General features: G+C 70.7%; 104 protein-coding genes (1 of these 104 only partly in view). 58 read left to right on the top strand and 46 right to left on the bottom strand.

Annotated features, from left to right (window positions below):
• A protein-coding gene (locus Q9R33_RS17820) for an ABC transporter permease (protein ID WP_311294582.1) crosses the window boundary here: on the bottom strand, positions 1-551 show its 5' portion. The gene continues 559 nt to the left of window position 1, outside the view; only the first 551 of its 1,110 coding nucleotides appear in the window; its start codon is at positions 549-551; its stop codon lies beyond the left edge, outside the window.
• Complete coding sequence (locus tag Q9R33_RS17815; RefSeq protein ID WP_056366039.1) at positions 548-1,432, bottom strand: ABC transporter ATP-binding protein; 885 nt, start codon at positions 1,430-1,432, stop codon at positions 548-550. The genes Q9R33_RS17820 and Q9R33_RS17815 overlap by 4 nt, the downstream gene beginning before the upstream one ends.
• Before the next feature lie 223 nt (positions 1,433-1,655).
• On the opposite strand from Q9R33_RS17815, the gene Q9R33_RS17810 reads away from it, so the two are divergent.
• The gene (locus Q9R33_RS17810; protein ID WP_311294581.1) at positions 1,656-2,225 is read left to right on the top strand and encodes an NADPH-dependent FMN reductase; all 570 of its coding nucleotides are present in this window, start codon (positions 1,656-1,658) and stop codon (positions 2,223-2,225) included.
• A 286-nt stretch (positions 2,226-2,511) separates the two neighbouring features.
• Here the strand turns inward: Q9R33_RS17810 and Q9R33_RS17805 are convergent, their stop codons facing one another.
• Entirely contained in the window at positions 2,512-3,216 is a 705-nt protein-coding gene (locus tag Q9R33_RS17805; protein WP_396654129.1) for a response regulator, read from the bottom strand.
• Positions 3,217-3,248: 32 nt separating this feature from the next.
• Positions 3,249-4,529, bottom strand: coding sequence for a histidine kinase (locus tag Q9R33_RS17800; RefSeq protein WP_311294579.1), 1,281 nt, complete (start codon positions 4,527-4,529; stop codon positions 3,249-3,251).
• Positions 4,530-4,712: 183 nt separating this feature from the next.
• Here Q9R33_RS17800 and Q9R33_RS17795 point away from each other — a divergent pair, with 183 nt between their 5' ends.
• The 4 genes from Q9R33_RS17795 (at position 4,713) to Q9R33_RS17780 (ending at position 7,480) form a co-directional block, all read left to right on the top strand.
• A complete protein-coding gene (locus Q9R33_RS17795; RefSeq protein ID WP_311294578.1) occupies positions 4,713-5,570 on the top strand; it encodes an oxygenase MpaB family protein in 858 nt (285 codons plus the stop codon).
• A 105-nt stretch (positions 5,571-5,675) separates the two neighbouring features.
• Positions 5,676-6,113 carry a VOC family protein gene (locus Q9R33_RS17790; RefSeq protein ID WP_311294577.1) on the top strand — a complete coding sequence of 146 codons (438 nt, stop codon included), beginning with the start codon at positions 5,676-5,678 and terminating at the stop codon, positions 6,111-6,113.
• Positions 6,114-6,833, top strand: a complete 720-nt coding sequence (locus Q9R33_RS17785) for a helix-turn-helix domain-containing protein (protein ID WP_311294576.1) — start codon at positions 6,114-6,116, stop codon at positions 6,831-6,833.
• A gap of 29 nt (positions 6,834-6,862) precedes the next feature.
• Positions 6,863-7,480, top strand: coding sequence for a dihydrofolate reductase family protein (locus Q9R33_RS17780; protein WP_056366059.1), 618 nt, complete (start codon positions 6,863-6,865; stop codon positions 7,478-7,480).
• A 213-nt stretch (positions 7,481-7,693) separates the two neighbouring features.
• On the opposite strand, the gene Q9R33_RS17775 is transcribed toward Q9R33_RS17780, so the two are convergent.
• Complete coding sequence (locus Q9R33_RS17775; RefSeq protein ID WP_311294574.1) at positions 7,694-8,533, bottom strand: exodeoxyribonuclease III; 840 nt, start codon at positions 8,531-8,533, stop codon at positions 7,694-7,696.
• Positions 8,534-8,667: 134 nt separating this feature from the next.
• On the opposite strand from Q9R33_RS17775, the gene Q9R33_RS17770 reads away from it, so the two are divergent.
• The 6 genes from Q9R33_RS17770 (at position 8,668) to Q9R33_RS17745 (ending at position 14,216) form a co-directional block, all read left to right on the top strand.
• On the top strand, positions 8,668-10,923 hold the full coding sequence (locus tag Q9R33_RS17770) for a hypothetical protein (protein ID WP_311294573.1): 2,256 nt from the start codon (positions 8,668-8,670) through the stop codon (positions 10,921-10,923).
• Between the two features lie 39 nt (positions 10,924-10,962).
• Positions 10,963-11,712 (top strand): hypothetical protein, encoded by a 750-nt coding sequence (locus Q9R33_RS17765; protein WP_311294572.1) that lies wholly within the window; start codon positions 10,963-10,965, stop codon positions 11,710-11,712.
• A gap of 28 nt (positions 11,713-11,740) precedes the next feature.
• Positions 11,741-12,037 (top strand): hypothetical protein, encoded by a 297-nt coding sequence (locus Q9R33_RS17760; RefSeq protein ID WP_311294571.1) that lies wholly within the window; start codon positions 11,741-11,743, stop codon positions 12,035-12,037.
• 36 nt (positions 12,038-12,073) lie between these two features.
• The gene (gene pyrE / locus Q9R33_RS17755) at positions 12,074-12,652 is read left to right on the top strand and encodes an orotate phosphoribosyltransferase (protein WP_045299293.1); all 579 of its coding nucleotides are present in this window, start codon (positions 12,074-12,076) and stop codon (positions 12,650-12,652) included.
• A 75-nt stretch (positions 12,653-12,727) separates the two neighbouring features.
• Positions 12,728-13,318, top strand: coding sequence for a carboxymuconolactone decarboxylase family protein (locus tag Q9R33_RS17750; protein ID WP_311294570.1), 591 nt, complete (start codon positions 12,728-12,730; stop codon positions 13,316-13,318).
• A gap of 10 nt (positions 13,319-13,328) precedes the next feature.
• The gene (locus Q9R33_RS17745; RefSeq protein WP_311294569.1) at positions 13,329-14,216 is read left to right on the top strand and encodes an RNA polymerase sigma-70 factor; all 888 of its coding nucleotides are present in this window, start codon (positions 13,329-13,331) and stop codon (positions 14,214-14,216) included.
• A gap of 18 nt (positions 14,217-14,234) precedes the next feature.
• On the opposite strand, the gene Q9R33_RS17740 is transcribed toward Q9R33_RS17745, so the two are convergent.
• The gene (locus tag Q9R33_RS17740; RefSeq protein WP_311294568.1) at positions 14,235-15,539 is read right to left on the bottom strand and encodes a cellulase-like family protein; all 1,305 of its coding nucleotides are present in this window, start codon (positions 15,537-15,539) and stop codon (positions 14,235-14,237) included.
• On the bottom strand, positions 15,536-18,811 hold the full coding sequence (locus Q9R33_RS17735) for a DUF5107 domain-containing protein (protein WP_311294567.1): 3,276 nt from the start codon (positions 18,809-18,811) through the stop codon (positions 15,536-15,538). The genes Q9R33_RS17740 and Q9R33_RS17735 overlap by 4 nt, the downstream gene beginning before the upstream one ends.
• 94 nt (positions 18,812-18,905) lie before the next feature.
• Between Q9R33_RS17735 and Q9R33_RS17730 the strand changes: the two genes are divergently transcribed.
• On the top strand, positions 18,906-19,769 hold the full coding sequence (locus Q9R33_RS17730; RefSeq protein ID WP_310243792.1) for an AraC family transcriptional regulator: 864 nt from the start codon (positions 18,906-18,908) through the stop codon (positions 19,767-19,769).
• A 151-nt stretch (positions 19,770-19,920) separates the two neighbouring features.
• Here the strand turns inward: Q9R33_RS17730 and Q9R33_RS17725 are convergent, their stop codons facing one another.
• Both Q9R33_RS17725 and Q9R33_RS17720 read right to left on the bottom strand, forming a co-directional pair.
• On the bottom strand, positions 19,921-20,493 hold the full coding sequence (locus Q9R33_RS17725) for a YdeI/OmpD-associated family protein (protein ID WP_310243790.1): 573 nt from the start codon (positions 20,491-20,493) through the stop codon (positions 19,921-19,923).
• A gap of 9 nt (positions 20,494-20,502) precedes the next feature.
• The gene (locus Q9R33_RS17720; RefSeq protein WP_311294566.1) at positions 20,503-22,002 is read right to left on the bottom strand and encodes a PLP-dependent aminotransferase family protein; all 1,500 of its coding nucleotides are present in this window, start codon (positions 22,000-22,002) and stop codon (positions 20,503-20,505) included.
• Between the two features lie 69 nt (positions 22,003-22,071).
• On the opposite strand from Q9R33_RS17720, the gene Q9R33_RS17715 reads away from it, so the two are divergent.
• A complete protein-coding gene (locus Q9R33_RS17715; protein ID WP_311294565.1) occupies positions 22,072-23,085 on the top strand; it encodes an aldo/keto reductase in 1,014 nt (337 codons plus the stop codon).
• Between the two features lie 703 nt (positions 23,086-23,788).
• Here Q9R33_RS17715 and Q9R33_RS17710 read toward each other — a convergent pair.
• On the bottom strand, positions 23,789-24,598 hold the full coding sequence (locus Q9R33_RS17710) for an HAD-IIA family hydrolase (protein ID WP_056366099.1): 810 nt from the start codon (positions 24,596-24,598) through the stop codon (positions 23,789-23,791).
• Between the two features lie 40 nt (positions 24,599-24,638).
• On the opposite strand from Q9R33_RS17710, the gene Q9R33_RS17705 reads away from it, so the two are divergent.
• Positions 24,639-25,583: an SDR family NAD(P)-dependent oxidoreductase gene (locus Q9R33_RS17705; RefSeq protein ID WP_311294564.1), complete on the top strand. Its 945-nt coding sequence runs from the start codon at positions 24,639-24,641 to the stop codon at positions 25,581-25,583.
• A gap of 127 nt (positions 25,584-25,710) precedes the next feature.
• On the opposite strand, the gene Q9R33_RS17700 is transcribed toward Q9R33_RS17705, so the two are convergent.
• The 6 genes from Q9R33_RS17700 to Q9R33_RS17675 all read right to left on the bottom strand — a co-directional run bounded on the left by Q9R33_RS17700 (position 25,711) and on the right by Q9R33_RS17675 (position 31,724).
• Positions 25,711-26,364 (bottom strand): metal-dependent transcriptional regulator, encoded by a 654-nt coding sequence (locus Q9R33_RS17700; RefSeq protein ID WP_311294563.1) that lies wholly within the window; start codon positions 26,362-26,364, stop codon positions 25,711-25,713.
• A gap of 24 nt (positions 26,365-26,388) precedes the next feature.
• Positions 26,389-27,696: an Nramp family divalent metal transporter gene (locus Q9R33_RS17695; protein ID WP_056366767.1), complete on the bottom strand. Its 1,308-nt coding sequence runs from the start codon at positions 27,694-27,696 to the stop codon at positions 26,389-26,391.
• Between the two features lie 195 nt (positions 27,697-27,891).
• Entirely contained in the window at positions 27,892-28,302 is a 411-nt protein-coding gene (locus tag Q9R33_RS17690) for an ATP-binding protein (protein WP_310243775.1), read from the bottom strand.
• Positions 28,292-28,624 (bottom strand): STAS domain-containing protein, encoded by a 333-nt coding sequence (locus Q9R33_RS17685; RefSeq protein ID WP_056366114.1) that lies wholly within the window; start codon positions 28,622-28,624, stop codon positions 28,292-28,294. The genes Q9R33_RS17690 and Q9R33_RS17685 overlap by 11 nt, the downstream gene beginning before the upstream one ends.
• Positions 28,621-30,579, bottom strand: a complete 1,959-nt coding sequence (locus Q9R33_RS17680; RefSeq protein WP_311294562.1) for a glycosyltransferase family 2 protein — start codon at positions 30,577-30,579, stop codon at positions 28,621-28,623. Before Q9R33_RS17680 ends, Q9R33_RS17685 begins: the two co-directional genes overlap by 4 nt.
• Entirely contained in the window at positions 30,576-31,724 is a 1,149-nt protein-coding gene (locus Q9R33_RS17675; RefSeq protein WP_157549360.1) for a PP2C family protein-serine/threonine phosphatase, read from the bottom strand. The genes Q9R33_RS17680 and Q9R33_RS17675 overlap by 4 nt, the downstream gene beginning before the upstream one ends.
• Positions 31,725-31,981: 257 nt before the next feature.
• On the opposite strand from Q9R33_RS17675, the gene Q9R33_RS17670 reads away from it, so the two are divergent.
• Positions 31,982-32,626, top strand: coding sequence for an RNA methyltransferase (locus Q9R33_RS17670; RefSeq protein WP_056366120.1), 645 nt, complete (start codon positions 31,982-31,984; stop codon positions 32,624-32,626).
• A gap of 9 nt (positions 32,627-32,635) precedes the next feature.
• On the opposite strand, the gene Q9R33_RS17665 is transcribed toward Q9R33_RS17670, so the two are convergent.
• From Q9R33_RS17665 to Q9R33_RS17655, 3 genes are all read right to left on the bottom strand, one after another.
• Positions 32,636-33,847, bottom strand: a complete 1,212-nt coding sequence (locus tag Q9R33_RS17665; RefSeq protein ID WP_311294561.1) for an FAD-dependent oxidoreductase — start codon at positions 33,845-33,847, stop codon at positions 32,636-32,638.
• A complete protein-coding gene (locus tag Q9R33_RS17660) occupies positions 33,844-34,905 on the bottom strand; it encodes a semialdehyde dehydrogenase (RefSeq protein WP_311294560.1) in 1,062 nt (353 codons plus the stop codon). The genes Q9R33_RS17665 and Q9R33_RS17660 overlap by 4 nt, the downstream gene beginning before the upstream one ends.
• A gap of 91 nt (positions 34,906-34,996) precedes the next feature.
• Positions 34,997-36,316, bottom strand: a complete 1,320-nt coding sequence (locus tag Q9R33_RS17655) for an MATE family efflux transporter (RefSeq protein ID WP_311294559.1) — start codon at positions 36,314-36,316, stop codon at positions 34,997-34,999.
• Between the two features lie 220 nt (positions 36,317-36,536).
• Here Q9R33_RS17655 and Q9R33_RS17650 point away from each other — a divergent pair, with 220 nt between their 5' ends.
• The 3 genes from Q9R33_RS17650 to Q9R33_RS17640 all read left to right on the top strand — a co-directional run bounded on the left by Q9R33_RS17650 (position 36,537) and on the right by Q9R33_RS17640 (position 40,819).
• Positions 36,537-38,501 carry a M13-type metalloendopeptidase gene (locus Q9R33_RS17650; RefSeq protein ID WP_311294558.1) on the top strand — a complete coding sequence of 655 codons (1,965 nt, stop codon included), beginning with the start codon at positions 36,537-36,539 and terminating at the stop codon, positions 38,499-38,501.
• A gap of 64 nt (positions 38,502-38,565) precedes the next feature.
• Entirely contained in the window at positions 38,566-39,477 is a 912-nt protein-coding gene (locus Q9R33_RS17645; RefSeq protein ID WP_056366135.1) for a serine hydrolase, read from the top strand.
• Between the two features lie 229 nt (positions 39,478-39,706).
• Entirely contained in the window at positions 39,707-40,819 is a 1,113-nt protein-coding gene (locus Q9R33_RS17640) for a 5-methyltetrahydropteroyltriglutamate--homocysteine S-methyltransferase (protein ID WP_311294557.1), read from the top strand.
• 135 nt (positions 40,820-40,954) lie between these two features.
• On the opposite strand, the gene Q9R33_RS17635 is transcribed toward Q9R33_RS17640, so the two are convergent.
• Genes Q9R33_RS17635 through Q9R33_RS17620 form a run of 4 tightly spaced genes read right to left on the bottom strand, consistent with a single transcriptional unit; the run spans position 40,955 to position 44,497 of the window.
• Complete coding sequence (locus Q9R33_RS17635) at positions 40,955-41,920, bottom strand: VOC family protein (RefSeq protein WP_310243755.1); 966 nt, start codon at positions 41,918-41,920, stop codon at positions 40,955-40,957.
• 22 nt (positions 41,921-41,942) lie between these two features.
• Positions 41,943-43,022, bottom strand: a complete 1,080-nt coding sequence (locus Q9R33_RS17630; protein WP_311294556.1) for a 4-oxalomesaconate tautomerase — start codon at positions 43,020-43,022, stop codon at positions 41,943-41,945.
• Positions 43,009-43,722 (bottom strand): 4-carboxy-4-hydroxy-2-oxoadipate aldolase/oxaloacetate decarboxylase, encoded by a 714-nt coding sequence (locus Q9R33_RS17625; RefSeq protein ID WP_311294555.1) that lies wholly within the window; start codon positions 43,720-43,722, stop codon positions 43,009-43,011. Before Q9R33_RS17625 ends, Q9R33_RS17630 begins: the two co-directional genes overlap by 14 nt.
• A 16-nt stretch (positions 43,723-43,738) precedes the next feature.
• Positions 43,739-44,497: a PIG-L deacetylase family protein gene (locus Q9R33_RS17620; protein WP_056366152.1), complete on the bottom strand. Its 759-nt coding sequence runs from the start codon at positions 44,495-44,497 to the stop codon at positions 43,739-43,741.
• 150 nt (positions 44,498-44,647) lie between these two features.
• Between Q9R33_RS17620 and Q9R33_RS17615 the strand changes: the two genes are divergently transcribed.
• A complete protein-coding gene (locus Q9R33_RS17615; RefSeq protein WP_311294554.1) occupies positions 44,648-46,057 on the top strand; it encodes an aminomethyl transferase family protein in 1,410 nt (469 codons plus the stop codon).
• A 98-nt stretch (positions 46,058-46,155) separates the two neighbouring features.
• Here the strand turns inward: Q9R33_RS17615 and Q9R33_RS17610 are convergent, their stop codons facing one another.
• The 3 genes from Q9R33_RS17610 to Q9R33_RS17600 all read right to left on the bottom strand — a co-directional run bounded on the left by Q9R33_RS17610 (position 46,156) and on the right by Q9R33_RS17600 (position 49,335).
• Positions 46,156-46,935, bottom strand: coding sequence for a DUF1932 domain-containing protein (locus Q9R33_RS17610; RefSeq protein WP_056366159.1), 780 nt, complete (start codon positions 46,933-46,935; stop codon positions 46,156-46,158).
• A 10-nt stretch (positions 46,936-46,945) separates the two neighbouring features.
• Positions 46,946-47,842, bottom strand: a complete 897-nt coding sequence (locus Q9R33_RS17605; protein ID WP_082496812.1) for an IclR family transcriptional regulator — start codon at positions 47,840-47,842, stop codon at positions 46,946-46,948.
• Positions 47,843-47,943: 101 nt separating this feature from the next.
• Entirely contained in the window at positions 47,944-49,335 is a 1,392-nt protein-coding gene (locus Q9R33_RS17600) for an aminomethyl transferase family protein (protein ID WP_311294553.1), read from the bottom strand.
• A 260-nt stretch (positions 49,336-49,595) separates the two neighbouring features.
• Here Q9R33_RS17600 and Q9R33_RS17595 point away from each other — a divergent pair, with 260 nt between their 5' ends.
• Genes Q9R33_RS17595 through Q9R33_RS17575 form a run of 5 tightly spaced genes read left to right on the top strand, consistent with a single transcriptional unit; the run spans position 49,596 to position 54,352 of the window.
• Positions 49,596-50,375 carry an ABC transporter ATP-binding protein gene (locus tag Q9R33_RS17595; RefSeq protein WP_056366168.1) on the top strand — a complete coding sequence of 260 codons (780 nt, stop codon included), beginning with the start codon at positions 49,596-49,598 and terminating at the stop codon, positions 50,373-50,375.
• Positions 50,362-51,072 (top strand): ABC transporter ATP-binding protein, encoded by a 711-nt coding sequence (locus Q9R33_RS17590; RefSeq protein ID WP_310243741.1) that lies wholly within the window; start codon positions 50,362-50,364, stop codon positions 51,070-51,072. Before Q9R33_RS17595 ends, Q9R33_RS17590 begins: the two co-directional genes overlap by 14 nt.
• Positions 51,073-51,075: 3 nt before the next feature.
• Positions 51,076-51,957 (top strand): branched-chain amino acid ABC transporter permease, encoded by an 882-nt coding sequence (locus Q9R33_RS17585; protein WP_310243739.1) that lies wholly within the window; start codon positions 51,076-51,078, stop codon positions 51,955-51,957.
• On the top strand, positions 51,957-53,060 hold the full coding sequence (locus Q9R33_RS17580) for a branched-chain amino acid ABC transporter permease (RefSeq protein ID WP_311294552.1): 1,104 nt from the start codon (positions 51,957-51,959) through the stop codon (positions 53,058-53,060). Before Q9R33_RS17585 ends, Q9R33_RS17580 begins: the two co-directional genes overlap by 1 nt.
• A 20-nt stretch (positions 53,061-53,080) precedes the next feature.
• The gene (locus tag Q9R33_RS17575) at positions 53,081-54,352 is read left to right on the top strand and encodes an ABC transporter substrate-binding protein (RefSeq protein ID WP_056366177.1); all 1,272 of its coding nucleotides are present in this window, start codon (positions 53,081-53,083) and stop codon (positions 54,350-54,352) included.
• Between the two features lie 147 nt (positions 54,353-54,499).
• Here the strand turns inward: Q9R33_RS17575 and Q9R33_RS17570 are convergent, their stop codons facing one another.
• Complete coding sequence (locus Q9R33_RS17570) at positions 54,500-55,159, bottom strand: GntR family transcriptional regulator (protein ID WP_310243734.1); 660 nt, start codon at positions 55,157-55,159, stop codon at positions 54,500-54,502.
• 221 nt (positions 55,160-55,380) lie between these two features.
• Here Q9R33_RS17570 and Q9R33_RS17565 point away from each other — a divergent pair, with 221 nt between their 5' ends.
• The gene (locus tag Q9R33_RS17565) at positions 55,381-56,862 is read left to right on the top strand and encodes an aldehyde dehydrogenase family protein (RefSeq protein WP_311294551.1); all 1,482 of its coding nucleotides are present in this window, start codon (positions 55,381-55,383) and stop codon (positions 56,860-56,862) included.
• 125 nt (positions 56,863-56,987) lie between these two features.
• On the opposite strand, the gene Q9R33_RS17560 is transcribed toward Q9R33_RS17565, so the two are convergent.
• The 4 genes from Q9R33_RS17560 to Q9R33_RS17545 form a co-directional block, all read right to left on the bottom strand.
• Complete coding sequence (locus tag Q9R33_RS17560) at positions 56,988-57,587, bottom strand: PadR family transcriptional regulator (protein WP_311294550.1); 600 nt, start codon at positions 57,585-57,587, stop codon at positions 56,988-56,990.
• Between the two features lie 119 nt (positions 57,588-57,706).
• Positions 57,707-59,113, bottom strand: coding sequence for an aminomethyl transferase family protein (locus Q9R33_RS17555; RefSeq protein ID WP_311294549.1), 1,407 nt, complete (start codon positions 59,111-59,113; stop codon positions 57,707-57,709).
• A 69-nt stretch (positions 59,114-59,182) separates the two neighbouring features.
• Entirely contained in the window at positions 59,183-60,058 is an 876-nt protein-coding gene (gene purU, locus Q9R33_RS17550) for a formyltetrahydrofolate deformylase (RefSeq protein WP_311294548.1), read from the bottom strand.
• Complete coding sequence (locus Q9R33_RS17545; protein WP_396654128.1) at positions 60,055-60,876, bottom strand: methylenetetrahydrofolate reductase; 822 nt, start codon at positions 60,874-60,876, stop codon at positions 60,055-60,057. Before Q9R33_RS17545 ends, purU (Q9R33_RS17550) begins: the two co-directional genes overlap by 4 nt.
• A gap of 513 nt (positions 60,877-61,389) precedes the next feature.
• Between Q9R33_RS17545 and Q9R33_RS17540 the strand changes: the two genes are divergently transcribed.
• The 5 genes from Q9R33_RS17540 (at position 61,390) to Q9R33_RS17520 (ending at position 65,787) form a co-directional block, all read left to right on the top strand.
• Positions 61,390-62,373, top strand: coding sequence for an ABC transporter substrate-binding protein (locus Q9R33_RS17540; protein ID WP_056366202.1), 984 nt, complete (start codon positions 61,390-61,392; stop codon positions 62,371-62,373).
• A 94-nt stretch (positions 62,374-62,467) separates the two neighbouring features.
• Complete coding sequence (locus tag Q9R33_RS17535) at positions 62,468-63,295, top strand: ABC transporter permease (RefSeq protein WP_311294546.1); 828 nt, start codon at positions 62,468-62,470, stop codon at positions 63,293-63,295.
• On the top strand, positions 63,292-64,116 hold the full coding sequence (locus tag Q9R33_RS17530; RefSeq protein ID WP_056366205.1) for an ABC transporter permease: 825 nt from the start codon (positions 63,292-63,294) through the stop codon (positions 64,114-64,116). The genes Q9R33_RS17535 and Q9R33_RS17530 overlap by 4 nt, the downstream gene beginning before the upstream one ends.
• Positions 64,109-64,930 (top strand): ABC transporter ATP-binding protein, encoded by an 822-nt coding sequence (locus Q9R33_RS17525; RefSeq protein WP_056366208.1) that lies wholly within the window; start codon positions 64,109-64,111, stop codon positions 64,928-64,930. Before Q9R33_RS17530 ends, Q9R33_RS17525 begins: the two co-directional genes overlap by 8 nt.
• Positions 64,927-65,787 (top strand): PaaX family transcriptional regulator C-terminal domain-containing protein, encoded by an 861-nt coding sequence (locus Q9R33_RS17520; RefSeq protein WP_311294545.1) that lies wholly within the window; start codon positions 64,927-64,929, stop codon positions 65,785-65,787. Before Q9R33_RS17525 ends, Q9R33_RS17520 begins: the two co-directional genes overlap by 4 nt.
• A gap of 13 nt (positions 65,788-65,800) precedes the next feature.
• Here the strand turns inward: Q9R33_RS17520 and Q9R33_RS17515 are convergent, their stop codons facing one another.
• Genes Q9R33_RS17515 through Q9R33_RS17490 form a run of 6 tightly spaced genes read right to left on the bottom strand, consistent with a single transcriptional unit; the run spans position 65,801 to position 71,354 of the window.
• Complete coding sequence (locus Q9R33_RS17515; RefSeq protein ID WP_056366211.1) at positions 65,801-66,262, bottom strand: DUF3237 domain-containing protein; 462 nt, start codon at positions 66,260-66,262, stop codon at positions 65,801-65,803.
• Positions 66,259-67,782, bottom strand: a complete 1,524-nt coding sequence (gene menE, locus Q9R33_RS17510; protein WP_311294544.1) for an o-succinylbenzoate--CoA ligase — start codon at positions 67,780-67,782, stop codon at positions 66,259-66,261. The genes Q9R33_RS17515 and menE overlap by 4 nt, the downstream gene beginning before the upstream one ends.
• A 38-nt stretch (positions 67,783-67,820) precedes the next feature.
• On the bottom strand, positions 67,821-68,273 hold the full coding sequence (locus tag Q9R33_RS17505; RefSeq protein WP_311294543.1) for a MaoC family dehydratase: 453 nt from the start codon (positions 68,271-68,273) through the stop codon (positions 67,821-67,823).
• A 20-nt stretch (positions 68,274-68,293) separates the two neighbouring features.
• A complete protein-coding gene (locus Q9R33_RS17500) occupies positions 68,294-69,484 on the bottom strand; it encodes an acyl-CoA dehydrogenase family protein (protein WP_311294542.1) in 1,191 nt (396 codons plus the stop codon).
• A gap of 1 nt (position 69,485) precedes the next feature.
• Positions 69,486-70,373 (bottom strand): amidohydrolase family protein, encoded by an 888-nt coding sequence (locus tag Q9R33_RS17495; RefSeq protein ID WP_311294541.1) that lies wholly within the window; start codon positions 70,371-70,373, stop codon positions 69,486-69,488.
• A gap of 51 nt (positions 70,374-70,424) precedes the next feature.
• The gene (locus Q9R33_RS17490) at positions 70,425-71,354 is read right to left on the bottom strand and encodes an SDR family oxidoreductase (protein ID WP_311294540.1); all 930 of its coding nucleotides are present in this window, start codon (positions 71,352-71,354) and stop codon (positions 70,425-70,427) included.
• A gap of 93 nt (positions 71,355-71,447) precedes the next feature.
• Between Q9R33_RS17490 and Q9R33_RS17485 the strand changes: the two genes are divergently transcribed.
• Positions 71,448-71,912, top strand: a complete 465-nt coding sequence (locus Q9R33_RS17485; protein WP_310243701.1) for a MarR family winged helix-turn-helix transcriptional regulator — start codon at positions 71,448-71,450, stop codon at positions 71,910-71,912.
• Positions 71,913-72,011: 99 nt separating this feature from the next.
• Here Q9R33_RS17485 and Q9R33_RS17480 read toward each other — a convergent pair whose 3' ends face one another.
• From Q9R33_RS17480 to Q9R33_RS17470, 3 genes are all read right to left on the bottom strand, one after another.
• The gene (locus Q9R33_RS17480; protein WP_311294539.1) at positions 72,012-73,238 is read right to left on the bottom strand and encodes an MFS transporter; all 1,227 of its coding nucleotides are present in this window, start codon (positions 73,236-73,238) and stop codon (positions 72,012-72,014) included.
• 170 nt (positions 73,239-73,408) lie between these two features.
• Positions 73,409-74,593 carry a 4-hydroxybenzoate 3-monooxygenase gene (locus Q9R33_RS17475; protein WP_311294538.1) on the bottom strand — a complete coding sequence of 395 codons (1,185 nt, stop codon included), beginning with the start codon at positions 74,591-74,593 and terminating at the stop codon, positions 73,409-73,411.
• Positions 74,594-74,796: 203 nt separating this feature from the next.
• Positions 74,797-75,549 (bottom strand): IclR family transcriptional regulator, encoded by a 753-nt coding sequence (locus Q9R33_RS17470; RefSeq protein ID WP_311294537.1) that lies wholly within the window; start codon positions 75,547-75,549, stop codon positions 74,797-74,799.
• 262 nt (positions 75,550-75,811) lie between these two features.
• Between Q9R33_RS17470 and Q9R33_RS17465 the strand changes: the two genes are divergently transcribed.
• From Q9R33_RS17465 to Q9R33_RS17420, 10 genes are all read left to right on the top strand, one after another.
• Positions 75,812-76,570: an IclR family transcriptional regulator gene (locus tag Q9R33_RS17465; protein WP_311294536.1), complete on the top strand. Its 759-nt coding sequence runs from the start codon at positions 75,812-75,814 to the stop codon at positions 76,568-76,570.
• Positions 76,571-76,829: 259 nt separating this feature from the next.
• Positions 76,830-77,699, top strand: a complete 870-nt coding sequence (gene pcaH / locus Q9R33_RS17460; protein ID WP_056366238.1) for a protocatechuate 3,4-dioxygenase subunit beta — start codon at positions 76,830-76,832, stop codon at positions 77,697-77,699.
• On the top strand, positions 77,699-78,274 hold the full coding sequence (gene pcaG, locus Q9R33_RS17455; RefSeq protein WP_311294535.1) for a protocatechuate 3,4-dioxygenase subunit alpha: 576 nt from the start codon (positions 77,699-77,701) through the stop codon (positions 78,272-78,274). Before pcaH ends, pcaG begins: the two co-directional genes overlap by 1 nt.
• Positions 78,264-79,664, top strand: coding sequence for a lyase family protein (locus tag Q9R33_RS17450; protein ID WP_311294534.1), 1,401 nt, complete (start codon positions 78,264-78,266; stop codon positions 79,662-79,664). The genes pcaG and Q9R33_RS17450 overlap by 11 nt, the downstream gene beginning before the upstream one ends.
• Positions 79,661-80,440 carry an alpha/beta fold hydrolase gene (locus Q9R33_RS17445; protein ID WP_311294533.1) on the top strand — a complete coding sequence of 260 codons (780 nt, stop codon included), beginning with the start codon at positions 79,661-79,663 and terminating at the stop codon, positions 80,438-80,440. Before Q9R33_RS17450 ends, Q9R33_RS17445 begins: the two co-directional genes overlap by 4 nt.
• Positions 80,437-80,838, top strand: a complete 402-nt coding sequence (pcaC, locus tag Q9R33_RS17440; protein ID WP_311294532.1) for a 4-carboxymuconolactone decarboxylase — start codon at positions 80,437-80,439, stop codon at positions 80,836-80,838. The genes Q9R33_RS17445 and pcaC overlap by 4 nt, the downstream gene beginning before the upstream one ends.
• Before the next feature lie 263 nt (positions 80,839-81,101).
• Positions 81,102-81,863, top strand: coding sequence for a 3-oxoacid CoA-transferase subunit A (locus Q9R33_RS17435; RefSeq protein WP_311294531.1), 762 nt, complete (start codon positions 81,102-81,104; stop codon positions 81,861-81,863).
• Entirely contained in the window at positions 81,860-82,546 is a 687-nt protein-coding gene (locus tag Q9R33_RS17430) for a 3-oxoacid CoA-transferase subunit B (RefSeq protein ID WP_311294530.1), read from the top strand. The genes Q9R33_RS17435 and Q9R33_RS17430 overlap by 4 nt, the downstream gene beginning before the upstream one ends.
• Before the next feature lies 1 nt (position 82,547).
• Positions 82,548-83,720 carry a thiolase family protein gene (locus Q9R33_RS17425; protein WP_056366256.1) on the top strand — a complete coding sequence of 391 codons (1,173 nt, stop codon included), beginning with the start codon at positions 82,548-82,550 and terminating at the stop codon, positions 83,718-83,720.
• Positions 83,721-83,756: 36 nt separating this feature from the next.
• Positions 83,757-84,548, top strand: coding sequence for an IclR family transcriptional regulator C-terminal domain-containing protein (locus Q9R33_RS17420; RefSeq protein ID WP_311294529.1), 792 nt, complete (start codon positions 83,757-83,759; stop codon positions 84,546-84,548).
• A gap of 33 nt (positions 84,549-84,581) precedes the next feature.
• Here Q9R33_RS17420 and purU (Q9R33_RS17415) read toward each other — a convergent pair whose 3' ends face one another.
• Positions 84,582-85,457 carry a formyltetrahydrofolate deformylase gene (purU, locus tag Q9R33_RS17415; RefSeq protein ID WP_056366276.1) on the bottom strand — a complete coding sequence of 292 codons (876 nt, stop codon included), beginning with the start codon at positions 85,455-85,457 and terminating at the stop codon, positions 84,582-84,584.
• A gap of 98 nt (positions 85,458-85,555) precedes the next feature.
• Here purU (Q9R33_RS17415) and Q9R33_RS17410 point away from each other — a divergent pair, with 98 nt between their 5' ends.
• The gene (locus tag Q9R33_RS17410) at positions 85,556-86,560 is read left to right on the top strand and encodes a hotdog domain-containing protein (RefSeq protein ID WP_311294528.1); all 1,005 of its coding nucleotides are present in this window, start codon (positions 85,556-85,558) and stop codon (positions 86,558-86,560) included.
• 9 nt (positions 86,561-86,569) lie between these two features.
• Here Q9R33_RS17410 and Q9R33_RS17405 read toward each other — a convergent pair whose 3' ends face one another.
• Positions 86,570-86,944 (bottom strand): MerR family transcriptional regulator, encoded by a 375-nt coding sequence (locus Q9R33_RS17405; protein WP_310243677.1) that lies wholly within the window; start codon positions 86,942-86,944, stop codon positions 86,570-86,572.
• Positions 86,945-87,188: 244 nt separating this feature from the next.
• On the opposite strand from Q9R33_RS17405, the gene Q9R33_RS17400 reads away from it, so the two are divergent.
• Entirely contained in the window at positions 87,189-88,235 is a 1,047-nt protein-coding gene (locus tag Q9R33_RS17400; RefSeq protein ID WP_311294632.1) for an MFS transporter, read from the top strand.
• A gap of 19 nt (positions 88,236-88,254) precedes the next feature.
• Here Q9R33_RS17400 and Q9R33_RS17395 read toward each other — a convergent pair whose 3' ends face one another.
• Positions 88,255-89,208 (bottom strand): LysR family transcriptional regulator, encoded by a 954-nt coding sequence (locus Q9R33_RS17395; protein ID WP_045298634.1) that lies wholly within the window; start codon positions 89,206-89,208, stop codon positions 88,255-88,257.
• Between the two features lie 215 nt (positions 89,209-89,423).
• Between Q9R33_RS17395 and Q9R33_RS17390 the strand changes: the two genes are divergently transcribed.
• The 5 genes from Q9R33_RS17390 to Q9R33_RS17370 all read left to right on the top strand — a co-directional run bounded on the left by Q9R33_RS17390 (position 89,424) and on the right by Q9R33_RS17370 (position 96,315).
• Positions 89,424-90,725 carry a DUF6379 domain-containing protein gene (locus Q9R33_RS17390; RefSeq protein WP_311294527.1) on the top strand — a complete coding sequence of 434 codons (1,302 nt, stop codon included), beginning with the start codon at positions 89,424-89,426 and terminating at the stop codon, positions 90,723-90,725.
• A 26-nt stretch (positions 90,726-90,751) separates the two neighbouring features.
• Positions 90,752-92,233 (top strand): DUF6379 domain-containing protein, encoded by a 1,482-nt coding sequence (locus Q9R33_RS17385; RefSeq protein WP_311294526.1) that lies wholly within the window; start codon positions 90,752-90,754, stop codon positions 92,231-92,233.
• A complete protein-coding gene (locus Q9R33_RS17380) occupies positions 92,226-93,134 on the top strand; it encodes an alpha/beta hydrolase (RefSeq protein ID WP_311294525.1) in 909 nt (302 codons plus the stop codon). The genes Q9R33_RS17385 and Q9R33_RS17380 overlap by 8 nt, the downstream gene beginning before the upstream one ends.
• Positions 93,131-94,759 (top strand): DUF5597 domain-containing protein, encoded by a 1,629-nt coding sequence (locus tag Q9R33_RS17375; protein ID WP_311294524.1) that lies wholly within the window; start codon positions 93,131-93,133, stop codon positions 94,757-94,759. Before Q9R33_RS17380 ends, Q9R33_RS17375 begins: the two co-directional genes overlap by 4 nt.
• Before the next feature lie 89 nt (positions 94,760-94,848).
• Positions 94,849-96,315 (top strand): family 43 glycosylhydrolase, encoded by a 1,467-nt coding sequence (locus Q9R33_RS17370; RefSeq protein WP_311294523.1) that lies wholly within the window; start codon positions 94,849-94,851, stop codon positions 96,313-96,315.
• A 1-nt stretch (position 96,316) separates the two neighbouring features.
• Here Q9R33_RS17370 and Q9R33_RS17365 read toward each other — a convergent pair whose 3' ends face one another.
• The 3 genes from Q9R33_RS17365 to Q9R33_RS17355 form a co-directional block, all read right to left on the bottom strand.
• The gene (locus Q9R33_RS17365) at positions 96,317-98,485 is read right to left on the bottom strand and encodes a glycoside hydrolase family 3 N-terminal domain-containing protein (protein ID WP_311294522.1); all 2,169 of its coding nucleotides are present in this window, start codon (positions 98,483-98,485) and stop codon (positions 96,317-96,319) included.
• 125 nt (positions 98,486-98,610) lie between these two features.
• Positions 98,611-99,903, bottom strand: a complete 1,293-nt coding sequence (locus Q9R33_RS17360) for an ABC transporter substrate-binding protein (RefSeq protein WP_311294521.1) — start codon at positions 99,901-99,903, stop codon at positions 98,611-98,613.
• A 179-nt stretch (positions 99,904-100,082) separates the two neighbouring features.
• Positions 100,083-103,295 carry a glycosyl hydrolase gene (locus Q9R33_RS17355; protein ID WP_311294520.1) on the bottom strand — a complete coding sequence of 1,071 codons (3,213 nt, stop codon included), beginning with the start codon at positions 103,293-103,295 and terminating at the stop codon, positions 100,083-100,085.
• 147 nt (positions 103,296-103,442) lie between these two features.
• Here Q9R33_RS17355 and Q9R33_RS17350 point away from each other — a divergent pair, with 147 nt between their 5' ends.
• The 10 genes from Q9R33_RS17350 to Q9R33_RS17305 all read left to right on the top strand — a co-directional run bounded on the left by Q9R33_RS17350 (position 103,443) and on the right by Q9R33_RS17305 (position 112,713).
• Complete coding sequence (locus Q9R33_RS17350; protein WP_056366316.1) at positions 103,443-104,402, top strand: carbohydrate ABC transporter permease; 960 nt, start codon at positions 103,443-103,445, stop codon at positions 104,400-104,402.
• Positions 104,403-104,405: 3 nt separating this feature from the next.
• The gene (locus tag Q9R33_RS17345; RefSeq protein WP_056366318.1) at positions 104,406-105,242 is read left to right on the top strand and encodes a carbohydrate ABC transporter permease; all 837 of its coding nucleotides are present in this window, start codon (positions 104,406-104,408) and stop codon (positions 105,240-105,242) included.
• A 119-nt stretch (positions 105,243-105,361) separates the two neighbouring features.
• Positions 105,362-106,156: a TIM barrel protein gene (locus tag Q9R33_RS17340; RefSeq protein ID WP_056366322.1), complete on the top strand. Its 795-nt coding sequence runs from the start codon at positions 105,362-105,364 to the stop codon at positions 106,154-106,156.
• On the top strand, positions 106,153-107,700 hold the full coding sequence (locus tag Q9R33_RS17335; protein ID WP_056366327.1) for a GMC oxidoreductase: 1,548 nt from the start codon (positions 106,153-106,155) through the stop codon (positions 107,698-107,700). The genes Q9R33_RS17340 and Q9R33_RS17335 overlap by 4 nt, the downstream gene beginning before the upstream one ends.
• A 49-nt stretch (positions 107,701-107,749) precedes the next feature.
• Positions 107,750-108,145 (top strand): DUF6379 domain-containing protein, encoded by a 396-nt coding sequence (locus tag Q9R33_RS17330; protein ID WP_056366336.1) that lies wholly within the window; start codon positions 107,750-107,752, stop codon positions 108,143-108,145.
• A complete protein-coding gene (locus Q9R33_RS17325) occupies positions 108,142-109,248 on the top strand; it encodes a TIM barrel protein (protein WP_311294519.1) in 1,107 nt (368 codons plus the stop codon). The genes Q9R33_RS17330 and Q9R33_RS17325 overlap by 4 nt, the downstream gene beginning before the upstream one ends.
• A complete protein-coding gene (locus tag Q9R33_RS17320; protein ID WP_056366341.1) occupies positions 109,245-110,279 on the top strand; it encodes a sugar phosphate isomerase/epimerase in 1,035 nt (344 codons plus the stop codon). Before Q9R33_RS17325 ends, Q9R33_RS17320 begins: the two co-directional genes overlap by 4 nt.
• A 39-nt stretch (positions 110,280-110,318) precedes the next feature.
• On the top strand, positions 110,319-111,101 hold the full coding sequence (locus Q9R33_RS17315) for a nuclear transport factor 2 family protein (protein WP_056366344.1): 783 nt from the start codon (positions 110,319-110,321) through the stop codon (positions 111,099-111,101).
• Between the two features lie 8 nt (positions 111,102-111,109).
• Positions 111,110-111,526 (top strand): DUF6379 domain-containing protein, encoded by a 417-nt coding sequence (locus Q9R33_RS17310; RefSeq protein WP_056366346.1) that lies wholly within the window; start codon positions 111,110-111,112, stop codon positions 111,524-111,526.
• A complete protein-coding gene (locus Q9R33_RS17305) occupies positions 111,523-112,713 on the top strand; it encodes a Gfo/Idh/MocA family protein (protein WP_200919416.1) in 1,191 nt (396 codons plus the stop codon). Before Q9R33_RS17310 ends, Q9R33_RS17305 begins: the two co-directional genes overlap by 4 nt.
• Positions 112,714-112,758 lie beyond the last annotated feature (45 nt).

Raw genomic sequence — 112,758 nt, 5'->3', positions numbered from 1 at the left:
CGGGTCTGCTTCTCCTCGACGACGCTCTGCGCGATCGTGCCGCCGAACAGCGACGCGGCGAGCAGGAACACGATGCCGAAGCCGACCGCGGCGATGTAGCCGAGCGCCGCGTTGCCCTCCTCCGGAGCGAGCAGCTCGACCGGCGGCACCTGCGCGAGCCGCAGCATCAGCGACGTCGGGGCGGAGGATTCGGCGATGATCGCGAAGCCGAGCGGCGACGACGAGTCGCCCACGACCGCGGCGTCGACCTCGCCGTCCTTGACGAGCGCCTCGGCGGCCGCGCGGTCCGCCACGTCGGTGACGTCGAGGCCTTCGGCCTGGGCGACGTACTGCTGCGCGTCGGCGGTCACCGCGACAGGCGTGCCGCTGTTGTTCGCCGCCTGGAAGCCGCCCCAGATGACGAGGGCCAGCGCGCCGATGAACAGGATCGCCGTCGAGATGACGAACGCCTTGCTGCGCAGCTTCGAGCCGATCTCACGCTCGGCGACGAGCCAGATCGCCTGGCCTGCGCCCAGCGTGCTTCCGCCGCGGCGGGTGTCGGTGGTGCTCACTGGATGACCTCCTTGAAGATCTGGGCGAGGGACGGATGCTGCGGCGCGAAGCTCGCGACGTCCCCGTTGGCGACGGCCCGACGCAGCACGCGCTGCGCGGTCTCGTCGCTGTCGGCGTCGAACACGGCGTACCCGCCGTCGAAGTCGAGCACCTCCACGCCGGGCTCGGTGCGCAGCCACCCGGCGTCCCCGGCCGAGACGAGCTCGAAGCGGCGCGTGGAGTGCTGCGCGCGGAGGGTGTCCCGCGCGCCGGCCGCGCGGATGGTGCCGCCGGCGATGATCACGAGGTCGTCGCACAGGCGCTCGACGACGTCGAGCTGGTGCGACGAGAACAGCACGGCGGCGCCTTCGGCCGCGCGCTGCTGCAGCACCCCGGCCACGACGTCGACCGCGAGCGGGTCCAGGCCCGAGAACGGCTCGTCGAGGATCAGCACCTGCGGGTCGTGCACGAGCGCGGCAGCGATCTGGGCGCGCTGCTGGTTGCCCAGAGAGAGCGTCTCGACGTTGTCGTTCAGGCGCTCGCCGAGCCCGAGCTGCTCGAGCAGCGCACGAGCGCGGGTCGAGGCATCCGTCTTCGAGAAACCGTGCAGCCGCGCGAGATAGGTGATGTGCTCGTGCACCTTCATCTTCGGATACAGCCCGCGTTCCTCGGGCATGTAGCCGAAGCGGCGGCGGTCGGAGGCGGTCACCTCGGCGCCGTCGAGGGTGACGGTGCCGGCGTCCCCGGCGAGCACCCCCAGCACGATCCGCATGGTGGTGGTCTTGCCCGCGCCGTTCCCGCCGACGAAGCCGGTCAGCCGGCCGGGCCGCACGTCGAACGACACGTCGTCGAGCACGCGGCGCCCTCCGTAGCTCTTGCCGATACCGCGAAGCTGCAGCATCCCTGTCTCCTCTCGATCCCCCTGCCACAGACGCTACGGACCGGAGTGCTCGGCGTCCTCCCCCGTGGGGTGGATTCGGGCTTCCTCCGCCGTGCGGGGGAGGAGGTGGATGAGAGATCTTTCATGCACCGGAATAGAAGGAGCGTGCATGTGCTTGCATGGATGTGGGACGTCCACGGTGGTCCCCACCGGGGACGCCTTTGCTTTTCAAGGAGAACCCCACATGTCCGAGCGGACCATCGGCTACATCGTCGGCAGCATCTCGTCGACCTCCATCAACCGTCGTCTCGCGAAGGCGCTCGAGCGTCTCGCCCCGGAGGGCACCACCCTCGTCGAGATCCCGATCAAGGACCTCCCCTTCTACTCGCCCGACCACGACGCCGACTTCCCCCAGGTCGCCCGCGACTTCAAGCAGGCCATCGCCGACGTCGACGGCGTCATCATCATCACGCCCGAGTACAGCCGCTCGATCCCCGGCGTGCTGAAGAACGCCCTCGACTGGTCGGCCCGTCCGTGGGGCCAGGGCTCGTTCGACGGCAAGCCCACCGCCGTCATCGGCACCTCGGGCGGCGGCATCGCCACCGCGGCGGCGCAGCAGCACCTCAAGGCGATCCTCAGCCACTACAACGCCCCGACGCTCGGCCAGCCCGAGGGCTACGTGCAGACCACCCCGGGCCTGTTCACCGAGACCGGCGAGGTCACCAGCGAGCAGACCGCCGACTTCCTCGTCGGCTACCTCCAGGCCTTCGGCGCGCTGATCGACCGCTACGCCGCGGTCCCCGTCGCCGCCTGATCCTCCCCCCGGTCGGCCTCACCCCGGGCCGATGACCCGTTCCAGCACCCCGGATGCCCCGGCCCGGCGCCCTTTCGCGGCGCCGGTCCGGGGCATCCGTCAATCGGGGGGTTCGTCCGTGCCATCCGTCCTTCGCGGCGTCCGTCCGGGGCATCCGTCCTTCGCGGCGCCCCTGCCGGCCCCCGCGTGCGCCCCGACGCGACGTCCCGCCGTTCCGCAGTCAGTTTTGGCGACGTCCCGACGCCAAAGGGCGCCATTTCCGACTGCGGAACAGAGGTGGCAGGGGTCAGGCGAGGCCGTGGCGGTGGGCATAGACGACGGCGGCGACGCGGTCGCGGGCGCCGAGCTTCTGCAGCACGTTCGAGACGTGGGTCTTCACGGTGGCCTCGCCGATGTAGAGGCGCTGCGCGATCTCGGCGTTGCTCATCGCCTGCGCGACGAGCTGCAGCACCTCCCCTTCGCGTTCGGTGAGCTCGACCGCCGGCGGCGCCACCGCCAGAACCGGTGAGACGACAGTCTGTGGACCAGACCTTGGGTGAACCCCACCGTCTCGTCCCGCTACTGGGGTCTCACCGGCGGGAGCGGAGGGGGCGGGGGCGGGGGCGGCGGAGGCGAAGCGGGCGATCACGCGGCGCGTCACCTCGGGCGCCAGCAGCGCGTCGCCGGCCGCGGCCACCCGCACGGCCGAGATGAGCTCCTCGGGGCCGGCGTTCTTCAGCAGGAACCCGCTCGCGCCGGCCGCGAGCGCGTCGAACAGGTAGTCGTCGCGGTCGAAGGTCGTCACCACCACCACCGCCGCCTCCGCCGATGGGTCGCCGACGATGCGCCGGGTCGCCTCGAGGCCGTCCATGTCGGGCATCTGCACGTCCATGCAGATCACGTCAGGACCGAGATCGGATGCTGCCGCCACCGCCTCGACGCCGGTCGAGGCCTCGCCCACCACGGTGATGTCGCCCGCGGATTCGAGGATCATGCGGAAGCCGGCCCGCATCACGGCGTGGTCGTCCACGAGCAGGACCCGGATCACGCGCCGACCGCCTCGGCCGACACGGTCAGGGGCACGCGCAGTCGCACGAGGAACCCGCCGCGGGCGCGCGGCGCGGCCTCGAGCTCGCCGCCCGAGGCGGCGGCCCGCTCGCGCATACCGACCAGGCCGAGGCCCGGCCGCACGGGCGCGGCGACGGCGCGGCCGGTGTTCACGACCTCGAGCTCGACGGCATCGGGCGCGTAGCGCAGGCGGACGTCGGCGGCGGCATCCGGTCCGCCATGCCGCCGTGCGTTCGTGAGCGCCTCCTGGGCGACGCGGAACACGTTGACCTGCACGAGCTCGGGCAGATCGACCTGGTCGCCGACGATCGTGAGGGTCGTGGGCAGGCCGTTGTCGTTCGCGTGGGCGACGAGCTCGGCGAGCGCTGACAGGTGCACGGTGGATCCTCCTTCGGCGTCGCCGCCGGAGGTGCGGAGGGTCTCGAGCAGCTGGCGCAGCTCGACGAGCGCGGAGCGGGCGGACGACTCGACTCCGAGCAGCGCGGTGCGCGCAGCATCCGGATCCCGATCCAGCACGGCGCGCGCGGCACCGGCTTGGACGCCCATCGCCGAGACGTGGTGCGCGACGACGTCGTGCAGCTCGCGGGCGATGCGCACGCGATCGAGCGCCACGGCCTGCGCAGCGGTGACCTCGCGCTCGCGCTCGAGCTCGCGGGTGCGCTCCTCGAGCACCGCGCGCGCCATCGCGGCGGCGTACGCGCGATCGCCCATGTAGTACGCGCCGCCGAAGAATCCGGCGTTGATGAGCAGCTGGATGAGCATCATCGCGGCGAACGGCGAGAACAGTCCCGCCCTCGACAGGCTCTCGTCGGACGGATCGATCGCCGCCTGGAACATCGTGATGAGCAGCCACACGAACATCGCGATGATCACGCCGACGCGCACCCACATCGCGCGACGGCGGTCGTCGACCCAGGCGCCCACGGTGTACATCGCGATGAACATGGCGATGTTCGAGACGTAGAGGTCGGGGATGCGGAAGGTCACGCCCATGAAGAACACCACGGCGATCGCGACCACGACGAGCTCGGGGAAGCGCCGCCGCACGGCCAGCGGGGCGGTGAGCCCGAGGCTGTAGAGCAGCGCCCACTGCATGCCGGCGTTGGCGTCGGCGCCGTAGATCCCCGCGACCGAGCCGAGCGCGGTGCTGATCACCGCGGCGACGAAGAGGGCACCCGCGAGCCAGACGTCGTTGCGCAGCTCGCCCGCGGTCGGCGCCGGGCGCCGCGCGGGGTGCGCGGAAGACAGGTCGGACATCCTTCCACGCTACGGGGGCGCCGGTCCCGCGGCATCCCCCGCGAGACGGAGAATGCTCCCCACGCCCCCTCCAGACGCCGCCGGCGCGTCGCCCGGAGCCTCGGGCGCGTGCGCCCAGCTGCGCCCCGAGGCCCGCGCCGGGTAAGTTAGCGAGCGTTCACCTCGCGCCGACAGGGGGATCCCGTGCACGACCGCAACGCGGGGCTCGACCCCGAGACCCAGTTCGTCGAGATCTACCGCAACCTCGGCACCTACGACTTCGCGTGGGACCTGAACCAGTCGCTGAGCTTCGCGCTGTTCCGCACCTACGCGGTGCCGTCGATCGGGCGCCTGCTCGACGCGACGGGCGAGTTCGAACGCGCGACGCAGAAGCGCTACGACGACACGTCCCTGCTGCTCGAGGTGCCGCTCCTCGAGGGGTTCGAGAGTCCTCGCGGTCGCGCGGCGATCCGGCGCATCAATCAGATGCACCGCATGTACGACATCTCGAACGACGACATGCGGTACGTGCTGTCGACGTTCGTCGTCGTGCCGGTGCGCTGGCTCCACGCGTTCGGCTGGCGCCGGCTCACCGCCGACGAGCTCCTCGCGTCGGTGCGGTACTACCAGAGCCTCGGCCGGCACATGGGCATCACGGACATCCCTGAGACCTACGCGGAGTTCGCCACCCTGATGGACGAGTACGAGCGCGTGCACTTCGCGTACGACGCCGCATCGGCGCGGGTCGCCGACCGCACCTTGGCGCTGCTGGTCTCGTTCTACCCGCGGCTCTTCGCCCCGGTCGTGGAGGTCTTCAGCCGGGCGCTCATGGATCCGCCTCTGCTGCGGGCGTTCGGCTACCGCGAACCGGGGCGGATCGTACGCCGCCTGTCCGCGGGTGCGCTCCGCCTGCGCGCCCGGGCGGTCGCGGTGCTGCCGAAGCGCCGCGCCCCGCTCCACGTGATCGATCTGCCCCGCATCCGCAGCTATCCGAACGGCTTCGACATCGAGCAGATGGGGACGTTCGCGCCCGGATGCCCCGTACCGCACGCGAAGCGGTGAGGTGCAGCATCCGTCGGCTACTTGCTATTGACAAGCTTGCTTGTTTTTTGCAACCATCGTGATGTCGGCGGTCCGGTCGACGCCACGGTGACAAGGAGCAAGGCAATGACGCACATCTTCGTCAACATCCCGACGAACGACCTCGAGCGCTCGAAGGCGTACTACACCGCCCTCGGCTGCGCGCTGAACCCGCTCTTCACCGACGAGAACGCCGCGTGCGTCGTGTGGAGCGACCAGATCTTCTTCATGGTCCTCACGAAGGAGTACTTCGCGACGTTCACCGACAAGGAGTTCGCCGACCCGAAGACGCACGCCCAGGTGCTGCTGTCGATCAGCCGCGAGACCCGCGAGGACGTCGACCGGATCGTCGAGGCGGGCGTTGCAGCAGGCGGCACCGCACCGGGCGAGCCGCAGGACTTCGGCTTCATGTACGCGCGCGACCTCATCGACCCGGACGGCAACGGCGTCCAGTTCATGTGGATGGACCCCGAGGCTGCCGCCAAGGGTCCCGAGGCCTACATGGCGGAGCAGGCGCAGGCGTAAGTGGCGTCCCGCAGCTACGGGCAGTACTGCGGGGTCACGACCGCCGTCGAGCTGATCGGGGAGCGGTGGGCGCTGCTCATCGTCCGCGATCTGCTCGTCGGCCCCCGGCGCTACACCGACCTCAAGCAGGGGCTGCCCAAGATCCCGACCAACATCCTCTCCACGCGGCTCAAGGAGCTGCAGGAGGGCGGTGTCGTGCGCCGCGTGCCGCTCCTGCACTGCGGGCTCGTGTACGAGCTGACGCCCTACGGGCGCGAGCTCGAGCCGATCGTGCTCGCCCTCGGCCGGTGGGGGTTCCGGCAGATGGGCGACCCCCAGCCCGAGGACGTCGTGACGGCGGACTCGCTCACGATGGCGCTGCGAACGGCATTCCGGACGGATGCTGCGGCCACCCTGCCGCCCGCCGACTACGAGCTGCACGTGGCCGACGTCGTGCTGCGCGTGCAGGTCGACGCATCCGGGCTGCGGATCGCACAGCTCCAGCCGGCCGGGCGCCCCATCGACCCGCGGCTCGGCACGCAGGCTTCGACCTCGGGTGAGCCCGACCTCGTCTTCGCGGCGGGTCCCGGCATCCGTCGCCTCATCTCGGGCGAGCTGACCCCGGCCGCCGCGATCGACCAGGACGTGCTGGCCGTCGTCGCCGGCGACGCCACCCTGCTCGAGCGCTTCGCCCGGACATTCCACATCCCGATCGACCCCGAGGTCGTGCTCGTCGCCTGAGCCCGACCCCGCCCTGGAAGGAGGCGGCCATGACCGGTCGCATCTACATCGACCTGTTCACCACCCTCGACGGCGTCGCGCAGGCGCCAGGCGGCCCGGAGGAGGACCCCTCGAACGGCTTCCCGTACGGCGGGTGGCAGGCGCCGTTCCCCGACGAGGTCATCGGCGCCTCGATCGGCAAGGGCATCTCCGAGCTCGACGCCCTGCTGCTCGGGCGACGGACCTACGACATCTTCGCGGGCTACTGGCCGCACCAGTCCGGCAAGATCGCCGACGCCCTGAACAGCGCACCGAAGTACGTCGCCTCGCGCGGCCTTCCCACGCTCGAGTGGGAGGGATCGTCGCAGCTCGGCATCGACCTCAACCGCGAGGTGGAGGCGCTGCGCGAGAAGCACGAGAGCATCCACGTCATCGGCAGCGTCGACTTCGTGCAGACCCTGCTGAAGGAGCAGCTGTTCGATGTGCTGACGCTCTGGGTGTACCCGGTCGTGCTCGGGCAGGGCAAGAAGGTGTTCCCCGAAGGCGCGCATCCCGCGAACGTCACGCTGCTCGAGCCGGCGGTGACCGGCCCGCTCGGCGTGCTGCAGCTGCGGTACGGGCCGGCGCCGGGTGAGCCGCAGACCGGTGAGATGGGCCCCGAGGACTGAGGTCGTCCTGACAGCCGAGGCGTTCCGGACCCCCGGTGAGGGGGAGGGCGGCAGTGCCGGCGCCCCCCGCGCCGGCACCCCGCCAGAGGCGCCCTCAACGCCTGCTTCCCCAGAGCCGGACGCCCCGCCACCCCCGGAGGGCGTTCCGGCGATCACCGCTGCCACGGCCGGAGTGGCATCGGCGGTGGAGACGAGGCCCCAGCCCCGGGGATCTCAGAAGATCATCGGGCGATCTTCGTCGTCCGGGCCTTCGAGGTCGAGGTCGACGACGACCGGCACGTGGTCGCTCGGGGCCTCGCCCTTGCGCTCGTTGCGGTGGATCGTCGCCCCCGTGACGGCGTCGGCGATCGTGTGCGAGCCGAGGATGAAGTCGATGCGCATGCCCTCGTTGCGGGGGAAGCGCAGCTGCTTGTAGTCCCAGTAGGTGAACCCGGTCGGGATGAGCGGGCGCACGACGTCCTGAAGTCCCGCCGCCTCCAGGGCGGCGAACGCCTCGCGCTCGGGCGGCGAGACGTGGGTCGCGAAGCCCTGCACGACGGTGGGGTCGCCGTTGTCGGCATCCGTCGGCGCGATGTTGAAGTCGCCGACCAGGGCGAGCGCGAGGTCGGGGTTCGCGGTCAGCGACTGCGCCGTGTACTGCTCGAGCGCCGACAGCCAGTCGAGCTTGTAGTAATAGTGGGGGTCGCCGAGCGACCGCCCGTTGGGCACGTACAGGCTCCAGACCTCGACGCCGCCGATGGTCGCGCCCATCGCCCGCGCCTCCTGCGGGGCGTCGGGGCCGTTGTGCCCCTTCTCGAATCCGGGCATGCCCGGGAAGGCGGTGCGCACGTTCGTGAGCGGTTCGCGGCTGGCGATGGCGACGCCGTTCCACTGCGAGAAGCCGTATGCCTCGACGTGATAGCCGGCATCTTCGAACCGGTCGAACGGGAACTGCTCGGTCTTGCACTTGATCTCCTGCATCGCGAGCACGTCGATGTGCTCGCGCACCGCGAAGTCGACGATGCGGTCGACCCGCGCGCGGATCGAGTTGACGTTCCAGGTGGCCAGGCGCATGGGATCAAGCCTAGGCGGGGTGGCGGACGCCGAACGGCGCTGCGGATGCTGTGACCCCTGGCGTATCAGTGCTCCGAGGAGGATTCTCCTTTGTGTCAGCGGCCGCGTCCGCGGTCGGGAAAGCGAGACCCACCATGGACCACGACTGCGGCTGCGGCCACGCGGCCTCCGCCGCGCACGACGACACGCCCCTCGAGTTCGACGCCGACGGCGAGCTCGTCACCGGGCCGATCATCCGGCCCGAGCTGCCGACCCGGCCGTGCCCGCTCGGCACGCTCGACGGCTCGTGGCTGCTCGAGCTCGAACGGCGCACCGTGTTCGCCCCCGAGGTGCGCGGCGCGCTGCGCATCGAAGTCGGCGCCTCCTCGCTGCGCATCTCGGGTGACATGTACTCGCGGCGGGTCTTCCCACCGGTGCTCGGTGAGGTGCAGCGCCCCGTGCCGATCCCGGATCCGGGGCCGGCCGCAGGCGCCGATGCCGCGGCCCGCGATCTCGGCCCGGACGACGATCCGGCGGTCGCCGACGTCCTGCCGGTGCGCCTGCGCACCTACCCCGCATTCCCCAAGGCGGAGTACTCCTGGTACTTCCGCTCCCACGGCGCCACCTACGTCGACGGCACCCTCACTGTTCAGATCGTGCGGCACCTCTGGAACCGCTCGACGCAGGAGTTCGTCACCACCGACACCGGTACGCTCACGCTCCGCTGCCGGCGGCCGCTCGTGCTGGCGCCCGCGTCCGCGCTCGTGGCGCCCTCGCAGCGCATGACGGGGACGCTCTCCATCGGCGGCACCGTCACCACCGTCACGGCGAGCAAGACGTCGCCGATGTACCGCGGGTGCCGCATCGAGGTGGATGCCATGGTGAACCGCGTGTTCCCGGCATCCGCCACCATCGGTTCGGGGGCCGCGGCCAATGTGCGCTCGGTCTATGCCTCGGCCGGCTGGGACGTCACCGTCGTCACGGACGAGATCGACGTGCCGAACGACGCCGATCTCACGAACGCCGAGCTCGCGACCCTCATGTCGGGGCACCGCCAGACGGTGGCCGGTGAGCAGTGGCGGCTGTGGCTGTTCGTCGGCTCATCGCAGGGCGGGCTTTTCGGGATCATGTTCGACGACGACACGGTGCCGCGCGAAGGCGCGGCGGGATTCGCCGATGTGACGCTCGGCAACGACTCGTTCATCGCCGCGGCGGCACGGAACCGTCCGCTGGACGAGGTGCCGGCGGCGTTCCTGCGCACGCTGGTGCACGAGGCGGGCCACGCGTTCAACCTGTGGCACCCCAAGCACGACGTCCACAACCCGGGCATCGGCATCGAGATCATGAACCAGACGGGCGACGTCATGGGCTTCGCCACGGTCGCCAACCCCTACCCGGGCAACGCGGCGTTCGTGTTCTCGGAGCACGACCGCACGTCGCTCATCCACTCGCCCGACCCGCAGGTGCGGCCCGGCTGGAAGAACTTCGGCTGGGGCCACGGCAATCTCTCGGCAGGGCTGCCGGCGCCGGTCGACGTCGCGGGTCTTGCGGGCGACACGGGCGACGATGCGCTGCAGCTGACCGTCACCATGCCCGCGCAGGCGTTCGTCGGCGAGTATGTCACCGCCGAGGTCGCGCTCACGAACGTGTCGGACCAGCCCCGCACGGTCACGACGCTGATCAACCTGTCGGAGGGCGACCTCGTCTTCCTCCACACCTCGCCCGACCGGTCGCTCGAGCACCTCGTCGACGTCGCGATCGGCTGCGGCCCTCGGCCGACGACGGTGCTCCAGCCGGGGGAGTCGATCCGCAACCACGTGCAGGTCTTCTTCACGAACCAGGGGGTGACCTTCACCGAGCCGGGACGCCACACCGTCGCCGCGCAGCTGGAAGTCGATCCGGTGACGACCGTGCGCTCGGCGCCGGTGACGGTCGACGTGCGCGGCCCGGCGTCCGAAGCCGAGGTCGACATCAGCGCGAAGACGCTCACGCCGGGCGTCGGTCGCGCGATCGCCCTGGGCGATTTCGCGACGGATGCTGCCGCCCGAACTGTGCTGACCGCCCTGGCCGAGCAGCACAGCGACACCGACACGGGCGCCGCCGGGGCGCTGGTGCTCGCGAACTCGCTGGCGCGCTCGTTCACCGACCTCCGCGCCCGTGGCGTGCGGGACGCGGCGCCGGACGAAGCGGCGCACTTCCTCGAGCTGGCCCTGGCGGGCCGGTCTGCCGAACGCGTCGCCGCTCTCGCCGTGACTGTCGCGAGCCCGACCGAGAGGAACGCGCCGGTCGTCGCCGACACGGTGGCGGCGCTCAAGGCGCGCACGAAGGGCGGCGCGAGGTCGGCAGCCGGGAAGGACGTCGCGGCGGCCGAGCAGATCGCCGAGGACTTCGTCTCGCCGCACGGGCGCTGACCCGGTGACAACGGCGCTGCGCGGAGCAAGGATCGACGTGTGACATCCGATGCGCAGGGCGGCGGGCTGGAGCTTCGGCTCCGGCTCCCCGCCGCGTCCGTTCCCCTCGATCGCGTCGCCTTCGCCGAGGTGGAGGTCGCGGCGGTCGGCGGTGCGGCGACCGTGAGCGCCCGGCTCAATCTCATCGAGGGCGACCTCGAGGTGGAGGTGACGGGGCCCGACGGGCGCGTCGCCCGTGCCACCTGGCCGTGGCCTGCCGACTCGGCGCTGCGTTCGGTCGCACTCGCGGCGGGGGAGCGCCTGGTCGCTGCGGTGCCACTCGTGTCGGAGGGCAGTGAGCCGCTCTTCCCCGCGCCCGGTCGCTACGACGTGGTCGCACGCTTCGCCGCGCGCCCGGGCGAGACGCTCACGTCGAACACGGCGGTGCTCGTGCGGACCGCGGGCGAGGATGCCGCGCTCGCCGCGGACCTCCGCGATCGCGATGTCGTGCAGAGCCTGCTCGGGGCGGGCGTCATCGGTGCCGCCGAGCCGGCGCTCGAGCGTCTCGCCGCGTCGGAGGACGCAGGCACCGCCGCTGCCGCCCGCCTGGCGCTCTCGCGCACGGACGCCCTCGAGGCGGCCGATGCCGATCCCGCGGTGTCGCGAGCCGTGGCGGCGCTGCTGCCGCCGGGCGCCACCGGGAACGACGAGCGGCGCGAGGCGATCGCCTCTCGCGCGGCTCCGCGCGACGTCGCGATGCTCAGCGGGCGACCGATCGAGGACGGAACCGACGCGGCTGTGGAAGACTGAGGCGCCATCAGCCATGAGAAGGGCCGTCATGACCGTCAAGAACCGCTTGCTCGCCGGCGTCCTCGCCGTCTGCGTCGCCTCGGGTGCAGGCATCGCCGCCGCAGCACCCGCCCAGGCCGCGACGATGGGGTACAAGTCCTTCACCATCACGAAGTCGGGTTACACGACCAGCACGGCATGCCTGGCGGCGCAGCGCTCGACCGCGTGGTCGATCACGAACTCCGGGGGGATCATCTATGCCGGCGATGCCTGCGGTTACTGGGGCTCGGTGCAGAAGTGGGGCTTCTCGACCACGTACAAGAAGCTGGTCCCCATCGGCTCCTGAGCGGCGCCGGGGCGCAGCATCCGTAAAATCGAGGGCATGACCGCCGCCTCCACGCCGCAGCTCGAAGCCGACCGCCAGTATCTGATCGCGCTGATCCAGGACGAGGCGGTGTTCCACGGAGACTTCACCCTCTCGAGCGGCAAGAAGGCGACGTACTACGTCGACATGCGCAAGCTGACGCTCGACCACCGTGCGGCACCGTCGATCGGGCGCATCATGCTCGATCTCATCCGCGACGTGGACGGCATCGTCGCCGTCGGCGGCCTGACCCTCGGCGCCGACCCGATCGCCAACGCCGTGATGCACGAGTCCGCGCGCACCCACAAGCCGCTCGACGCCTTCGTCGTGCGCAAGGAGCCGAAGGACCACGGCCGCGGCCGCCAGGTGGAGGGGGCGGATGTCGCGGGCAAGCGCGTCGTCGTGCTCGAAGACACCTCGACCACCGGCCAGTCGGCGCTGAAGGCGGTCGAGGCCCTCCGCCGCGAGGGCGCGGAGCCGGTCGCCGTCGCCGTCATCGTGGACCGCAAGACCGGCGCGCAGGCGGCCGTGGAGGCCGAGGGCCTGCAGTGGCTCGCCGCGATCGACCTCGACGACCTGGGCCTCGATCCGCAGTAATACTCCGCGGGGTGTCACACGCCGGCGCCCGCCGGTGTCTCCATGTCGAAGGACCGAATCGACACGGAGGTAGACATGAGCAGCGACACCCGCATCCCCACCGCAGAGGTCACCGGCGTCTCCGGCGCGCTGACCAAGGCGGTCGCCAAGAAGATGGTCGGCCGCGTGCCCGACTCCCTCGGCGTGCTGTGGCATCACCGCGGCGTGATGAAGGACTCGATGGGCATCGGCCAGAAGGTCGAGGGCTGGCACGAGCTCGACCCGAGCCTCGCGACCTTCGCCGCGATGGCGTCGGCGGCGACCATCGGCTGCAGCTTCTGCCTGGACTTCAACTACTTCATGTCACGGGACCGCGACGTGGACGCGGCGAAGGTGCGCGAGGTGCCGCGGTGGCGGGAATCCAGCCTGTTCACGCCGCTCGAGCGCCGCGTGATGGAGTACGCCGAGGCGGCGAGCCAGACGCCGCCCGCCGTCACGGATGACCTGTCGGATGCGCTCCTCGCCGACCTCGGCGCTGCCGGGCTCGTCGAACTGGCCGCCAGGGTGGCGTTCATGAACATGTCGGCGCGGATGAACATCGCGCTCGGCATCCGTTCCGAGCACTTCGCCGACGCCTGCGGCCTGCCTCCGCTCGCCGCACGGCCGGCCGTCGGCGCTTCCGCGTAGGCTCCCGGCCATGAGCACCGCCGCCGTCGACGACCCGTTCGTCAGGCACCGGAGCCTGCTGTTCACCGTCGCGTACGAGATGCTCGGCTCGGCCGCCGACGCCGAGGACGTGCTGCAGGAGTCGTGGCTGCGGTGGGCGGCCGTCGAGCACGACACCGTGCAGGAGCCGCGCGCCTACCTCGTGCGCATCGTGACGCGGCAGGCGCTCAACCACTTGCGCACGGTGTCGCGGCGGCGGGAGGAGTACGTCGGGGAGTGGCTCCCCGAGCCGCTGCTCACGAGCCCCGACGTGGCCGACGACGTCGAGCTCGCCGAGAACCTCTCGATCGCCATGCTCACGGTGCTCGAGACGCTCGGCCCGGCCGAGCGGGCGGTGTTCGTGCTGCGCGAGGTGTTCGATGTCCCGTACGACGAGATCGCGGATGCGGTGGGCAAGACCCCTGCGGCCGTGCGGCAGATCGCCCACCGTGCGAAGGACCACGTCGCCGCGCGCCGCCCTCGCATGACGGTCGGCCCCACCGAGCACGAGGAGGTCGTGGAACGCCTCGTCGTGGCGCTCAACAGCGGGGACCTGCAGGGCCTCATGGACGTGCTGGCGCCTGACGTCGTGTCCGTCGCCGACGGCGGCGGCAAGGTGCGCGGTGCGGCCCGCCGGCCGATCGTCGGCGCGGAGCGGCTCGCACGCTACCTCGTCGGCGGCATGGCGAAGGTCGAAGGCACCTTGGCGGCGTCGTCGACCTGGGTCAACGGGCAGCCCGGGGTGCGCATGGAGCTCGACGGTGTGCTCGTCGGCGTCGTCAGCCTGACCGTCGTCGACGGGCGGATCACGCAGGTGTACTCGATCGCCAACCCCGAGAAGCTCGGACGGGTCGACGAGGAGGCGGTGGTGGGCCGCTGAGCCGCACACCCCGCACACTCAGCGGGCGAGGATCTGCGCGTTGAGCTCGCGCTGCCAGTCGCGCAGCTGCCACATCGGATGGTGCGGGGCGGCGTTCGACGACAGCACGACGCCCCACACGCCGTGGTCCAGCGCCGTGCGCACGCCGTGCTCGGCGAGGGACCGGCCGATCGGGCCCTCTTCGAAGGTGCCGTGCAGCGGCGTGTAGCCGACCCACCCCTCCCCGACGATCGCCGGGACGCCCTGCCAGCGCGCCCACGCGGCGATGGCGATGGTCCGCGAGGCGATCTCCCGGCGCATCACCTGCTCGTACGGCGGGTAGTGGTCGACGAGCCAGGTGTCCCACACGACAGGGTCGATCCAGTCGTAGCCGTAGATCATCTGGTCCGTGACGACCGTCGCGCGGTACTTCCACTCGGCGGCGCGACCGTACTCCGCGAGGGACGGGGCATCACTGCGCAGCAGTTCCTGGAGGGCGGCATGGGGAAAGCCCTCGCTGCCCTCGGAGCGGATGTCGATGCGCTGCTGCAGCGCGTCGAGCACGCCGTAGCTGTACACGTGGAACTGCGCGGCGCCCAGCCCGTCGGGGAGCCGGTGCATGGCGAGGTGGGGCGGCTTGCCGTAGCCGGCGGTGATGAGGAGATCCGGATGCTGCGCCCGCAGGCGCGTCACCTCCTCCGCTCCGCCGTCCTCGAGCGCGGGCAGGATCGAGAAGTCGACCTCGTTGTGCAGCTCGACGAGCGCGATGCGATCACGGTGGCCGTGGTCGGTGAGCCACTCGATCATCGCGTCCCAGGCGTCGGAGAGGACGCCGTAGCGATCGGCGAGCGGCACCGCGTCGATCGCTTCGAACCATGCCGGGGAGGCGGCGAACGCGGTCGACTGCTGGTACTCCCAGCTGGCGAGGATGATCACCATGCCGTGCGCGGCGGCAGATTCGAAGAGCGCGAGAAGGCGCGCCCGCAGATCGATGCGGTAGCCGCCGGGAGTGTCGTACCACCGGGTGCGCTGTCCGAAGTATCCGCCGAGCGGGGACGGGCCGAGCCCGCCGATCTCGAGGTCGCGGGCGACCTCATAGAGTCCCAGTCCGCCGAAGAGCAGCACCGGCGCGGCGCAGATGCGGATGGCGTTGTAACCCAGGGAGGCGGCCTCCGCCACCGCCGCGTCGAGATCGGCGTACGGCTCGCCGGGACCCGCCTGCGTGTACCAGGAGAAGTCCCACAAGGTGATGGTGAGCCGCTGCGGAAGATGCGCCGGCACGGGTCCGGTGAGGGCCGACTCGTCGCGCTCGATCGTGCCGGATCCCAGGTAGCGCTCGGTCATGTGCGGGTCCTCTCCGAAACGTCAACGGGCCGCGCTGCGAGCTGCTGCGCGCGTCCGCGCTCCGCCAGCCGTTCGAGCCGGTCGGCCATGGCTGCCCGCGCCGTCGCGGTGGACGCATCGAACGAGGTCAGTTCGGGCACGGAGGTGGCGAAGTAGTCGACCTCGTCGCTCGCGGCGCGCAGCGCCGTCGCACGCGCGTCCAGGGCATCCCACGCGGACGCCGCGCTCGTCGCGTCGGCGAGGTGGAGATGCGCCACCCCGGTCCAGTACGTCGACTCGTCGGCCGCCCGCGGTGCCACTGCCAGCGGCGACGGTGCGACGGCCGTGCGCCAGGCCTCGGCCGCACCTGCCGCGTCTCCGGCAGCCGCGCGCGCGGCGCCGAGCAGCACCCATCGCTGCACCGGACGCTCGGCCGGGTGGCGTCCCTCGCCGAGGGTGCGCGGCGGAACGAAGCCGGACTCCAGCAGCGAGACCGCGTCGGCCGGCGCCGTCTCCAGCATCCGTTCCGCGAGTCGGCACGCGGCGCGGTCGTACGCTGCGATCACGAGCCCCTCGCCGCCCTCGAACGGCCGGAAGCGGCGGGTCGTGAGCAGGATCCACGCCTCGTCGGTGCGCCCGACATCGAGAAGCAGGTTCGCATGGCGCACCGCCAGGTCGTCGCGGGCGTCGAGCAGGACGGCGTGGGCCTCGAGCAGCGAGAGCCGGGTTGCGGCATCCGTCCCCCTCCGCACCGCGAGCACGTCGCGCTCGAGAAGCAGCCGCGCGTCCGGGCGCAGCGACAGGGCGTGGGCGAGCGCCGCGTCGGCCGCGGCCGCGTCGTCGTCGACCGCGACGAGCGCGATCGCGAGGTTGCGCCACACCACTGGGTCGGTCGAGCCGCCCTCGGTCGCGCAGCGCAGGTGCGCGAGCGCGTCGGCGTGACGGCCGGCGTCGAGCAGCCACATGCCGAGGAGCCCCGCGGCGACGACGTCGTGCGGGTCGGCGGCGACCGCGGCGACGAGCGCGTCGAAGTGGTCGAGGCCGGCGGGGAAAGCCAGCGTGGTCGAAGTCCCCCGTCCGAGGGAGCGCTCGTCGTCGGCCTCGGCGGCGCGTCCGGACCGTTCGAGCCAGTGCGCGCGCAGGTAGTGGCGGAGGGGACCTGCGAGACCCGCCGAGGGCGTGCGCTCGACGGCGGCCGCGGTGGCCGCGAGGGCCTCGTCGACGGCGCCCGCCCGCGCGAACTCGGCACCGACCTCGAGCGCCGTGCGGGCGTCGCGGTCGATCGACGCGCCCGCGAGCGCACGGGTCGCCGGGTCGAGCGGGTCGGCCGCGAGCAGCTCGGCGACGCGGGCGACGGATGCTGCGCCCTCACCGCGGCGGGCGAGTGCCAGGGCTTCGAGGCGTCCTGCCTCGGGGATAGGCGCAGCCGAGCGAGCGAGGTCGAGCGCCGCGGCAGTCGATCCCGCGCGCAGGGCGATGCGTGCCCGAGCGAGTATCGCCGCCGGCGCGAACGCCGCGTTCCAGGCGGCCTTCGCCAGGCAGCGATCGGCCGCGTGGTCGTCGCCGAGCCGTTCGTGCACGAGGCCGAGCAGGTACGCGGCTTCACCGTCGCGCGGGTTGAGGTTGCGCCGGGTGAGCTGCGCGGTGGCCGCCTCGAGCAGATCGCGCGCCGCCGCGTACTCGCCGCGGGCGAGGTGCCACGATCCGAGCGCGGTCGCCGCGCGCGAATCGCCGGCGTCACGTCGCAGCGCCTCGTGCAGGTACGGCACCGCCGAGCGGGTGGGGTGGCGGTACTGCAGCAGGTGCACGGCCGTCGCATAGAGCTCGTCGTTGGACGCGATGTCGTCGGGCAGGGGCGGCGCGGTCGCTACCCAGGGCTCGCCCGCGTTCCCTGCTCGCGCTCGCCAGGCAACGATGGTCTCGCCCGCGTGGAGGACACGCACCTCGAGGCCCGCAGCATCGACGGCGATGTCCGTGACGGCGGCGAAGGGCGCATCGGGGCCGAGGTCGGCGGTCCAACGCGCGACCGTCGCGCCACCTCGACGCACCTCGATCACCGCCGCCGGGAGCACCCGCGTCGCGATCGCCGTGATGAGAGTGCCGTCGCCGTCGGCGCGCACGCCGATCGCGGCATCCGTCGTCGCCTGCCGTACGGCTCCGGTGGCGTGGATCGGGTACCAGTACTGACGGAACCGCTTGGTCTCGCCGGGGAGCATCCAGCTGAAGTCGGGCTGATTGTCGGTGTAGACGCCGGCCATGAGCTCGACGTACGGGCCGTCGTCGTCGGTCAGCTGGTCGTCCCATGCGCGCCCGATCGGGCCGTCGCCCCACGTCCACTGCTTCTTGCCGGGGGAGATCGCGAGGTCCGCCCAGTGGACGAAGCCGGCATCGGCCGCGTGGTCGTAGCCGCCGAAGAACGAGTCGTCGGTGTCGGTGATCATGTACGAGGTCGGCACCGGGATGCTGCTGTACACGTCGATGCGGTCGGCGTCCGGCCGCTCCGCCGCGAGCGCCGGGTAGTCGACGCCGTAGTAGGGGCGGTCGGCGCGTGGGAACGCGGAGATCGCCCGGCGCGCGTGGTCGGCGACGAAAGCGACGTCGTCGGGGAAGAACGACTGATACCGCTCGTGCGCACGCGCCGCGACGTTGGCCCACCACAGGAACGTCTGCGGGACGTCGGTGCGGTTGTGCAATGCGGCCTCGAGCTCGATCAGCGACGATCCCGGCCGGAGCCGCACCCCGTGCACGCCGCGCATGCGCTGCAGCGGGTCGAGGTCGCTGTGCCACACCACGACAGCGCCGTCGGCCTCCCGCTCGATGCGGGTGTCGACCGGGAGGAAGGTCGCGGGCCGGTGGTGCTGCGGCCAGTTGAACTCGACGCCGCCCGAGATCCACGGACCGGCGAGTCCCACGAGCGCGGGCTTGATGACGTTGTTGCGGTAGAAGAAGTCGTAGCCCGCGACCTTGTCGTAGCCGACGTGGATGCGACCGCCGATCGCGGGGAGCAGCGCGAGGCGCACGTAGGCGTTCTCGAGATGGATGGCGTGCCACTGCCGCGGCGCCTTCTCGTGCGCGACGCTGTCGATCATCGGGAGCGGGTAGACCTTTCCGCTGGACCCCTGATAGACGCGCCGATCGAGGAACAGCGGGTAGGGATCCGGCTCGCCCGGCTCGTACGTGTCGATCCAGAGGGGCTCGCTCCAGCAGGCGACTCCGCCCGCCGCGAGGATCGCGGCCTGATCGGCGGGAGCCTCGGGGAGCTCGATGCGGCTCTGGGTGTCGGCGTCGGTCACCTGGCAAAGCTACGCGCGCGGGGGGCATTGCGACCATGGCGGATCGTGGCGATGACCTGGACGATCCGACGGCCATCCGTGACAGGATGCCGGAGTGGAGCGTGCGGAAGGCTTCGAGCGGGAGCGGCTGAGCGTCGTCCCTCGTCCTCTCGTCGACGCTGCGCTCGCGCGGCCGGTCACACGGCGCATGCTGGTGACGGATGCCGGGTACTTCCCGCGTGCGAGACACCATGGACGACACCGCCCCGGTGGGGCGGCGGAGACGATCGTGATCGTGTGCGTCGCCGGGTCGGGATGGGTGGAGGCGGAGGGCGTCCGCACGCGGGTGGGGAGTTCGACGGCGATCGTCATCCCCGGCGGTGTGGCCCACTCGTACGGCGCGGATGCGACCGATCCCTGGACGATCTGGTGGTGCCATGTGCGCGGGAGTGACGTGCTCGAGCTCACCGAGGCGGCCGGTATCCGTCCCGACCGGTTGACGCTGTCACTGCGCCAGGTCGAGCGCGTCACCGCCCTGCTCGACGAGATCTCGATGTCGCTCGCTCTCCAACCGACGCCGGCGCGTCTCATCGCGACGTCGGGAATGGCGTGGCGCCTGTTCACCCAGCTCGTCGTCGATCGTGCCCTTCCGAGCGAGGGTGCGCCCGTCGAGCGTGCGATGCGCTATCTCGAGGAGCGTGTCGACGGGCGCGTGCAGGTCGCGGAGCTCGCCGCCATGGTCGGGGTGTCGCCGTCGCACCTCGCCGCGCTGTTCCGCCAGGCCACCGGCGGCGGTGTGCACGCGCACCACCAGGCCCTGAAGATGGCGCAGGCCCGGGCGCTGCTCGACACGACGGATCTGCCGGTCGCCGAGGTCGGGCGCCGGGTCGGGCTGGACGACCCGTTCTACTTCTCGCGGCAGTTCCGCCGCACGCACGGCATGAGTCCGCGCGCCTACCGCGAGCAGCACAAGGGCTGACGGGCGTCCGGGGCCGGGTCGGCCGTCGGGGCGGTTCGGGATCAGTCGCGCTTGCCGCGGCCCCGCCACCACTGCCAGATGATGACCGTGAGCGTGCCGAGCGTGATGATCGCGGCGGTCACCAGGAGCAGCGTCTGCTCCGTCTCGGAGATCACGGGCGCTTCCCTTCCGCGGCGTCGGCCACGAGCTTCGCAACGCGCGCGGCGCGGGTCTCGGGGCGCCGCGCCATGTCGACGTGGGAGATTCCCAGCTTGCGGCTCGAGGGCGGGAACGCGTCCCAGGCGGTGCGCGCAGCGGGCGCGGCGTCGAGCGCTGCGGCGAGGTCGTCGGGCTCGCGGAGCGCCTCGGCGTTGTCGAGCACCGTCCACGCGCCGTTCGCCTTGGCGACCTCGACCGCTCGGTAGCCGGCCTCGGTGATCAGGCCGGCCTCTTCGAGCTCGATGAGCCGCGCCTTGTTCGTCGCCGCCCAGCCGCTCGTCGCGCGCCGCGGCGCGAACCACAGGCCGCCGCGCTCGTCGTCGAACGAGCGCACCGGGCCGTCGATCCACCCGAAGCAGAGTGCTTGCAGGATCGCGTCCTCGTACCCGATGACCTCGAGGTCGGAGCCCGGTCGCGCCCGCACGAGCCACGCGCCCTTGGAGGTGCGATGGTTGGCGTCGAGCCACGCGCGCCAGGCCGCAGCATCCGTCACTTCCACCATCTCGCCGTCGTCGAGCGCACCCATGCCGCGACCCTACCGGGAGCCGGTGACGTCGCGCGCGGCGACCTCGCGCACCGTGTCGGCGAGAAGGCGCACGGCCTCCTCGACGAGGGGATCGGCGAGGTCGCCGTACCCGAGAACGAGGCGCTCAGGCGCCGGTGCGTCGGGTGAGACGCGGTAGCGGCGGATGTCGGTGAGAGCGAGCTCGCGGGGCTCGGCCGTGCGCACCACCTCGGCCGCGCGTACCCCGGGTGGCAGCTCGAGCACCACATGAAGCCCCGCCGCGATGCCCGACACGCGGCACTCGGGCATCGCGCGTTGCAATGCCGCGAGGAGCGCCTCGCGCCGGCGCCGGTAGCGGGTGCGCGCGCCGCGCAGGTGCCGGTCGAGGCCGCCGGAGATGAGGAAGCGGGTGAGCGCGAGCTGGTCGAGCGTCGACGGCGCCGCCGATCCCGCGTCGCGCACGGCGTCGCGCAGCCACGGCGGCAGCACGAGCCACCCGACCCCGAGCGCTGGCGTCGCGGTCTTGCTGAGGCTTCCGGCGAGCACGACGCGATCGGGTGCCATCGCCTGCAGCGCGCCGATCGGGCGCCGGTCGTAGCGGAACTCGGCGTCGTAGTCGTCCTCGACGACGACCCCGTCGCGGGCGCGCGCCCAGGCGACGAGTCCCTCGCGGCGCTCGGCCGACAGGGGCACCCCCGTGGGGAACTGGTGCGCGGGTGTCACGAGAGCGGCGCGCGCGCCGGTGCGGACGGATGCCTCGACCAGCGCCGCGACGTCGATCCCGCCGTCGTCGACGGGAACGGGCACCGACGTGAGCCCCTCCGCCGCGGCGACCTGCCGCATGCGCTGCCACGATGGATCCTCGACGAGCAGCGCGGTGTGGCCGAGGGTGCGCAGTGCCCGGGCGACACGGCGCATGCCGTCGGCGGCGCCGTGCGTCACGAGGACGGCGTCCGCGTCGGCCCGCGCGAAGCGCGACCGCGACAGGTAGGCGGCGAGCGCCGCGCGCGCAGCCGGCACGTCGCCGTCGAGCCGGAACAGCTCGGTGTCGGGGGTTTCGGTCAGCGCCTCGGTCATCGCGCGCAGCCACAGCGCGCGGGGTGCGTTCCGCAGGTCGGGGACGCCGGGGGCGAGGTCGTAACGGGGCCGGCGCAGCGGCTCGACATGCTCCGGCTCGGGTCGCGAAGCGGTGGCGCGCACAGTCCCCACGCCCTCTCCACGCGCCGCCGGCGCGTCGCGCGGAGCCTCGGGGCGCGTGGGCCCAGCGGCGACCCGCGTCGCCGACCCGGTCCGGGCCTCGAGGATGCCCTCGGCCGTGAGCCGCCCGTACACCTCCGTGACCACCCACCGCGAGACGCCGAGCGACGTCGCGAGCAGGCGGCTCGGGGGAAGTGCGGCGCCGGACGCCAGGCGGCCGGTGGCCACAGCATCCCTCACCGCCTGCTCCAGCCGCACGTGGCGCGGGCCCTCGTACGCGGCGAGGTCGAGCAGCGTCTCCCACGCGACCGGATTGGTCTGGGTTTCTGCCATGGAATCGGATCGTACTCCCAGACCGCTCGCGATCCACGATGGGAACACGAACCACGGAAAGGGCACATCATGCAGTTCCGCACCATCTCCAACGGCACGACCTCGTTCGAGGTCTCGACCCTCTGCCTCGGCACCATGTTCTTCGGCACGCGCACCGACAGCAGGACGTCGCTCGAGATCCTCGACCGCTTCGCCGACGCCGGCGGCACCTTCGTCGACACCGCGAACAACTACAACGCGTGGGTCGGCGGGCACGGCCGCGACAGCGAGGACGTGCTCGGCGCGTGGATCCGCCGCCGCGGGGGACTCGGCGACGTGCGCCTGGCGACCAAGCTCGGCGCCGCGAAGAAGGACCCCGCGCTGCCGCTGCAGAACGTCGAGCCGACGAACTTCCAGGGATTGTCGGCCGAGGTCGTCGCCCGCGAGGCGCGCCTCAGCCTGCAGCACCTCGGCGTCGAGCGCATCGATGTGCTGTACGGGCACGTCGACGACCGCGAGACGCCGATCGCCGAGACGGTCGCCGCCTTCGGACAGCTGCAGCGCGACGGACTCGTCGGCATCTCGGGCATCTCGAACGTCGCGCTGTGGCGCCTCATCGAGGCGCGCGACGAGGCGCTGCGGCAGGGCGTCGACCCGTACGGCGTCGTGCAGCAGGGCTACAGCTACGTCTACCCGAGCCCGGGCTTCGGGCGCACCAACGACGTGTCGGTCGAGCTCCTCGACTACGCCGCCGCCGCGGGAACCGACGGACGTCCGCCGCTCACGATCACGGCGTACTCGCCGCTGCACCAGGGCGCGTTCGCCCGCGACGACAAGCCGATGTGGGCACCCATGCGGCACGCGTCCAACCGCGAGCGCGTGCGCGCGCTGCACGACGTCGCGGCCGAGATCGGTGCGACGCCGAACCAGGTCGCGCTGTCGTGGCTGCTCGGCGCCGAGGTGCCGGTGATCCCCGTGGTCGGCATCTCGAGCGTCGCGCAACTGGAGGAGGCGCTCGCCGCGTCGGAGCTCGTCCTCGACGCCGACGTGCGCGCCCGCCTCGACGCCGCCGACCTCGACGTCCGCGCCGCGGTCGCGGCCTGACCGGTGCGGCGGGCGCTGTGCCCGGCGCAGGGCCGCAGCATCCGTCTCCTCATTTGAGGTCGTGGGCCGAGGTGAGGGTCGGGCGCGGCGTATCGGTCCGCATCTCGGCGCTGATCCTCAAATGAGGACCAGGGCTTGCGCCCGCAAGACCGGGATCGCACGACGGAGTCGCGACCGAACTCGCGGGAGTGCAGCATCCGCCTCCTCATTTGAGGTCGTGGGCCGAGGTGAGGGTCGGGCGCGGCGTATCGGTCCGCATCTCGGCCCTGCTCCTCAATTGAGGACCGGAGCTTGCGCCCGCAAGACCGGGATCGCACGACGTAGTCGCGACCGAACGCGCGGGAGTGCAGCATCCGCCTCCTCATTTGAGGTCGTGGGCCGAAGTGAGGGCCGGGCGCGGCGTATCGGTCCGCATCTCGGCTCTGCTCCTCAAATGAGGACCAGGGCTTGCGTCCGCAAGACCGGGATCGCACGACGTAGTCGCGACCGAACGCGCGGGAGTGCAGCATCCGTCTCCTCATTTGAGGTCGTGGGCCGAGGTGAGGGCCGGGCGCGGCGTATCGGTCCGCATCCCGGCTCTGATCCTCAAATGAGGACCAGCGGCTGGCACAGGGATGCTGCGGGCGGGGGCGGGCGCTGCGGAAGCCCGCCTCAACTTCTGGGGGAACGGATGCCTCGGGCCGAGGCATCCGTGTTCCCCGTGCTACAGCAGCTCGGGGTCTTCGGACTCGACGGGCTCGTGGTCGAGGAGGTCGGCGACCGAGTCCAGCACCTCGTCGGGGCGGAAGGGATAGCGGGCGATCTCGGCGGCGTCGCTGATGCCCGTCAGGACGAGCACGGTGTGCAGGCCTGCCTCGATGCCGGCGACGACGTCGGTGTCCATGCGGTCGCCGATCATGCCGGTGTTCTCGGAGTGCGCGCCGATGCGGTTCAGAGCCGAGCGGAACATCATCGGGTTCGGCTTGCCGACGACGTAGGGCTCCATGCCCGTCGCCTTGGTGATGAGCGCCGAGATCGCACCCGTCGCCGGCAGCACGCCCTCGGTCGAAGGGCCGGTGGCGTCGGGGTTGGTCGCGATGAAACGGGCGCCGGCGTTGATGAAGCGGATCGCCTTCGTGATCGCCTCGAACGAGTAGTTGCGGGTCTCGCCGACGACGACGTAATCGGGATCGGTCTCGGTCATGATGAAGCCGGCCTCGTGAAGCGCCGTCGTCAGGCCCGCCTCGCCGATGACGAACGCCGAGCCGCCGGGCATCTGCGACTTGAGGAAATCGGCGGTGGCCAGGGCCGAGGTCCAGATCGACTCCTCCGGCACGATGAGGCCGGAGGCCCGCAGCCGGGCCGACAGATCGCGCGGCGTGAAGATCGAGTTGTTGGTGAGAACGAGGAACGGCACACCCTGATCGGTCCACTGCTGCAGCAGATCCGATGCCCCGGGGATGGGGGTGTTCTCGTGGACCAGCACGCCGTCCATGTCGGTGAGCCAGCATTCGATGTCCGCGCGGGTCCGCATGCGTCAAGACTAGGCGGCGGGCAGGCGTAGGGTCGTTCCCGTGACGTGGGACCCCCGGACCCTCCCAGACCTTTCCGGACGCGTGTACCTCGTGACCGGATCCAATGCCGGCCTCGGTTACTTCGCGTCCGAGCAGCTCGTGCGCGCCGGTGCGCACGTGCTCATGTCAGCGCGCCATCCGAACCGCCTGTCGGCCGCGCGTGCGGCGATCCGCCGCCGGGTTCCGGATGCTGCACCCGACGCGACCGAGCCGCTCATCCTCGACACCTCGAACCTCGCCTCGGTGCGCTCCGCCGCCGCGAGCGTGCGGGGCAAGGGCGCCCTCGACGGCGTGCTGCTCAACGCCGGGATCGTCCACGCCCCGAAGTCCCGCGAGACCACGATCGACGGGCACGAGGTCGTGTTCGCGACCAACGCCCTCGGCCACTACGCGCTCGCCGGAGAGCTCCTGCCGGCTCTCGCCGACGCCCACGGGCGCATGGTGTGGGTGGGGAGCATGTCGACCTCGCTCACGCCGTACGACCCGGTCGACCCGCAGCTCGTCGACGACTACACGGCCTGGCGCGCGTACGTGCAGTCGAAGGTCGCGACGACGGCGCTCGGGTTCGAGGCCGACCGGCGCCTGCGCGCGGCCGGCATCCCGGTCGCGAGCGTCGTCGCCCACCCGGGCTACTCGACCGGCGGCCGCACGCCCGGCATCGTCGGCGTCAACGAGCCGTCGCGCGCCAAGCGCTTCCGCGACAACCTGCAGGCGGCGATGGCGCAGTCGAAGGAGCACGGCGCCTGGCCGCTCGTGCGGGCCCTCACGGATCCCGAGGTCGAGGGCGGCGAGTTCTGGGGCCCGCGCACCGGCTCGCGCGGCGAGCCCCGCAAGCAGACCCCCTCGAAGATCACCCGCGACCCGGTCGTGGCCGCGCGCCTCTGGGACGTCGCCGAGACCGCCACGGGCGTGCGCTGGCCGTTCGAGGTGACGGCGCGCCGCTGACCCGCGCGCACAGCATCGGAGGTTCTGGGCGGCACGCCGGCGCGCAGCATCCCGTCCCCGGCGTGTCGTCGTGAATCTCCGATTCTGTGTCGGGACACGCATGCCGCGACCCCGGCCGACACTCGCGTCAGGCGCTGAGCCAGACGGCGTCGGCAGCGGCGTCGGGAAGCGACACCGACGCGGTCCCGATGCCCTCACCCATCGTTAAACGCAGGGTCGCAGCATCCGTCACCGTCACGGTCGCGCCGACAGCCACGCCGGCCGACTCGACGGCCCGCAGCAGCTCCGGGTCGCGGTCGCTCACGCGCAGCACGCGGCCCACGTGTCCGACCGGCGCGGTGGCGAGCAGCACGAAGGGTTCGCGGTGGACCTGGCCCGCAGCATCCGGGATCGCGTCACCGTGCGGGTCGAAGCGCGGCCTGCCGAGCCGCTCGTCGATGCCCTCGAGCAGCCGGTCGCTGATCGCGTGCTCGAGCACCTCCGCCTCGTCGTGCACCTCGTCCCACGCGTAGCCGAACTCGCTCACGAGCCACGTCTCGATCAGGCGGTGACGGCGGATGATCGCCGCCGCGCGGAGCTCACCCTTTTCGGAGAGCGCGATGGGCCCGTACGGGCGATGCGTGACGAGACCCTGGGCGGCGAGCTTCTGGACCATCTCGGTGACGCTCGACGGTGCGAGGCCGAGCTCAGCGGCCAGCTGCGACGGCGTGATGCGGTCGTCCTGCCACTCGGTGTGGTGGTAGATCGTCTTCAGGTAGTCGTCGATCGCAGGGGAGGCCACGGTTTCAGGGTACCGGGCGGCCTTTCACGCGCCCGTCAGCACCAGGTACAGCAGCACGCCGTTGAGGGCGATGAGGAACACGGATGCTGCGATCCCCGCGATCGTCGTCCACACGCGGTTGCGGTACCCGCCGAGCACCTCGCGGTTGGCGGTGAGCGCGACCAGGGGGATGAGCGCGAACGGGATGCCGAACGACAGCACCACCTGGCTCAGCACGAGGGCGACCGTCGGGTCGAAGCCGATCGCGAGGATCGCGAGTGCGGGGATCAGCGTGACCAGCCGGCGGGCGAGCAGCGGCACGCGGATGTGCAGCAGGCCGTGCATGATCTCGGCGCCGGCGTATGCGCCGACCGACGTGCTGGCCAGGCCGCTGGCCAGAAGGCCGACGGCGAACAGCGTGGCGACGAGCGGCCCGAGGCCCGCGTACAGCGCGGCGTACGCACCCTCGAGCGAGTCGGTGCCGGGGACGCCGGCCAGATTCGCCGCCGCGAGCAGCAGGATGCAGAGGTTCACGGTGCCCGCGATCAGCATCGCGATGGTGACGTCCCATTTGGTCGCGCGCAGGAGGCGACGGGTGGGGATGCCGCGCAGCTCGGCCAGCGTCGGGTCTGCCGGGGCCCCGATCGGGGCGTCGGCAGCGCGGGAGCCGCGCGGCATCAGTCGGTCGCCGCCGAGCGCCCCGCCGGCCGGCGCCGGGGCGAAGCGGTCGCGCGCCAGGGCGCTGTGCGCGTAGATGGCGTGCGGCATGATCGTTGCGCCGAGGATCGACGCCGCCAGCAGCACCGAGTCGGTGCCTTCGAAGCGCGGCACCAGGCCCGCCACCACGCTCGCGCCGTCGGGCGGGGCGACGAAAACGCCGAACGAGAACCCGATCGCGATGATGGCGAGCAGGCCGATCACGACGAACTCGAACGTGCGCGGACCCCGCCGCGACTGGATGAGCAGGAGCGCGATCGACACCGCGCCGGTGATCGCGCCGCCCCACAGCAACGGGACGCCGAAGAGGAGGTTGAGAGCCACGGCGCCGCCGATCACCTCGGCGATGTCGGTCGCCATCGCGACGAGCTCGGCCTGCAGCCAGTACGCGCGGCGGCCCCAGCGGTTGCCGATGCGGTGGCCCAGGGTCTCGGGGAGGCTGCGGCCGGTGACGATGCCGAGCTTGGCCGACAGGTACTGGATGAGCCAGGCCATCACGTTGCCGAGCACCACGACCCACACCAGCAGGTACCCGTACCGGGCGCCCGCCGTCATGTTGCTCGCGACGTTGCCGGGGTCGAGGTACGCCACCCCGGCCACGAGCGCCGGGCCGATCAGCCATGCGAGGCGCGGCATCGACAGGCGTCGGCTCAGGAGCGGCGTCGGCGTGCTGACATCCTCGGCAGTTTTCGGCATGCCGAAAACATACCCTGTTTTCGGCGCACCGAAAAGACTGCGACGGCACAGTCAGCCGGCGAGACGAGGGAACTCGGCTGAGACCGGGGACGCGGTCCTGCGTCTCGGTGAGAGTCCCCTGTTTCGGGGTGCGGGTCAGTCGCGGCGCAGGCGGCGCAGCCGCCAGACGTTGCCGCGCTCGGTCTCGTGGACGAGTTCGTCGAGGGTGGCGAGGGCGATCGCGAGCCCTCGTCCGGACTCGGCGTCGGAGCCCGGCATCGAGACCGAGCCGAGGTCGATGAGGGCGGGCTCGGCGGTGTCGGTGAAGACCGCCGAGAGTGCGTCGGCGTCGGCCTCCAGTTCGACGGTCACGTGGACGGGCTCCCGCGCGAGGGCGTGCTCGGCGACATTCGTGGCGACTTCGCTGACCGCGAGGCGGAACAGCATCGCGTCCTCGTCGCCGACGTCCGGGAAGCGGCGGAGCAGCTCGTCGAGGGCATCGTGCACGCGGTCGACGAGCGCGTCGTCGGCCACGCCTTCGAGGCGGATCGTCGGCTCAGTCGCCATCGAACGCCGACTCCGGCGTCGGGTGATCGCGCAGCACGCGGTCGAGGTTGGTGAGCTTGAGCACGCGGCGCACCGGCTCGGTGGCGGCGGCGATGCGCAGGTCGCCGCCGGCGAGCCGGGCCGACTTGAGGCCGCCGATGAGCGCGCCGAGCCCGGACGAGTCGACGAACTCGGTGCCCGACAGGTCGACCACGATGCGCGTGCTGCCGCCGCCGACGAGGTCGTCCACCGCCTTCTTGAGCCGGGGCACGGAGGTCGCGGTCAGCCGGCCCTCGGGCCGGACGACGGCGAACGCCTCGCCGGGTGTCACGATCAGATTCACGCTGCCTCCTCGGGCTCGGGGACGGGCCGCGCGGGCCCGCGGTACAGGGCGGCCTGGACGATGACGCTCAGCACGGCCAGGTCATAGATCACCCACACCGTGTTGACGAGCGTGCCCGTGCCGTCGGCGGTTCCGACCGCCAGGCGTGACAGGCCGAGCACGAGGGCGAGCGCGAGCACCACGATCGCCGTCAGCTGCGGCCAGATCTCGCGCCACGGCGGGCCGGACTCGTCGCGGCCGTCCTTTCTGGTGACGGCGAAGCCGAGGGGGCGCTTCAGCACGACGTTCGAGAACGCCGACGTGCATGCCTTGATCCACACCGGGAAGAGCGCCAGCGCGTACTGCTGGCCGCGCCACGTCTTGATGCCCTTCGCCACGACGAGGAACAGGATCTGGTTGATGATGAAGTACGGAAGGAAGCGCGCGAAGAAGTCGACGCTCCACGCGGTGACCGGCATCACTCCGAAGACGAGGTAGATGACCGGCGCCGCGAGATAGACGATCGCGGTGAATCCCGACAGGTAGCTCCACATCGTCGCGAAGTACATCAGCCGCTGGCCCGCCGACAGGCCCTTCTTCGCGAGCGGGTTGTCGCGCAGCATCACCTGGAGGGTGCCCTGCGCCCAGCGCAGTCGCTGCGTGAGCATCGTGCGCAGGTCCTCCGGGGCGAGCCCGTGCGCCAGGATCTCGTGGTGGTAGACGCTCTTCCAGCCGAGCGAGTGCAGCTGCATCGCCGTCGCCATGTCCTCGGTGACCGAGATCGTGGCCATCGGCTGCACGGGCTGCGCCTCGTCGGGGCGGTCCACGCGGAGCGCGTCGAGCAGTGCCGACACCGAGTCGATGGCGCCGAGCGGCGACAGCTCGCGCGCGGCGAGGGCGTCCAGGCCCGCGTCGTCGATGACGATCGCGTCGAGCTCGGCATCGCGCTGGACCGGCAGCTCGCCGATCGACGCGAGATCGGCGCGCATGCGCGACAGGTCGCCTCGCACCAGCTCCCGCGAGGCCGTGTCGACAGCGGATTGCACGCGGTAGGTGACATCCGCGATCGGCTCGCCCTCGTCGAGCCGGGCGCGGGCCTGCGTGACCTCGCTGCGCAGCACCCGCAGCTGCTGACGCACGGCGGGATCGGCGTCGCGGTCGCGCGCCGCGTGGGCGAGCAGCGACTCGGAGGCCTTCAGCGTGCGCGCCGTGGACTGCTCGAGGCTGCGGACGTACCCGACGATGCCCAGCTGCATGAGTGCGTCGCGGCGCAGCACGGCGTTCGAGCCGCAGAAGAACGCCGCGTTCCAGCCGTCCTTGCCTTGCTGGATGGGGCCGTAGAACAGCGGCGCCTGACTGCCGAGCGGATCCGCGTCATCGACGTTGACGAACCACTGCGGGGTCTGGACGAGGGCGACCTCAGGGTCGTCGGCGAAGTAGCCGAGGGTGCGGTGGAGGATGAGCGGATCGGGCACCTGGTCGGCGTCGAGGATCAGGAGGAACTCGCCCTCCGTCTGGAAGAGCGCATTGTTGAGGTTGCCGGCCTTCGCGTGCCGCGGCTTGCCGGCCCAGTCGGCGGAGCGCGTGATGTAGCCGACGCCGAGCCGGCGGGCCGCGGCGGCCATGTCGGGTCGCGCACCGTCGTCGAGGATCCACGTCTCGTGCGGGTAGGCGATGGACTTCGCAGCCCGGGCGGTCGCGATCACCATGTCGACGGGCTCGTTGTATGTCGTGATGAGCACGTCGACCGTGCCCTCGGGAGGCGAGGTCGGGGCCGGGCGCTCGCGGGCGCGCCACATCGTCGCCGAGAACAGGAAGGTGTCGATGAGGCTGTAAGTCTCGGCGATCACCAGCGGCACCGCGATCCACCACGCCGCCCAGTTCACCGAGTCGAGCCAGCGCCAGACGATGTAGTTGACGCCGAGCAGCACCGACAGCAGCGCCAGGATGCGGATCCAGACGAAGCGTGCGCTCACGCATCCCTCCTCACGACGAGCACCGTGACGTCGTCGGGCGCGCCGCGCCGCGCGGCGAGGGCCGTCGCCTCCTGCACGGCCCCGGCGGGGCCGAGATCGCGCAGCGTGTCGTGCACGTGACCGAACGGGTCGTCGGCGTCGAGCACGTCGAGCAGGCCGTCGCTGCAGACCATGAACACGTCACCCGGATCGAGCTGCGCCGCCGATGCCGTGCGGGTCTCGTCGAATCCCATGCCCAGCGGCAGGCCCGTCGACCTCAGCGGCTCCCACGTCCCTCCGGCGCGCAGCACGAACGCGAGGCTGTGTCCCGCGTCGACGAAGGCCATCCTGCCGGACGCGATGTCGATGTCGGCGGCGACGGCGGTCACGAAGATGTTCGACCCGCCGATGTCGTCCTCGAGCATGCGGTCGATCTCGCTCACCGCCTGGGTGAGCGGGCGCTCCGGGGCGGTGCGCAGCGAAGCGCGCACAGCGGAGGCGATGATCGCGGGCCCCGCACCCTTGCCCATGACATCGGCCAGGGTGACCCGCAGCCGCCCGTCCACGACCTGCCAGTCGTAGACGTCGCCGAGCAGATGCCCCGCCGGAGCAGCCGCGGCGGCGAGCGTGTAGCCCGGCACCTCGGGCGTGCGCGCGGGGAGCATCGCGCGCTGGACGACGGACGCGTAGTCCAGCTCGCCCCTGTCCATGATCTCGGCCTGCACCCACAGGGCGAGTTCGCGCAGCAGCTCCCTGCCGCGATCGTCGAGGGTGCGCGGCTCGGTGTCGACGATGCACAGCGTGCCGACCTGCTCTCCGCCCGGCGCTCGCAGCGGATGCCCGGCGTAGAACCGCAGGTGCGGATCGCCGACCACGAAAGGGTTCTCGGCGAACGTGTCGTCGGTGGTGGCATCCTCGACCACCAGCGTCCCCTCCTGCCGGATCGTGAGGTCGCAGAAGGAGTCGGCGCGCGGCGCCTCGTGGCCGCCGAGACCGATCTGCGCCTTGCGGAACTGCCGGTCGCCGTCCATGAGCGTGACGCTCACCATGGGGACGCCGAACATCTCCTGAGCCAGCCGGGCGACGCGGTCGACGCGTTCATCCGGTGGGGTGTCCAGCACCCCGAGTGCTTCGATGGCGCGCTGACGCTTCTGATCGTCGAACAACTGGCCCCCCGGTCGTACGGTCTTTCCCAGTATGACCGGCGTGCGCTTTCCGAGTCGAGCCGAACCACGCAGTGAGACGAGATCGGTCGGCCACACGCCGTGCGAGCCGTCCGTCGGCACGTCCGCGACGGCCGCCGCACCCCTGATCGCCGAGAAGGGTTCGCGATTCAGGATGGATGCCGCGTGACGGCGCCATGGCGCTCGCTGCGGGCGTCCGGTCCTGCGTTGCGAACCGCAGCGCGGGATAGCCTGGGCCGGTGAACCCGCCCGAGCAGAGCGCCGAGCCCGCCGAGCCGACGCTGCCGGTCGGCGTGGGGCCGTGGCCGGGTGGTCCGGACGCGTGGCCCGACGATCCGCGGTACGACCGCGAGCTGCTCGCGAACGGCGACGCCCGCAACGTCGTCGACCCTTATCGGTACTGGACGATGGACGCCATCGTCGCCGACCTCGACACGCGCCGCCATGCGTTCCACGTCGCGATCGAGAACTGGCAGCACGACATGAACATCGGCTCGATCGTGCGCAGCGCCAACGCGTTCCTCGCCGCCGAGGTGCACATCATCGGCAAGCGCCGCTGGAACCGCCGCGGGGCCATGGTGACCGACCGCTACCAGCACGTGCGCCATCACGAGACCGTCGAGGCGTTCACCGCGTGGGCGGATGCCGCGTCCCTGCCCGTGATCGCGATCGACAACGTCGAGGGGTCGCTGCCGCTGCCGGCCGCCGACCTGCCCGAGGCGTGCGTGCTGCTGTTCGGCCAGGAAGGACCCGGGCTGTCGCCCGAGGCGCTGGCGGCAGCATCCGGAACCGTCCAGATCGAGCAGTACGGTTCGACCCGCTCGATCAACGCGAGCGCCGCCGCGGCCGTCGTCATGTACGAGTGGTGCCGCCGCTGGGCGTGAGCCCGGGCCTCAGGCGGGAGACGTCGTCAGTCCGGAGACGGGCTGAGGCGGGGTCGTCACGGCGTGCCGACGCGGCGTGAACGCGAAGCGTGAGAGGTCCGCCACGACGCCCGCTGCCCGCGAACGCGACGGCATGAAGCGGAGGAAGAACACGAGGCGCAGGATCCACGCGAGTGTTCCGGTGAACGGCACCCCGTACAACTCCGAGATGCCGCGACCGAAGCCGAACGAGGCCGCGCGCCCGAGCCCGCGGTAGGTGAAGCGCCCCGCCGTCCGTCCGCTCAGTCGCCCTGCGATCGCGCGGCCGATGTGGTCGCCGCCCTTCATCGCCCACAGCGCGTTGGCGGGCACGGGCTCGCCTGTGACGGGATGCTCGACCCGCGCGCCGTCGCCCGCCGCCCACACGCCGTACCGGACCGCGAGCGTCGGCTGCGTGCGCAGGCGACCGCGTTCGTCGCGCCAGGGGTCGAGCCCGGGGATGCGCACGGGACGCTGGCCGGTCGTGGCGACGACCGTCGCCGTCGGGAGGGCCGAGCCGTCGGAGAACCGCGCCGCGGTCGGCGTGACCTCGGTGAGCCGAACGCCGGTCACCACCCGCACCCCGAGTCGTTCGAGTTCCCGCGCGGCGCGAGCCGCCAGCCGTGGCTGATCGGACCACTCGCCGACGAGGCGACCGCGGGAGTGCACGAGGGTGACGGGATGTCCGCGGTCGGCGATGGCCGCCGCCAGCTCGACGCCCGCGATCCCGCCGCCGGCGACGACGACCGGCGATCCGGGAACACCCGCGAGGTGGTCCGCGAGTTCGGCGATCTCGTCCGGGCCGCGCAGGGCGTAGCCGTACTCTGCGAGCCCGGGGACCTCGGCGACCGGCTCTCTCGCTCCGGTGCCGACCACGAGATGGTCGTAGGCCAGCGTCTCGACGTCGCCGTCGTCGTGGTGCCGGTACGACACCGACCGGCCCGCGGCGTCGATGCGCACCGCACGGCCCTCGATGATGCGGGCGAGCGGCAGCGCCTCGGCCAGCGGCGTGGCCACGCGGTCGCGGTCGATCATCCCCGCCAACAGTTCGCCGGTGAAGCCGTGGAAGCGGTGCGCGGTGTCGGCCGAGATGACCACGATCTCGAGGTCGCCGCGCCGCAGTCGTCGCCCGGCACGACGCGCGAGGGTCGCGTAAGCGTGGAGGGTGACGTAGCCCCCGCCCAGCAGCACCACGCGGGTCATGCGATCACCGTCGCGCGTCGCTCGAGCGCCACCGGTGCGCCGAAGCTCGTCGGGGCGGCCGCGCGGAAGCCGAGATGTGCGAGTCGGGCGGCCCGAGCACGGATGCCGTCGATCTGCTCGAGCGTGGGGTTGCCGATCGAGAAGTGGCCGCGGTGACCGGTGAGGGCGAGGATCGCCGTCTCGGCGAAGCAGGCGTAGGAGCGGCCGTCAGGCAGGCCGATCTCGCCACCCGTGAGCCGCAGGCTCGGGATCGAGACGATGCCGCCGTCGACGACGAGCACATCGGGCCGCGCGGTGGCGAGGGCGGGCGACGTGTTGCGCGGCTGGGTCGCGTCGAGCACGGTCGCGCCGGGCGCGAGGTTGTCGGGGCCGAGGATCGTGTCGGCCGAGGCGGTGAGGAGCACGACCAGGTCGGCGCCCTGGACCGCATCGATCGAGAGCGCGACCGTGACATCGACGTCGCCGGCGACCGACGCCGCGAGCGCTTCCAGGCGCGGTGCGGTGCGGGCGATCAGCGTCAGACGTGCCTCCGCGGGGTCGCGGGCGAGCAGCTTCGTGACCGCGCTGCCCACGCTGCCGCTGGCGCCCACGATCGCGATGTGCGGACGCGTCGTGCGTGCCGAGACGTGGGGGAGCAGCATCCGGATCTGGTCCTCGACGATCGCCGCCGTGAACGCGTTGCCGTTCGTCACCCCGATGTCGGAGCGTCCGCGCAGGGTGGCTCCGCCGGCCGTCACCGTCGCGGTGAGCGCGCCGAGCCCCACGACGTCTGCGCCGAGTGCGGCGCCACGGTCGACCGCGCGGGTCACGCGCCGCCGGCCGCCCTCGACGTCGGAGAGCAGATGGCGTGCGCCGAAGGGGACCAGCACGACGTGGCCGACGCGCTCGCCGCCGATCTGCACGCCGGCCATCGTGATCGGCGGCAGCGGCAGGCGCCGCAGCGCGGCGTCGTAGACGGACTCCGGCACCAGTCCCAGCGGCCGCCATGCGCGAGCGAGGTCCTCGCGCAGACGCGCACGAGGGTGGACGGTGAACGCGAATGTTCCGGTGCCGGACACGGGAGGCTCCTTCCGGCGGCCGCGGATGGACGCCATGTGACTCAGGAGCGGTCGGCAGCGGGGGTGATACGTCGGTGCGCGGAACCGGGCGTCAGGCCTCGACGGACAGCCAGGCCGAGCCGCGCACGCGCCAGCCGAGGGTGACGAGCCGGGCGAGCATGTACACGCCGAAGAACGCCACCGCGAGCCACGCGAGCCCGGCCGCCCCGACGGGATGCAGCCACGCGACGAGCGCGAGCGCGGGGACGAAGGGCACGAGGTTCAGCACGCCGACGATCGCGAGGTACTTCGCATCGCCGGCGCCGATGAGCACGCCGTCGAGCACGAACACGACTCCGCACACCGGCTGGGCGATCGCGAGCACGATGAGCGCGGGCTGGACGAGGGTGGCGATGCCGGCGTCGCCCGTGAACGCCAGCCCGATGACGCCCGACAGCGCCCCGATGATCGCACCCGTGATCACGCCGAACCAGGCACCCCACGCGACGGTGCGGCCGAGCACGCGGCGAACGAGCGGCGTGTCTTCGGCACCGAGACCCTTGCCGATGAGCGCCTGCGCGGCGATCGCGAGCGCGTCGAGCGCGAAGGCTGCCGTCGAGAAGATCGTGAAGGCGACCTGCCAGCCGGCGAGCTCGACCGTGCCGAGCCCGGTCGCGACGGCGACCGTCGCCAGCAGCGCGAACCGCAGCGACACGGTCCGCAGGAACAGCCAGCCGCCGGAACGCGCAGAGCCGCGCACACCCTCGCGCTGAGGGCGGATGGATGCCTCGTGCCGCCGCGCGAGCCTCCCGACGACGACCGCGTACGCGGCGACCATGCCCCACTGCGCGACGACGGTGCCGATCGCGGAGCCCGCGATGCCCCACCCGAAGCCGTAGATGAAGAGCCAGTTGAGCAGGGCGTTCGCGGCGAAGCCGAGTCCGGCGATCCACAGCGGCGTCACGGTGTCCTGCATTCCGCGCAGGAGACCGGTCGCGGCGAACACGACGAGCATCGCGGGAAGGCCCCACATCGAGATGCCGAGGTAGATCTCGGCCTGCTGGGCGACCTCCGGCGTCGCGCCGAACAGACCGACGAGCAGCGGCGTCGCGACGTAGCCGACGAGCGCGAGCACCGCTCCGAGGCCGAGCGCGAGCCAGATGCCGTCGATGCCGACCGACACCGCACGGGACGGGTCGCCGGCGCCGAACCGGCGCGCGACGGCGGGCGTCGTCGAGTAGGCGAGGAACACCATGAGCCCGACGATCGTCTGCAGCACGGCAGACGCGATGCCGAGCCCGGCGAGCGGCACGACGCCGAGATGACCGACGAGCGCCGAATCGACGATGAGGAACAGCGGCTCTGCGATCAGGGCGCCGAGCGCCGGCACCGCGAGCCGCAGGATGTCGCGGTTCAGGGTGTCGGTCGTCACCCCTCGAGCCTAGGAGGCGGCGCCGACGCCGGGGCGCAGCATCCGTCGATCCTCAATTGAGGACGAGAGCCGGGATGCGGGCCGATCCTCGCCGTTGCATCCGCAACTCGGCAACAGTCCTCAACTGAGGAGCGAGCAGGCTTCATCACAATGTCGTCACGAGCGGCGATCCGGCCGCTCCCGAGAGTTGTCCAGGCTTCGGGCGACTACCCTGGAACGCATGACCGATGCCCCCCGCTCCGGTCTCGCGCTCGAGGAACTCAGCGCCGAGATCCGCCCCCAGGACGATCTGTTCCGCCACGTCAACGGCAGCTGGCTCGAGCGGACCGAGATCCCGGAGGACAAGGCGCGGTGGGGCTCGTTCCACCTCATCGCGGAGCAGGCCGAGAAGGACGTGCACGCGATCGTCGAGGAGTCGCAGCAGGCCGAGCCCGGCACCGAGGCCCGCAAGATCGGCGACCTCTACACGAGCTTCATGGACACCGAGCGCATCGAGGCGCAGGGTGCGGCCCCGCTGGCGGACTCGCTGGCCCGCGTCGAGGCGATCGAAGACATCCCCGGGTTCCTGCGCACGATCGGCGAGTTCGAGCGCGACGGCATCGCCGCCCTCATCCACCTCTACTTCGAGCCCGACCCGGGCAACCCCGAGCGCTACGTGCCGTTCTTCATCCAGGGCGGCCTGTCGCTGCCCGACGAGAGCTACTACCGCCTCGACAACTTCCAGGAGACGCGCATCGCGTTCCGGACCCACGTGCAGCGCATCCTCGAGCTCGCGGGCGTGGCCGAGGCCGAGGCATCCGCAGATCGCATCGTCGCGATCGAGACGGAACTCGCCACCCACCACTGGGACAACGTCTCGAGCCGCGACGCGGTCAAGACGTACAACCTCAAGACGTGGGACGAGGTCCAGGAGCTCGTCGGCGTCGACCTGACGCCGTGGCGCGAGGGCGCGGCCCCCGACCACGCCGACGCGTTCGCCGAGATCAACGTCTACCAGCCGAGCTTCTTCGAGGGCCTCGGCGCCCTCCTCGTCGAGGACCGCCTCGAGGACTGGAAGGCGTGGCTGCGCTTCGCGGTCGTGCACTCCGGCGCCCCGTTCCTGTCGGAGGAGTTCGTCGCCGAGAACTTCGGGTTCTACGGCACGCAGCTGACGGGCGTCCCGGTGAACCGCGAGCGCTGGAAGCGCGGAGTCAGCCTCACCGAGGCCGCCATGGGCGAGGCCATCGGCCGCGTCTACGTCGAGCGCCACTTCCCGCCCGCAGCCAAGGAGGCGATGGACGAACTCGTCGCCAACCTCATCGAGGCGTACCGGCAGTCGATCGCCGAGCTGGAGTGGATGAGCCCCTCCACCCGCGAGCGGGCGCTCGCGAAGCTCGACGCGTTCACCCCGAAGATCGGGTACCCGGTGAAGTGGAAGGACTACTCCACCCTCGAGATCGCGAGCGACGACCTCATCGGCAACGTCCGCCGTGCCCACGTGTGGGAGCACGACCGCCAGCTCGCCAAGGTCGGCCAGCCCATCGACCGCGACGAGTGGTTCATGACGCCGCAGACCGTCAACGCGTACTACAACCCGCTGATGAACGAGATCGTGTTCCCGGCGGCGATCCTGCAGTACCCGTTCTTCGACGTCGAGCGCGACGCCGCCGCCAACTACGGCGGCATCGGCGCGGTCATCGGCCACGAGATCGGCCACGGCTTCGACGACCAGGGCAGCCGCTTCGACGGGGACGGGTCGCTGCGCGACTGGTGGACCGACGACGACCGCGCCGCCTTCGAGGAGCGCACCAAGAACCTCATCGCCCAGTACGACGCCCTCGTGCCGCAGGGGCTCGCCGAAGACAACAACGTCAACGGCGCGCTCACCATCGGCGAGAACATCGGCGACCTGGGCGGACTCGGCATCGCGATCAAGGCCTACGCCCTGTCGCTGGGCGATGCCGAAGCCCCGGAGCTCGACGGCTTCACGGGCATCCAGCGACTGCTGCTGAGCTGGGGACAGATCTGGCAGCAGAAGGGACGGGATGCTGAGACCATCCGTCTGCTCACGATCGACCCGCACTCGCCCAACGAGTTCCGGTGCAACCAGATCGTGCGCAACATCGACGCGTTCTACGACGCGTTCGGTGTGACCGAGTCGGATGCTCTCTGGCTCGACGAGGATCAGCGCGTCACCATCTGGTGACGGCCGGGCCGCGTGCGGCCCGATCACCCCGCAACAACGTCAAGGGGAGGGAAACTCCGTGGGCATGGAGCCCAAAAAGGATGCCGAGTCGCTGCGGGGGGCAGGGCGGAGCACCGGTAGGCGGCTGCCGAAGAGGGCAGCGGCCGGTCGTCGTTCGTTCACGTCGACGCTGAAGGCGCTCGACGATCTCGCCGCATCCGGGGCCAAGATCTCGGTGCGCATCACCGACCTCGACCGGGGGACCTCCGTCCTGTCGGGCGACGACTTCGTGACGCTGCCCGTCGCCGGGCTCGGCGTCGTGCCGCTGCTCATCGAGGTCGCCGCCGCGTTCGAGTCGGGGCGCCTCGAGCCGCTCGAGATCATCGACCGCGCGCACATCGAGCCGGTCGGCGTCGGGGGAGTGTGGCAGCATCTCAAGGCGCCCGCCCTGCCCCTCATCGACCTCGCCGTGCTCACCGCGTCGACCGGCGACGCGCTCGCGGCCAATGCCCTGCTGACGCGTGTGGGCATCCCGGCCGTGCGCGCTCGCATCGAGGAGCTCGGACTCGCCCGCTCGGCGCTGCTCGACCGCTTCCGCGACGAGCGCGGGCCCGACGACGCCCCGCACTTCGCCCTCGGCTCCGCGCGCGAGCTGGCCGAGGTGTTCGCCGCCCTGGTGAACTCGCAGGTCGTCTCGCCGAGCGTGAGTGCCCAGGTGGCGGAGTGGCTGAGCCTCAACCACGACCTGTCGCTCGTGGCATCCGCCACCGGACTCGACCCGTTCTCGCACGAGAACGACGAGCACGGGCTGCTCTTCATCAACAAGACCGGCCGGGATGCCGGCATCCGTGTCGAGGCGGGTGTGCTGGCGGGCCCCCGCGCCGGAGTGTCGTACGCGCTCATCGTGTGCTTCGACGACCTGTCGATCTCGCACCGGCTGCGCGCGCACGAGGCGTTCCGCATCCTCGGCACCGACCTCATGGAGTACGTGTTCTAGACCGGTGTGCCTCGCCGTCGGCGGTTCCCCCGGCGGACCGGGCATTCGGTGAGACGACAGCCTGCAGACGAGACCATGGGGTTCACCCAGGGTCTCGTCCGCCGACTGTCGTTTCACGCGGCGGGGTGGGGTCGCGTGGCGGCGGGGTCGCGCGACGCGGCGGGGGCGGGGATGACGCCGGGTGACGAGTGAGTACCTATGCCGGGAGGGATCGGCTACGCTCGCGAGGGTGTCAACACCGCCGTTCCGCGCCGACATCGTCGGCAGCTTCCTCCGTCCCGCTGAGCTCGCCGAGGCCCGTCGCCGGTTCGCCTCCGGTCAGATCGACGCTGATGCGCTGCGCGTCGCGGAGGAGACGGCGATCGCCGAGCTCGTCGTGCGCGAGGCCGACGCCGGCCTGAAGCTCGCGACGGACGGCGAGTTCCGCCGCTCGTGGTGGCACTTCGACTTCTTCGGCCTGCTCGACGGCGTCGAGATCGTCGAGCTCGACCACGGCATCCAGTTCCAGGGCGTGCAGACCAAGCCGCGCGGCATCGAGATCTCGGGCAAGATCGGCTTCAGCGACACGCACCCGTTCCTCGACCACTTCCGCTCGCTCAAGAGCCTGCTCGAGCGCACCACCGGCGCGGTGCCGAAGTTCAGCATCCCGGCGCCCACGGTGCTCGACTTCCGCCTCGAGCCGGGGCACCTCGAGGGTTCGGGTTACGACAGCCGCGACGACATCGTCGACGACCTCGTGCAGGCGTACCGTGACGCGGTCGCCGCGTTCTACGACGCCGGTGCCCGCTACCTGCAGTTCGACGACACCGCGTGGGCGTACCTCTGCTCGGAGGTCGAGCTCGAGAAGGCGCGCGAGCGCGGCATCGAGACCGACGGCATCGCCGAGCGCTACTCCGGCATCCTGAACCGCATCCTCGACGGCAAACCCGACGACCTCACGATCACCACGCACGTCTGCCGCGGCAACTTCCGCTCGACGTGGATCTCGTCCGGCGGGTACGAGCCGGTCGCCGAGCAGCTGCTCGGCAACACCGCGTACGACGGCTACTTCCTCGAGTACGACAGCGAGCGCGCCGGCGGCTTCGAGCCGCTGCGGTTCCTGCCGGAGGGCGACAAGACGGTGGTGCTCGGGCTCATCACGTCGAAGAGCGGCGAGCTGGAGAACGTGGATGCTGTGAAGCACCGCATCGACGAAGCAGCGGCGTTCGCTCCCCTCGAGCAGCTCGCCCTCAGCCCCCAGTGCGGCTTCGCCTCGACCGAGGAGGGCAACGTCCTCACCGAGGACGAGCAGTGGGCCAAGGTGCGCGAGGTCGTCGACATCGCCGCCGACGTCTGGCGCTGATCCGGCCCGTCCCGGCCCCGCCTCTGTGAGAGGTTCGGGGCGCAGTCCGTCCGTTGGGGCGCAGATACTCCGCCCCAACGGAGAATCTGCGCCCCAAACCCGGGAAGAACCTCTCGCGACGGTGCGACGGTGGGCTCAGTTGCCCGGGGCGTCGACCACGGGGGTGCCGTGGGTGTGGAAGGTCTCGATCGTCTTCATGCCCCAGGCCTGGCCCTTGCGGCGCTCGGCCTCGGTCCACTCGACGACGGGCTGGTCGGGGTCCAGCAGCAGGCGGGCGCCGGCGTTCGCGAACTCGATGCGGTTGCCGCCGGGCTCCCAGACGTAGAGGAAGAACGTCTGGTTGATCGCGTGCTTGTGAGGCCCTGACTCGATGTGGATGCCGTTCTCGAGGAAGATGTCGGCGGCCTTGAGGATGTCCTCCCGCGTGTCGGGGGCGAACGCGATGTGGTGCAGGCGGTTGCCGTGGCGGGTCCAGTCGTCGGAGTAGACGACGTCGTACGACTTGAGCGAGAAGTGGAACCACCACGCCGCGAACCTGCCGCTGTCGAGCCGGATGCGCTCGGACTCGCGCATGCCGAGGGCGTCGCGCAGGAACGCCCCGTTCGCCTCGACGTCCTTCGCGAGGTAGTTGATGTGGTCGAGGCGGCGCGCGTTGACGCCCCGGCCGGGGAAGCGGGAGGCCTGGTTCTTCAGCGCCGGCCGGTCGTCGTCGCCGGCCTGGTACCGCTCGGCCTCATAGAAGATCGACATCGCGTGACCGTCGGGGTCGGTGAACCCGTAGGTCGGCCCGCAGCCCACGTCGCCGTCGGTCCACCCGACGCCGAGCCCGGCAGCCTCGATGGCGGCGACGCGCCGCTCCAGCGCCTGCGGGGACGATGCCCGGAACGACGTGCGGCCCACGCCCGCAGCATCCGATGCCGTGAGCTTGATCGTATAGAGCTGGTACTCGTCCCACGTGCGCAGATAGACCGCGTCGCCGTCCTCGGCGACGACGCGCATCGCCAGCAGATCCTCGAAGAACCAGCGGCTCTCGGCGGGGGTGGGCGTCAGCAGCTCGACATGGGCGAGGTGGGCGACGTCGAACGACGTGTCGGCGGTCATGAGGCGTCCTCTCTGACGTGGTTCACCGGCGCGGCCTCGGAAAGACCGTGCCGTCGAAGAGCTTGCGGGCGGTGCGCAGCGAGAAGGAGGTCGCGCGCCAGGCGCCGCCGTCGTCCTGTGTGACGCGCACGCGCGACGGGAAGGTGCCGCTCGGGTGTTCGATCGCGGTGTCCTCCTCGCCGAGGTGGCCCGCGATGTCGTGCCCCACCGCGCCGGGGATCCGCAGAGCGGCGGCGACGGATGCTGCCATCAGCACGCCGATCGCCGTGTGCACGCGCGACGGGATGAAGGCGCGGGTCGAGATCGCTCCCTCCGCCCGCGCCGGCGACAGCAGGATCATCTTCGGCACCGTCTGCGCCGACACGTCGCCCAGGCCCATGCGCGGACCGGCGGCGAGCCGCAGGCGCTCGAGGCGCGCGGCCAGGTCGGCATCGCCTTCGAGCGCCGCCGGCGACTCGGAGCCGTCGACACCGAGGTCGGCCGCGCGCAGAAGCACGACCGGCATGCCGTTGTCGATGAGGGTCGCGGTGACGCCGTCCAGGTCGTCGGCGGGGTTGCCGGTCGGGAGGAGGGGCTTGTCGTCGCCGCCCCCGACTTCGAGCTCGATGGCGGATGCCGTGCCCGGGACGCCGTCGATGGCCGCATCGCCGTCGTAGTCGGGCCGGCCGTCGGCCGTGGGGAAGACAGCGGTCGCGGTGTCGCCGGTGTTGAGGAGCCGGATGCGCACCGTCGTGCGCGCGCCTGTCGCCGCGACGAGGCCGCGCTCGACGGCGAAGGGACCGATGCCGGCGAGCAGGTTGCCGCAGGTCTGGGCGTCGGCGACCGTCGCCGTGTCGACGCCGACCTGCAGGAACAGGTAGTCGACGTCCACGCCCTCGGCGGTCGACGGCGACACGATCGCGACCTTGCTGGTGAGAGGGTGCGCGCCGCCGATGCCGTCGATCTGCCGGGGGTCGGGTGAGCCCATGATCCGCAGCAGCAGGTCGTCGCGCGCGCCAGGATCGGACGGCAGGTCTGCCGCAAGGAAGTACGCGCCCTTCGACGTGCCGCCGCGCATGAGCATGCAGCGGACGCCGTCGCGCACGGGGTCAGGCGCCGCCATCGCCGCGCGCCTCGTACTCCGCCTGCGTCATGTACTCGATGCCGAGCTCGGCGAGGAGGGGGCGCAGCCCTTTGCGGTCGAGGCTCAGCTCGCCGCTGCGGTACGCGGAGCGGTCGGCCGCCTCCTTCGCGATGCGCGCGTCGGCGGCGGCGAGGGCACCCGCCGCGTCCCGCCGGGGCACGCACAGCACGCCGTCGTCGTCCGCGACGATCACGTCGCCCGGGCGCACCGTGACGCCGCCGACGGTGACGGGCACGTTCACCGAGCCGGGCGTCGCCTTCACGGTGCCCTGCGCGAACACGGCCGCCGACCACACCGGGAAGCCCATCTCGCGCAGCTCCGCGACATCTCTGACGCCGGTCGTCGTGACGAGTCCGCGCACGCCGCGGGCCTGCAGAGCCGTGGCGAACAGCTCGCCGAACGCGCCGTCCACCGACGGCGACGTCGTGGTCACCACGAGCACGTCGCCCTCGCGACACTGTTCGACGGCCGCGTGGATCATGAGATTGTCGCCGGGGTGGCTCAGCACCGTGACGGCGGTTCCGGCGATGCGCACGTCGTCCTGGATGGGACGGATGCCGGGACCCACGAGTCCCGTGCGACCCATCGCCTCGTGCACCGTCGCGACGCCGTGGGATCCGAGCGCGCGGGCGGTCGCAGCATCCGTCCTCGCGATGTCGGTGACGATGACGGGCTTCATAGCGGACGCACCCCGCTCACGACAGCACCGAGGTGACCTGCGGGAAGTGCCGCATGTAGGCCTCGCCCATGGTCTCGTGGTGAAGGCCGAGGTTCGGGCCCGCGTTGCGCTTGAGCTGCACGCCGCGGCGGACCGCGAGGTCGGTGTAGTACGACCACATGTGCTTCTGGGCGGGCAGGCACTCCATCGCGGCGCGCTTGCGTGCGAACGCCTCGGTGATGTCGAGGAGCACATCCGGGGTGAAGTCGCACTGCTCGGGCTGGTGCGGCTCGAAGAAGAACACCGGCGGGGCCCCGATGATGTCGTCCTTGCCGGGGTAGCTGCCGTCGGAGTTCGCGACGCCGATGGCCTGCGCGAGCACGCGTGCCTCGAGCGCCATGCGCGCCGCGGCCGGGTGGTCGCCGTTGTACGGGTCGCGCAGGGTGTGCGTGAGCACGACCGTGGGCTGCACGCGCCGGTACAGATCGACCAGGCGCGAGACGGCCTCGCGCGACTCGACCAGCGGGTAGTCACCGAGGTCGAGGAACTCGACCTCGGCACCGAGAGCGGATGCTGCGGCCTCGGCTTCGCCCCGCCGGATGCGCTTGATCTCGTCGAGCGACTTGCCGTCGAGCCACTGGCTGGCCGACTCGCCGCGCTCACCGTACGACAGGCATGCGACCACCGCGCGTTCGCCGCGGAGGGCCGCGGCGGCGATCGCGCCGCCCGCCCGCCACACGAAGTCGCCGGCGTGGGCGCTGACGACGAGGAGCGTGTCGACGGCGGTGTCTGTCATGGGGCCAGCGAACCATACCCGTGGCGAAATGGTCAACAAATTGTCTACAATCGTGGCGACCAAATACCTCTGGATGTAGGTATAGCCGCCGCGTACCATCGCGGTCAGGTCACCCGGAACGAACCACTGGACGAGGAAGTCGAGACAGGCATGGCGAGCAATCTGCAGGAGCTCATGGAGGAACAGGGGAGCGTCGTCGACATGCTCCGCAACTCGCAGCTGGGCACGTACATCTACCCGGTGGTGCCTGCCGAGTTCACCAACTGGCGGCGCGAGCAGAAGGCCTGGCGCGAGACCGCTGTGCTCTACGACCAGACGCACCACATGGTGAACTTCTTCATGACCGGCCCGGACGCGCTGAGACTGCTCTCCGACACCGGCATCAACTCGTTCGCGAACTTCCCGGTGAACACGGCGAAGCAGTTCGTGCCGACCTCGTCGACCGGCGGCGTCATCGGCGACGGCATCCTGTTCCACCTCTCGGAAGATGAGTACGTCTACGTCGGTCGCGCACCCGGCGCGAACTGGCTGCAGTTCCACGCCGAGACCGGCGGCTACGACGTCGAGACCCGCTACGACGACCGCTCGCCGTCGCGCCCGTACGGCGAGGCGGTCACCCGCGAGTTCTACCGCTTCCAGATCCAGGGCCCGAACGCGTGGCCCATCATCGAGAAGCTCGCCGGCCGCGAGGTCGAGCAGGTGCGGTTCTTCCACATGGGCGAGCTCGAGATCGCGGGGCAGCAGGTGCGCACGCTCCGCCACGGCATGGCCGGAGCGCCGGGCCTCGAGATCTGGGGCCCGTACTCCGAGCACGGCCGCATCCGCGACGCCGTGCTCGAGGCGGGCCGCGAGTTCGGCCTCGAGCCGTGCGGTTCGCGCGCGTACTCGTCGAACACGCTCGAGTCGGGCTGGATCCCCTCGCCGCTGCCCGCGATCTACACCGGCGGCGACATCGAGCGCCGCTACCGCGAGTGGCTGCCGGCGAACAGCTACGAGGCCATCAACGCCCTCGCCGGCTCCTTCGTGTCGGATGACATCGAGGACTATTACCTCAACCCGTGGGACCTGGGCTACGGCTCGTTCGTGAAGTTCGACCACGACTTCATCGGCCGCGACGCCCTCGAGCAGATCGACCCCGAGACGCAGCGCAAGAAGGTCACTCTCGCGTGGAACGACGAGGACCTCAGCAAGCTCCTCACGAGCGTCATCGACCGCGAGGGCCCCGGGTATCAGTTCTTCGACCTGCCGAACGCGAACTACGGCTCGTCGAACTACGACACCGTGATCGACGCCGACGGCGACACCGTCGGTCTGTCGCTCTTCACCGGCGTCACGGCGAACGAGAAGCGCGGCCTCTCGCTCGCGACCGTCGACCGCGACGTGCCGATCGGCGCCGAGGTGCGCGTGGTGTGGGGCGAGCCCGACGGCGGCTCGCGCAAGACCACCGTCGAGCCGCACGAGCAGCTCGCCGTGCGCGCCGTTGTCAGCCCGGTGCCGTACGCCGTGACCGCCCGCCAGGAGTACCACGGCGGCTGGCGCACCGCGGCCGCGGTGGTCTAGCCCTGGGGCGGCGGTGCGGCGTCCGTTCGGGGTCGCGACACGCGGAGTGCGCGCGGCGATTCCGCGGCCCCGCCACCTGAAGCGGCGCGGTCTCGTCGTCAGTCGTGGTCGCGCTCGGCGACGAGCCGCTCGAACCAGGCGAGGGTCGCGCGGGTCATGTCGGCGGGCTGCCCCGACGCCTCCAGCGCGGCGAGGGCCGCGCGCACCTCGTGCTCGCGGCGCACCGCGTGGGTGATCGAGCCGTCGACGAGGCGGTCGATCAGGGCCGCGCCGTCTGGGCCCAGCTCCTGGGCCATCTGCGCGCGCAGCCAGTCCTCGGCGCCCACGGCGCGCGACGCGCCGAGCCCCTCGAGCACGAGCGCCGCGAGGCCCTTCATGAACACGCTCCGCAGCAGCCGCAGGCGGGCGGCCTCGCCGGCGTCGCCGTCGACCACGTCGACCGGCACCTCGAACGGGCCGACCCGGGCGGCGAACTCGCGGGCTCCGGGTCCGCTCGCGAGCAGCGGCGTGCGGTGGCCCGCGCGCACCACGGGCGCCAGCACCGCGACGTCGGCCATCGCGAGCCCGCGGTCGGCGGCGAGCCGTGCGATGCGCTGCTTGAGCTCGGGCGCGGCGGTGTTGAGGTCGGCGTAGACGGCGCCCTCGGCCACGTGGGGAAGAGCTTCACGGGCGACGGATGCTGCGGCATGCCCGGTCACGAGGCTCAGGGCGACGTCGGCCCCGGCGAGGGCGTCGGCGAGGGTCGCGAACTGCGGGACGTCGGGATCGCCGAGGTCGTGGGCGGGATCGAAGCCGCGTACCTCCGCCCCGGCGTGCGCGAGGCCGCGCGCGTAGCGGCGCCCGGCTTCGCCGAGACCGAGGACCGCGATCGTCGTCATGCTGCAGACCCTAGGGCACCGGCGCGGGGCCGAGAGCGGGAAGCTCGCCCATCTCGTGCGGGTCGGCGTCGAGGCTCTCGAGGTACTCGAGCGACCGGCGCGACCCGCTCACGAGCGAGCGGATGCCGTGGGTCCGCTCGTCGACGTCCGGACGGTACGCGACGGCGAGGTCGCGGGCGATCCCGGCGGCCGCGCGGCGCAGCAGCTCCGCGTATGCGTGCGTCGAGCCGCCGTCGTTGGGCACCACGACGCCGATCGCCGCGTACACGGTGCCGCCGGGCCCGGTGACCGGCACGGCGATCCCGCGGGACTCGGGGTGGATGTGCCCTTCGGCGACGGCGTAGCCCTCCTCCCGCACCCGGCGCAGCGCCGCGCGCAGTTCGGGGCCGGTGCCGATCGTATGGTCGGTGTACCTCCGCAGGCCGCCCGCGATGACGTCGGCGACCAGCGCCGCATCGGCGTAGGCCAGCAGCACGAGCCCGCTCGACGATGCGTGCAGCGGGATGCGGCCCCCGATCAGCGTCGCGTTGACGACGGCGTCGCGCGTCGACATCCGATCGATGAAGAGCACGTCGCGTCCGCTCAGCACGCCCAGCTGCGCGTGCTGGCGCACCCGCTCGTGCACCGCGCCCAGCCACGGGCGGGCGATCTCGCGCAGTCCGACCGCGCCGGGCGTGCGGCTCGCGAACTCCCACAGTCGCACTCCCAGGCGGTAGGTGCGATCCGGCAGGCGCTCGAGCAGCCCCTCGTGCTCGAGCTCGGCGATGAGGCGGTGCGCGCTCGACGGCGGAATGCCCGACGCGTCGGCGATCTCCGTCAGGGTGAGGAACGGATGCCACGCATCGAAGCTCTCCAGCACGCGCAGGTGCCGGTGAAGCACCGACTCTCCGGCCGACCCTCGTGCCACAGCATCCTCCTCGACGACGCGGCCATGCTAACCCGCGCCGGAACCCGTCGGGCCGGAGGGGGAGGTCGGCTCGCGCCGACCTCCCCCTCCGGCCGGGTGACTCAGGAAGCGTTCTGGCGATACACGGTCCGGGCGTAGTCGTGGTACGGCGCAGGGGCGACCGTCGCGCGGATCCGCACCTGGCGGTGCTCGGCCTCAACGGAGTCCTTGCGCGAGATCGGGTCCTCGCCCCACACCACTTCGACCTCTTCGCCGTCGCGGATGCCGGCGTCCAGGGTCGCGAGCGACATGTAGAGCTGGTCGTACGCCACGTACCCGGCATCCGTCGAGATCCCCACGCGCTCGCCGTCCTTCAGGATCTCGTCCATCTGGTAGAGCCCGTACCGCGCCTTGGGGAAGTCGAGATACTTGGCGGGGGTGCCGGGCTCGAGCTGCGAGCGCACGACCGCGGCGACGTCGTCGGCGTCCCAGATCAGCGTGACCTTGCGGCGGCGCTGGTTCTCGGCGTGCTTCTCGAGTGCCTCGCGCCCGTGGAAGTCGTGGTCGAACCGCACCGACCGGCCGAGGCCGATGTCGAACGGCGTCATGTAGAAGTCGTGGATGTCGGTCGAGTACAGCGAGCCGCCCACCGAGCCGATGCGTGCTGCCGGCAGCCACTCGCGGTACTCGGCGAAGTCGTCGTCGAAGACGGCGGGGAACGGCGTCGGCACCCAGCCGGACTCGAGCGGCGACGACGAGTACGCCTTCGCGCCGACGCGGCGGATGCCGTGCTCCTCACCCGCCTCCATGAGGGCCTCGAGCACGACCTCGTGGTCCTCCCACGGTCCGTAGAACTCGAAGCCGGGCTGGCCGGCCATGCCGTGGCGCAGCGCCTTGACCGGGCGCCCGGCGATCGTGACGTCGCCGATGTGGAAGAACTTGATCTCGGGCGGCGGCCCGCCGAACACCCTCTCCATCACGAGGTCGGCGTGCGGTCCCTGCAGCTCGTAGCGGTAGAACGTCGGCGGACCCTGGCGCATGTGCGAGTTCGCCTCGAGGCGATAGTGGACGTCCTTGCCGAGCGCCTCGGCCTTCTCGATGTTGAAGCGCACCCAGTCGATGAGGATGTGGTGCCCGATCAGCACCAGACCCTCGGGCCCCTCGGAGTTGTAGAAGAGGATGCCGTCGCCGATGAGATAGCCGTCCTGGTTGACCGAGATGAGCTGCTTGGCGGCGCCCGGGCGGAACGTCGCGAACGTGTTCGGCGAGATCGAGCTCAAGAGCGCAATGAGGTCGGCGCCGTGGAGGAAGAGCTGCGTCATGTGGTGCGACTGGTCCATGAGCGCGACCGTCGTGTTCCACGCGCGCTGCTCGTCGCGCCAGTTCGTGAACTCCGGCGCCACCGGGAACGTGAACGCCGGCCAGTTCTGGTTGCGCAGCAGCTCCACGGGGCTGCCGGCCCGATCGATCGCCTCGGCGAGCGACTCGGTCTTGGTGTCCGTGATCGTGGTCATCGTCGACCCTCCTTCTTCGGTTGCGGAAGCTGCGGTCAGCGTAAGAGCGCTCCGGGCCGACCCGAACGGGTGATTCCGTTGAACGGAAACGGATGCTGCACCCCCGTGCACCGCGCGCCAGCATCGTGTCGAAGGTCACGGTCGCGGAACTTCGCACCAAAATCGTTGACAATCTCGCCGCGAATCCGTAGTTTCCCAAGCACGGGGAGACTCGACTCCCGGATCGACCACGACGACGCGATGACGCGAAAGGTGGGGCCATGGGCGCTCGGCTCGCAGTCCGTGACGTGAGCCTCCACTTCGGCGGTGTCAACGTGCTCGAGGATGTGACCTTCACCGTCGAGGCCGGTCAGATCTTCGGGCTCGTCGGGCCGAACGGCGCCGGCAAGACCTCGCTCTTCAACTGCGTGAGCGGCCATTACCGCCCGAGCGCCGGCTCGATCACGATCGACGACGACGAGGTGCTCGGCTCTCCGCCCGCGACCCTTGCCCGGCACGGCCTGGCGCGCACGTTCCAGCATCCCGCCCTGCAGCTGCGCGAGACCGTGCTCGAGAACGTGCTGCTCGGCGCGCACAGCCGCCTGCCGGGTGGACCTGCGGAGTGGTCGCTGCGCCTGCCCCGGACGACCCGCTCCGAGAAGGCACTGCGTCAGGAGGCGCTCGACCTGCTCGAGGGCCACGGCCTCGGATGGGCCGCGAAGACGCGTGCCGACGAGCTGTCGCACGGACTGCACAAGGGCGTCGAGCTGTGCCGCGCCCTGCTCATGAAGCCGCGGCTGCTGCTTCTCGACGAGCCGGCGGCGGGACTCCCGCACTCGGAGGTCGAGCAGCTCATCGAGACCGTGCGGCGCGTGCGTGACGACGACATCACGGTCGTCATCGTCGAGCACAACATGGGCCTCATCTCGGCGCTCACCGATCGCGTGGTCGTGCTCGACCACGGCCGCAAGCTGATGGAGGGCTCGGCGGCCGACGCGCAGGCCGACCCTCGGGTCATCGAGGCCTATCTCGGGAAGGACGCGGTCGATGACGCTGCTTGAGCTCGCCGACGTGCGGGCCTTCTACGGGCGCGTGCAGGTGCTCGAGGGCGTGTCGCTCAGCGTGCCCGACGGCGGTGCCGTCGGCATCCTCGGGGCGAACGGTGCGGGCAAGACCACCACGCTGCGCGCGGTGTCGGGCACGGTGCGCTCCACCGGCACGATCCGCTTCGACGGCAAGGATCTCCATGGCCTCCGCCCCGACCAGGTCGCGGCGCTCGGCATCGCGCACGTGCCCGAGGGGCGCGGCACGCTGTCCGACCTCACGGTGCGCGAGAACCTGCGAGTGGGCGCCTACCGCCGCAAGGACGCGAAGGCCATCCGCGCCGACGTGGACTACTGCCTCGACCTCTTCCCGCAGCTGAAGGACCGCATCCGCTCCAACGGGTCGGCCCTGTCGGGCGGTGAGCAGCAGATGCTCGCCATCGCACGGGCGATCATGGCCCGACCGCGCCTGCTGCTCCTCGACGAGGCATCCCTCGGTCTCGCGCCCAGCACCGCGAAGGCGGTGTACCAGGCGATCGGGCGGCTGCGCACGGAGTCCGGCATCGCGATGGTCGTGGTCGAGCAGAACGCCAACCTGGCCTTCACCCTCGTCGACAGCGCGACCGTGCTCGAGACGGGACGCAACGCCCTGACCGGCTCGACCGCGGAGCTCAAGGGCATGGACGAGATCCGCCGCGCGTACCTGGGAGGCTGACGGGTGGGTACCTTCATCCAGCTCGTGATCGACGGTCTGTCGACGGGGTCGATCTACGCGGCGCTCGCCCTCGCGATCGTGCTGGTCAACCAGGCGACCGGCCTCATCAACTTCGCCCAGGGCGGCATGGCGGTGCTGTCGGCCTACATCGCATGGGCGCTCAACGGCTTCGGTGTGCCGATCGTGCTGGCGATCCTCGGCGCGATCGTGGTGTCGTTCTTCCTGGGCGCGCTCATCGAGCGCTACCTCATCCGCCGATTCGAGCGCGGCGACCCCGATACCGCCGTCGTGGTCACGATCGGGCTTCTGACGTTCATCACCGGCTTGTGCGCCTGGATCTGGACCTACAACAACCGGCTCTTCCCGTCGCTGTTCCCGCTGCAGACGATCCAGCTGGGCGGGGCCGTGATCAGCGTGCGCTCGCTCGGCACCATCGTGGTGATCGTCGTGATCATGCTGCTGCTGCAGGCGCTGTTCCTCGGCACGAAGCTGGGCCTGGCGCTACGCGCCGTCGCGATCAATCCCGCATCGGCGGCCTTCTCGGGCATCAACGTCGGCCGGAGCCTCATGGTCGGCTGGGGGCTCGCCGCGGTGCTGGGTGCCGTCGCGGGCGTTCTGGTCGCGCCGCAGCTGACCCTGACCCCCGGGATGATGGACGGCGCCCTCGTCTACGCGCTCGCCGCCTGCATCCTCGGCGGCCTCTCGAGCCCGATCGGCGTCGTCGTCGCGGCGTGGCTCATCGGCGTGCTGGAGAACCTCGCGGCCGTCTACATCCCCTTCATCGGGCACGACCTCAAGATCGCGGTGCCCTTCATCCTCATCTTCGTCGTGCTCATCGTGCGGCCACAGGGCCTGTTCGGCCGGAAAGCGGTGGTGCGCGTCTGATGCCTTCGACCGCGGAGTTCTGGAGCCGGCCCTGGGTGAGGTGGGCGGGGATCGGCCTGATCGTCGTGCTGATGATCGTCGGGCCGCTCATCCTGCCCGAGTTCGCGAACCAGACGATCGCCCGCATCGGCGTGTTCGCCGTGGCGGTGCTGGGCCTGAACGTCGTGATGGGCTACACCGGCCAGGTCTCCCTCGGCCAGATCTTCTTCGTCGGCGTCGGCGCGTACGCCACCGCGTACGGCGTCAACGCCAGGTGGAACATCGTCCTCGTGTTCGTGCTCGCGTGCGTGGTGCCGGCCGTCCTCGGGCTGCTCGTCGCGCTCGCTGCGGCACGGCTCGGCGGTCTGGCGATCGCGATGGTCACCATCGCACTGCCCATCGTGGGGGTGCCGCTCGCCAAGCGACTGTCGGACTTCACCGGCGGCTCGCAGGGCACCTCCGCCCGGTTCTCCGACGCCCCCGACTGGACGGGGCTCTACGACGACCAGTGGCAGCTGTACCTCGTGTTCCTCATCGGCGGCATCACGTTCCTGCTCACGCGCAACCTCGTGCGCGGCAAGTACGGCCGCGCCTTCGCCATCGTGAAGGGCAACGAGGCGGTCGCAGCATCCATGGGCGTCTCGCCCTACCGCTACAAGGTGCTGGCGTTCACGATCGCATCCCTCATCGGCGGCGTGAGCGGATTCCTCTACATGGTCGTGATCCAGTACACCTCGCCCGAGACGCTGCACTTCGGCCACTCGATCGAGCTTCTCGCCTCGATGGTCATCGGCGGCGCCGGCAGCATCATCGGCTCGCTCCTGGGCGGCGCCTGGTACGTGCTGCTGCCGCAGATCACCAACCTCATCGATCCCAACATCACCGCGATGCTCCAGGGCGCGATCCTCCTCATCGTGCTGTTCATCCTCCCGGGCGGACTCGTCTCGCTGCCGCGGCTGTGGCGCCGGCGCGGCAGGGGGTCCGTCGCCGGACCGGGTGGCGGACCGGTCGGAGGTGCGATGCAGGCGGATGCCGCGGCATCCGTCCCAGGAAGCTCCACCGTCGGCGACGCCCTGGGCGCCCCCCAGACGCCATCACCACCACCACCTACGACGCAGTCGTAATACACAGAGAGGCAGGACCCATGAGCACGAATCGCAGAAGGATGCGCGTCGCCTCGGTCGTCGCGGGGATCGGCATCGTCGCCGTCCTCGCTGCCGGCTGCGCGCGCGGCGGCGGCTCGCCGAACAGCACCGAAGACGGCGGCGCAGCCGAGGCGAGCCCGGGCATCACCGACGACTCGATCACCCTCGGCATCACGACGCCGCTGTCGGGGCCGACCGCGGGACCGGGCACGTGCACGGTCGCCGGCATCACCGCGTACTTCGGCGCCAAGAACGCCGACGGGGGCGTCGAGTTCGGCGACGGCAAGACCCGTACGGTCGAGATCGAGGCGCTCGACGACGAGTACGACCCGCAGAAGGCCAAGGCCAACTACGACCAGCTCAAGAGCAGCGTGTTCGCGATGACCGCGGGCCTCGGAACGCCCACCAACCGGGCGTGGCGCGAGGCGGCGATCGCCGACGAGGTGCCGCAGGCGCTGATCATGACGGGCGACCCGATCTTCAGCGACGCGGAGGAGAGCCCGTGGCAGCTCGGATTCGTGCCGATCTACCAGAACGAAGGACAGGCGTTCGGCGAGCTGCTGGCCGGGTCGGGCGAAGAGCACACGGTCGCGATCCTGTCGCAGAACGACGACTACGGCGAGGGATACGTCGAAGGCTTCAAGGCCGGCATCGAGGGCGCCGACAACATCGAGATCGTCAAGGAGCTCACGTACGAGGCCACCGACACCTCGGTCGACGCACAGTTGACCGAACTGGCCGGGTCGGGCGCCGACGTGTTCTTCAACGCGATGTCGATCACGCCGCTCGTGATCTCGTCGCTGCAGAAGACGCAGGAGCTCGGGTGGCTGCCCTCGTGGTTCCTCCCGTCGAACACGTCGAGCCCCACCGCGATCCTCGAGCCGGGCGGCGCTGCGGCGTTCCCGGGCGTCTACACGGTCGCCTTCGCACAATCTGCGGCCGCGCCCACCTTCGCCGAGAGCGAGGACGGCGCCGCGTTCCTCGCCGGGCTGAAGGAGTACGCGAACTATCCCGACCCTCCCGCCTTCCCGCACTGCGTCTGGTCGTACCAGGTCGGCGCGACGCTGGAGCAGGTGTTCGCGAAGATGACCGAGCCGACGCGCGCGGACTTCATGGAGCAGCTGCGGACGATCTCCGGCTACACCGCACCGCTCATGCTCGAGGGCTCCACCGTCGACACGACCGTCGACGGCCAGCCGGCGGTCTCGACCGTGCAGGTGCAGAAGTACAACGGCAAGGGCTACGCCCCTGCCGAGTCATGGGATCAGTGACCTGAGCCCGGAGGAGGGGCGGGCGGAGGCATCCGTCCGCCTCTCCGCCGTCTGCCGAGAAACCGCGATCGCGCCGGGGAACCACACCTGCGACGCTGACTCAGCGCGTTCGTGGTTTCTCGCGTGCGACGAAGCGCGGACGGTGCCTCACTCCATGCCGTGCAGCACCTCGACGATGCCCGACAGGTGGGCGCGGGTCGCGGCCTCGGCGGCGTCGGGGTCCTTCGCGAGGATCGCGTCGATGATCGCGATGTGCTCCGGCGCCGACGTCGCAGCGCGCCCCGGGTGGAAGGCGAGCCGGAACTGGTGCCGGGCGGACTGCGCGCGCAGGCGCTCGAGCAGCTGGGTCGCGGTGCCGTGGTGGCTGAGGTCGCGGATGCGGCGGTCGAGCTCCTGGTTGAGGCGCGAGTACGCCATGAGATCGCCCGATCCGATCGCGGCCTCGATGTCGGCGCGCAGCGCGCGGAGTTCGTCCGCGTCGGTGGGGGAGAGGTTCTCGGCGGCCTTGCGCGCGCAGAGGGTCTCGAGGCCGATGCGCACCTCGACGATCTCGATGGCCTCGTCGACCGTGATCGCCCGCACCCGTGCGCCGCGGTTGGGCAGGCGCTCGACGAGCCCCTCACCGGCGAGGTTCAGCAGCGCCGTGCGAACAGATGCACGCGACGCTCCGTAGCGTTCGCTGAGGTCGGCCTCGATGAGCCGCTGATGTGGCGCGAACTGCGCGTCGAGGATCGCCTCGCGGATCACCTGGGTGAGGTCGGGACGCTCGATCGTCTCGTCGTCGCTCAGCACTGCGGCATCCGTCATCTCCGCCAACCCCCTTCGGCGCCTTCGTCGTGCACTGACACTATCTCGCGGGGGGCCGATCGACGGGAAGAATCTCATACGAAATGCGCGCGAAAATCGTCGACAATCTTGATTCACGCGCATGGGAGAGGCACGCTGGGAGAGGTGTCGATCCGCGCCGACCCGAGGCGGATCCACGTTGGGCAACACGGAGAGGTGGGCGTTCCATGGGCGAGACGGCGATGGGGACTTCGGTCCGGACGGGCCTGTTCATCGGGGGTGAGGAGCGGTTCACCGACGACGTGCTGACGATCGCCGATCCCGGTAAGCGGGGCGCGGTCGTGGGCGAGGCGGCCGCCGCGACGGAATCGGATGTGAAGGATGCTGTCGCCGCGGCGAAGAAGGCCTTCCCGGAGTGGGCGGCGCTCACGCCGCAGGAGCGCGCGGCCGCGATGGCCGACGCGATCGCCGGGATCGCCGACGACCGCGACGAGGACGCCGCGATCCTGTCGCAGGAGAACGGCAAGATCCGCATGGAGGCGTGGATCGACGCGCTCGTGTTCGAGATCCGCTGGAATCTCGCGCTCATGCTCGCTGACGAGGTCGACGCGTCCAAGACGCTGCCGCCGATCCCCGGAGCGATCCCGGTGTCGACCGACGTGACGTATCAGCCGCTGGGCGTCGTGACCGTGATCGTGCCCTTCAACTGGCCGATCGCGATCCTCGGTGCGGCGCTGCCGCACGCGCTCCTCGCAGGCAACACGGCGATCGTGAAGCCGCCGCCCTCGGCGCCGCTCGCGACGACCCGCGTCGTGCAGCGCGTGGCCGAGAAGCTGCCGCCGGGCGTCCTCAACGTCGTGACCGGCCGCGATCAGGACATGGCCGGCCTCATCCAGAGCCCCGACATCGCCAAGGTCTGCTTCACGGGGAGCGTCAACGGCGGCAAGCGGATCATGGAGATGGCGTCGAAGACGCTCACCCGCGTCACCCTGGAGCTGGGTGGCAACGACGCGGCGGTGTTCCTCGACGACGCGATCCTCGACGACGCGCACCTCGACCGCCTGTATGCGGCGATATACGACACGACGGGCCAGATCTGCATGAACGCCAAGCGCGTCTTCGTGCACCGCTCGCGTGCCGACGAGCTCGTGGCGGGTTTGTCCGCCCGGCTCGAGGAGGCTCGGCTCGGCTACGGACTCGACGAAGGCACGACGATGGGGCCGCTGCACCAGCCGGCGCAGAGGGCGTTCGTCGACGAGATCATCCAGGAGGCGAAGGATGCCGGCGCCGACGTCCGCGAGTTCGGCGAGCTGCCGGGCGGCGACCTGGCCGGCGGCAACTTCGTGCGCCCCGCGATCGTCGTCGACCCGGCGCTCGAGCTGCGCGTGGTGACGCAGGAGCAGTTCGGCCCGGTGATCCCGATCATCCCGTTCGACGACGAGGCCGAGGCCGTGCGCCTCGCCAACGACACGTGGGGCGGGCTGTGCGGCTCGGTGTGGACGGCCTCGCCCGAAGCGGCGCAGCGCGTCGGCTCGCAGCTGGAGTGCGGCTACGTGTGGGTCAACGACCACGGCGCGACCCGACTCGACCTGCGTGCCCCGTTCGGCGGCATGAAGCAGTCCGGCTTCGGCCGCGAGCAGGGCATCGAGGGCGTCCGCGCCTTCCAGGACACCCGCTCGATCGCGACCCTCGACCCGGAGGCGCTGGCCTCGATGGCCCACTGACATCGGTCAGGTCCTGGCCCGCCGGTCGTTGAGCGGAGGGCGCTCTGGCGCCCGAAGACGAAACGCCTTCAGCCCGGCCACTGCGCCGCGCTCGGGGCGTTTCGTCTCGCTCGTTCCTCGCTCGCTCAACGACCGGTAGCCGAAGCGCCGTCCAGGCGGTCCACGAGCGCGAGGCCGCGACGGGCCCACGCGATCTCGCCGTGGGCGCGCTCGACGAGACCCTCGTACGCGAAGCGCTTGTAGGCGATGGTGCGCTCGCGATCGGCGTCCGCCGTCACGGCGAGTCGCCGGACGAGCATGGGGTTGGCGACGGCGTCGATGCGCTCGAGTTCGCCCTCCCACTGCGCCAGTTCGCCCTGCCACTGTGCGATGTGCCGTTCGAGGAACGCGCGCGCGGACGCGGGCGAAGCTGCTTCGAGGTAGGCCGCGCGCAGGTGGGCGGGGTCCCGCACCCGCTGATAGTCCAGGGGAGAGCCCATCCATTCGAGGAAGGCCTGCTCACCGGCATCCGTCACGTGGTACATCCGCCGCGTGCCGCGCTCGCCGCGCGTCTGCTCCTCGCCCTCGATCAGGCCGAGCTCCTCCATCTTGCGCAGCTCGGGATAGATCTGGGAGTCGGGCGCATGCCACACGTGGCCGACCGACTGGTGGAACTGCTTCTGCAGGTCGTAGCCCGACAGCGGGCCGACCCGCAGGATCGCCAGCAGCGCGTAGCGCAGACTCATCGCGTGCTCCTTCCTCGCCCGAGGGTAGCGGGCCGAAGACGGTGAGACCCCAGCCGACGGCCGAGACGGAGGGTTTCACCCACGGTCTCGTCCGTCTGCTGGGGTCTCAGCGGTTGTGGTCAGGCCGGCTGGTACTGCGTGCGCCAGCCGCCGTGGTAGGTCTGGCGGGCGACCGTCGAGTACGGCACGGGCGAGACGACCGCGCGCACCTCGAGCTGCTGGTGGGGCTCGACGGAGGCCTTCGTGGTGCCGCCGTTCGGCTCGCCCCACACGACCGTCACCTCGGCGCCCTCGGGCACGTCGGGGTTCACGGTCGCCAGCGACAGGGCGCGCTTCTCGTTGGCGCTGTACCCGGTGAACATCGAGAATCCGACGTTGTTGCCGTCGGCATCGGTCACCGAGTCGTAGTTGGCCGACCCGTAGTTCGCCAGCGGCAGGTCGAAGAACTTGTAGCTGTCGCCCTCGGTGTCGAAGAGCGACGCGAAGATCTTCGTGACGTCCTCGGCGTTCCACGCCAGGGTGACCTTGCGGCGCTGCGTCTCGGGGTCGATCTGCTCGAGCGCGTCGCGGCCGATGAAGTCGTGGTCGAACTTCACGAACGAGCCGTAGCCGAGCTCCCACGGGGTCAGGTAGTAGTCCGAGATGTCGTCCGACACGAAGGACCCGGCGAGCGTGCCGGTCGCCTCGTAGCTGTCGACACCGAGCCACTCGCGGTAGCCGCGCTCGGCCTCGCCCGAGTAGATCGCGGGCAGCGGCGACGGGATCCAGCCCGACTCCAGCGTGTTCGACGGGTACGCCCGCGACCCGACCGGCACCATGCCGAACTCGGCGCCCGCCTCGACGATGATGTCGCGCACGCGGTGGTGGTCCTCGTAGGGGCCCCACACCTCGAGCCCGGGTGCGCCGGCCATGCCGTGACGCAGCGTCCGGACGTTGGCGCCGCCGATCTGCATCTCGGCCATGCTGAAGAACTTCAGCTGCTCGAGCGGTCCGCCGTTGAGCTTCTCGATGACGTTCCACGCCGCCGGACCCTGGATCTGGAACCGGTAGTAGCGGCGGCTCACCGCGTCGCCGTACGGGCGCGAGGGCGAGCGGCGGTCGACGGTGATGTCGAGGTTCGAGTACCCGCCGGTCTCACCGTGGTACAGCAGCCAGTTCGACGCCGGCGCGCGGCCGACGTAGACGTACTCGTCCTCGGCCTCGTGGAAGAGGATGCCGTCGCCGATGACGTGGCCCGACGCGGTCGTCGGCACGTACTGCTTGGCGCGGTTCACCGGGAAGGTCGCGACCGAGTTGATCGCCGTGTCGGAGATCAGCCGGATCGCGTCGGAGCCCTTGAGGAACACATTGTCCATGTGGTGCGACTGGTCGTAGAGCACGGCCGTGTCACGCCAGGCCCGCTGCTCCTTGATCCAGTTCTGGAAGTCCGCGGGGACCACCGGGTAGATGTACGAGCCGATCTGCGAGTTGCGCAGCATCTCGACGGCGTTGTGGCCGTCGAGCAGCTCCTGCAGATTCTTCGCCATGGGGAACCTCTCTGTTCGTGGGATGGAGTTTCGGGAAGACGGATGCCGCGGCCCGCGGCATCCGTTCGATCAGGTGAAGACGATGGTGTGGTTGCCGTGACGGATGACGCGGTCTTCGGCGTGCCATTGGACGGCGCGGGAGAGCACGGCGCGCTCGACGTACGCGCCGCGGGCTTGGAGGTCGGCGGCGGTCATGGCGTGGGTGACGCGGGCGACGTCCTGCTCGATGATGGGCCCCTCGTCGAGGTCGGCGGTGACGTAGTGGCTGGTCGCGCCGATGAGTTTGACGCCCCGCTCTTTGGCCTTGCGGTAGGGGGCGGCGCCGATGAACGCGGGCAGGAAGGAGTGGTGGATGTTGATGACCGGCACCCCTACCTCATCGAGGAACGAGTCGGAGAGGATCTGCATGTAGCGGGCGAGCACGACGAAGTCGACGTTGCCCCTGAGCAGCTCGACGATCCTCGCCTCGGCGGCGGACTTGTCGGGCCCCTGGGACGGCACGTGGAAGAACGGGATGCCGAAGCTGCGGACATCCTCGGCGGTGTTGGTGTGGTTGGAGATCACCATCGGGATGGTGACCGGAAGCTCGCCGCGGCGGTGGCGCCACAGCAGTTCGAGCAGGCAGTGGTCGCTCGTGGAGGCGAGGATCGCCATGCGCTTGGGGATGGACTGGTCGGTGAGCCGCCACTCCAGGCCGAGCGGGGCGAGGGTCTCGTCGAGGTCGGCTTCGATGGCCGGCAGGGCGGCCTGCAGGTCGGGGCGGTGGAACACCACGCGCTGGAAGAACTCACCGCCCTCGGGGTTGTCGGAGTACTGGTCGAGCGTCACGATGTTGCCCTCGTTGCGGGCGACCAGCGCCGTCACCGCCGCCACGATGCCCGAGCGGTCGGGCCCGTGCACGATCAGGCATGCATGATCGCGTCGCACGTCGAGGTGGGTCGTCATCGGCGCGCCCCCGAGGACTGCGCTGCGACGAACTCGCGCGCCCAGGTGCTCGTCGCGGCGAGGCCGCCGAACGTGTAGAAGTGCAGCTTCACGTCGCCGGACTTCGGGTCGTCGGCGAGCAGAGTGGCGAGGTCCGCCACGAAGCGGTCGGGGCCGGCGGTTCCCATGAGGTTGGTGAGCGAGAAGCCGTACTTCTTCACGATCATGGCGTTCGCGCCGATGCCGAAGCGGCGGGCGAAGCCGAGCAGCCGCTTGACGCCGGCCGGGCCGGGGGTGCCGATGCGGATCGGCGCGTCGATCCCGCGGGCGCGCACCGCGTCGATCCACGCCGTGACGGGAGCGGTGTCGAACGCGAACTGCGTCAGGATCACGGCATCCAGCCCCTGCTGGGCAAGCGCGAGCACTTTCTCGTCGAGGTGACGCCACAGCACGTCGTCGGAGATGTCGGGGTGGCCCTCGGGGTAGCCGGCGATCGACACCTCGCGTGCGCCGTACTTCTGCAGCACGCCAGAGCGGATGAGCGTCAGCGAGTCGGGGTAGGGACCTGCCGGCTCCGCCGGGTCGCCGCCGACCGCGAACACGTGCTCGGTGGCGCCGACCTCCTGCAGCCGCGCGAGGAACTCCTCGAGCTGAGTCTCGGACTCCAGACGCCGCGCCGAGAGGTGCGGGACGGGCACGAAGCCCATCTCCTTGACCGCCTTCGCCGCTGCGACGCGCATCTCGAGGTCTTCGTTGCCCAGGAACGTCACGTTGACCTTCGTGCCCTGCGGAATCGTCTCGCGCGCCTCTTCGAGACCCGCGATGTCCTTGCCGGTCATCTCGAGCGAGAAGCCGTTCACGAGCGAGGCGGCTTGCGGGGAGACGGGGATCGAATGAGCCACTGTCGAGGTCCTTTCCTCTGCCGGGATGCGTCGCTGCACCGGCTGGATCCGAGAATACCTATGACCATAGGTAATGGCAATAGGCACGCTGGCGCGTGCGCGTCCATCCTCAGCGGGGGAGCGTCTCTCGCGCGCCACGGTTTCCGTTGAGCGGACATCGCCTTCGGCGTCCGTCCTCGGCGTGCGTCGTGTGCGCTCCTACAGGTCAACCGCGTGTGCACAGGACGTTTGCGCTCGAAGCATCCTGCAGAAGCCCGGTTGACCTGTTGGCGAATGGTGAGGGGGTGGCTTTGTTCACTGAATTCGTGACGGGCGTCACGGAAGCATTGACAATCGATGCGGCGTGGCGCACCATGACATGTGTCCGGCACGCCGCGGTGAGGACTCCGACTCTTGGGACGGAACCCGGGCCGCCGGCACACCCCCGCACCGTCCACGAGAGGCCCGTCAATGAAGAAGAGTCTTGCCACCATCGGCGTACTCGCCGCCGCCGCGATCGCGCTGAGCGGCTGCACCGATTCCGCCGCCGGCCCGTCCTCGAGCCCGACCGACGACAGCGCGTCGGGCGAGCTCACCGCCGTCCGCGTCGCCGCGCTCCCCATCGCCGAGACCGGCGCGCTGTGGGCCGCGATCGACGAGGGCATCTTCGAAGATCACGGCCTCGACATCGAGGTCGTCCCCGCGCAGGGCGGCGCCAACGCGATCCCGGCGCTCCTCAGCGGCGACATCCAGTTCGCCATCGGCCAGCCGTTCGGTCCCATCCGCGCCGACCAGCAGGACCTCGGCGTCGTGATCGTCGGCAACTACGCGAACAGCCTGGCCGACGGCGACGACGTCAATGCCGTCGTCGCACTCGGCGACTCCGGCATCATGCGGCCGGCCGACCTCGCGGGCAAGAAGGTGTCGGTCAACACGATCGGCGCCGCCGGCGACCTCACGATCCGCAAGGCCGTGCAGGACGACGGCGGCGACCCCTCGACGATCGAGTTCGTCGAGGTCGCGTTCCCCGACGTCCCCGCGCAGCTCGAGGCGGGCACGATGGATGCCGCGTGGGCGCCCGACCCATTCCGCGGGATGATCCTCGGCGAGGGCGGCGTCTCGGTCGTGCAGCCGTACCAGGCGACGATCCCCGGGCTCTCGGTGCTCACGAACATCACGACCCAGGCGCTCCTCGACGAAGACCCCGACCTCGTCGCGGCCTACTCCGCGGCGATGACCGAGGCGCTCGAGTGGGCCTCCGGCAACGAGGAGGCCGTGCGCGCCGCGATCGCGACGAACCTCGAGATCCCCGAGGAGGCGGCCGCAGGCATCACCCTCCCCACCTTCACGTGGGACCTCGGCGACGCCGGCATCGAGGACCTCGGCGCGCTCGCCGTCGAGTTCGCGTACATCGAGGCCGAACCCGACTACGACCGCCTGCTCCAGCAGCAGTAACCCCGACGAGGAGGGCGACGGATGCCTCGGCCCGAGGCATCCGTCCTCCTCCCCGCCCTCGTTCCCCGTCAACCGCGCCGTCGATCGGATTCACATGGCCACCGCCGCCGCCGTGCCCGCCCCCGTGAGGCGGAACCCGCGACAGCTGCGCACGCTGCGCAAGCTCGCGCTGGGCGCCGCCGGCATCCTCGGATTCCTCGTGACGTGGCAGCTGCTTCCCACCCTGGGCCTCGTCGACCCGCGCTACTTCCCGACGGCGACCGAGACCCTCGCCCAGCTCGGGCAGGAGATGCGCGACCTGGAGTTCTGGCGCAACGTGGGGCGCACCCTCACGGCGTGGGGCATCGGCCTGGTGATCGCGACCGTGCTCGCGACGGTGCTCGGCACGGTCATCGGGCTCGTGCCGTTCCTGCGCCGCGCGACCCACACCACGGTCGAGTTCCTGCGGCCGATCCCGTCGGTCGCCCTCATTCCGCTCGCGGTGCTGCTGTACGGGTACCAGCTGCAGGCGGCGCTCATCATCATCGTGTTCGCGAGCTTCTGGCAGGTCTTCATCCAGGTGCTCTACGGCGTGGCCGACGTGGATGCCGTCGCCCGCGACACAGCGCGCAGCTTCGGGCTGTCGCGCGGCTCGCGCATCGTGAACCTCGTCTTCCCGACGGCTCTCCCGTACCTCATGACCGGGCTGCGGCTGGCCGCCGCCGTCGCGCTGATCCTCGCGATCACGGCGGAGATGTTCATCGGGAACCCGGGGCTCGGCCGCGAGATCGTGTTCGCGCAGTCGGCGGGCAACTGGCCGGTCGTCTATGCGCTCGTGATCGTCACGGGCCTGCTCGGGCTCCTCATCAACCTGGTGTTCCGCGCGATCGAGCGCCGGTCCCTGGCGTGGCACCAATCGGTGCGAGGGGAGGAAGTGCTGTGACCCTGTACACGAGCACCGTCGTCACACCCCGCCCGCGCTCGCGCGTGTGGGCGAAGATCGGCGAGAACACCGCGTATGCGATCGGCCTGCCGATCATCCTGGTGGTCATCTGGGGGATCTGGGCGACCGTCGCCCCGGCGCAGTTCTTCCCCTCGCCCGCCGAGCTGCTCGAGGCGTTCGTCGACACCTGGATCGGGCCGGCCTTCGTCACCGACGTGCTGCCGAGCCTCGGTCGGCTCGCGATCGGCATCGTGCTCTCGATCGTGGTCGGCGTCGTCGCCGGCACGCTCATCGGCCTGAACCGCTGGCTGCGGGAGCTGCTCGAGCCGATGCTCGAGTTCTTCCGCGCCGTGCCGCCTCCGGTGCTCCTTCCGATCGCTGTCGTGCTGATGGGACCGACCGACGCCATGAAGATCGTCGTGATCGTCATCGGCTCGGTGTGGCCCATCCTCCTCAACACGATCGAGGGGGTGCGCTCCACCGATTCGGTCATGACCGAGACGGCCCGTTCGTTCGCGTTGACGCGCGGGGAGCACCTGCGGTACCTGGTGCTGCCCGCGGCGAGCCCTCGCATCATGGCGGGAGTCCGCCAATCGCTGTCGATCGCGCTGATCCTCATGGTCATCTCGGAGCTCGGCTACTCGTCATCGGGCCTGGGCTATCAGATCGTCTTCTTCCAGCGCAATTACCTCATCGCCGAGATGTGGAGCGGCATCCTGCTGCTCGGACTCATCGGTATCCTGCTCGCGGCGATCTTCGGACTCGTCGAGCGACGCGTGCTGCGCTGGTATCACGGAATCAAGGAGGTGGAGCGTGCCTGAGACGCTTCGAACAGCACAGACGCTCTTGAACGTCGAGCACCTGCGCAAGGTCTACGAGTCGTCGACCGGGAACGTCGAGGCGATCGGCGACATCGGATTCCGGATGGATGCCGGCGAGCTGGTGTGCATCGTCGGCCCCTCCGGGTGCGGCAAGACCACGCTGCTGAAGTGCATCGCGGGGCTGCTCAAGCCCACGTCGGGCGTCGTGGAGCTCGGCGGGCGGCGGGTCACCGCTCCGCCGCCGAACATGGCCCTGGTCTTCCAGGAGTACGGGCGCAGCCTGTACCCGTGGCTGACGGTGCGCGGCAACGTCGAGCTGCCGCTCAAGCACAAGAAGCTGTCGCGGGCCGACCGCGATCGACTCATCGACGACGCGCTCGTCGCGGTGGGCCTCGACCACGCCGCCAAGAGCTATCCATGGCAGCTGTCGGGCGGCATGCAGCAGCGCGTCGCGATCGCACGCGCCGTCGCCTATCAGCCCGAGGTGCTCATCATGGACGAGCCCTTCGCCGCCGTCGACGCGCAGACGCGTGCCGACCTCGAGGACCTCGTGCGCACGCTCCACCGCGAGCGGGGCATGTCGATCCTGTTCGTGACGCACGACATCGACGAGTCCGTCTACCTCGGCGAGCGGGTCATCGTGCTGTCGAAGTCGCCGACCTGGGTGCAGGAGGACCTCGCGATCGACCTCGCGCCCGAGCGCGACCAGATCACGACGCGGGCCCTGCCCCGGTTCACCGAGCTGCGCACGCACGTGTACGAGCAGATCCAGCGCGCGAAGCGCGGCGAGGCCGTCCGCCCGGAGGCCGCGTGAGCGTCGCGAACGTGCGCGCGGCATCGCCGGCGGCGGGAGCGTCGCCCCTCGAGACGTCGGTGCTGACGCGCAAGCCGCGGCAGCTGCTGCTGGCGTTCTTCGGCGAGTTCGTGTGCGACCGCTACTTCGAGCCGCTGCGGGCCAGCGTGCTGATCGGCACGCTCGAGAGTGCGGGCGTCGCCGCCTCGGCGGTGCGGACCAACCTCGATCGCATGGTCGATAGCGGACTCCTCGAGCGCCGGCGTCTCGGGCGTGAGATCGGATTCGAGCTGACATCGCACGGCAGCGAGGTGCTGCGCGAGGCGTCCGGCCGCGTCAACGGCCCGGCACCGTTCGAGCCGCAGGGCGAGGGCTGGACCCTCGTGACCTTCACCGTTCCCGAGCACCTGCGCGACCTCCGGCACCGGCTGCGCGCGACACTCACCTGGTCGGGGTTCGCGGTGCTGCGCGACGGACTGTGGATCGCACCCGGTTCGGTGGACCTGGCAGCTGCGCTGGAGGCGATCATCCCGGATCTGCCCCCGGCATCCGTCAATGCCTTCTCGGCGACGGAGCTGGCCGGCTTCCCGATGGCCGAGGCCGTGCGCGACGCGTGGGATGTGGAGCGGATCCGCGCCGCACATCGCGAGTTCATCGAGCACTGGGAGCGGGAGGATGCCGCCGCCGACCTGCCCGCTGTCACGGCGCGGACGCTCCTCGTGGCCGACTGGCTCGCACTGCTGCGCGCCGACCCGCGGCTGCCGCGGCAGTACATGGGGGATGACTGGCCCGCGGACCGCTCCGCCGAGCTCTTCACCCGGCGGCACCGGGAGTTCGCCTTCCCGGCCGTCCGCGATTTCGCGGGACTCGTCGACTGAGACCCGGCCGCGCTCAGGTCACGCGGTAGGCCACGTACCGCACGCGATGCGCCTCGCGGATGTACGACGCCAGGTAGACCGCGCGCTCGAACTCGGGGTGCGCGGCGCATTCGAGCGTGAGAGCCGCACGGAAGTAGTAGTCGGCGGGATCGACGTCCTCACCGCGGAGGAGCGCCTCGAGCACCGCGGGGTCGCCGCTGCGCACCCCGCGGGCGCGGATGTAGAGGAGCGAGCCGTCGTCGCCGCGGGCGCTGTAGCGCCCGTCGATCTCGATGGACCCGTCCGCGCGCACGGTCTGCCAGTCGGCGCCGCCGGAGAGGATCTCGCCGTCGAAGGCGCCTGTGATCGTGCCGCCGACGACCGGGATGATGCGGCGGTGACCGGCGCGGGTCATGCCGTGGTCCTCGAGCGGGCCGAGGTCGGCGACGACCTCGAACGCGCGCTCGAGCGACGGGGCCGGCGGTTCGTGCGTCATCGGCTCTCTCCGTAGCGAGCGCGGAGGTCCGCCTTGCGCACCTTGCCGGAGGCGGTGCGGGGGAGTTCCTCGACCACGACCACGTTCTTGGGCAGCTTGTACCGCGCGAGCAGCCCGTCGAGGTGCTCGCGGACGATCCGCGTGTCGACCTCGGCGCCCTCGCGCACGGTCACGACGGCCAGCGGAACCTCGCCCCACCGCTCGTCGGGCACGCCCACCACGGCGACCCCCGAGATGCCCTCGATGTCGGCGATGAGGTTCTCGACCTCGGCGGGATAGATGTTCTCCCCGCCCGAGATGATCATGTCCTTGAGCCGATCGGAGATGTAGAGGTAACCGTCGCGGTCGAGGTAGCCGAGGTCGCCCGAGCGGAACCACCCGTCGTGCGTGAACGACGCCGCAGTCTCATCGGGCAGGCCGTGGTAACCGAGGAAGACGTTGGGCCCTGCGACCTCGATCTCGCCGACCGTGCCGCGCGGCACGACCTCGCCGTGCTCATCCGTGATGCGCACGTCGGTGAAGAAATGGGGGAGGCCGACACTGCCCTGCTTCTGCCGCGTCATCGCCGGAGACAGCGACGTCGCCCCGGGCGAGGTCTCGGTCATGCCGTAGCCCTGCGAGAACGACAGGCCGCGCTCCTCGTAGGCGTTGAGGATGCGCGTCGGCACCGCCGACCCGCCGCACGTCAGCTTCTGCAGCGACGACAGGTCGGTCGACGCCCACGCAGGATGGTCGGCCATCATCTGGTAGGTCGTGGGCACGCCGCTGAGCATCGTGATGCGGTGCTGCTGGATCAGTTCGAGGGCGCGGCCCGGCTCGAAGCCCTTCTCGAGCACGAGCGTCGCGCCCTTCAGCAGCACGGGCAGCGCGCCCATGCCGAGGGAGGCGACGTGGAAGAGCGGCGAGATCATGAGCGACACGTCGCTCGAGACGACGTCGTAATCGACGACGCAGTTGAGGGCCACCCACGTCAGGTTGCCGTGGCTGAGCACGGCGCCCTTCGGCCGCCCGGTCGTGCCCGACGTGTAGATGATCGCGGCCGGGGTGTCGAGGTCGACGTCGGCGACGGTGTGCCCGTGCGGCGCCTCGGCGATCAGTCGCGCCAGGCCGGGGTGCTCCGCAAGGCCCTCGCCGGTCACGATCACGTGCGCGATGCGCCCCGCCTCGACACCCGGCATCGCGCGGTCGAGGAACTCGGCATCCAGCACGACGGCGCGGGCTCCGGAGTCGACCAGCACGTGCCGCATCTCGGGCGCCGCGAGCCGCGTGTTCACCGGCACGAACACCGCTGCGAGCTGGGCGGCGCCGAACATCACCTGCAGGAACTGCGGGCTGTTCTCGCCGATGTACGCGACGGCGTCGCCCGCCCGGATGCCGCGATCCCACAGCACGGCGGCGACGCGGTCTGCGGCATCCGCCAGCTCCCGATAGGTCAGCTCCGCGTCGCCGAAGACGACGGCCGTCTTCTCGGGGTCCTTGAGCCGCCGCTTGGCGAGCCAGAACCCGATTCCCTTGTGCATCGTTGCAGTGTCCTCTCCTTCGAGGAGGCGGGCCCGGCTCAGGCGTAGAAGCGGTACAGGCCGCGCGCGACGACGGCGGGCTTGCCCCCGCCCTCGATCTCGATGGTCTGGTCGACGGCGAACTGGTAGCCGCCGGGGATCTCCGTGACCTCGGCGATGACCGCGCCGCCGCGCACGCGCGCGCCGACCTTCACCGGCGACACGAACCTCACCTTGTCGAGGCCGTAGTTGACGCGCGTGGTCACTCCGGTGACGTCGAACAGCTCGGACCAGAACTTCACAGTCAGCGACAGCGACAGGAAGCCGTGCGCGATGGCGCCGCCGAACGGGCCCTCGGCCGCGCGCTCGGGGTCGACGTGGATCCACTGGTGGTCGTCGGTGGCGTCGGCGAAGAGGTTCACGCGGTCCTGCGTGACCTCGAGCCACTCGGTCCAGCCGAGGTCGGTGCCGGCGAGCGTGGCGACGTCGGCGTAGTCGACGGTGGTGGTCATGGGATCTCCTTCGATGGGTTTCAGGTGAAGGCCGAGGCGCCCGTGAGGGCGCGGCCGACGATGAGGGCGTTGATCTCGTGCGTGCCCTCGTACGAGTACACGGCTTCCGCGTCGGCGAAGAAGCGGGCGACGTCGTGCTCGAGCAGGATGCCGTTGCCGCCGAGCACTTCGCGGCCGAGGGCGACGGTCTCGCGTGCGAGGCGGGCGGTCTGCAGCTTGGCGAGTGCGGAGTTCTCGTCGGCGTACTCGCCCTGGTCCTGCCGGGCAGACAGCTGCGCGACGAGCGCCAGCGACGCCACGGCATTGCCGAGCATGCGGGCGAGCTTCTCCTGCACGAGCTGGAAACCGCCGAGGGGCCGCTCGAACTGATGCCGCTCGCGGACGTACCGCACCGTCGCGTCGAGTGCGCCGGCCTGCAGCCCCGCCGCGATCCAGGCGACGTCCGACCGCATCGCGCGGAGGATCCGCGCCACGTCACGCCACCCGTTCACGTTCTGGAGGCGCTCCGCCTCGGTCACGCGCGCGCCGTCGAGAGTGATCACCGCGTTCTGCATCGGTCGCAGCGCGACCTTGCCGGCGATCGCCTCGAGGCGCACGCCTGTCGCGTCGGTGGGCACGAGGAAGGCCTTGACCGCGTGGTCGTCGACATCGCGCGCGAACACGACGAGCACATCGGATGCCGCGGCCCCGCCGATCCACTTCTTGCGGCCGTCGATCACCCATGCGTCGCCCTCGCGACGGGCGGTGGTCGCGAGGCCGCCGGCGATGTCGGACCCGTGCTCGGGCTCGGTGAGCGCGAAGACGCCCTTCAGCTCGAAGCTGCGCACGCGCGGATCGAGCTCCTCCACCTGCGCGGGGGATCCGCCCAGCGCGATCGTCGTGCGGAAGAGCCCCGACTGCGCGTTGTAGAGCGTCGCCACCGATACGTCGGTGCGCGCCAGTACGTAGTTGCGGAACCCGGAGTACACGCTCGACGCCGCCTCCGCAGCATCCACCGCCTCCGGCTGCATGAGGTCGAGAGGGATGAGCGCGTCGAGCACCTCGGGCGGCATCGTCGCGGTCTCCCACGCCTCGGCGAGGAGGGGACGGATGCTGCTCTCCAGCGTCTGCTGCAGACGCCCCAGCGCCGCCCGCGCGGCGGCGCTCAGATGCGCGGCCGCGATCGCGTACGGGTCGAACCCGAACGTCGCATCCGCCTCGAGCGCGGGCATGTCAGCCCGCCAGTCCCAGCAGCCGCACCGCGTTGTCCTTCAGGATGCCGGGCATGACCTCGGGCTTGAAGGAGCCGGCGGTCTCGGCATCCCTCATCCAGCGGTCGGGGGTGAGCAGGGGGAAGTCCGAGCCGAACAGCACCCGGTTCTTGAGGTAGGAGTTCGCGGCGCGCACGAGCGACTCGGGGAAGTACTTGGGGCTCCAGCCCGACAGGTCGATCCAGGTGTTGTGCTTGTGGGTCGCGACCGACAGGGCTTCGTCCTGCCAGGGCACCGACGGGTGGGCCATGATGATCTGCAGCTCGGGGAAGCGGGCGGCGACCGGGTCGAGCAGCATCGGGTTCGACAGGCCCAGCAGCAGTCCGCGCCCGCCCGGCAGGCCCGCGCCGATGCCGGTCTGGCCGGTGTGGAACAGAGCCACGACGCCGGCGTGCTGCAGCGTCTCGTAGAGCGGTGAGTAGGTCGGGTCTGAGGGATCGAAGCCCTGCACGGTCGGGTGGAACTTGAAGCCCCGCACGCCGTGGTCTTCGATGAGGCGGCGGGCGTCGTCGACCGCGGTCGGCGAGAGCGGGTCGACGGAGCCGAAGGGGATGAGCACGTCGTTGTTGCGGGCAGCGCCCTCCGCGATGTCGGCGCTCGAGATGGGTGCATGCCCGAAGTTCGTGCGGGCGTCGACCGTGAACACGACGGCCGCCATGCGGCGCTCGCGGTAGTACGCGGCCACGCCGTCGAGGTCGGGGTTCGGCCCGTCGGTGCTGAAGTACTTCGCCGCCGCGTCGCGCAGATCGTCGGGCAGCGACGAGTGCCCGTGATGGTCGACCTCGATGTGCACGTGCACGTCGATCGCGGTAATCGCGTCGAGGTCGATCGCGGGTTCGTAGCGGATCATGGCGCCTTCCGGTCGGTGAGCGAGCGAAGCGAGACGAAACGGGTCAGCCGGTCACGAGCGCTGCAGCTCCTCGGGCAGCGGCGGGAACTTCTCGCCCACCGACTGGAGAGCCCCCGCAGCGTCGGCGAAGCCGGTCGCGAGATCGTCGTACGACCAGCCGCCGTCGCTGTAGGCGGTGGCGACGGCCTCGGGGTGCGACCACAGCTGCAGCCGGTCGCCGCCGATGCCGATGGCCTGCCCGGTGACGGCGGCCGCAGCATCCGATGCGAGGTACGCGATGAGTCCCGCGACGTCGTCCGACGTACCGAATCCGAGGTTGTGGCGGAAGAACGCGGGCATCGGCTCGCCGGCCGCATCGGCCTCGACGGCGGCCGCGAAGTAGGGCACGGTCGCGGTCATGGCGGTCGCGGCGACGGGGATGACCGCGTTCGCGGTGATGCCGGCGCGCTTGAGCTCGAGCGCCCACGTGCGCACCATGCCGACGATGCCCGCCTTGGCGGCTGCGTAGTTGGTCTGGCCGAAGTTGCCGCGCTGGCCGGTGGGGGAGCCGATGCAGATGATGCGGCCGGCCACCTCGTTCTCGCGCATCCAGCTCGCGGCCTCGCGCACGCAGGTGAACGTGCCGCGCAGATGCACGCTGATGACGGTGTCGAAGTCGTCGTCGCTCATCTTCCAGAGCACCGTGTCGCGCAGGACGCCGGCGTTGGTGACGAGGATGTCGAGTCGACCGAAGGTGTCGACTGCGGTCTGCACCAGCTGCTTCGCGGTCTCGGTGGGGCCGACCGGCAGGGCCACGGCGACCGCGCGACCGCCTTCGGCCTCGATGGTGGCGACGGCTTCGGCGGCGGTGGCCTCGTCGACGTCGTTGATCACGACGGCGGCGCCCTGGCGGGCGAGCTCCTGGGCGTAGGCGAGGCCGAGGCCGCGGCCCGAGCCGGTGACGATGGCGACCTTGCCGTCGAGCGGTGCGTGCGATGACATGCGTGAACTCCTTCGTGTCGGATCCATTGAAGACCCAACTGTTGAGAAAGTCAATCATTCCGTTCATCCATGAATTCGACTACGATCGTGGGCATGCCCGACACCGCTCACCCCATCGCCCCGGAGGGGCTGCGGGCGTCGGCGCTGAGCGACGACGTGAGTTTCCTGCTCGCGCGCGCGAACGCCATCGCGCTCGCCGCGGGCAACGCCGCTCTGGCCGAACACGGGCTGAAGGCGCGCTCGTACTCCGTGCTGGTGCTGACGTCGGGCGAGGCGCGGCCGTCGCAGCGCGAGCTCGCCGAGTTCCTCCGGCTCGACCCGAGCCAGGTCGTGAGCCTCGTCGACGAGCTGCAGTCGCGCGGCCTCGTCGAGCGCCAGCCCGATCCCGCGGACCGGCGCGCCAACGTCGTCGTCGCGACCGATGCCGGCCGCGCACTCGTCGGCCAGGCGCGGGAGTCGGCCCGGGCGGCCGAGGAGCGCGTGCACGCCGATCTGTCGGAATCAGACCGCGCGACGCTCGCCACGCTGCTGCGCACGGTCGCCTTCCCGTCCGACTGACGGCGGCACGCGGCATCCGTCCCCGGCTCGGGGGTCGCGACATGCGGGGTGGGCGCGTCGATTCCGCGTGTCGCGCCACCTGAAAGGCGGCGGCCGAGCTCAGCGGCGGTCGAGGACGTACCGGTCGCGGCCGGCGAACACTCCGACCGCCGTGAGGGCGACGAGCACCGCGAGCACGAGCGCGAGCGATGCCGTCCAGCCGCCGGTGAGGCTGTGCAGGGCGCCGAAGGCGACCGGGCCGAGCGCGGCGATGACGTAGCCCACCGACTGCGACATCCCCGACAGGGCCGCCGAGGTGTCGTGGTCGCGGGCGCGCTGCGCCATGAGCGTGAGCGACATCGCGAGCGTCGCGCCGCCGGTCAGTCCGATGAGAGAGCCCCACACCAGGACGCCGTCCGGCGCGATCATGAGGCCTGCGACGCCGACGATCGCGAGCGACGGGATGAGCGCGGGCGCCCACCGTTCGAGGCCGCCGCGCAGCGCGAGAGGCAACAGTAGACAGCCGGCGAGCGAGAACAGCTGGTAGACCATGACGTCGATGCCCGCGACGACCTCGGAGCGTCCGATCGACATCGACAGCGGCGCGAGCCACGTCACGAACATGTAGAACATGGATGCCTGAAGGCCCATGTAGGCGGCGACGAGCCAGGCGATCGGATCGCGCCAGATGCCGGTGCGCCCGCGCGGTGCCGCGGAGCGGTCGTGGGCACGGGCGGCGCCACGGTGCGCCCACCACCACGCGACGATCGCGAAGGGCAGGAGCGCGGCGCCGGTGACGAGGAGCGCGAAGCGCCACCCGGCCGAATCGCCGCCGACCTCGATGCGCGAGATCGGCACGACCACGCCGGAAGAGACGGCGCCGAGGCCTGCGAGCAGAGCGGTGTACGCCGCGGTCACGGCGGGGACGTGGCCCGAGAACTCCCGCTTGACCACGGCGGGCATGAGCACGTTGATCAGGGCGATCCCGATGCCGATGATCGCCGTGCCGATCCACAGGCTCACCACCGGGCCGGGGATCGAGCGCACGAGGGTGCCGGCGAACAGCACCAGCAGCGACCACAGCAGCACCCGCGGCTGCCCGAACCGGCGGCTCAGATCGTGCGCGAGCGGCGAGAACAGCGCCCACGCGACGAGCGGCACCGCGGCGAGCAGGCCCAGCGCCGAGACCGACATACCCGTGTCGGTGCCGATCTGGTCGAGGAGCGGCCCGAGGCCCGTGATCGCGGGGCGCATGTTCATCGCGACCAGGCAGACCGCCGCGAGGAGCATCGCCACCGATGCCGTGCGCGACGGCTCGGGCGGTGCTGTCCGGGGCGGTGAGGCCATAGGCACCGGACTATAGCCGAGGGCGGGGCTGCAGCATCCGTTCATTCCCGTTCAGCGGCAATGCCGGCTTGTCGGGGTTCGGGGCGCGATGCATCCGTTCGGGGCGCGCGGAGTCCGCCCCGAATGCGTGCGCTGCGCCCCGAACGGGGCTCACGCCACGGGCCACTGCGTCAGGCGAGGCCCTCGAGTGGCCAGCCGGTGTACGCCTCGGCGAGGAAGCGGCGACCGGCCTCGGATTCGACCACCGACTGCAGCTCGCCGAGCTGGCGCAGGCGGTCGAAGTCCGACGCGTCGGGCGCGACGTGGAGCATGTTGGTCATCCACCACGAGAAGTGCTGGGCCTTCCAGATGCGGTGCAGCGCCTTCTCGGGGAACGCCTCGATGAGGCGGTCATCGTTGTCGAGAAGGAGGGCGCGCAGCGCGCGCTCGAGCACGAGCACGTCCGCGACGGCGAGGTTCATCCCCTTCGCGCCGGTCGGCGGCACGGTGTGCGCGGCGTCGCCGATCAGTGCGACGCGGCCGTTCAGCAGCTCGTGGGCGACGAAGCTGCGGAACCGCAGCACGTCGCGCTGGAAGATCCGGCCCTCCTTGAGCGTCGTGCCGGGCACGCGCTTCTGCAGCTCCTCCCACAGCTGCTCCTCGCTGAGGGCGTTCGGGTCGGCGTCGGGGGCGCACTGGAAGTACATGCGCTGCACCGTGGCGCTGCGCTGGCTGATGAGCGCGAACCCGTCGGGCGAGTTGCTGTAGATGAGCTCCTCGGCGCTCGGCGGCGCCTCGCACAGGATCCCGAACCACGCGAACGGGTACTCGCGGAAGTACCCGCCGGTCGACGACCCCGTGACCGCCTCGCGCGCGACGCTGCGCGAGCCGTCGGCGCCCACGACGAACTCGGCCTCGATCTCGAGGGGCGCGCCGTCGGCGTCGGTCGCGATGACGCGGGGGCGATCGGATGCCGCGTCCTCGACGCGCAGCGCGGTCACGCCGAAGCGGAGGTCCTGGCCCTTGCCGAGGCGCACCGCGATGAGGTCCTTGAGGGCCTCGTGCTGCGGGTACAGCCAGACCCCGCGGCCGACGAGGTCGGCGAAGTCGATGCGGTGGCCGGCGCCGGCGAAGCGCAGCTCGATGCCGTCGTGGCGGTTGCCGACGGTGCGCACGCGGCTCGACGCTCCGGACGAGTCGAGCACCTCGACGGTGCCCTGCTCGAGGATGCCGGCGCGGATCGTCGTCTCGATCTCTTCGCGCGAGCGCTGGTCGATGACGACCGACTCGATGCCGGCGATTCCCAGCAGGTGCGACAGCAGAAGCCCGGCCGGGCCGGCGCCGATGATGGCGACGCGGGTGCGGATCGTGGACATGGACGTCTCCTTCGACGTTCGGGAACGGATGCCTCGGCCCAGTGTGGCGCGGCCCACTCAATGCGCGGCAACATTCCCGTTCATCGGGAACAGCCTCTGCATCCTCAATTGAGGATCTCAGCCGAGATGAGGAGGGGAAACCCGGGTGTGCTCCTCAGCTCGGCCCTGAACCTCAAATGAGGATCGGGAGCAAGGGGACGGAGTCAGCGGCGGTCGGTCCGCAGGTCGGCCTCGATTCCGGCCGCGGCCTCGCGCAGCGCATGGATCGCGGCCTCCGGGTCGGTCTCGCGGGGGAGCACGACCGACAGCGCGGCGACGACCTCGCCCGCGTCGCGGATCGGCACGGCCACGCCGGTCGACACGGCCTCGATGGAGCCGGGCGCCACGACCACGCCGGCGCGGCGGACCTCGGCGATGAGGCGGCGCAGGCGCGCAGCATCCGTCACCGTCTCTGGAGCGAGGGCGCGCAGCGCGCCGGCGAGCACCCGCTCGCGCAGGGCCGACGGCGCATGGGCGAGCAGGACGAGGCCCGACGACGAGGCGTGCAGCGGCAGGCGCCCGGCGATGCGGGTGATGTTGGCGCCGGCGTCGGGGTGGGAGAGGCGCTCGAGGAAGAGGGCCTCGTCCTGCTCGAGCACGGCGAGCTGCGTGTGCTCGCGGATGCGGGCCTGCACCTGCTCCATGTGGGGCAGCGCCGCCTGGCGGAGCCGCAGCGCCGTCGAGCCGCGGAGGGCCAGCTCCCACAGGCGCATGCCGAGGTGCACGCGCCGGTCCTCGTCGCGTTCGAGGAGGCCCGCGTCGACGAGCTCGTCGACGATCCGGTGCGCGGTCGACGACGGCAGCCCCGCGCGGCGGCCGATCTCGGCCGCCGACTGCATCGAACGCTCGGCGGTGAACGTCTCGAGCACCCGCACGATGCGGTCGGTCATCGAGTCGCCGGAGGGCGAGTTGGCCATGCGCCCACTCTGCCATTCCTGATCGACCGGTCGTTGAGCGAAGGGCGCTCTGGCGCCCGTAGTCGAAACGCCTGGGGTGTGCGGGAATGCCGAGGCCGAGGTTGCTCGCAAGGTCGGCGCGTTTCGACTCGCTCGTTCCTCGCTCGCTCGACGACCGGGAGAAGGCCAAGCCCTCGCTCGCTCGACGACCGGGAGAAGGCCAAGCCCTCGCGCGCTCGACGACCGGTGGGTCGGGGCGGGTAACGTCGCACGAGGAGGATCCATGGCGGAGGGCGAAGGCGTGCTCGAGCGCACGCTGCGGGTGCTCGGGTGCTTCACCGACGACGACCCCGCGGTCACGGCGACGACGCTCGCGGCGCGCACAGGGCTCGCGTCATCCACGCTGCACCGCCTGCTCGCGACGCTCGTGGCCGAGGGCCTCCTCACGCGAGGGCCCGGCCACACCTACGCCATCGGTCCGCGGCTGTGGGAGCTCGGCGAGCTCTCGCCCCTGTCGCTGCGCCTGCGCGAGACGGCGCTGCCCCACATGGTGCGGCTGTACGAGGCGACCGGCGAGAACGTTCACCTCGCGGTACTCGACGGCGCAACGCCTGCCACGACGACCGCGCTGTACGTCGGACGCCTCACCGGACGCCAGTCGATCCCGACGCTGAGCCGCATGGGAGGACGCGGGCCCCTCCACACCACGGGCGTCGGCAAGGCGCTGCTCGCGACGCGCGACGAGGGCTGGCTGCGGGAGTACTTCGAGGCGCCGCTCGAGCGCGAGACGGTCAACTCGATCGCGACGGAGCAGGAGCTCCGCGCCGACATCGCGCGCACGCGGGCCCTCGGGTACGCGACGACCCGCGAGGAGATGACCCTTGGCAACGTCTCGGTCGCGGCCGCGCTGCCGCGGGTCGAGGGCTTGCCGCCGGTCGCGCTCGGGCTCGTCGTGCACCTCGCGCGAGCCGACGAGCGGCGTCTGGGGCCCCTCGTCGTTCAGGCCGCGAAGGACCTCCACCACGATCTCCGCGTGGCGTGACCCCGCACCGCTCCAGGTTTGGGGCGCATTTCGTCCGTTGGGGCGCACATCGTGCGCCCCAACGGACGAATCGCGCCCCAAAGCCGACAGGGAACGACGCCGAGCGCGCGACACCGACAGCGCCGACCCGCACGACGCATGAGGGCGACGGATGCTGCGGGGGCGCAGCATCCGTGATTCCCACTGAGTGGGAATCCACGGCGGTGAGTGCACGCGGGAGTGCGACCCTGGGACGACCCGAGTCGTCGAAGGAGACCTCATGACACAGGCCCAGCCCGATCCCCAGGGCGAGGAGGCGTTCTCGTCGTCGGTGGTGCTCGAGCAGACGGCGGCGGCCCCCGAGTCGCTGCTGGCCTCGCCCGACCAGCTCACCCAGCGGGAGATCACGCAGGAGATCGTCGATTACCACGCCGCCGCCGCACGGCGTGAGGCGGCGGGAGAGCGGCTCAACATGAGCCTGCACGACTTCCCGCCGTACCGGTCGAGCCTGCTGCGCCACCCGACCAAGAACCCGAAGCTCGTCGACCCCGAGACGATCGAGCTGTTCTCGCCCGCCTTCGGCCAGCGCGACGTCGCGGCGATCGAGTCCGACCTCACGCTGCAGCACATCGGCGAGCCCCAGGGTGAGCGCATGACCGTCGAGGGTCGCGTGCTCGACTCGTGGGGGCGCCCGGTCCCCAACCAGCTCGTCGAGATCTGGCAGGCGAACGCCGCAGGTCGCTACATCCACCAGCGGGATCAGCATCCCGCTCCGCTCGACCCGAACTTCACCGGCGCCGGCCGAATCGTCACCGACGACGACGGGTACTACAAGTTCACCACGATCAAGCCCGGCGCCTACCCGTGGAAGAACCACGTCAACGCGTGGCGGCCTGCGCACATCCATTTCTCGATCTTCGGCTCGGGCTTCACGCAGCGGCTCGTGACGCAGATGTACTTCCCGGGCGACCCGCTGTTCCCCCTCGATCCGATCTACAACACGATCTGGCGCCAGAAGGACCGCGACCGCCTCATCGGCCTCTACGACCACGACCTGTCGGTGCCCGAGTTCTCGATGGGGTACCGCTTCGACATCGTCGTCGACGGCCCCGACGCGACGTGGTTCGAGCCCGAAGAAGGAGAGCACTGATGGCCCGCACCGCCCGCGACCTCGGCCCGAAGACCCACGAGGCCACCGGGGGCCAGACCGTCGGCCCGTTCTTCGCGTTCGGCCTGGACTACGAGAAGAAGCACCAGGTGGCGTTCCCGCACAGCCCGGGCTCGGTCGTGCTCGGCGGCACGGTGTTCGACGGCGCCGGCAACCCGATCCCCGACGCGGTCATCGAGATCTGGAGCGCCGACGAGAACGGCCGGATCCCGCGCGCCCACGGCGCTTTCCGCCGCGACGACCATTCGTTCACGGGTTTCGGCCGCGCAGCCACGACCGACGTCGGCCGCTACGAGTTCTGGACGCGCAACCCCGGTCCGGTCGACGGCGGCGCGCCGTTCTACTCGGTCATCGTGTTCGCGCGCGGCCTTCCCGACAAGCTCGTGACGCGGATCTACCTGCCCGAGCATGAGGAGCTCCTCGCCGCCGACCCGCTCCTGTCCTCGCTCGAGGAGGGCGAGCGCGCTACGCTCATCGCGACGCGCCTGCCGGACGGCAACCTGCACCACGACATCCACCTGCAGGGCGAGAAGGAGACCGTGTTCCTTGCCTTCTGACCGTGACCGGCCCGCACTCGATGAGGGCCTGCTCTCGCCCGTGACCGTCGGTCATGACGAGACGGTGACGGATGCTGCATACCTCGACGCCCTCGTGACGGCCGAGGTCGCGCTCGCACGGGCCTACCGCGAGATCGGCCTCGCGCCCGATGAGGCGGTCGATGAGATCGAGACGGAGTTCGGCTGGCAGGGTGCGCTCCGTGGATGCCGTGACCACGGCGTCGACGGCACGGCGCTGGCCGCTGCTTCCGTCGCCGGCGGCAACCCGGTGATCCCGCTGGTCGGGCGGCTCAAGGAACGAGTCGGAGTCGACGCGCGACTCTGGGTGCACCGCGGTGCGACCAGCCAGGACATCGTCGACACCGCGGCGATGGTGGTGGCCCGGGCGGCGACGAGCCGTATCGTCGCGGCGCTCGTGCACACCGAGGTGTCGCTGCGCTCGCTGGCCCGTTCCCGGCGCGACGAGGTCGCGGCGGCGCGCACGCTGACGCAGCACGCCGTGCCGACGACCGTCGGCCTGCGCGCGGCCGGCTGGCTGCGGGGCGTCGAGCGCGCGAGGGCGCGCGTCGACGACATGCAGCACCAGCTGCCCGCGCAACTCGGCGGCGCCGCGGGAACGCTGGCGTCCTTCACCGAGATCGCGGGGCCGGAGGCGGCCGCCGCGCTGCCCGCCGCCTTCGCGCACGAACTCGGACTCGCAACCCCCGACGCCCCGTGGCACACGAGCCGCTGGCCGGTCACCGAGCTGGGCGACGCCCTGGTGCAGGCGATCGACGCCGTCGGCAAGATCGCCACCGACGTCGCGACGCTCAGCCGCACCGAGATCGGCGAGCTCGCCGAGGGCGCGGGCGGCGGATCGTCGGCCATGCCGCAGAAGCGCAACCCCGCAGCATCCGTCCTCATCCGCTCGGCCGCGCTGCGCGCTCCCCAGCTCGGGGCGACGCTGCATCTCGCGTCGGCACTCGCCGCCGACGAGCGCCCCGACGGCGCGTGGCATGCGGAGTGGCCGACGCTGCGGGAGCTGCTGCGCCTCGCGCTCGGCGCGACCGCCCACGCGGCTTCACTCGTCGCCGGGCTTCACGTCGACACCGACGCCGTCGCCCGCAACCTCGCGGCCACCGGCGGGCTCATCGTCTCGGAGCGCCTCTCGATCGTGCTCGGGCCCGTGCTGGGTGCCGCGCGTGTGGCGGAGCTCGTGGCCGAGGCCGCCGCGGGCGGCGACCTCGCCGGGCTCCTCGCGGCGTCGCCCGACGTCGCCGCCCTCGCCGCAGCGGCCGGAGCGACCCCCGAGGCGTTCGCCGCCGACCTGCTCGACCCCGCTCGCTACACCGGACTCGCCGGCCGCCTCGTCGACGAGGCCGCCGCACGCACCGCAGAGGAGGACGCGTGACCGTCCCCGCCATCTCCCTCACCGACCCCGTCGGCCCTGACGGTGCGCCGCTGCTCGTGCTCGGGCCGTCGCTCGGCACGTCGACGCTGCTGTGGGACCGCGTGATCCCGGCGCTCGCCGAGCACTACCGCGTCGCCCTGTGGGACCTGCCCGGCCACGGCGCCGCGCCCCCGTCGACCGAGGGGTTCACGATCGCCGAGCTCGCCGACGCGGTCGCCACCGCGGTCGACGGGCCGTTCCTGTACGCCGGGGTCTCGCTCGGAGGCGCCGTTGGGCTCGAGCTGCTGCTGCGCCACGGTGACCGCATCGCCGCCGCGGCGATCCTGTGCTCGGGCGCGAAGATCGGCACCGCAGAGGGCTGGCGCGAGCGGGCGGCCCAGGTGCGTGCGCAGAGCACGTCGAGCCTCATCATCGGTTCGGCGCAGCGCTGGTTCGCGCCGGGATCGATCGAGCGCGATCCCGATCTCACCGGGCGGCTCCTCCACGTGCTGCAGAACACGCACGACGAGAGCTACGCCCGCTGCTGCGACGCCCTCGCCGTCTTCGACGTGCGCGACCGGCTGGGCGAGATCGCCACCCCGGTTCTCGCGGTGTGGGGCGATCACGACGCGGTCACGCCCGAGGCATCCGCTCGCGAGATCGCCGCGGGTGTGCAGCACGGCGAGGCGATCGGGATCCCGGATGCCTCCCACCTGGCGCCCGCCGACTCCCCGGCGCAGACCGCCGCGGTGCTGCGGGAGTTCTTCGACACGGTCGCCGCGGAGCGTGCCGCGTGAGCCGCCCGGACGGCGAGGGCCTTACCGACGAGGAGCGGTACGACCAGGGCATGGTCGTGCGCCGCGAGGTGCTGTCGGACGCCCACGTCGACCGCGCGATCGCGGGCACGACCGAGCTGACCGCCGACTTCCAGGACTTCATCACCCGCGTCGCGTGGGGCGACATCTGGTCGCGCCCCGGCCTCGACCGCCGGTCGCGGTCGGTCGCGGTGCTCACGGCACTCATCGCCCTCGGGCATCACGAGGAGCTTGCGATGCACCTGCGCGCGGCGCTGCGCAACGGCCTCACCGTCGACGAGATCAAGGAAGTGATCCTCCAGGCGGGCCTGTACTGCGGCGTCCCCGCCGCCAACACCGCGTTCCGCATCGCGAGGGACGTGTTCGCCGAGGAGTCCTGACCGGCCCTCTTCTTCCGGGTTCGCTTCGCGGGGTCTTGCGTCGTCGTCCTCCCGAGTCGTCCCTGCTCCCTGGTCTCGGTGGTTTGGGGCGTGCGACGTGCGTTCGGGGCGTGCGGGGTGCGCCCCGAATGCACGCGGTGCGCCCCAAACCCGTGGGGACGACGGATGCTGCGGCTCAGGGCTTCCGAAATGACCTCGTCGCACGTACACTGGGTCGCAGAGCGTACATGTGTTCGCACAGCGAACAAGCGAGGAGGCGGTTCGTGATCGACAAGACTGTGGGCTCCGTCGAGGAGGCCGTGGCCGGCATCCGTGACGGGGCGACCATCATGATCGGCGGCTTCGGGCGTGCCGGGCAGCCCGTCGAGCTCATCGACGCGCTCATCGCGCAGGGTGCGAACGACCTGACGATCATCAACAACAACGCCGGCAACGGCGACGTCGGGCTCGCCGCCCTGCTCGCCAAGAAGCGGGTGCGCAAGATCCTCTGCTCGTTCCCCCGTCAGCACGACTCCTGGGTCTTCGACGGGCTCTACCGCGCCGGCGAGATCGAGCTCGAGCTCGTCCCGCAGGGCAACCTCGCCGAGCGCATCCGCGCGGCCGGTGCGGGAATCGGCGCGTTCTTCTCGCCGACGGGCGTCGGCACCCAGCTCGCCGAGGGCAAGGAGATCCGCGAGATCGACGGCCGCTCCTACGCGCTCGAGTACCCGATCAAGGCCGACTACGCCCTGGTGAGTGCCTACCGCGCCGACCGGTGGGGCAACCTCGTGTACCGCGAGACCGCACGAAACTTCGGGCCGATCATGGCTGCCGCCGCGACCACGACGATCGTGCAGGTCGACGAGCTCGTCCCGCTCGGCTCGCTCGACCCCGAATCCGTCGTGACCCCCGGCATCTTCGTCGACCGCGTGGTCGCCGTGGGCGAGCGCGGGTGGCTCGACGCCGGCGCGTTCGTCGGGGGAGTGGACATCGAGGGCCGCCTGCTCGCCGGCGCCGCAGCATCCGGAACGGAGATCGACCAGTGACCGAGACCGCAACGACGGCGACGCGCATCCCCCGCGAGCAGCTCGCGGCGCGCATCGCGCAGGACATCCCCGAGGGGTCGTACGTCAACCTCGGCATCGGTGCGCCGACCCTGGTCGCCGACTACCTTCCCGAGGACCAGGAGATCATCCTCCACACCGAGAACGGCATGCTCGGCATGGGCCCGTCGCCGGTCGCGGGCGAAATCGATCCCGACCTCATCAACGCCGGCAAGCAGCCCGTCACGGCGCTGGCCGGAGCGGCGTACTTCCACCACGCGGACTCGTTCGGCATGATGCGCGGCGGCCACCTCGACGTGTGCGTGCTCGGCGCGTTCCAGGTGTCGCAGGGCGGCGACCTGGCGAACTGGTCCACCGGAGCGCCCGGCGCGATCCCCGCCGTGGGCGGCGCCATGGACCTCGCCATCGGCGCGAAGAACGTCTACGTCATGACCGACCTCCTCACCAAGACGGGTGAATCGAAGCTCGTCGAGGCGTGCACCTACCCGCTCACCGGCGTCGGCTGCGTCACGCGCGTCTACACCGACCACGCCGTCTTCGACGTCACGCCCGACGGCTTCGCGGTGCGAGAGGCGTTCGGCGACAACACCGTCGGGCTCCTCGCCGAGCTCACAGGCTTGAAACTTGTGGATGCCTCGAGCCGCGGCATCCCGGAAGGTGAATGACATGACCACCTACGTGTACGACGCCGTCCGCACGCCGTTCGGCCGCGCCGGCGGCGCGCTGTCGGGCGTGCGCCCCGACGACCTCGCCGCGGTCGTCATGAAGGCGACCCTCGAGCGCACCGGCCTCGACCCCGCGCGCATCGACGACGTGATCTTCGGCGACGCGAACCAGGCCGGGGAGGACAACCGCAACGTCGCACGCATGGGCGCCCTGCTCGCCGGCTTCCCGACGACGGTGACCGGCGTCACGGTGAACCGGCTGTGCGCATCGTCGGTCGAGGCCGTCATCCAGGGCTCGCGTGCGATCGAAGCGGGCGACGTCGACGTCGTGCTCGCAGGCGGTGTCGAGTCGATGAGCCGTGCCCCGTACGTCGTCGAGAAGTCGCCGCGGCCGTGGCCCAGCGTCGGCAACCAGACCCTGTGGAACACGGCGATCGGGTGGCGCATGACCAACCCGAAGCTGCCGAAGCACTGGACGATCTCGAACGGCGAGTCGGCCGAGCTCATCGCCCGCGAGTGGGGGATCTCCCGCGACGCGCAGGACGAGTTCGCCGTGCGGTCGCACCGGCTCGCCGCTGAGGCGTGGGCTGCGGGCGTCTACGACTCCGAAACAGTGCAGGTGCCGGGCGCTGAGCTCGCCCGCGACGAGGGCATCCGCGACGACACGTCGGTCGAGAAGCTCGCCGGGCTCAAGGCGCTGTTCGCCGCGGACGGCGAGGGCAGCGTCACGGCCGGCAACTCGTCGCCCATCAACGACGGCGCCTCCGCGGTGCTGCTCGGCCGAGAGGGTGTGCTGCCGACGGAGCCGCTCGCCCGCATCACCGGCCGCGCCGCCCACGGCGTCGACCCCGACCAGTTCCCGATCGCGCCGATCGAGGCCGCGAACAAGGCGCTCGCGCGCGCCGGCCGCACGTGGGCCGACGTGGACGTCGTCGAGCTCAACGAGGCGTTCGCATCGCAGTCGCTGGCGTGCCTGGCGGGCTGGCCCGACCTCGACCCCGACAAGCTCAACATCCACGGCGGCGCCCTCGCGATCGGCCACCCCCTCGGCGCCTCGGGCGGCCGCATCATCGGCCACGCTGCGCACGAGCTCGCCAGGCGTGGTGGCGGGGTCGCGGTCGCCGCGATCTGCATCGGCGTGGGGCAGGGCCTCGCCGTCGTGCTCGAGCGCTGAGTCGGCGAGCGCCCCGCAGATGGGTAGGGTGAGCCGGTGACCGACGACGCGGCCCGCACCAACGACACCATCCAGTCCCTGGTGCGCGGGCTCGCGGTCATCCGCGCCTTCGACGCGGAGCACGCCGAGCTGACGCTGAGCGAGGTGGCGCGCCGGGCCGAGATCACGCGCGCGGCCGCGGGACGGTTCCTGCGCACCCTCGAGGAACTCGGCTACGTCCGCGGTTCGGCGGGGTCGGGAGTCGGCCGCACGTTCGCGCTCACCCCGCGCGTGCTCGAGCTGGGGTTCAGCTACCTCTCCGCCCTGTCGATCCCCGAGATCGTGCAGCCGCATCTCGAGCGCCTGTCGCGCCAGGTCGACGAGAGCGTCTCGGCCGCCGTGCTCGACGGCGGCGACATCGTCTACATCGCGCGCGTCCCGACGCGGCGCATCATGAGCGTGCGCATCACGATCGGCACCCGGTTCCCCGCCTTCGCGACGTCGATGGGGCGCGTGCTGCTGGCGGGACTGCCGGATGCCGCGCGCGACGAGCTGCTCGCGGCATCCGTCCTCCCGTCCCTCACCGAGCGCACCGTGACCGACGCGGCCGAGCTCCGCGCCGAGCTCGACCGCGTGCGCGCACAGGGCTGGTCCCTCGTCGACGGCGAGCTCGAGCCGGGACTGCGCTCGGTGGCCGTGCCGCTGCACGACCGCCGCGGCGAGGTCGTCGCCGCGGTCAACGTCTCGACCAGTGCCACCCGTGACAGCGTCGAGCACGTCCTCGAGCGGCACCTGCCCGCGCTCACGCGGACCGCCACGGCGATCGACGCCGAACTGCGACTGGTCTGACCGGGACGGATGCCGCGGCCCGCGGCATCCGCGTCAGAACACGATCGTGTGGTTGCCGTGGCGGATGACGCGGTCCTGGGCGTGCCACAGCACAGCGCGGGAGAGGACCTGGCGTTCGACGTCGGCGCCCCTGCGGGCGAGCTCTGCGGCGGAGTCCGCGTGGGTCACCCGGACGGTGTCCTGCTCGATGATCGGGCCCTCGTCGAGGTCGTCCGTGACGTAGTGCGAGGTGGCCCCGATGAGCTTGACGCCGCGCTCCTTGGCCTTCTTGTACGGCTCGGCCCCGATGAAGGCGGGCAGGAACGAGTGGTGGATGTTGATCACCGGCACGCCGAGTTCCTTGAGGAAGTCTCCCGACAGGATCTGCATGTAGCGGGCCAGCACCACGAAATCCACGTTCCCGCGCAGGAGCTCGAGGATCTTCGCCTCGGACGCCGACTTGTCGGGACCCGCGACGCCCGGCACGTGGAAGAACGGCACGCCGAACGAGCGGACGTCCTCGGCGGACGCGGTGTGGTTCGAGATCACCATCGGCACGGTCACCGGCAGGTCGCCGCGGCGGTGCCGCCACAGCAGGTCGAGCAGGCAGTGGTCCTGCTTCGACGACAGGATCGCCATGCGCTTGGGCACGGACTGGTCGGTGAGCGACCACTCCAGATCGAAGCCCGCGAGGGTCTGGGCGATCTCGGCCTCGATGTGCGGGCGGTCGGCCGCGAAGCCCGGCCGGTGGAACACGACCCGCTGGAAGTACGCGCCGCCCTCGGGGTTGTCGGAGTACTGGTCGAACGCGACGATGTTGCCGCCGATGCGCGTGATCATCGCCGAGACCGCCGCCACGATTCCCGGCTGGTCGCTGCCGTGGACGATGAGGCAGGCGTGGTCGGGATTCAGGTGCAGGGAGGCGGCCATTGTTCGATTCTGCCCTGTGCGAAGGAACGCCGCTTCTTGAGGCCGTTCCGCGCGACATGCGCGGGACAGACGGATGCCGCGGCCCGTACCCTGACGGCATGAGCACCACCTCCGGGGCACGGGCAGCGGCCCGCGACGATCGCATCACGATGCGGTTCATGGCGGTCCCCGCCGACACCGCCGCCGGAGGCCGCTCGGTCGCGGCGGGCAGCGTCATGGAGTGGATCGACAAGGCCGGCTACGCCTGCGCCGTCGGCTGGGCGGCCGCTTACTGCGTCACCGCGTACGTCGGGAACGTCCGCCATCGGCGGCCGATCGCGCCAGGCAGCCTCATCGAGGTGCAGGCGCGCATCGTCTACACCGGCCGCACGAGCATGCACGTGGTGGTCACCGTCTCGTCGACCGAGGTGAGCGAGCGCCTCTACACGCCGGCCACGACGTGCATCCTCGTCTTCGTCGCGAAGGGCGCCGACGGGCGGCCCACCGAGGTTCCGGCGTGGAAGCCGGTGAGCCGCTCCGACCACAAGCTCGCCGAGGGGGCGCTGGAGAGGATCGAGTCCCGCGCCGAGATCAAGCGCCTCATGCTCGAGGAGGACTACACGGATGCCTCGACCGCCCCGCGCACGACGCTGAAGTTCCTCGCCCCGCCCGGCGTCGTGAACTTCGGGGGCAAGGCGCACGGAGGTACGGTCATGCGCTGGATCGACGAGGCCGGCTACGCCGTCGCCGCGGCATGGGCGAAGGACGGTGAGGACGCGAGTGCGGCGATCGGCGTCTACTCCGGAGGCATCCACTTCCTCGCGCCGGTCGTGATCGGGCATCTCGTCGACGTCGACGCGCGCATCGTCTACACGAGCCGGCACAGCATGCACGTGAGCACGCGGGTGTGGACCGCCGACCCGCGTACGCCCGAGGACCGCACGCTCACCACGCAGTGCCTCAGCGTGTTCGTCGTGCCCGGCGCCGACGGCGTCGCTCAGCCGGTCCCGCAGTGGACGCCCGAGCTCTCCGAGGACGAGCGCCTCCAGGAGCACGTGCGCGAGATCATGGCGCTGCGCGAGGAGATCGTGCCGATCGCCGCCTCCCTCACGCTCGAGCCGTAGCCCGATGAGCTAGGCCGCGCCGACCAGATCGCCGTTGCGGGTGAGCGTGAGATACCGCGCGACCGCATCGCGGCTCTTGGTGAGGCATGCGAGGCGGTCGTCGAGCGCCGACAGTTCGGTCGCGAGCATCTCGGCGAGTTCGCGCGAGCATGTCGGCTGCGCCAGGGCGCACTGCCGCTCGACGTCGAGCACGACCTTGGCGAGGCGCGTCGAGAGCCCCGCCTGAACGAGGCCGCGGGCGCGCGCAGCGCGCTCCACGTCGGCCTCGTCGTAGGCCCGGTAGCCGTTCGCCGAGCGCTCGGACGCCAGCAGCCCCTGCTCCTCGTAGTACCGCAGCATCCGTGCGGGGATGCCGGTGCGCTGCGACAGTTCGCCGATCTTCATGCCGCGATGCCTCCCGTGTCGATTCGTGTCGCGCGAAAGCTTGACATTGACATTGATGTCAAAGTTTAGCCTCGCTGCATGACCTCGTCCACGGCATCCGTCGCACTCCCCGAAACCTCCGTCTCGCGCTTCCCGCTGGGCGCGCTGCTGCTGCTCTCGCTGGGGGTCTTCGTCACCGTCACCGCCGAGTCGCTGCCGGCCGGGCTCATGCCCGAGATGGCCCGCGACTTCGGAGTCGACCCCCCTGCGCATCGGACTGCTGGTATCGGTCTGGGCGATCGTCGTGATCGCCACGAGCATCCCGCTCACGCGGGCGACACGACGGATCGACCGCCGCATCGTGGTCGCCGTGTCCCTCGCCGTGTTCGCGATCGCGAACGTCGCGACGGCGTTCGCGCCGACGTACGAGTTCGCCTTCGCCACGCGTGCGGTCGCCGCGGTGGCGCACGGCGTGTTCTGGGCGATCGTCATCGTGTACGCGTCGTCGCTGCTGTCGGGTGCGCAGCTCGGGCGCGGGCTCGCGCTCGTCACCGGCGGGGGCACGGCGGCGACGGTGCTGGGACTTCCCGTCGCGACGGCTCTCGCTCAGCTGACGAGCTGGCGGGTCTCGTTCGCCGTGATGGGGATCGGGATGCTGCTGCTCGCCGCCGTCGTCTATCGCCATCTTCCGCGGTCCGTGGTCGAGCCGGTCGCCGCCGCGCACCGCGAGCCGTTGCGCCACGACCGCTCCCTCCCGCCGCTGATCGCCTTCGGGATCGCCGGGCTGATGATCGGCCTCGCGCAGTTCCTCTCGTTCGTCTACATCCGGCCGTACCTCGCCGAGTCGGCCGGCATCGCAGACGGCTGGGCGAGCGCCCTGCTCTTCGTGTTCGGCGCGGCGGGCATGGCCGGAGTGGCGGTCGCCGGCAGCCTCGCCGATCGGTTTCCCCGTACAGCACTGACTGCGACCCTGCTGGTGTTCGTCGCCGCCTTCGCCGCACTCGCGGTCGCTCCGCACGCGACGGTCGTCGTGGTCGTCGCCCTGGCACTCTGGGGTGCCGGCACCGGTGCGATGTTCCCACTGATCCAGACGGCGCTCATGCGCGCAGCATCCGATCGCCTCCGCGACCTCGCGAGCGCGTCCATCGTCGTGCTCTTCAACGTGGGAATCGCAGGCGGCTCATGGGCCGGCGGCCAGCTCACCGCGACGTACGGGCCGACGGCGAACATGGCGGTGTCGGCCGTGGTCGTGCTTCTCGCCGCCGGCCTCACCGCGGTGGGGGCTGGACTGGCGGCGCGCCGGAACGCGTGAGACCGCTGCGGGCGAGCGCTCAGGCGGGCTGGCTCACGACGGACGTCGGGCGATTCGACACGGATGCCGCGGCCTGTTCGAAGATGCCCCGCATCCAGGCGTGCTCGGGGTCGCGGCCGTGGACGGGATGCCACCACAGCGCGTTGACGACGGGCGTCGCGTCGAAGGGCGCCTCGAGCGTGCGCACGCCCGGGACGGACTCGGCGACGTGGGCGAGCCCCGCCTGGATCAGGCCGAGACGGTTGGTGCCGGCGATGAAGTGGGGCAGGGCTAGGAAGCTCTCGACGACCGCCTCGATGTGCGGCTCGATGCCGAGCTGCTGCAGCTGGCGGGCCGCCGAGGTGAACGCCGTGCGCGACTGGTAGGTGAAGACCCACGGCAGGGCGCCGAGCACGTCCATCGTGAGTTCGTCGCCGACCTGCTCGTTCGACTCGGAGGCCACGACCACCCAGCCGTCGCGCCAGAGATCGGCGTACGGGAGGTCGACGAGGTAGCCGTGCGGGATCACCATGCCGTCGGCGGAGCGCAGCCGGTTGAGGGCGTCGTCGACGATGGCGGGGTTGTGCAGCATGAAGCGGAAGCGCACGCCGGGTGCGGCCTCCGCCGCGAGACGCGACACCTCGCTGCCGATGGTGGCGAAGCCGTAGTCGGAGCCGTAGATCGAGAATTCGCGGGTCGAGTCCCTCGGGCTCCACGTCGCCTGGCTCTCGAACACGCGGCGCGCGGCCTCGAGCGCCGTCGTCGTGTGCTCGGTGAGGCGCAGGGCGAGCGGAGTGAGCTCGTACGTGTTGCCGCGGCGGGCGAGGATCTGGTCGTTGAAGTGCGTGCGCAGCCGCGCGAGCGACGCGCTCAGCGCGGGCTGGCTCAGGTGCAGCCGCTCGGCCGCGCGCGTCACGCTGCGCTCGGTCAGCAGCGCGTCCAGCGCGACGAGGAGGTTCAGATCGAGCCGGGAGAGCAGCGGTTGATCGGACACGACGGTGTGTTCCTCCGGGTTCGGGATGCCTCGGCCCAGTGTATCCGTGCAATCTATGTGGTGGGGAGGTGGCATCGTTCGCAACGATGAGCGGGCGGTGTCACGATTATGCGCGCATCACACTTACTTATGTCTAAATCAGGCCTAACGCTGATACTCTCGAAGAGACTCCCGGCCCGCGACAGCGCGGTCCCGACCCCAGAGAGCGAGCATCGATGCTTCTCGAGAGAGATCTCATCCAGTCCGTCGGCTTCCGCAATGTGCGCGAAGGGGGTGAGACCACCGGCTTCCAGTTCCGCCTCCGTATGCCGTCGTACCGCGGCATGGCCGCATCCCTCATCGACGGCGTCGCGGTCCGCGTCGGGAATCTCGTCGACGTCGCCGCCGACGTGCCGCTGTGGACCTTCGCCGGTCGCACCTACTCGCTGCAAGAGCTGTGGGACTCGGAGGGCGTGCGCTGGCCCCTCGAGGAAGCGGCGATCGTCACGGTGCCGCACCCGGGCGGCCTTCCCGAGGGCACGCACGAGGTCTCGATCCAGCTGCGCCTGCGCATGTCGTACATCCCCCAAGAGCACCAGCCCTCGACATACGAGGTCTCGCGGCACATCACGCTGACCTCGTCGGAGGACGGCGGCCCCTTCAGGTACGGCGTCAGCCTCTACAGCTTCATGACCGACTACGGCACGGTGATGGACCTCGAGACGGCGCTCGCCGCCGTCGCCGACGTGGGTGCGACGGGCGTCGAGATCCTCGGCGAAGGGCACATCGAGCGGTACCCCGAGCCCACGACCGAGTGGATCGATCGCTGGTTCGCGCTGCTCGAGAAGTACTCCCTCGAGCCGACGAACTACGGCTCGTGGATCGACACGCGCCTGCACTCCAGCGGCGCGAACGCGCGTGACCTCACGGCAGCCGAGGGCGCCGCGATGCTGCAACGGGACCTCCGTCTCGCGAAGCGCCTCGGCTTCCGCTTCGTGCGGCCCAAGATCGGCGTCGTCTCGAGCGATCTCATTCCGCACCCCATCTGGACCGAGTCCGTCGAGCGCTCGCTCGACCTGGCTGCCGAGCTCGACGTCGTGATCTGCCCCGAGATCCACTCGCCGACCCCCATCAAGCACGAGGTCGTCGACGACTACATCGGCCTCATCGAGCGCACCGGAACGAAGCACTTCGGCCTGCTGCTCGACACCGGCATCTTCCAGGACCGGCCCATCCCGCTGAAGCCCGGAGAGCTGCCCGGCCGTCGCCCCGCGTTCCTCGACGGCATCGCCGTCGACCCCGCCGACATCGCCGACATCGCGAAGTACGTCGTCTTCATCCAGGCGAAATTCCACGACATCGACGAGAACCTCGAAGACCAGCAGATCCCGTGGGAGCCGGTGCTGCGCGCCCTCAAGGACGCCGGCTACACCGGCTACCTCTCGAGCGAGTACGAGGGCGATCGCATCCCCTGGCGCTCGATCGAGCAGGTGCGCCGACAGCACTCCCTCATCCGATCCATCGCCTCCACCCTCTGACGAACCGCCCGAAAACGGAGAGAACCATGCCCAACGGACTCATCGCCGAAGACAGCCTCCGCCCGCACCCGGACGGCCTCGCGCTGAAGCTCACCATCCCCTGGTACCGGAGCCTGTGGCTCTCGTCCGTCTCGACGCTGCGCCTCACCGTCGACGGCGTCGAGATCCCCACCGACGACCTGGCCTTCGACATCGACGGCACCCGCTTCGCCATCGCCGAGCTGCCGCAGCAGAGCGAGACGCTCTGGTTCCTGCAGCAGCATCCGCTCCTCGTCGCACGTCTCGACCAGCCCGTCGCGCTCGGCGAGCAGCACGAGGTCGAGATCTTCGGCGAGCTGCGTCTGCCGTACATGCAGATCGCTCCCGGCCAGGATGGCGGCCCCGGCCTGTACGTGCCGAACATCGTGCGGCAGTCGTTCACGCTGGCGGTGACGGATACGGATGCTGCGCCCCTCGCGACCGTGACCGACATCGCACCGCCGCCGGCGGCGTCGGCGGACGACCCGTTCCAGCTCGGCCTCACTCTGTACTCGGCGAGTGCGGAGTTCCGCGCGGGCTGGTACGACTTCGACGGCCTGCTCGACCGCGTGGCCGAGCTGGGCATCGGCCCGGGCATCGAGATCGTCGCGTCGCAGGTGCTGCCGACCTATCCGGTGGTGTCGGACGAGTTCGTCGCGCAGTGGCGCGCTGCGTTCGACAAGCACGGCTTCGACGCGAGCTCGTTCGGCGCGAACCTCGACATGGGCCGCCGGCGCGACCGCGACATGACGCCGGACGAGGAGTTCGAGTTCAGCGAGCTCATGTTCCAGGGGGCGAAGAAGCTCGGGTTCCCGCTGGTGCGCATCCAGTCCGCGAAGCCCGAGCTGCTGCGCCGGCTGCTGCCGGTGGCGGAGCGCCTCGACCTGCAGTTGGCGTACGAGATCCACGCGCCGATGGGGCCGAACGCCGAACCGATCATGAAAGTGCGCGACACGTACGCCGAGCTGGACTCGCCGTTGCTCGGGTTCGTCGCGGACTTCTCGTCGACGATGCACAGCATGTCGCCGACGCTGCTGCGCGCGGTTGAGCGCGCGGGGCTGGATGACGATGCACTCGCTGAGCTGCAGCGCATCTGGGCGACCGACGCGACCATGCAGGAGCGGCAGCAGGAGTTCATCGGCTACCTGAAGGGCCGCGACTTCGACCCGGGCCGCCTCGGCTCGTTCGCGCACCTCGCGTTCAACATGCACGGCCACGTCGACCCGCGCGAGTGGGCCGACATCATGCCGCAGATCACGCACGTCCACGCGAAGTTCTACGACATCGACGAGAACGGCCAAGAGCCCGCCATCGACTACCCGGAGCTCGTCCGCGTCTTCGTCGAGGGCGGCTACCGCGGCTACTGGTCGAGCGAGTGGGAAGGGCACGCGTTCGCCGAGCTCGGCGAGGTCGATCCGCTGCTGCTCGTCCGAAAGCAGCACGACCTCATCCGCGCCTCGATGCGCGCCGTGCAGGCGGCTCATGTCTGACACCGAGGTCGACTTCCGCACGCTGCCCCTGCTCGAGGTGCTCCGGATGTTCCGCGAGCAGGGCGAGCCGGCCGACCCGCGCCCCGACATCGACACGGAGTCGCTGAAGCGCCGCTTCCCGCGCCTCGCGAACGTCGAGACGCGCGATGTCGCGATCGACGGGGGCGCCCGTGCCGTGCCGGCGCGGCTGTATACGGATGCCTCGGCCGAGGCATCCGGTCGCGCGCTCGTGTGGGTGCACGGCGGCGCCTTCATCGGCGGCCACCTCGACATGCCGGAGTCGAACTGGGTCGCGCTCGAACTCGCGGCGCGCGGCATCCCGGTGCTCGCGGTCGACTACGTCAAGTGCCTCGGCGACGTGCACTTCCCCGCGCCCTCGGACGACGTGCTCGCCGCCTGGCGGCACGCGGTGGCGCACGCGGAGGAGCTGTTCGGCACAGGCAGCCTCTATCTCGGTGGGGCCAGCGCGGGCGGCAACCTGACCGCGGGAGCCGTCGCACGGCTGCGGGATTCCGGCGATCGGGTGCCCGCCGGGCTCGTGCTCGTCTACCCGGTCGTGCATCCGAACGGACCCGAGGCCTCCGCGGAACTCGATCCCGACTCTCCGCATGGTGGCCTCGCGCTGAACTTCGCGGGGTCCATCGAGGCGCTCGGCGATCCGCACGCCTTCGCGGCACTCGGGTCGGTCGACGGCTTCCCGCCGACGTTCGTGCTCGTGTGCGAATCCGACGACCTGCGTCCGTCGGGCGAGGCTTTCGCACGGCAGTTGGATGCTGCGGGGATCGACGTCGCCCTCCGCCTGGAGGCCGGCGCCGACCACGGCCACATCAACGAGCCCGCCGACCCGACCGCGCTGCCGACAATCGAAGCGATCGCGAGCTGGATCGGCGGGACGGAGTGAGCGCCGGCGATCGCTCGGCCTGGACGTTCGGCGAAGACCTACGTCTGCGCAAGGACGGCGAGCTCCGCCTTCTGCTGGGTGGCCAGGTGCACAACTCGTCGAGCTCGTCGACGGCATCCATCCGTCAGTCGTTCGCGCACGCGCGGCACCTGCACGCGAACACCGTGCTCGCGCCGGTCAGCTGGGCGCTGACCGAGCCGCGCGAGGGCGAGTTCGACTTCACGCTCGTGGACTCCATGATCGACGAGGCCCGGGGCCAGGGACTGCACCTCGTGCTGTTGTGGTTCGGCGCGTTCAAGAACGCGACGTCGACGTACGCGCCGCGGTGGGTGCGGGCGGACCAGACGAGATTCCCGCGCGCCGTGGTGCACGCGAAGACACGGGGGAGTGCCTTCCACTATTCCGGTGTGACGCCGACGCCCGTGCTCTCGGTCTTCAGCGAGGCGCTCCGCGATGCCGATGCCACCGCGTTCGAAGCCTTCATCACTCACCTCGCAGAGGTCGATCGCACCGATGTCGTCGCGCTGGTCCAGGTCGAGAACGAGTCGGGGATCCTGCGCGACAGTCGTGACCGGAGCGACCTCGCCGAGACGGCGTGGCGTCGGGATGTGCCGGCCGCGCTCATCGCCGCCGCTCGCGAGGACGACGAAGGGTCGCTGCTCCGCTCGCTCTGGGTGCAGGGCGGCCGACGTGAGGCGGGTACGTGGAGCGAGGTGCTCGGCGACGGCTCGGGCGCCGACGAGATCTTCATGGCGTGGTCGATCGCGTCGTACGTGCAGCATCTCGCCGAGCGCGGTCAGGCCGTCAAGCAGATCCCGATGTACGCCAACGCGTGGCTGGGCCCGCAGCCTGGGCAGGACGAGCCGGGGGAGTGGCCGAGCGGCGGACCCTCGAGTCGGGTGATCGATGTGTGGCGCGCAGCGGCGCCCTCTTTGTCGCTCGTCGGCCCCGACATCTACGTGGACGACGCCGACTCGGCGATGCGTACCTATGCGACCGGATCACAGCCGTTCTTCGTGCCGGAGAGCAGATTGCGCGCGGGAGAGCTCGTGCGGGCCATCGGCACTTATCGCGCGGTCGGCTGGTCGGGATTCGGCTTCGATGGGGCCAACCCCGAGGGTCAGGTCGCTGCGGTGCTCGCGTACCTCACGGCCTTCGAGATGGAGATCGCCCAGGCTCAGCGCTCCCAGCGGATCGGCGCCGTCGTGGTGGAGCAGGGTGCCCCTCCGGCCGAGGCCACAGTCGGAGCCCTCACCGTGAGCGGCCGCGGGCTGAGCGACATCGTCCGCGACTTCCTGCTCGACGTAGGCGTGCAGCTTCCCGACGAGGCGCTGCCGGTCCCCGACGAGACGCTCCCCCGTGAGCCCGTCCCGACGCCGGGCGAGCACCGGCCGTTCGCCCTGATCTTCGCCGTGGGTGACGACGAGCTCGTCGTCATCGGTCAGGGCGTGAAGCTCGACTTCGCCGCACCGCAGGGATCGGTGGAAGTGGACGCCGTCGTCGAACTGCTCCTGGACGAGGGTCGCGTCGTCCCCGGTCGCGTCCTCAACGGCGACGAGCGCCTCCAGGTCGTCCCGGTGGATCGCGTGGGGGCCGCGAGGGTCACCCTGCTCCGGGTGTTGTGAGGAAGCGATGAGTCAGACCGATAGTGCGTGGCGCGAGTACCGGAGCACCCCCGTGATAGCGCGGGCGCGTATGGCGAGGAGTGCGACCCATGGCTGACCGGCCCACCTTCGTCAACCCCGTCCTCGGCGGAGACCGCCCCGACCCGGCCGTCATCAAGGTCAGCGACGAGTACTGGATGACGTACTCGTCGTTCGAGTCGGCGCCGGGCCTCTTGCTCTACCGGTCGCCCGACCTCGTGAACTGGAGTTACGCGGGCTCAGCGCTCGCCGAGCCGCTCGGCAGCACCTTCGCGGTCGACATCGCGGAAGTGGGCGGGCGGTTCTTCATCTACATCCCGTTCATCCCCGCGCCGTGGTCGGAACTCGACGCGCCGGCGATCTTCGTCATCCACGCCGACTCGATGGAAGGCCCGTGGTCGGACCCGATCGACCTGGGCATCCGGTGGGCGATCGACCCGGGCCATGTCGTCGGCGAGGACGGCAAGCGTTACCTCTTCGTCAACGGCATCCGCCGCATCGGTCTCACCGTCGACGGCCTGGCCACCGTCGGCGAGCTGGAGCAGGTCTACGACGGCTGGCACTACCCCGACGAGTGGATCACCGAGGCGTACGCACTGGAGGGACCCAAGCTCTTCCGGCGGGGCGAATGGTTCTACCTCGTGAGCGCCGTCGGCGGCACAGGCGGGCCGCCGACCGGGCACATGGTCATCGTCGCGCGGTCCCGTTCGGTCCACGGGCCGTGGGAGAACAGTCCGCACAACCCCGTCGCCCGCACGGAGGATGCCTCGGAGAAATGGTGGTCGCGCGGACACGCGACGATCCTCTCGACCGGCGAGGGCAGCTGGTGGATGGTCTCGCACGGCTACGAGAACGGCTACCGCACGCTCGGTCGCCAGATCCTGCTCGAGCCCATCGCGTGGACCGAGGACGGCTGGCCGGTCGCCGCGCTGGACGACATCGGGGGCGAGCTGGATGCCCCGGCCGAGGCATCCGTCCCGTCCCCGTCCCGGGGGTTCGACGACGACTTCGCCGACCTGCGTCTCGGTGAGCGGTGGACCTTCCATGCCCCTTCGCCCGGCGAGGCCGCGCGTCTGACGCTCGACGACGGCGTGGTGCTCGCGGGGAAGGGAACGGGGCCGGGCGACACGTCGCCGCTCGCACTCATCGTCGGCGACCACTCGTACGAGGTCGAGGTCGACGTCGAGATCGACGGGGCCGAGGGCGGGCTGCTGCTCTTCTTCAACGACCGGCTGTTCTGCGGGATGGGGATCGACGGGGAACGGATGCGGAGCTACTCGGGCGGCCACGTCACGCACTGGCGGGAGCCGGCGCCCGCCGTGCGTCGTCTGCAGCTGCGGATCCGCAACGACCAGCACATCGTGACGGGCTGGTACCGCGAGCCCGGCGGGGAGTGGGTGCGTCACGCGATCCGCTACGAGACATCGGGGTACCACGCCAACACCATGGGCGACCTGCTGAGCCTGCGCCCGGCGCTCTACGCGGCCGGCGCGGGGACGGTGCGGTTCCGCGACTTCCGGTACCGGCCCCTGCGCTGAGTCAGACGACCCGCAGGTCGACGGCCTGGGTCGAGGCGAGCGTTGCACCGAGGTGCAGGCGGAAGAGGCCGGGCTCCACGACGAACGCCGGGGGCGCAGCATCCACAGCCCAGAAGCCGAGCTGATCGCGGCCGATCTCGAACTCGAACTGCGTGGTGCGGCCGGGCTCGATGGTCCGGCGCTCGAACGCGACGAGCCTGCGGACCGGAGGAGCGACGCTCGCGACGACATCCTCGACGTAGACCTGGACGACCTCGTCGCCGGTGCGCGCCGACGTGTTGGCGACCTCGAGCGACAGTGACAGCGTCGCGCCGCCGTCGAGTTCGGCGCCGCTGATCGAGGAAGCCGACAGTGTCGCCGGAGCGTGCGCGAAGGTCGCATAGCCCGAACCGTGGCCGAAGGGGAACTCCGGCCCGAGCTCGAGGTCGAGGTACTTCGAGGTGTACTTGTCGGCGACGTTGGCCGGGCCGTGCAGGCCGATGTCGGCGGTCTCGGCGCTGAGCGATCCGCCCGTCGTCGCGGGGCGACCGGTGTTCTCGTGCGCGTAGTGGATCGGGATCTGGCCGACGGATCGCGGCCACGACATCGGCAGGCGTCCGGCGGGATCGACGTCGCCCAGGAGCACGTCGACGATCGCCGCCGCGGCCTCGGTACCGCCGTGCCACGCGACGACGACCGTCTCCGCGAGGTCGATCCAGTCCGACACGACGAGCGGGCGACCGGTTTCGAAGACGACGACGAACGGGATGCCGGTGCCGGCGATCTCGCGGATCAGCTGCTCCTGCCGTCCCGGCAGGCGCAGGTCGCTGCGGGAGGCGGCCTCGCCCGACAGCGCGCTGGGCTCGCCGACGAGCACCACCACGACGTCGCTGGCCCGCGCGGCCGCGACGGCGGCCGGGATGCCGGATGCGTCCTCGCCGAGGAAGTCGACGCCGGGCACGACTCGCACCTCGACGTCGGGTCGTCGTGCGACGAACGCACCGGCGATGGTCTCTGCGTCCGCGCCGAAGGACTGTGTCCAGGCGCCGAGGTGATCGGTTGAGTCGGCGTAAGGGCCCGTCAGCAGCACGCGGGCGCGTGCGCCGAGCGGCAGCGTCCCGTCGTTCTTGAGCAGCACCGACGACCGGGCGGCGGCGCGCCGCACGAGCGCCCGCCCCGCGTCGGTCGGGGCAGTGAGCTCGTCCGTCTCGCTCGCGTACGGAGAGTCGAAGAGACCGAGCGACTCCTTCAGTGCGAGCACGCGGGCGACGGCGTCGTCGAGGCGCGCGGGGTCGATCGCCGAGAGCAGGGCGTCGGCGACCTCCGAAGGGGCGCCGCCCATCTCGACGTCGAGCCCGGCGCGGAACGCCTGGGACGCGGCATCCGTCAGATCCTCGGCGATGCCGTGCGGAAGCAGGTTGCGCACGCCCTCGGCATCGCCCACGACGACGCCGGGGAACCCCCACTCGTCCTTGAGCACCCCGGTCATCAGCCGCCGGTTGGCGTGCATCGGCACACCGGCGACGGTGCTGAACGACGCCATGACCGCGGCCGCGCCCTCGTCGACGACCGCGCGGAAGGGCTCGAGATAGATGTTGCGCAGCCGGTGCTCCGACACGTCGACCGCGTTGTAGTCGCGGCCACCCTCGGGTTGCCCGTAGGCGACGAAGTGCTTCGCGGTCGCGGCGATCGCGTGTCGGCCGGCGAGGTCGTCGCCCTGGTAGCCGCGCACCATCGCGCGGCCCATGACAGAGGTGAGGTGGACGTCCTCGCCGAACCCCTCGACCACGCGGCCCCAGCGCGGATCGCGGGAGACGTCGACCATGGGGGAGAAGGTCCACGTGACGCCGCCCGAGCGTGCTTCGGCAGCCGCGAGCGCGGCGAGCTCCTCGACGAGCGAAGGGTCGAAGCTCGCGGCCTGCGCGAGCGGGACGGGCGCGATCGTGCGCTGCCCGTGGATGACGTCGAGCCCGACCAGCACGGGGATGCCGAGGCGCGTCTCTTCCACGGCGACCCGCTGCAGCGCGTTGGTCGCCGCCGCCGACCGGGGCCAGAAGATCGAGCCGAGACCCTCGCGGATGAGCTCCGCGGCATCGTCGTGCCGCGGACGGAATACGATCTGCAGCTGGCCGAGCTTCTCGGCCGGGGTCATCTCGGCGAGCAGCCGCTGCACGCGGGCGGATCGGTTCATCTGGTGCTCCTTCGGGGGGGGGCGACATGCGGGGCCGCGCACGGCTGAGACTCGGTCGGGGATCATGACGATGCCGCCCGGGGCGCAGGGCCCCGGGCGGCATCGTTCACTGCGGATTCAGGGAGTCAGTTGCCCCACGCCGCGTCCATGTCGGCGAGCACCTGGTCGACCGTCTTCTGACCGGTCAAGAGGCCCTGCACTCCGACGCCGAGCGCGTCGTAGACGGCGGGGTTCGGCCAGCTGGCGTTCGGCAGACCCGTGTAGGCGCCCGACTCGAGCAGGTCGCCGATCGGCGCGTACTCCGGAAGGAGCGTTTCGGAGTCGATGCCCGTGATCGGCACCGAACCCGAGAGGTCGGCGTACGCCTGGGCGTTCTCCGGCTGGGCGACCCAGTCGAGGAAGGCCTGCGCGGACGCCTTCACGGCGTCGTCCGACGCGGCGTTGATCCCCCACGCGTAGTTGGCGCCCGTGACGGTGAAGGCCTTCTCGCCGTCGGCGGGCGGGAACGCCTGCACGTTGAGCTCGGCGCCGGTGGCGTCGCCGATCGAGGCGGCGGCGCTGCCGGGGACGGCGGCCGTCAGAGAGGTCCCGCCTCCCATCCCCTGGGTGATCGAGTCGAACGTGCCGCCCGCGGCGCCATCCTGGAAGCAGCCCTTGTCGTTCATCTCGACGATGTCGTCGAGGACGTCCTTCCAGCCGCTGTCGGCGAACGTGACGTCGCCGGCTGCGCGCTGCTCGTTCCAGTCCGGCGTCTGGGCGTACACGCGGGTCGCCGAGATCAGCATCGAGATGAGCCCGGTGTTGAACGAGACGCCGCCGGCGAGAACGGTGAACGACTTGCCCGCGTCCCGCGCGTCAGCGCACGCGGCCAGGAGGTCTTCGTACGTCGAGGGATACTCGGTGACGCCTGCCTCGTCGGCCGCGGTCACGTTGAACACCATCCCGACGGGGGTGAGCGCGGTCGGCTGGGCGTACGTCTTCCCGTCGATCTGGAACTCCGCCTCGCTGCCGGCAGGCAGCAGGCCGGCGGAGGTGTCGTCGAGCGGCTCGAGGAAGCCCGCGTCGGCGAGAGTGATGACCGAGATCGGCTGCCCGGTGCCGGGCGCGAGGACCATCATGTCGGCCGCGTTGCCTGCCTGAAGCTGGGTCGTGACCTGGGTGTTGTAGGCATCCGACGGGTAGGGGATGACTTCGATCGGCACGCCGGTCTCTTCGGTGTACTTCTGTGCGGTCTGGGCGTAGAAGTCGTCGGCGTCGTTCGCCTGGGCGACCATGAGGCTGAATCCGACGGTGTCCGGATCGGCTGAGCTGTCGCCGCCGTCGGTGGAGCCGGAACAGCCGGCGAGGACGAGTGCACCCGCCGCAGGGATCGCGAGGAGCGACCACCGGAGGTGCCGAATGCGTGAGTGCTGTGGCATTTCTACCCTTTCATGACGTCGTTGTCGCCAGCATCGGGACGCTGGCTCGGCCTCGGGGCCGCACCTCAAGCCTCGCATGATATGTAGATTTCTGACATTAGTAATGCTTATGCGCGGCAATTGGCTCGCTGATCCCCTTTTGGGAGCTGTTCGAGCGCACTCGCCGTCGATCACACGCCTCAGGACGAGGACGGGTGCTGCGGCCGCTCGGCGACGATTCGCACCGGTCCCGCCAGCCCGGCCGGCGAGTGGCGCGCGGTGGGCTCGAAGACCCGCGTCATCGGCGTGGAGATCTCACCGCTCGGCGCGGCCGACTCGGCGATGAGCCGGTTGCGCCACGGGTTGGTGACGTGCACCTCGATCTCGTTCGTTCCCGTGCGGATGGCGCCGCTCACGTCGACGCGGAACGGCGGCGTCCAGGCGACGCCGCAGTCCACTCCGTTCACCCTGACGCGAGCCAGGTCGAAGGTGTCGCCGAGGTCCAGGAGCACGCGTGTGGCGTCTGCGGGCAGGTGGAGCTTCGTGGTGACCCGGTACGTGGCGGTGCCCGAGAATCCCGCGGCGACGGAGTCGGCATCCGTCCACAATCGCGGTTCTGGTCCGAGCGTGAGCGGTGCCGTATCGGGGAGCTCGAGCGTCCAGTCGCCCCGCACCGGCACGTCGACGAGATCGACCCTCCGGGGGCCTGCGCCGTGATCCTCCACGAGGAACAGCGATCCGAACGCGGGGAGCCGCACCGCGTATCGCCGCTCGCCTCCGCCCGATGGCACGAGCGGCTCCAGGTGCCCCGTCTGCACGGTCACCGGGTCCCACGCCGAGAGACCGACCTGGCTCGTCGCGACGAACGTCCGCTCGCGGTCGTCCGGATTCGCCACGAACATGATGCGGCGGCCGCCGACGATGCGCGCGATGCGTCGCACCTCCGCGTCCTCCAGTCCGATCGCGGGATGCACGCCGAGCTCCGTCAGCGCGGTGCCGAGGTCGCGGGTCGGCAGCACGCGCCCACGCGCACGGGGCAGAGTCCACACCCGATCGCACAGTCGTGCGAACTCGACCTCGTCATCGGCGAGCGACGGCGATCTGTCCGGGCGGACGCCCACGACCGTCGCCCCCGCGTCCAGCAGCCGCTCGACGTGCCGCAGGGTTGCGATCGTCATGTGATCGCTCGATCCGCCGAGATAGAGGAGTCGATACCGCGCCCCGGCCGAGGCCAGCCGGTCGTTCTCCATGCTGAGCAGCGCGAGGCCGTCCGTGCCCACGTAGTCGAAGTCGACCTTCACGGGAACCGCGTCGTCGAACCGCCCTCCGAACAGCGCGGTGACCGGCGCCTCCTCGCCGACGAAGTACGCGATGTCCACGGCGGGTTCACCCGACGAGAGAACGGCCGAGCAGCGTCCCAGGTAGTCGATCCATGGACCGGCGTCGCCGGCCCATGTCTCGTTGACGGTGAAGGCCTGCCCGAGGAACGGCGCGAGCGCGATGCCAGGCGGGGGCGCGGCGAGCGGCTGGTGCGGCGAAGTGTGGATGCAGAACCGCGTCACGCCCAGCGCGAGCTGAAGATCGGCGACGTGCTTGAGGCTCCGAGGAGTCGACGACCAGGGACGATCGAAGCTCGTGAACGCCTCCGCGCCGGTCCACGCCTTGCCATGGACATGGGCGACGGATGCCGCGCCCTTGAGGTCGGCGACATACGTGGGGCGCGGCCCGTGCTCGGGCAGGAAGGTCCACATCGCGCCCATCGGCACATCGGCGTGCGCGCGCATCGCGAGGTCGTCGCCGAGCTGCGGGCGCTGATCTTCGAGCGCTTCGGCGTAGTACACCATGCCGCGCGCGTGGGCCGCGGCCGCCAGTGTGCCGTAGTACTCGCTCGCGAGCAGTTCGGAGATCGTGCGGCGGTAGTCGTAGAGGAACCGATCGGAGTCCGACGCGGTGCGCACGATGAAGCCGGCGAGAGCCGGAAGCCAGGGGAGCGGGTCGTAGCCCCTCGCATCGGCGAAGCGGGCGAACAATGCGTCCGTCCAGTTCTGCGGACCGGCCTCGATGCTGTCGCTGAGGAGTGCGGCGAAGCCCTCATCCGCGCCGAAGCGCGCGAGGTGCTCGTCCAGATACGCCGAGACCCGCGGCCCGTCGAGCTTGTCGACCTCGAGTCCGGTGGTCTCCGGCGACGCGGGGCCGTTGGTCTGACCCGTGAGCGACGCCCCGAGCCGCAGGATCGTCCAGAGCCCGGGCGGAGCATCCCACCGCAGGACGCCGTCGGTGACCGAAGACGTGACGTCGACGATCGCGTCCGGATCGACGGAGCCTGCGCGGATGCGCGCATCGGTGCCGACGGCGTAGTAGTCGGGCACGACGCCGAACCCCGCCTTGACCTCCGCGTGATGCACGCGGCCGGCTGCGCGCAACGCGAACTCGGACACGACGAACTTCGACATGCGGCGCAGAACGGGGGGAACCTGCACGCCGTCGTCCAGCGCCGGCAGCGCATCGGCCGCGCTCGCGCCGGTCAACACCAGCCGGAAGCGCCGCGCGGTCGTCGCCGCGAAGCTCACCGTGCGTGCCGGGACGGTCGTGACCGGCAGCGCGGCGACCTCCCGATACGTCACGCCGTCGTCGCTCGCCTCGAGCACGGCGCTCGGGGGCGGGGCGGCGCCGAATCCGCGCGGCCCCGGCAGCCCGACGACTGCCGAGCGCACCGTCACCGGCTCGTCGAAGATCTGCTCGACCCACGCCGACGACGTCGCTTCGGGATCGCGGGGAAGAAGCACCGATCCGTCGAACGAGCCGTCGACGAGGCATCCCCAGTCCTCCACGCGCTCGGGGGCTGCTCCCGGAAGGATTGCGGATGCCACCACCTCCGCGGGTCGGTGCGCCACGTGGACCGGGTCCGCCGGCACGGCGAGGACGATGGAATCGGTCGCCCATCGCGGCGCATCGGCGGCGAGGCCCCAGCGCCGGCAATCCTGAAAGAGGCCCGGGGCGTCCGGCAGAGCCGCGAGTCCGACGATCCGACGACCGCCGCCCTCGAGGGGCGTCTCGGACCACACGAGCTTCTTCATCGCATCCGCGGGCGCGACCCACGGGCCGCCCGAGGCGCTCCATCCCGACGAGGTCGCGACGGCGAGTTCGATCCCCAGCTCATCCGCGGTCTCGACAGCCGACGCGATCGCGCGGCGCCAGGTCGTCGATCCGGGCCGGACCGCCGCCGGCACGATGAGAGGACCGCCCATGGCTCCGTCGAACAGCTGCACCCCTCTCACGCCGACCGCGTGCAGCCAGCGCAGGTCGCGACGCACGCCGGCGGGGTCGACGTTGCCGTCCATCCAGTGCCACCAGGCGCGGGGGCGTGCTTCGTCGGGTGGCTCGAGGAAGTCCTGCCAGAGCGGATCGGTCATGGATTCATCCTCTCCGCGACGCCTGGAGGGTGGCGTCCGCACCACTTATAGCCGATATCGCTGATACTAATGTGTGCTTTCGACACAAGTGTGGGAGGGTCTTTTCAAGCGCCGACAAGGGCGCGTGACGACGAGGTCAGAGAGCAGATGACAGTGACGATCGAGAAGGATGCCACTCGCACACTCACCGTGCCTCCCGGAGCGCGGCGCACTCCGCGTCCTCGCGGCCGCAAGCCGCTGATCAGCTTCGGCCATTGGTGGTGGGCGCTGCCGGCCATCATCATGGTCGTCTTCGTGCACTACGCGGCGACACTGACAGGCGGCTTCTTCGCCTTCACGAACTGGACCGGCCTCGGCGACTGGGAGTTCGTCGGACTCGACAACTTCGTGCGCATCTTCAACGACCCGCTCCTGGTGGGCGCCGTCTGGAACACGCTGTTCCTCGCGTTCGGCTCGGTGATCCTCACGAACATCCTGGGCCTCGGGTTCGCGCTCGCGATCAATCGCACGCTCAAGACCCGCTACATCCTCCGCACGCTCCTCTTCATGCCCGTCGTGCTGAGCCCGCTCGCGGTCGCGTATGTCTGGAAGTTCATCTTCCAGTTCAACGGGCCGCTCAACGGGTTCCTCGCGGCGATCGGACTGCCTGAACTGCAGAAGGTCTGGCTCGCAGACCCCACGTGGTCGATCTGGGCGATCCTGCTCACGGTCGTCTGGCAGCAGACGGGCTTCGTCATGGTCATCTACCTCGCCGGTCTCGCGTCGGTGCCGGTCGAGCTCGAAGAGGCGGCTGCATTGGACGGCGCCGGGATCTTCAAGCGCTTCTGGCACGTGACGGTTCCCGGCATCCGCCCCTCGATCGCGATCGCGTCGACACTCGGCATCATCCAGGGCCTGCGGATCTTCGACCAGATCCTCGCGCTCACCGGCGGAGGGCCGGCGGGGGCGACCGAGACTCTCGCCACGCAGGTCTACAAACAGGCGTTCTCGCTCGGCCAGTTCGGATTCGGCTCGGCGCTCGCCCTCGTGCTGACCGTCATCATCCTCGTCTTCGCCATCCTCCAGCAGTACGCGACACGCGACCGCGACGCCGCGCGAAAGGCCTGACCCATGTTCCGGTACACCAAGCTCACGGCACTCCGCGAAGTCCTCATCTGGATCGTCGCGCTGATCGGCCTGCTGCCCTTCTACTTCCTGATCAACACGGCCCTGAAGTCCGACCAGGAGGCGTTCACGACCAGTGCGGTCGCTCCGACCACATCGCTCGACTTCGGCGCCTTCATCGAGGTGCTGACCACGGGTGGGCGCGACAGCATCCCGATGGCGATTCTGAACAGCGCCATCATCACCGCGGGCGCCATCGCCGGACTCGTGCTCTTCGGCTCGGTCGCCGCGTACGTGATCACCCGTCGCACCCGGGCGTGGACGAACCTCACGTTCTACCTCGTGCTCATCGCGATCATCCTGCCCGCGCAGCTCGGCACCGTTCCGCTGTACATCGGCGCGCGCACCGTCGGGCTCACCGGCAACGCCCTCGGAATGATCCTGCTGTGGATCGGCATCCTGCTTCCGCTCTCCGTCTTCCTCTATGCCAGCTTCTTCCGGGGGCTCACGACCGAGTACGAGGAGGCCGCCGTGATCGACGGGGCCTCACCGACGCAGGCGTTCTTCCGCGTGGTGCTGCCGCTGATGGCCCCGGCGACCGGCACGGTCGCGATCCTCGCGGGCCTGATCGTCTGGAACGACTTCTTCAACTCGCTGATCTTCCTCGGCGGCTCGACCACCCAGACGCTGCCGGTCGCGATGTACACGTACGTCGGCGGGCTCGTCTCGGCCTGGAACAAGATCTTCGCGGTGGTGATCATCTCGATGATCCCCATCCTGATCTTCTACATGGCCGCCCAGAAGAAGTTCATCCAGGGCTTCGCCGGCGGCCTGAAGGGCTAGCCGCCGGGATCCGACTCGATTCGAGAGCGGCCGGATCGTCGAGCGCAGGTGCCCGCGTCAGCGGGTTCCGGTGCATGCCGCCCACGACCACCTTGTTCCGACCTTCCGACGGAGACCACATGTATCAGCTCGCACCCAACATCGAACTCCTCTTCACCGAAGCGGGTGATTACCACGACCGCGTGCGCGCGGCGGCGGCCGCCGGCTTCGACGCCGTCGAGATGTGGGGGCCGACAGGGGTCGACGCGCCGTCGACGCCCAAGGACCTTCCCGCTCTCAAGGCGGCGCTCGAAGAGACCGGCACGCAGCTCACCGCGCAGCTTTCGGAGCCGCGCACGCAGTTCATGATCCCGCCGTGGGATCACTCGGAGTTCTTCCGCAAGCTCGACGAGGGCGTCGAGATCGCGCACTTCCTCGGGACGCCCCGCGTGGTGGTCGGCAGCGGAACCGGCTTCGGCGGCTGGAAGCGCCAGGTGCAGCTCGACAAGCTCATCGAGATCTACCAGAAGGCCATCGCGCAGATCGACGGCTCGGGCATCACGCTCGTGCTCGAGCCCGTCAACGTGCGGGTCGATCACCCCGGATCGCTCCTGGACCGCACGAGCGAGGGCGTCTATGTCGCGCGCGGCGTCGACTCGCCGTTCTTCGGCGTGCTGTACGACATCTACCACTCGGCCGTCGAGGGCGAGGACATGGAAGCGGAGCTCGCCAACGGCGGCGACCTGATCAGGTACGTGCAGCTCGCGGACGCGCCCGGACGAGGTGAGCCCGGTACCGGCGACCTCGACTGGCCCGAGCGCCTTCGCATCCTTCGTGCGAGCGGCTACGCCGGCCCGATCGGGCTCGAGTACTACCCGCAGACGGCGTCGGCGGAGTCGGTGAAGCACATCGCGGCCCTGGCGGCCTCGGCATGAGCACCCGCGTATACCCCGAGCAGGTCGACGTCGCGATCGTCGGCAGCGGCCCGGCCGGCGCGACCTATGCCCGAATCCTGAGCGAGCGGGCGCCATCGGCGACCATCGCGATGTTCGAGGTCGGCCCCACCGTGTCGGACCCGCCCGGGGCGCACGTGAAGAACATCGCGGACGCCGACGAGCGTGCCCACGCTCAGCGCCGGTCGGAGGGGCCGCACGCTCGCGAGGACGACGACCGTGTCGGCGGCATCGTGAAGTCCGCCCAGCGGCGCGCGCGCCCGGGCACCTACCTGCTCGAGTCCGGCTATCAGGCGGACGGCGAGGACGGTCTGCCGGTCGCTGCGTTCTCGAGCAACGTCGGAGGCATGGCCGCACACTGGACGGGGGCCTGCCCCCGGCCGAACGACAGCGAGCGCATCGGCTTCCTCGACGAGTCGGGCGAGCTCGACGAGCTGCTCTCGGAGGGGGAGCGACTGCTCGGGGTCACCACCGACGCGTTCGATTCGTCGCCGTATGCGGGGATCGTGCGCGGGCGGCTCGCCGCGGTGGAGGACGCTCATCGGGATGCGGATGAGCGCGTGCAGCGGATGCCGCTCGCGGTGCATCGCCGCGACGACGGGCCGCTGGTGTGGTCGGGTTCGGATGTCGTTCTCGGAGACATCACCCGCGGCAACCCGAACTTCACGCTGTTCGACGAGTCCCTCGTGAGCCGCGTGCTGGTCGAGGACGGCCGGGCCGCCGGCGTGGTCGTCACGGACGTCCGCACGGGAGAACGGCGCGACGTGCGCGCGCGCTTCGTCGTGGTCGCCGCCGACGCGCTGCGGACGCCGCAGCTGCTCTGGGCCTCCGGCATCCGTCCCGATGCCCTCGGCCGGTATCTCAACGACCAGGCGCAGATCGTATTCGCCGTGCGCATGCGCGACTTCACCCCCGCGGTCGATGCGGACGGTGTCCCGCAGACCGGCCTGAGCGAATACACCGGGGTGACGTGGGTGCCGTTCACCGACGAGATGCCCTTCCACGGCCAGGTCATGCAGCTCGACGCCTCTCCGGTGAAGCTCGCCGACGACGACCCTGCGGCGCCGGGCTCGATCGTGGGGCTGGGGCTGTTCTGCGCGAAGGACCTCCAGGCCTCGGACCGCGTGGCGTTCTCGGACGGCGACGTCGACGGTTACGGGATGCCCGCGATGCAGCTGCACTACACGCTGAGCGACCGCGACCATGCGACGATCGACCGGGCCAAGGCCGAGATCGTGCGCCTGGGGAAGGCGATCGGCGACCCCCTCGATGACCGCCCGTTCGTGATGCCGCTCGGAGCGTCGCTGCACTATCAGGGCACCGTTCGCATGGGTCGGGCCGACGACGGCGCGAGCGTGTGCTCGCCCGACAGCGAAGTCTGGGGAGCGCCCGGGCTCTTCGTCGCAGGCAACGGCGTCATCCCGACGGCCACGGCCTGCAACCCGACGCTCACGGGCGTCGCGCTGGCCGTCCGCGGTGCACGGCATATCGCCGATGAGATCACCGCAGATCTTGCTTCTGTCTGATTCAGACATTACAGTGTAGAAACTAAGACAAAGTAGTCAGGAGACAACTGTGATCCCCGATCGCATCATCGAGCAGGGCACGCTCAGGACCGACGGACCGCGTGCCGCGGTCGAGGTCCGGCTGCCCTGGTACCGGGCCCTGCCGGGGTCCTGCATCGCCGGCGCGGAGCTGACGATCGACGGCAAGACCGCCCCCGCGGAGTCGCTGCGCTGGGAGATGAACGGCGCTGAGTTCACGTTCGACGAGCTGCGCACGAACATCGACGAGTGGTGGTTCCCGACGGATTCGGCCGTGCTCTCGGGAGACCTCGACATCGAGCCGGACGCTGAGCACGAGGTGACGGTCGGGCTCACCCTCTACATCCCGTACATCATCATCTCCGATACCGAGACCTTGCACATCGACGAGAAGAACACCAAGACCATGAAGGCGGTGGCGGCATGACCGCGCTCGGCACTCCGATCCAGGGCGTGACCCTGTACAGCTTCACCAGAGCGTTCCATGGCCGGGAGTACGACCTCGAGGGACTCATCCGCAAGACGGCGGCGGACGGGTTCGGACCGGGCCTCGAGATCATCGGCTTCTCCAGCTTCCGCGGCTTCCCCGCGATCGACGATGCGTACGCGGGCTGGTTCAGGGATCTGATCGACGAAGTCGGGCTCGTGACGACCTCGCTCGCCGTCAACGCCGACATCGGCATCCATCGTGATCGCCTGCTGAACCAGGACGAGCTGATCGAGTACATGACCCTGCAGATCAAGGCGGCCGCGAAGCTCGGCTTCCCGATCGCGCGCGTGCAGATCTCGATCGAACCGGACTCGATGGAGGCTCTGGCCCCCATCGCCGAGGCACACGGGGTCACCCTCGCCCTCGAGGTGCACGCCGATCAATACGCCTCGCACCCGCGGATCCTCGCGCTGCGCGACCGCTACGAGAAGGTCGGCTCGCCGTTCCTCGGCTTCACGATGGACTGGGGCGCCACCGTCAGCGGCTTCGCCCCGTCGCTGATCGAGGCCTACCGTCGCCGCGGTGCGTCCGAAGAGCTCCTCGGACAGGTCGTCGACCTCTGGAACACGTACTACGAGCAGGGCCCGCCGGCCGATCAGGCCGACCACGGCCAGCGCTTCGGCTCATTCATCGGACTCGCTGCGCGCCACGGTCGCCCCGACCTCGGGATCGACTTCGGCATCAACGGCACGGGCCTGTTCGGCCCGGCGCGCGTGGATGACTGGCGCACGATCGCGCCGTGGATCAAGCACGTGCACGGCAAGTTCTTCGGTATCGACGAGAACGGCGAAGAGCCATCGGTCCCGGTGCGCGACCTCGTGAAGCTGCTCGTGGAGAACGGGTACAACGGGGCGATCTCCAGCGAGTACGAAGGCTGGCACTGGAACTACTGGCAGTCCCCGTTCGACATCATCGCGGGCGAGCAGGCCGTGCAGCGCTCGGCCGCCGGGGCGGCCGGTTCACGGATGATCACGGACCTCGCCGAGGCCCGTACGCAGCTCGGAGCCTGGCTGCCCAACACCGAAGGAGCACACGCATGAGCGACGGAATCGCCGGCACCGGCATCAAGCTGGGCACCACGCTGTATTCGATGACGAGCGAGTTCGCGGCGGGCCTCTATACGCCCGAGACACTGATCGCCGCGGTCGCCGAAGAGGGCATCGGCCCGGGCGTCGAGTTCAACATCGCCCAGCTGCTGCGCACATACCCCGACGTCGACGACGCGTTCGTGAAGCTCTGGTTCGACTCGCTCGAGAAGTACGGGCTCGAAGCCAGCGCCGTGGGTACCAACCTCGACATGGGGCGCCGCAAAGACCGCGACATGACCCCCGACGAGGAGCACGACTTCCTGGCGCGCCAGCTGAAGACGGCGCACACCCTCGGCTTCAAGAGGGTCGTGATCCGCTCGCACGGCAAGGAGCTGCTGCGCAGCCTCCTCCCGCTCGCCGAGAAGTACGACCAGAAGCTCGGGTACGAGATCCACGCGCCCTCCGGGCCGAACGACCCCCATGTGCTGCAGATGCGCGAGATGTACGACGAGCTGCAGTCGGATCGCCTGGGCTTCACCGCGGACTTCTCGTCGACGATGCACTCGCTCTCGCCGACCCTGCTGCGCACGCTCAGCCAGATGGGCATGGACGAGAAGCACTTCTCGGTCATGGACGAGATCTGGCACGAGCCCACGCCGATGCACGTGCGCAACCAGAAGTTCGAGGACTACCTCACTGCCGAAGGAGTCGACTTCCTGCGGTTCGGTCCCTTCACCCGCCTCGCCTTCAACATGCACGGGCTCGTGCCGCCGGAGGAGTGGCTCGACATCATGCCGCAGATCTTCCACGTGCACGCGAAGTTCTACGACATCGGCGCCGACGGCGAAGAGCCCGCGATGGACATCCCGCGCATCGTGAAGCAGTTCGTGGAGGGCGGTTATCAGGGCTACCTCTCGAGCGAGTGGGAGGGGCACGCCTTCTCCGACCTCGGCGAGTCCGACCCGATCGATCTGGTCAAGAAGCAGCACACGCTGATGCGGCGCGCCATCGAAGAGACCGTCGCGCAGAGCCAGCCGGCCTGATCGCACACGCCCGAGAACGAGCCGATCACAAGGAGTGACATGACCGACACCGTCGTCGACGCATCCATCGCCGGACTGGCCGCCGAGGTGGCCAGGCTCCGTGAGCAGGTCGAGGACGCCCAGCGCCTCGCCCAGCGCGCGGAGGACCGGGGCCAGGTCGAGAACCTGTTCAACCGCTACATGTACCTGCACAACGCGTTCCAGGACGAGCAGATCATCCCGCTCTGGGTGAAGGAGGGTACCGAGGGCATCCGCGCGCGGTACACCAACGCCGGGCAGTACACCACGTGGGAGAGCGTCACGCGCTACCACCGCGACCGGCCGTCCCCGGTCGGAAAGCTCATCCTCCACGCCACCACGACCCCGGTCATCGAGGTCGCCGGCGACGGGCAGACCGCCAAGGGCGTGTGGCTGATGGCCGGTACCGAGTCGGGACTGACCGACCCGACGGTCGCGGAGGCGTTCCCCGACATGTACTCCCCGGACGAGGTGCTCGGCAAGAAGGTCTGGGCGCACTGGGTGTGGTGCAAGTACGCGATCGACTTCCTGAAGCAGGACGGCGAGTGGAAGTTCTGGAAGTTCCGCTGCTACGAGCTCGCCCGGGCCCCGTTCGAGGAGAACTGGGTGAGCTTCGGCCAGAAGAACCAGGGCGCCTTCGACCTCGACCTGATGTACTTCGGCGACGACGGCAAGCCCGTCTTCATGCCGCCGGCAGACCAGCCGGTGCCGGAGACGAATCACCCCTACAGCCCCGAGACCGTGCAGAAGCTCGAGCCCGTTCCGCCGGTGCCGCACGACCACTTCACCGACACCTTCGCCTAGGAGACATCATGGCCACTCACAACTCCCTCTTCTCCGAGAAGGACGTCCGGCGCACCGACGACGGGCTGGCGGTCTCGGTGCAGCTGCCCTGGTACCGCAGCCTCTGGCTCTCGGCGGTCGACGAGGTGGCGGCATCCGTCGACGGCGCTCCGGTGCCGACGGAGAACATCCGCTTCGCTCTCGGCGGCCGCGAATACCGGGTGGAGGAGCTGCCCGAGCAGTCCGACACCCTCTGGTTCGTCGCGGACCGTCCGGACGTGCTCATCCACCTCGACCATGTGCCGGCAGCCGGCGAGAAGATCACGGTCGAGGTCGTGCTCACCATGCGCCTGCTCTACATGCAGATCATGCCGGGCGAAGACGGCGGACCTGGCCGCTATGTGACCAACCGCGTTCCGGTGGAGCGGGAACTGGTGCTGGCATGACGCTCCGGGTGGCCATGATCGGCTACGGGTTCATGGGCGCCGCGCACTCGGTCGGGTGGCGGCAGGCGCCGCACGTGTTCTCCCTGCCGGAAGACGTGGAGATGGCGGTGATCGTCGGACGCAACGCCGAGGCGGTGGCGGATGCTGCCGCCCAGTGGGGCTGGGCCGAATCGGCGACCGACTGGCGCGAGGTGATCGCCCGCGACGACATCGACATCGTCGACATCGTGACGCCCGGCGACTCGCACGCAGAGATCGCGATCGCGGCATTGGAGGCGGGCAAGCACGTGCTCTGCGAGAAGCCGCTGGCGAACACCGTCGAAGAGGCCGAGGCCATGGCGGAAGCGGCCGCCCGCGCCGCCGCGCGCGGCGTCCGGTCGATGGTCGGCTTCACCTACCGTCGCGTCCCGGCGGTGACGTTCCTGCGGGATCTGATCGCACAGGGCGCGGTCGGCAGGATCGCGCACGTGCGCGCGGCATACCGTCAGGACTGGCTCGTCGACCCGGAGATGCCGCTGGCCTGGCGCTTGCAGAAGGAGCACGCGGGTTCGGGCGCGCTCGGGGACATCGGTGCCCACATCATCGACATGACGCAGTTCGTGACGGGCCTGGACGTGACCGCGGTGTCGGGCGTGCTCGACACGATCGTGAAGCAGCGTCCGCTGCAGGGATCCGGGTCGGGTCTGTCCGGGACCGCGGCAGACGGGGTGGGAGAGGTGACCGTGGACGACGTCGCCCTCTTCACCGGGCGGCTGTCCACCGGCGCCCTCGTCTCGTTCGAGGCCACGCGATTCGCCACCGGACGCAAGAACGACCTCTCGATCGAGGTGTCGGGCGACAAGGGCGCCCTTCGCTTCGATCTCGAGGACCTGAACACGCTGTGGTTCTACGACCGCACCGCACCCGAGACCACGCAGGGCTTCACCCGGATCCTCGTCACCGAGGCGCAGCATCCGTACGTCGCCGCCTGGTGGCCGGCCGGTCACATGCTCGGCTACGAACACGGGTTCAGCCACCAGGTCGTGGACCTCGTGACCGCGATCAGTGAGGGCGCCGACCCGCACCCGTCTTTCGCCGAGGGGTTGTCCGTGCAGCGCGTGCTGGCCGCCGTCGAGGAGAGCTCGCGGAGCGACTCGGGCTGGGTGCGCGTCGGTGCGCCGGTCGCGGCCGAGACGACCGCGGGATGACCCGTTGCCTCCGGCACACCGCCGGATAGGTTCATAGCAACACCA

The sequence above is a fragment of the Microbacterium sp. PRC9 genome (assembly GCF_031844125.1).
Taxonomy (GTDB): Bacteria; Actinomycetota; Actinomycetes; order Actinomycetales; family Microbacteriaceae; genus Microbacterium.
The sequence above is the reverse complement of the archived record's forward strand: the minus strand, read 5'-3'. Positions and strand labels throughout refer to the sequence as shown.

What these genes read in the sequence shown, in the direction of transcription:
- Q9R33_RS17815 (WP_056366039.1), bottom strand. Translation starts at nt 1,432, where the DNA reads ATGCTGCAGCTTCGCGGTATCGGCAAGAGCTACGGAGGGCGCCGCGTG.
- Q9R33_RS17810 (WP_311294581.1), top strand. Translation starts at nt 1,656, where the DNA reads ATGTCCGAGCGGACCATCGGCTACATCGTCGGCAGCATCTCGTCGACC.
- Q9R33_RS17805 (WP_396654129.1), bottom strand. Translation starts at nt 3,216, where the DNA reads ATGCGGGCCGGCTTCCGCATGATCCTCGAATCCGCGGGCGACATCACC.
- Q9R33_RS17800 (WP_311294579.1), bottom strand. Translation starts at nt 4,529, where the DNA reads ATGTCCGACCTGTCTTCCGCGCACCCCGCGCGGCGCCCGGCGCCGACC.
- Q9R33_RS17790 (WP_311294577.1), top strand. Translation starts at nt 5,676, where the DNA reads ATGACGCACATCTTCGTCAACATCCCGACGAACGACCTCGAGCGCTCG.
- Q9R33_RS17780 (WP_056366059.1), top strand. Translation starts at nt 6,863, where the DNA reads ATGACCGGTCGCATCTACATCGACCTGTTCACCACCCTCGACGGCGTC.
- Q9R33_RS17775 (WP_311294574.1), bottom strand. Translation starts at nt 8,533, where the DNA reads ATGCGCCTGGCCACCTGGAACGTCAACTCGATCCGCGCGCGGGTCGAC.
- Q9R33_RS17770 (WP_311294573.1), top strand. Translation starts at nt 8,668, where the DNA reads ATGGACCACGACTGCGGCTGCGGCCACGCGGCCTCCGCCGCGCACGAC.
- Q9R33_RS17760 (WP_311294571.1), top strand. Translation starts at nt 11,741, where the DNA reads ATGACCGTCAAGAACCGCTTGCTCGCCGGCGTCCTCGCCGTCTGCGTC.
- pyrE (WP_045299293.1), top strand. Translation starts at nt 12,074, where the DNA reads ATGACCGCCGCCTCCACGCCGCAGCTCGAAGCCGACCGCCAGTATCTG.
- Q9R33_RS17750 (WP_311294570.1), top strand. Translation starts at nt 12,728, where the DNA reads ATGAGCAGCGACACCCGCATCCCCACCGCAGAGGTCACCGGCGTCTCC.
- Q9R33_RS17745 (WP_311294569.1), top strand. Translation starts at nt 13,329, where the DNA reads ATGAGCACCGCCGCCGTCGACGACCCGTTCGTCAGGCACCGGAGCCTG.
- Q9R33_RS17740 (WP_311294568.1), bottom strand. Translation starts at nt 15,539, where the DNA reads ATGACCGAGCGCTACCTGGGATCCGGCACGATCGAGCGCGACGAGTCG.
- Q9R33_RS17725 (WP_310243790.1), bottom strand. Translation starts at nt 20,493, where the DNA reads ATGGGTGCGCTCGACGACGGCGAGATGGTGGAAGTGACGGATGCTGCG.
- Q9R33_RS17720 (WP_311294566.1), bottom strand. Translation starts at nt 22,002, where the DNA reads ATGGCAGAAACCCAGACCAATCCGGTCGCGTGGGAGACGCTGCTCGAC.
- Q9R33_RS17715 (WP_311294565.1), top strand. Translation starts at nt 22,072, where the DNA reads ATGCAGTTCCGCACCATCTCCAACGGCACGACCTCGTTCGAGGTCTCG.
- Q9R33_RS17710 (WP_056366099.1), bottom strand. Translation starts at nt 24,598, where the DNA reads ATGCGGACCCGCGCGGACATCGAATGCTGGCTCACCGACATGGACGGC.
- Q9R33_RS17695 (WP_056366767.1), bottom strand. Translation starts at nt 27,696, where the DNA reads ATGCCGCGCCTCGCATGGCTGATCGGCCCGGCGCTCGTGGCCGGGGTG.
- Q9R33_RS17690 (WP_310243775.1), bottom strand. Translation starts at nt 28,302, where the DNA reads ATGGCGACTGAGCCGACGATCCGCCTCGAAGGCGTGGCCGACGACGCG.
- Q9R33_RS17665 (WP_311294561.1), bottom strand. Translation starts at nt 33,847, where the DNA reads ATGACCCGCGTGGTGCTGCTGGGCGGGGGCTACGTCACCCTCCACGCT.
- Q9R33_RS17650 (WP_311294558.1), top strand. Translation starts at nt 36,537, where the DNA reads ATGACCGATGCCCCCCGCTCCGGTCTCGCGCTCGAGGAACTCAGCGCC.
- Q9R33_RS17645 (WP_056366135.1), top strand. Translation starts at nt 38,566, where the DNA reads ATGGAGCCCAAAAAGGATGCCGAGTCGCTGCGGGGGGCAGGGCGGAGC.
- Q9R33_RS17635 (WP_310243755.1), bottom strand. Translation starts at nt 41,920, where the DNA reads ATGACCGCCGACACGTCGTTCGACGTCGCCCACCTCGCCCATGTCGAG.
- Q9R33_RS17630 (WP_311294556.1), bottom strand. Translation starts at nt 43,022, where the DNA reads ATGGCGGCGCCTGACCCCGTGCGCGACGGCGTCCGCTGCATGCTCATG.
- Q9R33_RS17625 (WP_311294555.1), bottom strand. Translation starts at nt 43,722, where the DNA reads ATGAAGCCCGTCATCGTCACCGACATCGCGAGGACGGATGCTGCGACC.
- Q9R33_RS17620 (WP_056366152.1), bottom strand. Translation starts at nt 44,497, where the DNA reads ATGACAGACACCGCCGTCGACACGCTCCTCGTCGTCAGCGCCCACGCC.
- Q9R33_RS17615 (WP_311294554.1), top strand. Translation starts at nt 44,648, where the DNA reads ATGGCGAGCAATCTGCAGGAGCTCATGGAGGAACAGGGGAGCGTCGTC.
- Q9R33_RS17610 (WP_056366159.1), bottom strand. Translation starts at nt 46,935, where the DNA reads ATGACGACGATCGCGGTCCTCGGTCTCGGCGAAGCCGGGCGCCGCTAC.
- Q9R33_RS17600 (WP_311294553.1), bottom strand. Translation starts at nt 49,335, where the DNA reads ATGACCACGATCACGGACACCAAGACCGAGTCGCTCGCCGAGGCGATC.
- Q9R33_RS17595 (WP_056366168.1), top strand. Translation starts at nt 49,596, where the DNA reads ATGGGCGCTCGGCTCGCAGTCCGTGACGTGAGCCTCCACTTCGGCGGT.
- Q9R33_RS17590 (WP_310243741.1), top strand. Translation starts at nt 50,362, where the DNA reads ATGACGCTGCTTGAGCTCGCCGACGTGCGGGCCTTCTACGGGCGCGTG.
- Q9R33_RS17580 (WP_311294552.1), top strand. Translation starts at nt 51,957, where the DNA reads ATGCCTTCGACCGCGGAGTTCTGGAGCCGGCCCTGGGTGAGGTGGGCG.
- Q9R33_RS17575 (WP_056366177.1), top strand. Translation starts at nt 53,081, where the DNA reads ATGAGCACGAATCGCAGAAGGATGCGCGTCGCCTCGGTCGTCGCGGGG.
- Q9R33_RS17570 (WP_310243734.1), bottom strand. Translation starts at nt 55,159, where the DNA reads ATGACGGATGCCGCAGTGCTGAGCGACGACGAGACGATCGAGCGTCCC.
- Q9R33_RS17565 (WP_311294551.1), top strand. Translation starts at nt 55,381, where the DNA reads ATGGGGACTTCGGTCCGGACGGGCCTGTTCATCGGGGGTGAGGAGCGG.
- Q9R33_RS17560 (WP_311294550.1), bottom strand. Translation starts at nt 57,587, where the DNA reads ATGAGTCTGCGCTACGCGCTGCTGGCGATCCTGCGGGTCGGCCCGCTG.
- Q9R33_RS17555 (WP_311294549.1), bottom strand. Translation starts at nt 59,113, where the DNA reads ATGGCGAAGAATCTGCAGGAGCTGCTCGACGGCCACAACGCCGTCGAG.
- purU (WP_311294548.1), bottom strand. Translation starts at nt 60,058, where the DNA reads ATGACGACCCACCTCGACGTGCGACGCGATCATGCATGCCTGATCGTG.
- Q9R33_RS17545 (WP_396654128.1), bottom strand. Translation starts at nt 60,876, where the DNA reads ATGACCGGCAAGGACATCGCGGGTCTCGAAGAGGCGCGCGAGACGATT.
- Q9R33_RS17540 (WP_056366202.1), top strand. Translation starts at nt 61,390, where the DNA reads ATGAAGAAGAGTCTTGCCACCATCGGCGTACTCGCCGCCGCCGCGATC.
- Q9R33_RS17535 (WP_311294546.1), top strand. Translation starts at nt 62,468, where the DNA reads ATGGCCACCGCCGCCGCCGTGCCCGCCCCCGTGAGGCGGAACCCGCGA.
- Q9R33_RS17515 (WP_056366211.1), bottom strand. Translation starts at nt 66,262, where the DNA reads ATGACGCACGAACCGCCGGCCCCGTCGCTCGAGCGCGCGTTCGAGGTC.
- menE (WP_311294544.1), bottom strand. Translation starts at nt 67,782, where the DNA reads ATGCACAAGGGAATCGGGTTCTGGCTCGCCAAGCGGCGGCTCAAGGAC.
- Q9R33_RS17505 (WP_311294543.1), bottom strand. Translation starts at nt 68,273, where the DNA reads ATGACCACCACCGTCGACTACGCCGACGTCGCCACGCTCGCCGGCACC.
- Q9R33_RS17500 (WP_311294542.1), bottom strand. Translation starts at nt 69,484, where the DNA reads ATGCCCGCGCTCGAGGCGGATGCGACGTTCGGGTTCGACCCGTACGCG.
- Q9R33_RS17495 (WP_311294541.1), bottom strand. Translation starts at nt 70,373, where the DNA reads ATGATCCGCTACGAACCCGCGATCGACCTCGACGCGATTACCGCGATC.
- Q9R33_RS17490 (WP_311294540.1), bottom strand. Translation starts at nt 71,354, where the DNA reads ATGTCATCGCACGCACCGCTCGACGGCAAGGTCGCCATCGTCACCGGC.
- Q9R33_RS17485 (WP_310243701.1), top strand. Translation starts at nt 71,448, where the DNA reads ATGCCCGACACCGCTCACCCCATCGCCCCGGAGGGGCTGCGGGCGTCG.
- Q9R33_RS17480 (WP_311294539.1), bottom strand. Translation starts at nt 73,238, where the DNA reads ATGGCCTCACCGCCCCGGACAGCACCGCCCGAGCCGTCGCGCACGGCA.
- Q9R33_RS17475 (WP_311294538.1), bottom strand. Translation starts at nt 74,593, where the DNA reads ATGTCCACGATCCGCACCCGCGTCGCCATCATCGGCGCCGGCCCGGCC.
- Q9R33_RS17470 (WP_311294537.1), bottom strand. Translation starts at nt 75,549, where the DNA reads ATGGCCAACTCGCCCTCCGGCGACTCGATGACCGACCGCATCGTGCGG.
- Q9R33_RS17465 (WP_311294536.1), top strand. Translation starts at nt 75,812, where the DNA reads ATGGCGGAGGGCGAAGGCGTGCTCGAGCGCACGCTGCGGGTGCTCGGG.
- pcaH (WP_056366238.1), top strand. Translation starts at nt 76,830, where the DNA reads ATGACACAGGCCCAGCCCGATCCCCAGGGCGAGGAGGCGTTCTCGTCG.
- pcaG (WP_311294535.1), top strand. Translation starts at nt 77,699, where the DNA reads ATGGCCCGCACCGCCCGCGACCTCGGCCCGAAGACCCACGAGGCCACC.
- Q9R33_RS17425 (WP_056366256.1), top strand. Translation starts at nt 82,548, where the DNA reads ATGACCACCTACGTGTACGACGCCGTCCGCACGCCGTTCGGCCGCGCC.
- purU (WP_056366276.1), bottom strand. Translation starts at nt 85,457, where the DNA reads ATGGCCGCCTCCCTGCACCTGAATCCCGACCACGCCTGCCTCATCGTC.
- Q9R33_RS17410 (WP_311294528.1), top strand. Translation starts at nt 85,556, where the DNA reads ATGAGCACCACCTCCGGGGCACGGGCAGCGGCCCGCGACGATCGCATC.
- Q9R33_RS17405 (WP_310243677.1), bottom strand. Translation starts at nt 86,944, where the DNA reads ATGAAGATCGGCGAACTGTCGCAGCGCACCGGCATCCCCGCACGGATG.
- Q9R33_RS17390 (WP_311294527.1), top strand. Translation starts at nt 89,424, where the DNA reads ATGCTTCTCGAGAGAGATCTCATCCAGTCCGTCGGCTTCCGCAATGTG.
- Q9R33_RS17385 (WP_311294526.1), top strand. Translation starts at nt 90,752, where the DNA reads ATGCCCAACGGACTCATCGCCGAAGACAGCCTCCGCCCGCACCCGGAC.
- Q9R33_RS17380 (WP_311294525.1), top strand. Translation starts at nt 92,226, where the DNA reads ATGTCTGACACCGAGGTCGACTTCCGCACGCTGCCCCTGCTCGAGGTG.
- Q9R33_RS17370 (WP_311294523.1), top strand. Translation starts at nt 94,849, where the DNA reads ATGGCTGACCGGCCCACCTTCGTCAACCCCGTCCTCGGCGGAGACCGC.
- Q9R33_RS17365 (WP_311294522.1), bottom strand. Translation starts at nt 98,485, where the DNA reads ATGAACCGATCCGCCCGCGTGCAGCGGCTGCTCGCCGAGATGACCCCG.
- Q9R33_RS17360 (WP_311294521.1), bottom strand. Translation starts at nt 99,903, where the DNA reads ATGCCACAGCACTCACGCATTCGGCACCTCCGGTGGTCGCTCCTCGCG.
- Q9R33_RS17355 (WP_311294520.1), bottom strand. Translation starts at nt 103,295, where the DNA reads ATGACCGATCCGCTCTGGCAGGACTTCCTCGAGCCACCCGACGAAGCA.
- Q9R33_RS17350 (WP_056366316.1), top strand. Translation starts at nt 103,443, where the DNA reads ATGACAGTGACGATCGAGAAGGATGCCACTCGCACACTCACCGTGCCT.
- Q9R33_RS17345 (WP_056366318.1), top strand. Translation starts at nt 104,406, where the DNA reads ATGTTCCGGTACACCAAGCTCACGGCACTCCGCGAAGTCCTCATCTGG.
- Q9R33_RS17340 (WP_056366322.1), top strand. Translation starts at nt 105,362, where the DNA reads ATGTATCAGCTCGCACCCAACATCGAACTCCTCTTCACCGAAGCGGGT.
- Q9R33_RS17335 (WP_056366327.1), top strand. Translation starts at nt 106,153, where the DNA reads ATGAGCACCCGCGTATACCCCGAGCAGGTCGACGTCGCGATCGTCGGC.
- Q9R33_RS17325 (WP_311294519.1), top strand. Translation starts at nt 108,142, where the DNA reads ATGACCGCGCTCGGCACTCCGATCCAGGGCGTGACCCTGTACAGCTTC.
- Q9R33_RS17320 (WP_056366341.1), top strand. Translation starts at nt 109,245, where the DNA reads ATGAGCGACGGAATCGCCGGCACCGGCATCAAGCTGGGCACCACGCTG.
- Q9R33_RS17315 (WP_056366344.1), top strand. Translation starts at nt 110,319, where the DNA reads ATGACCGACACCGTCGTCGACGCATCCATCGCCGGACTGGCCGCCGAG.
- Q9R33_RS17310 (WP_056366346.1), top strand. Translation starts at nt 111,110, where the DNA reads ATGGCCACTCACAACTCCCTCTTCTCCGAGAAGGACGTCCGGCGCACC.
- Q9R33_RS17305 (WP_200919416.1), top strand. Translation starts at nt 111,523, where the DNA reads ATGACGCTCCGGGTGGCCATGATCGGCTACGGGTTCATGGGCGCCGCG.